General features: G+C 63.3%; 108 protein-coding genes and 1 tRNA gene (1 of these 109 cut by a window edge). 67 read left to right on the top strand and 42 right to left on the bottom strand.

The window, feature by feature from the left end:
• The 3 genes from AC1DLV_RS00545 to AC1DLV_RS00535 all read left to right on the top strand — a co-directional run.
• Positions 1–474, top strand: the 3' portion of a protein-coding gene (locus AC1DLV_RS00545) for a manganese/iron ABC transporter ATP-binding protein (RefSeq protein WP_476800490.1). 441 nt of this gene lie to the left of the window's left edge; 474 of the gene's 915 nt are visible here — the last part of the coding sequence; the start codon falls outside the window, past its left edge; its stop codon occupies positions 472–474.
• The gene (locus AC1DLV_RS00540) at positions 471–1,331 is read left to right on the top strand and encodes a metal ABC transporter permease (protein WP_476800491.1); all 861 of its coding nucleotides are present in this window, start codon (positions 471–473) and stop codon (positions 1,329–1,331) included. The genes AC1DLV_RS00545 and AC1DLV_RS00540 overlap by 4 nt, the downstream gene beginning before the upstream one ends.
• A gap of 238 nt (positions 1,332–1,569) precedes the next feature.
• Positions 1,570–2,415, top strand: coding sequence for a metal ABC transporter permease (locus tag AC1DLV_RS00535; protein WP_476800492.1), 846 nt, complete (start codon positions 1,570–1,572; stop codon positions 2,413–2,415).
• Positions 2,416–2,422: 7 nt separating this feature from the next.
• Here AC1DLV_RS00535 and AC1DLV_RS00530 read toward each other — a convergent pair whose 3' ends face one another.
• The 5 genes from AC1DLV_RS00530 to AC1DLV_RS00510 form a co-directional block, all read right to left on the bottom strand.
• A complete protein-coding gene (locus tag AC1DLV_RS00530) occupies positions 2,423–3,535 on the bottom strand; it encodes an ABC transporter ATP-binding protein (protein WP_476800493.1) in 1,113 nt (370 codons plus the stop codon).
• Positions 3,536–3,565: 30 nt separating this feature from the next.
• Complete coding sequence (gene bglA, locus AC1DLV_RS00525) at positions 3,566–5,218, bottom strand: beta-galactosidase BglA (RefSeq protein ID WP_476800494.1); 1,653 nt, start codon at positions 5,216–5,218, stop codon at positions 3,566–3,568.
• Positions 5,219–5,234: 16 nt separating this feature from the next.
• Positions 5,235–6,389 carry a carbohydrate ABC transporter permease gene (locus tag AC1DLV_RS00520; protein WP_476800495.1) on the bottom strand — a complete coding sequence of 385 codons (1,155 nt, stop codon included), beginning with the start codon at positions 6,387–6,389 and terminating at the stop codon, positions 5,235–5,237.
• 1 nt (position 6,390) lies between these two features.
• Positions 6,391–7,407, bottom strand: a complete 1,017-nt coding sequence (locus AC1DLV_RS00515) for a carbohydrate ABC transporter permease (protein WP_476800496.1) — start codon at positions 7,405–7,407, stop codon at positions 6,391–6,393.
• Between the two features lie 194 nt (positions 7,408–7,601).
• Complete coding sequence (locus AC1DLV_RS00510) at positions 7,602–8,957, bottom strand: ABC transporter substrate-binding protein (protein WP_476800497.1); 1,356 nt, start codon at positions 8,955–8,957, stop codon at positions 7,602–7,604.
• 355 nt (positions 8,958–9,312) lie between these two features.
• On the opposite strand from AC1DLV_RS00510, the gene AC1DLV_RS00505 reads away from it, so the two are divergent.
• Entirely contained in the window at positions 9,313–10,335 is a 1,023-nt protein-coding gene (locus AC1DLV_RS00505) for a substrate-binding domain-containing protein (RefSeq protein ID WP_476800498.1), read from the top strand.
• Between the two features lie 291 nt (positions 10,336–10,626).
• On the opposite strand, the gene AC1DLV_RS00500 is transcribed toward AC1DLV_RS00505, so the two are convergent.
• From AC1DLV_RS00500 to AC1DLV_RS00480, 5 genes are all read right to left on the bottom strand, one after another.
• A complete protein-coding gene (locus AC1DLV_RS00500; RefSeq protein ID WP_476836089.1) occupies positions 10,627–11,757 on the bottom strand; it encodes a glycoside hydrolase family 3 protein in 1,131 nt (376 codons plus the stop codon).
• Between the two features lie 154 nt (positions 11,758–11,911).
• On the bottom strand, positions 11,912–14,995 hold the full coding sequence (locus AC1DLV_RS00495; protein ID WP_476800500.1) for an efflux RND transporter permease subunit: 3,084 nt from the start codon (positions 14,993–14,995) through the stop codon (positions 11,912–11,914).
• A complete protein-coding gene (locus AC1DLV_RS00490) occupies positions 14,992–16,155 on the bottom strand; it encodes an efflux RND transporter periplasmic adaptor subunit (RefSeq protein WP_476800501.1) in 1,164 nt (387 codons plus the stop codon). The genes AC1DLV_RS00495 and AC1DLV_RS00490 overlap by 4 nt, the downstream gene beginning before the upstream one ends.
• A 229-nt stretch (positions 16,156–16,384) precedes the next feature.
• Positions 16,385–16,461 (bottom strand) — tRNA-Arg (locus AC1DLV_RS00485).
• Positions 16,462–16,637: 176 nt separating this feature from the next.
• On the bottom strand, positions 16,638–16,940 hold the full coding sequence (locus AC1DLV_RS00480) for a ribbon-helix-helix domain-containing protein (protein ID WP_476800502.1): 303 nt from the start codon (positions 16,938–16,940) through the stop codon (positions 16,638–16,640).
• Positions 16,941–17,142: 202 nt separating this feature from the next.
• Between AC1DLV_RS00480 and AC1DLV_RS00475 the strand changes: the two genes are divergently transcribed.
• From AC1DLV_RS00475 to AC1DLV_RS00455, 5 genes are all read left to right on the top strand, one after another.
• Complete coding sequence (locus AC1DLV_RS00475; protein WP_476836088.1) at positions 17,143–17,538, top strand: VOC family protein; 396 nt, start codon at positions 17,143–17,145, stop codon at positions 17,536–17,538.
• Between the two features lie 80 nt (positions 17,539–17,618).
• Complete coding sequence (locus AC1DLV_RS00470; RefSeq protein WP_476800504.1) at positions 17,619–18,149, top strand: gluconate 2-dehydrogenase subunit 3 family protein; 531 nt, start codon at positions 17,619–17,621, stop codon at positions 18,147–18,149.
• Between the two features lie 75 nt (positions 18,150–18,224).
• Positions 18,225–19,796: a GMC family oxidoreductase gene (locus AC1DLV_RS00465; protein WP_476800505.1), complete on the top strand. Its 1,572-nt coding sequence runs from the start codon at positions 18,225–18,227 to the stop codon at positions 19,794–19,796.
• A 144-nt stretch (positions 19,797–19,940) separates the two neighbouring features.
• A complete protein-coding gene (locus AC1DLV_RS00460) occupies positions 19,941–20,528 on the top strand; it encodes an IMPACT family protein (RefSeq protein ID WP_476800506.1) in 588 nt (195 codons plus the stop codon).
• 71 nt (positions 20,529–20,599) lie between these two features.
• The gene (locus AC1DLV_RS00455) at positions 20,600–21,001 is read left to right on the top strand and encodes a (R)-mandelonitrile lyase (protein ID WP_476800507.1); all 402 of its coding nucleotides are present in this window, start codon (positions 20,600–20,602) and stop codon (positions 20,999–21,001) included.
• A gap of 27 nt (positions 21,002–21,028) precedes the next feature.
• Here the strand turns inward: AC1DLV_RS00455 and AC1DLV_RS00450 are convergent, their stop codons facing one another.
• Positions 21,029–22,063: a D-alanyl-D-alanine carboxypeptidase family protein gene (locus AC1DLV_RS00450; RefSeq protein WP_476800508.1), complete on the bottom strand. Its 1,035-nt coding sequence runs from the start codon at positions 22,061–22,063 to the stop codon at positions 21,029–21,031.
• 218 nt (positions 22,064–22,281) lie between these two features.
• Between AC1DLV_RS00450 and AC1DLV_RS00445 the strand changes: the two genes are divergently transcribed.
• The gene (locus tag AC1DLV_RS00445; RefSeq protein WP_476800509.1) at positions 22,282–23,373 is read left to right on the top strand and encodes a hypothetical protein; all 1,092 of its coding nucleotides are present in this window, start codon (positions 22,282–22,284) and stop codon (positions 23,371–23,373) included.
• Between the two features lie 67 nt (positions 23,374–23,440).
• A complete protein-coding gene (locus AC1DLV_RS00440) occupies positions 23,441–24,049 on the top strand; it encodes a nucleoside triphosphate hydrolase (protein ID WP_476800510.1) in 609 nt (202 codons plus the stop codon).
• A 73-nt stretch (positions 24,050–24,122) separates the two neighbouring features.
• Here the strand turns inward: AC1DLV_RS00440 and AC1DLV_RS00435 are convergent, their stop codons facing one another.
• The 3 genes from AC1DLV_RS00435 to AC1DLV_RS00425 all read right to left on the bottom strand — a co-directional run bounded on the left by AC1DLV_RS00435 (position 24,123) and on the right by AC1DLV_RS00425 (position 26,411).
• A complete protein-coding gene (locus tag AC1DLV_RS00435) occupies positions 24,123–24,827 on the bottom strand; it encodes a glutathione S-transferase N-terminal domain-containing protein (protein ID WP_476800511.1) in 705 nt (234 codons plus the stop codon).
• Between the two features lie 116 nt (positions 24,828–24,943).
• The gene (locus tag AC1DLV_RS00430) at positions 24,944–26,155 is read right to left on the bottom strand and encodes a beta-ketoacyl-[acyl-carrier-protein] synthase family protein (RefSeq protein ID WP_476800512.1); all 1,212 of its coding nucleotides are present in this window, start codon (positions 26,153–26,155) and stop codon (positions 24,944–24,946) included.
• Between the two features lies 1 nt (position 26,156).
• Positions 26,157–26,411, bottom strand: coding sequence for an acyl carrier protein (locus AC1DLV_RS00425; RefSeq protein WP_476781403.1), 255 nt, complete (start codon positions 26,409–26,411; stop codon positions 26,157–26,159).
• A 196-nt stretch (positions 26,412–26,607) separates the two neighbouring features.
• Here AC1DLV_RS00425 and AC1DLV_RS00420 point away from each other — a divergent pair, with 196 nt between their 5' ends.
• From AC1DLV_RS00420 to AC1DLV_RS00365, 12 genes are all read left to right on the top strand, one after another.
• Positions 26,608–27,462 carry an urease accessory protein UreD gene (locus tag AC1DLV_RS00420; protein WP_476800513.1) on the top strand — a complete coding sequence of 285 codons (855 nt, stop codon included), beginning with the start codon at positions 26,608–26,610 and terminating at the stop codon, positions 27,460–27,462.
• A gap of 15 nt (positions 27,463–27,477) precedes the next feature.
• Complete coding sequence (locus AC1DLV_RS00415) at positions 27,478–27,780, top strand: urease subunit gamma (protein WP_476781405.1); 303 nt, start codon at positions 27,478–27,480, stop codon at positions 27,778–27,780.
• 7 nt (positions 27,781–27,787) lie between these two features.
• Positions 27,788–28,048: a DUF1272 domain-containing protein gene (locus tag AC1DLV_RS00410; protein WP_476800514.1), complete on the top strand. Its 261-nt coding sequence runs from the start codon at positions 27,788–27,790 to the stop codon at positions 28,046–28,048.
• A gap of 9 nt (positions 28,049–28,057) precedes the next feature.
• On the top strand, positions 28,058–28,363 hold the full coding sequence (locus tag AC1DLV_RS00405; protein WP_476800515.1) for an urease subunit beta: 306 nt from the start codon (positions 28,058–28,060) through the stop codon (positions 28,361–28,363).
• Positions 28,363–30,075, top strand: a complete 1,713-nt coding sequence (gene ureC, locus AC1DLV_RS00400) for an urease subunit alpha (protein ID WP_476800516.1) — start codon at positions 28,363–28,365, stop codon at positions 30,073–30,075. Before AC1DLV_RS00405 ends, ureC begins: the two co-directional genes overlap by 1 nt.
• Before the next feature lie 139 nt (positions 30,076–30,214).
• Complete coding sequence (locus AC1DLV_RS00395; protein ID WP_476800517.1) at positions 30,215–30,760, top strand: redoxin family protein; 546 nt, start codon at positions 30,215–30,217, stop codon at positions 30,758–30,760.
• 213 nt (positions 30,761–30,973) lie between these two features.
• The gene (locus tag AC1DLV_RS00390; RefSeq protein WP_476800518.1) at positions 30,974–31,576 is read left to right on the top strand and encodes a glutathione S-transferase family protein; all 603 of its coding nucleotides are present in this window, start codon (positions 30,974–30,976) and stop codon (positions 31,574–31,576) included.
• Positions 31,576–32,115, top strand: coding sequence for an urease accessory protein UreE (locus tag AC1DLV_RS00385; RefSeq protein ID WP_476800519.1), 540 nt, complete (start codon positions 31,576–31,578; stop codon positions 32,113–32,115). Before AC1DLV_RS00390 ends, AC1DLV_RS00385 begins: the two co-directional genes overlap by 1 nt.
• A complete protein-coding gene (locus AC1DLV_RS00380; RefSeq protein WP_476800596.1) occupies positions 32,057–32,782 on the top strand; it encodes an urease accessory protein UreF in 726 nt (241 codons plus the stop codon). The genes AC1DLV_RS00385 and AC1DLV_RS00380 overlap by 59 nt, the downstream gene beginning before the upstream one ends.
• On the top strand, positions 32,779–33,219 hold the full coding sequence (locus AC1DLV_RS00375; RefSeq protein ID WP_476800520.1) for a DUF3995 domain-containing protein: 441 nt from the start codon (positions 32,779–32,781) through the stop codon (positions 33,217–33,219). The genes AC1DLV_RS00380 and AC1DLV_RS00375 overlap by 4 nt, the downstream gene beginning before the upstream one ends.
• Positions 33,216–33,851, top strand: a complete 636-nt coding sequence (gene ureG, locus AC1DLV_RS00370; RefSeq protein ID WP_476800521.1) for an urease accessory protein UreG — start codon at positions 33,216–33,218, stop codon at positions 33,849–33,851. Before AC1DLV_RS00375 ends, ureG begins: the two co-directional genes overlap by 4 nt.
• 61 nt (positions 33,852–33,912) lie before the next feature.
• Positions 33,913–34,671 (top strand): class II aldolase and adducin N-terminal domain-containing protein, encoded by a 759-nt coding sequence (locus AC1DLV_RS00365; protein WP_476836087.1) that lies wholly within the window; start codon positions 33,913–33,915, stop codon positions 34,669–34,671.
• Between the two features lie 265 nt (positions 34,672–34,936).
• Here the strand turns inward: AC1DLV_RS00365 and AC1DLV_RS00360 are convergent, their stop codons facing one another.
• A complete protein-coding gene (locus tag AC1DLV_RS00360) occupies positions 34,937–35,572 on the bottom strand; it encodes an HAD family hydrolase (protein ID WP_476800523.1) in 636 nt (211 codons plus the stop codon).
• Positions 35,573–35,671: 99 nt separating this feature from the next.
• Positions 35,672–35,851, bottom strand: coding sequence for a hypothetical protein (locus tag AC1DLV_RS00355; RefSeq protein WP_476800524.1), 180 nt, complete (start codon positions 35,849–35,851; stop codon positions 35,672–35,674).
• A 131-nt stretch (positions 35,852–35,982) separates the two neighbouring features.
• On the opposite strand from AC1DLV_RS00355, the gene gcvA (AC1DLV_RS00350) reads away from it, so the two are divergent.
• Entirely contained in the window at positions 35,983–36,876 is an 894-nt protein-coding gene (gene gcvA / locus AC1DLV_RS00350; RefSeq protein ID WP_476800525.1) for a transcriptional regulator GcvA, read from the top strand.
• Positions 36,877–37,072: 196 nt separating this feature from the next.
• Positions 37,073–38,476, top strand: coding sequence for an MATE family efflux transporter (locus tag AC1DLV_RS00345; protein ID WP_476800526.1), 1,404 nt, complete (start codon positions 37,073–37,075; stop codon positions 38,474–38,476).
• 206 nt (positions 38,477–38,682) lie between these two features.
• Here AC1DLV_RS00345 and AC1DLV_RS00340 read toward each other — a convergent pair whose 3' ends face one another.
• The 8 genes from AC1DLV_RS00340 to speB all read right to left on the bottom strand — a co-directional run bounded on the left by AC1DLV_RS00340 (position 38,683) and on the right by speB (position 46,024).
• Positions 38,683–39,483, bottom strand: coding sequence for an ABC transporter permease (locus AC1DLV_RS00340; protein ID WP_476800527.1), 801 nt, complete (start codon positions 39,481–39,483; stop codon positions 38,683–38,685).
• Positions 39,480–40,334: an ABC transporter permease gene (locus AC1DLV_RS00335; protein WP_476800528.1), complete on the bottom strand. Its 855-nt coding sequence runs from the start codon at positions 40,332–40,334 to the stop codon at positions 39,480–39,482. Before AC1DLV_RS00335 ends, AC1DLV_RS00340 begins: the two co-directional genes overlap by 4 nt.
• Positions 40,331–41,368, bottom strand: coding sequence for an ABC transporter ATP-binding protein (locus AC1DLV_RS00330; protein WP_476800529.1), 1,038 nt, complete (start codon positions 41,366–41,368; stop codon positions 40,331–40,333). Before AC1DLV_RS00330 ends, AC1DLV_RS00335 begins: the two co-directional genes overlap by 4 nt.
• 221 nt (positions 41,369–41,589) lie before the next feature.
• Positions 41,590–42,678: an ABC transporter substrate-binding protein gene (locus AC1DLV_RS00325; RefSeq protein WP_476800530.1), complete on the bottom strand. Its 1,089-nt coding sequence runs from the start codon at positions 42,676–42,678 to the stop codon at positions 41,590–41,592.
• 70 nt (positions 42,679–42,748) lie between these two features.
• On the bottom strand, positions 42,749–43,396 hold the full coding sequence (locus AC1DLV_RS00320) for an amino acid ABC transporter permease (protein WP_109575783.1): 648 nt from the start codon (positions 43,394–43,396) through the stop codon (positions 42,749–42,751).
• Positions 43,393–44,061 (bottom strand): amino acid ABC transporter permease, encoded by a 669-nt coding sequence (locus AC1DLV_RS00315; protein WP_476781425.1) that lies wholly within the window; start codon positions 44,059–44,061, stop codon positions 43,393–43,395. Before AC1DLV_RS00315 ends, AC1DLV_RS00320 begins: the two co-directional genes overlap by 4 nt.
• A gap of 3 nt (positions 44,062–44,064) precedes the next feature.
• A complete protein-coding gene (locus AC1DLV_RS00310) occupies positions 44,065–44,868 on the bottom strand; it encodes a transporter substrate-binding domain-containing protein (RefSeq protein ID WP_476800531.1) in 804 nt (267 codons plus the stop codon).
• Between the two features lie 94 nt (positions 44,869–44,962).
• Positions 44,963–46,024, bottom strand: a complete 1,062-nt coding sequence (speB, locus tag AC1DLV_RS00305; RefSeq protein WP_476800532.1) for an agmatinase — start codon at positions 46,022–46,024, stop codon at positions 44,963–44,965.
• A 209-nt stretch (positions 46,025–46,233) separates the two neighbouring features.
• On the opposite strand from speB, the gene gcvA (AC1DLV_RS00300) reads away from it, so the two are divergent.
• From gcvA (AC1DLV_RS00300) to AC1DLV_RS00265, 8 genes are all read left to right on the top strand, one after another.
• Entirely contained in the window at positions 46,234–47,196 is a 963-nt protein-coding gene (gene gcvA / locus AC1DLV_RS00300) for a transcriptional regulator GcvA (protein ID WP_476800533.1), read from the top strand.
• 217 nt (positions 47,197–47,413) lie between these two features.
• A complete protein-coding gene (gene pncB, locus AC1DLV_RS00295; RefSeq protein ID WP_476800534.1) occupies positions 47,414–48,718 on the top strand; it encodes a nicotinate phosphoribosyltransferase in 1,305 nt (434 codons plus the stop codon).
• Positions 48,719–49,116: 398 nt separating this feature from the next.
• Complete coding sequence (locus tag AC1DLV_RS00290) at positions 49,117–50,526, top strand: hypothetical protein (protein WP_476836115.1); 1,410 nt, start codon at positions 49,117–49,119, stop codon at positions 50,524–50,526.
• A gap of 166 nt (positions 50,527–50,692) precedes the next feature.
• On the top strand, positions 50,693–51,997 hold the full coding sequence (locus AC1DLV_RS00285) for an ABC transporter substrate-binding protein (protein WP_476800536.1): 1,305 nt from the start codon (positions 50,693–50,695) through the stop codon (positions 51,995–51,997).
• Positions 51,998–52,166: 169 nt separating this feature from the next.
• Entirely contained in the window at positions 52,167–53,048 is an 882-nt protein-coding gene (locus AC1DLV_RS00280) for a branched-chain amino acid ABC transporter permease (protein WP_476800537.1), read from the top strand.
• A complete protein-coding gene (locus AC1DLV_RS00275; protein ID WP_476800538.1) occupies positions 53,045–54,010 on the top strand; it encodes a branched-chain amino acid ABC transporter permease in 966 nt (321 codons plus the stop codon). The genes AC1DLV_RS00280 and AC1DLV_RS00275 overlap by 4 nt, the downstream gene beginning before the upstream one ends.
• Complete coding sequence (locus AC1DLV_RS00270) at positions 54,007–54,744, top strand: ABC transporter ATP-binding protein (protein ID WP_476800539.1); 738 nt, start codon at positions 54,007–54,009, stop codon at positions 54,742–54,744. The genes AC1DLV_RS00275 and AC1DLV_RS00270 overlap by 4 nt, the downstream gene beginning before the upstream one ends.
• Complete coding sequence (locus AC1DLV_RS00265; RefSeq protein WP_476800540.1) at positions 54,741–55,448, top strand: ABC transporter ATP-binding protein; 708 nt, start codon at positions 54,741–54,743, stop codon at positions 55,446–55,448. Before AC1DLV_RS00270 ends, AC1DLV_RS00265 begins: the two co-directional genes overlap by 4 nt.
• Here AC1DLV_RS00265 and AC1DLV_RS00260 read toward each other — a convergent pair.
• Together AC1DLV_RS00260 and pncA are read right to left on the bottom strand one after the other, a co-directional pair.
• On the bottom strand, positions 55,445–56,872 hold the full coding sequence (locus tag AC1DLV_RS00260; RefSeq protein WP_476836086.1) for a sodium:proton antiporter: 1,428 nt from the start codon (positions 56,870–56,872) through the stop codon (positions 55,445–55,447). The genes AC1DLV_RS00265 and AC1DLV_RS00260 overlap by 4 nt on opposite strands.
• A 55-nt stretch (positions 56,873–56,927) precedes the next feature.
• A complete protein-coding gene (pncA, locus tag AC1DLV_RS00255) occupies positions 56,928–57,527 on the bottom strand; it encodes a bifunctional nicotinamidase/pyrazinamidase (RefSeq protein WP_476836085.1) in 600 nt (199 codons plus the stop codon).
• Positions 57,528–57,709: 182 nt separating this feature from the next.
• On the opposite strand from pncA, the gene AC1DLV_RS00250 reads away from it, so the two are divergent.
• Genes AC1DLV_RS00250 through AC1DLV_RS00225 form a run of 6 tightly spaced genes read left to right on the top strand, consistent with a single transcriptional unit; the run spans position 57,710 to position 64,714 of the window.
• Positions 57,710–58,567 carry an FAD binding domain-containing protein gene (locus tag AC1DLV_RS00250; RefSeq protein ID WP_476800543.1) on the top strand — a complete coding sequence of 286 codons (858 nt, stop codon included), beginning with the start codon at positions 57,710–57,712 and terminating at the stop codon, positions 58,565–58,567.
• Entirely contained in the window at positions 58,564–61,317 is a 2,754-nt protein-coding gene (locus AC1DLV_RS00245; RefSeq protein WP_476800544.1) for a molybdopterin-dependent oxidoreductase, read from the top strand. Before AC1DLV_RS00250 ends, AC1DLV_RS00245 begins: the two co-directional genes overlap by 4 nt.
• A complete protein-coding gene (locus AC1DLV_RS00240; RefSeq protein ID WP_476800545.1) occupies positions 61,314–62,843 on the top strand; it encodes a 6-hydroxynicotinate reductase in 1,530 nt (509 codons plus the stop codon). The genes AC1DLV_RS00245 and AC1DLV_RS00240 overlap by 4 nt, the downstream gene beginning before the upstream one ends.
• Positions 62,840–63,721: a UPF0280 family protein gene (locus tag AC1DLV_RS00235; RefSeq protein WP_476800546.1), complete on the top strand. Its 882-nt coding sequence runs from the start codon at positions 62,840–62,842 to the stop codon at positions 63,719–63,721. Before AC1DLV_RS00240 ends, AC1DLV_RS00235 begins: the two co-directional genes overlap by 4 nt.
• Complete coding sequence (locus AC1DLV_RS00230; RefSeq protein WP_476800547.1) at positions 63,714–64,298, top strand: amino acid synthesis family protein; 585 nt, start codon at positions 63,714–63,716, stop codon at positions 64,296–64,298. The genes AC1DLV_RS00235 and AC1DLV_RS00230 overlap by 8 nt, the downstream gene beginning before the upstream one ends.
• A complete protein-coding gene (locus AC1DLV_RS00225; protein WP_476800548.1) occupies positions 64,295–64,714 on the top strand; it encodes a MarR family winged helix-turn-helix transcriptional regulator in 420 nt (139 codons plus the stop codon). Before AC1DLV_RS00230 ends, AC1DLV_RS00225 begins: the two co-directional genes overlap by 4 nt.
• Before the next feature lie 72 nt (positions 64,715–64,786).
• Here AC1DLV_RS00225 and AC1DLV_RS00220 read toward each other — a convergent pair whose 3' ends face one another.
• Entirely contained in the window at positions 64,787–65,614 is an 828-nt protein-coding gene (locus tag AC1DLV_RS00220; protein WP_476784237.1) for a ferredoxin--NADP reductase, read from the bottom strand.
• A 186-nt stretch (positions 65,615–65,800) separates the two neighbouring features.
• On the opposite strand from AC1DLV_RS00220, the gene AC1DLV_RS00215 reads away from it, so the two are divergent.
• Together AC1DLV_RS00215 and AC1DLV_RS00210 are read left to right on the top strand one after the other, a co-directional pair.
• On the top strand, positions 65,801–67,870 hold the full coding sequence (locus tag AC1DLV_RS00215; RefSeq protein WP_476800549.1) for a hydantoinase/oxoprolinase family protein: 2,070 nt from the start codon (positions 65,801–65,803) through the stop codon (positions 67,868–67,870).
• A 241-nt stretch (positions 67,871–68,111) separates the two neighbouring features.
• On the top strand, positions 68,112–69,845 hold the full coding sequence (locus AC1DLV_RS00210) for a hydantoinase B/oxoprolinase family protein (RefSeq protein WP_476800550.1): 1,734 nt from the start codon (positions 68,112–68,114) through the stop codon (positions 69,843–69,845).
• A 184-nt stretch (positions 69,846–70,029) separates the two neighbouring features.
• On the opposite strand, the gene AC1DLV_RS00205 is transcribed toward AC1DLV_RS00210, so the two are convergent.
• From AC1DLV_RS00205 to AC1DLV_RS00180, 6 genes are all read right to left on the bottom strand, one after another.
• The gene (locus AC1DLV_RS00205; protein ID WP_476800551.1) at positions 70,030–71,028 is read right to left on the bottom strand and encodes an ABC transporter ATP-binding protein; all 999 of its coding nucleotides are present in this window, start codon (positions 71,026–71,028) and stop codon (positions 70,030–70,032) included.
• 16 nt (positions 71,029–71,044) lie between these two features.
• A complete protein-coding gene (locus tag AC1DLV_RS00200) occupies positions 71,045–72,109 on the bottom strand; it encodes a Gfo/Idh/MocA family protein (protein WP_476800552.1) in 1,065 nt (354 codons plus the stop codon).
• Positions 72,106–72,945 carry a carbohydrate ABC transporter permease gene (locus tag AC1DLV_RS00195; protein WP_476800553.1) on the bottom strand — a complete coding sequence of 280 codons (840 nt, stop codon included), beginning with the start codon at positions 72,943–72,945 and terminating at the stop codon, positions 72,106–72,108. The genes AC1DLV_RS00200 and AC1DLV_RS00195 overlap by 4 nt, the downstream gene beginning before the upstream one ends.
• Before the next feature lie 7 nt (positions 72,946–72,952).
• Entirely contained in the window at positions 72,953–73,894 is a 942-nt protein-coding gene (locus AC1DLV_RS00190) for a carbohydrate ABC transporter permease (RefSeq protein WP_476800554.1), read from the bottom strand.
• 217 nt (positions 73,895–74,111) lie between these two features.
• Positions 74,112–75,371, bottom strand: a complete 1,260-nt coding sequence (locus tag AC1DLV_RS00185; RefSeq protein WP_476800555.1) for an ABC transporter substrate-binding protein — start codon at positions 75,369–75,371, stop codon at positions 74,112–74,114.
• Positions 75,372–75,404: 33 nt separating this feature from the next.
• On the bottom strand, positions 75,405–76,319 hold the full coding sequence (locus tag AC1DLV_RS00180; protein WP_476800556.1) for an N-acetylmuramic acid 6-phosphate etherase: 915 nt from the start codon (positions 76,317–76,319) through the stop codon (positions 75,405–75,407).
• 197 nt (positions 76,320–76,516) lie between these two features.
• Between AC1DLV_RS00180 and AC1DLV_RS00175 the strand changes: the two genes are divergently transcribed.
• Genes AC1DLV_RS00175 through nagA form a run of 4 tightly spaced genes read left to right on the top strand, consistent with a single transcriptional unit; the run spans position 76,517 to position 80,361 of the window.
• Positions 76,517–77,398, top strand: coding sequence for a glucosamine kinase nucleotide-binding domain-containing protein (locus AC1DLV_RS00175; RefSeq protein WP_476800557.1), 882 nt, complete (start codon positions 76,517–76,519; stop codon positions 77,396–77,398).
• Positions 77,391–78,179, top strand: a complete 789-nt coding sequence (locus AC1DLV_RS00170; RefSeq protein ID WP_476800558.1) for a GntR family transcriptional regulator — start codon at positions 77,391–77,393, stop codon at positions 78,177–78,179. Before AC1DLV_RS00175 ends, AC1DLV_RS00170 begins: the two co-directional genes overlap by 8 nt.
• 14 nt (positions 78,180–78,193) lie before the next feature.
• Positions 78,194–79,207, top strand: a complete 1,014-nt coding sequence (locus tag AC1DLV_RS00165; protein WP_476800597.1) for an SIS domain-containing protein — start codon at positions 78,194–78,196, stop codon at positions 79,205–79,207.
• Positions 79,204–80,361, top strand: a complete 1,158-nt coding sequence (gene nagA / locus AC1DLV_RS00160; protein ID WP_476800559.1) for an N-acetylglucosamine-6-phosphate deacetylase — start codon at positions 79,204–79,206, stop codon at positions 80,359–80,361. Before AC1DLV_RS00165 ends, nagA begins: the two co-directional genes overlap by 4 nt.
• Before the next feature lie 151 nt (positions 80,362–80,512).
• Here the strand turns inward: nagA and rpe are convergent, their stop codons facing one another.
• Complete coding sequence (rpe, locus tag AC1DLV_RS00155) at positions 80,513–81,187, bottom strand: ribulose-phosphate 3-epimerase (RefSeq protein ID WP_476800560.1); 675 nt, start codon at positions 81,185–81,187, stop codon at positions 80,513–80,515.
• Between the two features lie 253 nt (positions 81,188–81,440).
• Between rpe and AC1DLV_RS00150 the strand changes: the two genes are divergently transcribed.
• The 7 genes from AC1DLV_RS00150 to AC1DLV_RS00120 all read left to right on the top strand — a co-directional run bounded on the left by AC1DLV_RS00150 (position 81,441) and on the right by AC1DLV_RS00120 (position 89,409).
• Positions 81,441–82,466, top strand: coding sequence for a substrate-binding domain-containing protein (locus AC1DLV_RS00150; protein WP_476800561.1), 1,026 nt, complete (start codon positions 81,441–81,443; stop codon positions 82,464–82,466).
• A gap of 72 nt (positions 82,467–82,538) precedes the next feature.
• The gene (locus AC1DLV_RS00145; RefSeq protein WP_476800562.1) at positions 82,539–84,044 is read left to right on the top strand and encodes a sugar ABC transporter ATP-binding protein; all 1,506 of its coding nucleotides are present in this window, start codon (positions 82,539–82,541) and stop codon (positions 84,042–84,044) included.
• Positions 84,041–85,033, top strand: coding sequence for an ABC transporter permease (locus tag AC1DLV_RS00140; protein WP_476800563.1), 993 nt, complete (start codon positions 84,041–84,043; stop codon positions 85,031–85,033). The genes AC1DLV_RS00145 and AC1DLV_RS00140 overlap by 4 nt, the downstream gene beginning before the upstream one ends.
• Positions 85,030–86,022, top strand: a complete 993-nt coding sequence (locus AC1DLV_RS00135) for an ABC transporter permease (RefSeq protein WP_476800564.1) — start codon at positions 85,030–85,032, stop codon at positions 86,020–86,022. Before AC1DLV_RS00140 ends, AC1DLV_RS00135 begins: the two co-directional genes overlap by 4 nt.
• Positions 86,019–87,032: a LacI family DNA-binding transcriptional regulator gene (locus AC1DLV_RS00130; RefSeq protein WP_476800565.1), complete on the top strand. Its 1,014-nt coding sequence runs from the start codon at positions 86,019–86,021 to the stop codon at positions 87,030–87,032. The genes AC1DLV_RS00135 and AC1DLV_RS00130 overlap by 4 nt, the downstream gene beginning before the upstream one ends.
• Positions 87,033–87,075: 43 nt before the next feature.
• A complete protein-coding gene (locus AC1DLV_RS00125; protein WP_476800566.1) occupies positions 87,076–88,320 on the top strand; it encodes a Gfo/Idh/MocA family protein in 1,245 nt (414 codons plus the stop codon).
• A 216-nt stretch (positions 88,321–88,536) separates the two neighbouring features.
• Positions 88,537–89,409 (top strand): DUF2189 domain-containing protein, encoded by an 873-nt coding sequence (locus AC1DLV_RS00120; protein ID WP_476800567.1) that lies wholly within the window; start codon positions 88,537–88,539, stop codon positions 89,407–89,409.
• A gap of 31 nt (positions 89,410–89,440) precedes the next feature.
• On the opposite strand, the gene AC1DLV_RS00115 is transcribed toward AC1DLV_RS00120, so the two are convergent.
• Positions 89,441–90,733, bottom strand: coding sequence for an RNA polymerase sigma factor (locus AC1DLV_RS00115; RefSeq protein ID WP_476800568.1), 1,293 nt, complete (start codon positions 90,731–90,733; stop codon positions 89,441–89,443).
• On the bottom strand, positions 90,730–91,104 hold the full coding sequence (locus AC1DLV_RS00110; protein WP_476800569.1) for a YciI family protein: 375 nt from the start codon (positions 91,102–91,104) through the stop codon (positions 90,730–90,732). Before AC1DLV_RS00110 ends, AC1DLV_RS00115 begins: the two co-directional genes overlap by 4 nt.
• A gap of 186 nt (positions 91,105–91,290) precedes the next feature.
• Between AC1DLV_RS00110 and AC1DLV_RS00105 the strand changes: the two genes are divergently transcribed.
• Complete coding sequence (locus AC1DLV_RS00105) at positions 91,291–92,568, top strand: 4-aminobutyrate--2-oxoglutarate transaminase (protein ID WP_476800570.1); 1,278 nt, start codon at positions 91,291–91,293, stop codon at positions 92,566–92,568.
• A 208-nt stretch (positions 92,569–92,776) separates the two neighbouring features.
• Entirely contained in the window at positions 92,777–93,133 is a 357-nt protein-coding gene (locus tag AC1DLV_RS00100; protein WP_476800571.1) for a cupin domain-containing protein, read from the top strand.
• Positions 93,134–93,310: 177 nt separating this feature from the next.
• Here AC1DLV_RS00100 and AC1DLV_RS00095 read toward each other — a convergent pair whose 3' ends face one another.
• A complete protein-coding gene (locus AC1DLV_RS00095) occupies positions 93,311–94,546 on the bottom strand; it encodes an NAD(P)/FAD-dependent oxidoreductase (protein WP_476800572.1) in 1,236 nt (411 codons plus the stop codon).
• A gap of 616 nt (positions 94,547–95,162) precedes the next feature.
• Here AC1DLV_RS00095 and AC1DLV_RS00090 point away from each other — a divergent pair.
• From AC1DLV_RS00090 to AC1DLV_RS00065, 6 genes are all read left to right on the top strand, one after another.
• Positions 95,163–96,467, top strand: a complete 1,305-nt coding sequence (locus tag AC1DLV_RS00090) for an imelysin family protein (protein WP_476800573.1) — start codon at positions 95,163–95,165, stop codon at positions 96,465–96,467.
• Between the two features lie 74 nt (positions 96,468–96,541).
• Positions 96,542–96,853, top strand: coding sequence for a bacterioferritin-associated ferredoxin (locus AC1DLV_RS00085; RefSeq protein ID WP_476800574.1), 312 nt, complete (start codon positions 96,542–96,544; stop codon positions 96,851–96,853).
• Positions 96,819–97,304 carry a bacterioferritin gene (gene bfr / locus AC1DLV_RS00080; RefSeq protein WP_476781712.1) on the top strand — a complete coding sequence of 162 codons (486 nt, stop codon included), beginning with the start codon at positions 96,819–96,821 and terminating at the stop codon, positions 97,302–97,304. The genes AC1DLV_RS00085 and bfr overlap by 35 nt, the downstream gene beginning before the upstream one ends.
• Before the next feature lie 11 nt (positions 97,305–97,315).
• Entirely contained in the window at positions 97,316–98,929 is a 1,614-nt protein-coding gene (locus AC1DLV_RS00075) for a di-heme oxidoreductase family protein (protein ID WP_476800575.1), read from the top strand.
• A complete protein-coding gene (locus AC1DLV_RS00070; protein WP_476800576.1) occupies positions 98,929–100,008 on the top strand; it encodes an imelysin family protein in 1,080 nt (359 codons plus the stop codon). Before AC1DLV_RS00075 ends, AC1DLV_RS00070 begins: the two co-directional genes overlap by 1 nt.
• A 1-nt stretch (position 100,009) precedes the next feature.
• The gene (locus tag AC1DLV_RS00065) at positions 100,010–101,110 is read left to right on the top strand and encodes a DUF1513 domain-containing protein (RefSeq protein WP_476800577.1); all 1,101 of its coding nucleotides are present in this window, start codon (positions 100,010–100,012) and stop codon (positions 101,108–101,110) included.
• Positions 101,111–101,126: 16 nt separating this feature from the next.
• Here the strand turns inward: AC1DLV_RS00065 and phnN are convergent, their stop codons facing one another.
• From phnN to AC1DLV_RS00050, 3 genes are all read right to left on the bottom strand, one after another.
• The gene (gene phnN, locus AC1DLV_RS00060) at positions 101,127–101,756 is read right to left on the bottom strand and encodes a phosphonate metabolism protein/1,5-bisphosphokinase (PRPP-forming) PhnN (RefSeq protein ID WP_476800578.1); all 630 of its coding nucleotides are present in this window, start codon (positions 101,754–101,756) and stop codon (positions 101,127–101,129) included.
• 192 nt (positions 101,757–101,948) lie between these two features.
• Positions 101,949–103,541: a peptide chain release factor 3 gene (locus AC1DLV_RS00055; RefSeq protein ID WP_476800579.1), complete on the bottom strand. Its 1,593-nt coding sequence runs from the start codon at positions 103,539–103,541 to the stop codon at positions 101,949–101,951.
• 125 nt (positions 103,542–103,666) lie between these two features.
• On the bottom strand, positions 103,667–104,773 hold the full coding sequence (locus tag AC1DLV_RS00050; protein WP_476800580.1) for a DNA alkylation repair protein: 1,107 nt from the start codon (positions 104,771–104,773) through the stop codon (positions 103,667–103,669).
• 190 nt (positions 104,774–104,963) lie between these two features.
• Between AC1DLV_RS00050 and AC1DLV_RS00045 the strand changes: the two genes are divergently transcribed.
• The 3 genes from AC1DLV_RS00045 (at position 104,964) to AC1DLV_RS00035 (ending at position 106,401) form a co-directional block, all read left to right on the top strand.
• A complete protein-coding gene (locus AC1DLV_RS00045; RefSeq protein ID WP_476800581.1) occupies positions 104,964–105,290 on the top strand; it encodes an ArsR/SmtB family transcription factor in 327 nt (108 codons plus the stop codon).
• Complete coding sequence (locus AC1DLV_RS00040; RefSeq protein ID WP_476800582.1) at positions 105,287–105,766, top strand: SRPBCC family protein; 480 nt, start codon at positions 105,287–105,289, stop codon at positions 105,764–105,766. Before AC1DLV_RS00045 ends, AC1DLV_RS00040 begins: the two co-directional genes overlap by 4 nt.
• Positions 105,767–106,011: 245 nt before the next feature.
• Positions 106,012–106,401, top strand: a complete 390-nt coding sequence (locus tag AC1DLV_RS00035) for an SRPBCC domain-containing protein (RefSeq protein WP_476800583.1) — start codon at positions 106,012–106,014, stop codon at positions 106,399–106,401.
• Between the two features lie 12 nt (positions 106,402–106,413).
• On the opposite strand, the gene AC1DLV_RS00030 is transcribed toward AC1DLV_RS00035, so the two are convergent.
• Positions 106,414–107,214, bottom strand: a complete 801-nt coding sequence (locus AC1DLV_RS00030) for a class II glutamine amidotransferase (protein WP_476800584.1) — start codon at positions 107,212–107,214, stop codon at positions 106,414–106,416.
• 226 nt (positions 107,215–107,440) lie between these two features.
• On the opposite strand from AC1DLV_RS00030, the gene dut reads away from it, so the two are divergent.
• From dut to AC1DLV_RS00015, 3 genes are all read left to right on the top strand, one after another.
• Entirely contained in the window at positions 107,441–107,920 is a 480-nt protein-coding gene (dut, locus tag AC1DLV_RS00025; RefSeq protein ID WP_476800585.1) for a dUTP diphosphatase, read from the top strand.
• Positions 107,917–108,573, top strand: coding sequence for an HAD family hydrolase (locus AC1DLV_RS00020; RefSeq protein ID WP_476800586.1), 657 nt, complete (start codon positions 107,917–107,919; stop codon positions 108,571–108,573). Before dut ends, AC1DLV_RS00020 begins: the two co-directional genes overlap by 4 nt.
• Before the next feature lie 72 nt (positions 108,574–108,645).
• Positions 108,646–109,455 carry an isocitrate lyase/PEP mutase family protein gene (locus AC1DLV_RS00015; RefSeq protein ID WP_476800587.1) on the top strand — a complete coding sequence of 270 codons (810 nt, stop codon included), beginning with the start codon at positions 108,646–108,648 and terminating at the stop codon, positions 109,453–109,455.
• Here the strand turns inward: AC1DLV_RS00015 and AC1DLV_RS00010 are convergent.
• A complete protein-coding gene (locus tag AC1DLV_RS00010; protein WP_476800588.1) occupies positions 109,452–110,168 on the bottom strand; it encodes a sulfate transporter family protein in 717 nt (238 codons plus the stop codon). The genes AC1DLV_RS00015 and AC1DLV_RS00010 overlap by 4 nt on opposite strands.
• Positions 110,169–110,324: 156 nt before the next feature.
• On the opposite strand from AC1DLV_RS00010, the gene AC1DLV_RS00005 reads away from it, so the two are divergent.
• Positions 110,325–111,317 carry an adenosine kinase gene (locus AC1DLV_RS00005; protein ID WP_476800589.1) on the top strand — a complete coding sequence of 331 codons (993 nt, stop codon included), beginning with the start codon at positions 110,325–110,327 and terminating at the stop codon, positions 111,315–111,317.
• The last annotated feature ends 461 nt before the right edge of the window (positions 111,318–111,778 follow it).

Raw genomic sequence — 111,778 nt, 5'->3', positions numbered from 1 at the left:
CGCAAGCGCCAGATCGGCGAGCTTTCCGGCGGACAGAAGAAGCGCGTCTTCCTGGCCCGGGCACTGGCACAGCAGGGCGAGGTCATCCTGCTCGACGAGCCGTTCACCGGTGTCGACGTGCGCACCGAAGAGGCGATCATCACGCTGTTGCAGGGCCTGCGCGACGAAGGCCGGGTGATGCTGGTGTCGACGCATAATCTGGGCTCGGTGCCGCGTTTCTGCGACCGCGCCGTGCTGGTCAACCGCACCGTTCTCGCCTCGGGGCTGACGGCGGAAACCTTCACCAAGGCCAATCTCGAAAGGACCTTTGGCGGGGTGCTGCGCCAGTTCATCCTCGGTGGGTCCGAACTGCACCAGGACGCCGCCGACACGCGACAGGTGACAGTGCTGACCGACGACGAGCGCCCCTTCGTCATCTATGGCGACGACGCCGAAAAAGACGCTGCGGCCAAGAAGGGCGGGCGCAAGAAATGATCGCCACGCTCCTGGAGCCGTTCGGCTACGGCTACATGCTCAACGCCATGTGGGTGTCCGCCCTTGTCGGCGGCGTCTGCGCCTTCCTTTCGGCCTATCTCATGCTCAAGGGCTGGTCGCTGATCGGCGACGCGCTCTCGCATTCCATCGTGCCCGGCGTTGCCGGCGCCTACATGCTCGGCCTGCCATTTGCGCTCGGCGCGTTCATCTCAGGCGGGCTTGCGGCGGGCGCGATGCTGTTCCTCAACCAGCGCACCAAGCTTAAGGAAGACGCCATCATCGGGCTGATCTTCACCTCGTTCTTCGGGCTTGGGCTGTTCATGATCTCGCTGTCGCCGGCCTCGGTGAACATCCAGACCATCGTGCTCGGCAACATCCTGGCGATCACGCCTTCAGACACGCTGCAGCTGGTGCTGATCGGCGGCATTTCGCTCGCCATCCTGCTTGCCAAATGGAAGGACCTGATGGTCGCCTTTTTCGACGAAAACCACGCGCGGTCGATCGGGCTCAGGCCAGATCTGCTCAAGGTGCTGTTCTTCATGCTGCTGTCGGCCTCGACGGTTGCGGCACTGCAAACCGTCGGCGCCTTCCTCGTCATCGCCATGGTGGTGACGCCAGGCGCTACGGCTTATCTTTTGACCGACCGCTTCCCCCGGCTGATCGTCATCAGCGTCGCCATCGGCAGCGTGACCAGCTTCGTCGGCGCCTATGCCAGCTATTTCCTCGACGGCGCGACGGGCGGCATTATCGTAGTCGCGCAGACGCTGATTTTCCTGGTCGCGTTTGTTTTCGCCCCCAAGCACGGGCTGCTGGCATCGCGGCGGCGGGCAAGGCTGGAACTGGAGGCGGGGATATGATGATGGGTCTCATTCCTTCCCACCCCCCTCTGGCCTGCCGGCCATCTCCCCCGCAAGGGGGGAGATCAGGCCTGCATCGGCGTAGCGCCCAATCGCCAGTGTCGCATAGCTTATCCTGTCCATACGACGCCGCAGGACGAGGCACCGCCGAGGACGAGACTAATCTCCCCCCTTGCGGGGGAGATGGCCGGCAGGCCAGAGGGGGGTGGCGTGGAGCGCCGACCTATGTGGTGCAGCCATGATCGAAACACTCACCTTCCCCTTCGCCTTTCCGTTCATGCAGCAGGCATTCGTTATTGCCCTGCTGGTCGCGGTACCGATGGCGCTGTTGTCGTGTTTCCTGGTGCTCAAGGGCTGGTCGCTGATGGGCGATGCCATCAGCCATGCCGTGCTGCCCGGCGTGGTGCTGGCCTACATCGCCGGCCTGCCGCTAGCGGTGGGTGCCTTCGCCGCCGGCATGACCTGCGCGCTTGCGACCGGCTATCTCAAGCAAAACAGCCGGATCAAGGAAGACACCGTCATGGGTATCGTCTTTTCCGGCATGTTCGGTCTTGGCATCGTTCTCTACACCAAGATCCAGACCGACGTGCATCTCGACCATATCCTGTTCGGCGACATGCTGGGTGTGAGCTGGAGCGATGTCGGCCAGACGGCTGTGATCGCGCTGATCGCCACCGGAGCGATCGGCCTGTTTCGCCGCGATCTGTTGCTGCACGCCTTCGACCCGCAGCACGCGCAGGCCATCGGCCTGCCGGTAAAGCTGTTGCACTACGGGCTGCTGTCGATCCTGTCGCTGACCATCGTCGGCGCGTTGAAGGCGGTGGGCATCATCATCGCCATTGCCATGCTGATCGCGCCCGGCGCCATCGCTTACCTGCTCACCGACCGCTTCGAGCGCATGCTGATGGTGTCGGTGCTGGTAGCGGTGCTTTCTTCCTTCTTTGGCGTCTATCTCAGCTTCTTCATCGACAGCGCGCCGGCACCGACAATCGTGCTTTTGATGAGCCTGACCTTCGTCGCTGCTTTCTTCATCTCGAAGCGCCGGACAGTGCTTCGAGAGCGGCAGGTGATGCCGGCGGATTGAGGTCCGCTCAGGAAACCGCAGCGTTCAGCCGGCGACGGGCAAACGAATGGCCGTCGCCGTCGAAGATATGCAGTTCGTTGGGGCTGGCGGCAAGCCGGATCACCGCGCCGCGCTTGACCTCGACATTGCCCGGAAGCTTGGCCACCAGCGGCTGGTCGGCGCGGCCGATGTCGACATAAACCAGCTGGACTTCGCCCAACTGCTCGACATAATCGACAAGCCCTTCAAACAGATAGTCGTCGCTGGTCGCGACATAGAGGTCCTCGGGCCGCACGCCGAAGCTGACGGCCTTGCCCTGGGCCTCGGCAGGGGTTGCCACCGGCACCGATGTCTTGTGGCCGCCGACATGGCTGACCAGGCTGGTCTCGCCCGTCCTGTCGATCGTGCCGCCAACGATGTTCATCGCCGGGGAGCCGATGAACTGGGCGACGAACAGGTTGCCGGGGTGCTTGTAGAGCTCCATCGGCGTGCCGACCTGCTCGATGCGGCCGTCCTTGAGCACGACGATGCGGTCGGCCAGCGTCATCGCCTCGACCTGGTCGTGGGTGACGTAGATCATGGTGGTGTTGGGCATCGACTCCTTGAGCTTGGCGATCTCGATGCGGGTGGCAACGCGCAGGGCCGCATCAAGGTTGGACAGCGGCTCGTCGAACAGGAAGACCTTGGGGTTGCGCACGATGGCGCGGCCGATGGCCACCCGCTGGCGCTGGCCGCCCGACATCGCCTTGGGCAGGCGGTCGAGATACTTGGTCAGCTGCAGGATTTCGGCCGCGGCGCGCACGCGCTTGTCGATCTCGGCCTTGCTCTCCTTGGCGATCTTCATGCCGAAGGCCATGTTGTCGTAGACGGTCATGTGCGGGTAGAGCGCATAGGACTGGAACACCATGGCGATGCCGCGCTTGGAGGGCGGGATGTCGTTGACCTTCTCGCCGGCAATCTCCAGCGTGCCGCCGCTGATCTCCTCAAGCCCTGCGATCGAACGCAGCAGCGTCGACTTTCCGCAGCCCGAGGGGCCAACGAAGACGATGAACTCGCCCGATTTGATGTCGAGGTCGATGCCGTGGAGAATGTGCAGATTGCCGTAAGACTTCTTGACGTCCCTGAGCGATAGATCGGCCATGGTTTCCTCCCAGATTTTTCTTTCCGGCGGTCAGACGAAACGCCCGAACCAGGCGCCGTAGCCACCGAGCCGAACTGCGCCGGCATTTGCATTTCCATCGAGCCCATGCCCAGCCAGGGGCTGCAGACCTCGACCTCCGAGGTCGACGTTAGCTGTTGTGCTGCCAAGATTGAAGACGCAGACGATCTCCTCGTTGCCCTCGCGGCGGGTGAAGGCGACCGTGTCGTTTTCGGCTTTCAGGAACGAGATGTCGCCCTTGGCAAGGGCTGGGTGCGCACGGCGGAAGGAAAGGAAGCGGCGGTAATGTTCGAGCAGCGAAGCCGCATCGCCTTCCTGCGTGTCGACCGCCTTGGCCAGATGATCCGCCGGCACCGGCAGCCATGGCTTGGCTGACGAGAAGCCGCCGTTCTTGGCGTCCTTGTTCCAGACCATTGGCGTGCGGCAACCGTCGCGGCCCTTGAATTCCGGCCAGAAGCGGATGCCGTAAGGGTCCTGCAAATCCTCGAAGGCGAGGCTGGCTTCGGTGAGGCCGAGCTCTTCGCCCTGGTAGATACAGACCGAGCCGCGCAGCGACATCATCAGCGCCGAGATCACCTTGAGATAAGCGGTGCGGTCGGCCTCGCCCATGCCCCAGCGCGAGGCGTGGCGGACGACGTCGTGGTTGGAAAACGCCCAGCACGACCAGCCGTCGCTGGCAGCCTTGCCGAAGTCTTCGAGCACGGTGCGGACCTTGGCGGCGGTGATCTTTTCCGGCGCCAGGAAGTCGAAGGCATAGCACATCTGCACCTTGTCGCCGCCGGCGGTGTAGGACGCCACGACCTCAAGCCCGCGCTGGGAATCACCGACTTCTCCGACAGCTGCGGCTGCCGGATACTCGTCGAGCACGGCACGGAAACGCGCGAGGAATTCGAGGTTTTCAGGCCGGCTCTTGTCGTAGATGTGATCCTGGAAATTGTAAGGGTTCACCGCAGGTGCGGTCTGGTCGTTGCGCTGTTCCGGCGGCAGTGCGGGATTGTCTTCGAGCCCGGCCGAGTGGAAGTAGAAGTTGATCGTGTCCAGACGGAAACCGTCGACACCGCGTTCGAGCCAGAAGCGGGTGACATCGAGCAGCGCGTCCTGGACGTCGCGGTTGTGGAAGTTGAGATCGGGCTGCTCGGCGAGGAAGTTGTGCAGGTAATACTGCATGCGGCGCGTGTCCCACTGCCAGGCAGAACCGCCGAAGATCGACAGCCAGTTGTTGGGCGGGCTGCCGTCCGGCTTGGCGTCGGCCCAGACGTACCAATCAGCCTTGGCATTGTCGCGGCTCGAACGGCTTTCCTTGAACCAAGGGTGCAGGTCGGAGGTGTGCGAGATGACGCCGTCGATCATCACCTTGAGGCCGAGGCGATGGGCTTCCGCGATCATCGCATCGAAATCGGCAAGGGTGCCGAACATCGGATCGATGTCGAGATAGTCTGATATGTCGTAGCCGAAATCCTTCATCGGCGACTTGAAGAAGGGCGAGATCCAGACCGCGTCCGCACCCAGTTCGGCGATATGCGGCAGCCGCTCGATGATGCCCTTGAGGTCGCCGATGCCGTCGCCGTTCGAATCCTGGAAGCTGCGGGGATAGATCTGGTAGATCACCGCCCCCCGCCACCAGTCGCGGTCGACAGCGGTCTCAGGGTTTTCGTTTTTGCGCATTGCGGCCTGCATGGAGCTAGCCTCCCTTGACTGAGCCCGCGAGCAGGCCGCGGACGAAATAACGTTGGAGCGAGAAGAACACGATCAACGGCACGATGATGGTGACGAAGGCCGAGGTGGTGAGGATTTCCCAGTCGCCGCCGCGCGAGCCAAGCAGCGCGTTGAGCTTGCCGGTAAGCACCAGCTGGTCGGAGCCAGAGCCCAGGAACACCATCGCCACCAGAAGATCGTTCCAGACCCACAGGAACTGGAAGATCGCGAAGGAGGCGAGCACCGGGAAGGACAGCGGCAGCACGATCTTGACGAAGATCTCGAAGTCGCTGGCGCCGTCGATGCGGGCCGACTCCATGATCTCGCGCGGCAGGCCGGCGATGTAGCTGCGCAAGAGGTAGATGGCAAAGGGCAGGCCGAATCCGGTATGCGCCAGCCATATGCCGAGATAGGTCTTGGCCGGAACGCCGAAGAACAGCCCGACGCCATTGTAGAGCTTGAGCAGCGGGATCAGCGACATTTGCAGCGGCACGACGAGCAGGCCGATGATGACGGCGATTAGCAGCGCGCGACCGGGAAAGCGCATCCAGGCGAGCGCATAAGCTGCATAGGCGGCGATCAGGATCGGGATGATCGTCGCAGGAATGGTCACCGTCAGCGAGTTGATGAAAGAGCGGCCAATGCCTTCGGAAAACAGCACCGTGCGGTAATTGTCGGTGGTGAAGCGCGGCGGCGCCGAAGCCGAGAAATAGACACGCTGGCCACGTGTGCTCTCGAACGCTTTGGGCGACGACAGCACATAAGAGCCATCATCATTGACCTGAAGGGTCACCCCATCGCCGAGATCGGCGACAGCACCTGCCGCATATTGCGTGGGCTGCTGCGCCTTGGTGCCGAAGGCAGTCAGCGTGCGGGCATCGCCGGCGCCAAACAGGTTGCCCATGATCAGGAACTTGCCGTCTTTTTCGACCTGCTTGTCGGCGGCGTCGGTGCGGCCGGCCTCGGTTTGCGAGGAGGTGGAGAGTGCTGTCCACCAACCGGAAACGATGAGCTGGTCCTTGTCGCGTAGCGAGCTTACCAGGATGCCGAGCGTCGGAATGGTCCAGATCGCGACGAAGACCAGCACCGCGAGGTGAACGCCGAAGCGGCTGATGAGAGACCTTCCGCTTGCACTGGCCATGTCAGTGTCCTCCCCCGCCTTCACGATTGGCCTGGCGGATGTTCCAGATCATGATCGGAACGACGGCGAGCATGATGATGACTGCGATGGCCGCACCACGGCCGAAATCGCCCCCGCCCCTAAACATCCAGTCGAACATCAGATTGGCCAGCACCTGGCTGTTCCACTGCCCGTTGGTCATGGTCAGGACGATGTCGAAGACCTTGAGCACGAGGATGGTGATGGTGGTCCAGACCACCGCGATGGTGCCCCAGATCTGCGGCACCATGATCTTCCAGAAGATCTGGAACGGATTGGCGCCATCGATGACCGCCGCCTCGATGGTTTCTTCGGGAATGCCACGCAGGGCCGATGACAGGATGACCATGGCAAAGCCGGTCTGGATCCAGATCAGGATGACCATCAGGAAGAAATTGTTCCAAAACGGCGTCGATATCCACACCTGCGGATTGCCGCCGAGATACTGAACGGCGGCATTCAGGATGCCGATCTGGGTCTGGCCTTCAGCGCGATATTCGTAGACGAATTTCCAGATGACGCTGGCGCCGACAAACGAAATGGCGAGCGGCAGGAAGACGAGGCTCTTGGCGATGTTGCCCCACCAGATCTTGTCGGTGAGCACGGCGATGATCAGGCCGAAGAAGGTGCAGGCGGCAGGAACGACGGCGAGCCACAGCAGGTTGTTGAAGATCGAGTTGCGGAATTCGCGGTCGCCGAAAGCCCAGCTGTAATTGGCGAGACCGACGAAATTCTGGCCGGTGCGGTCCATGACGGAGAGCCTGAGCGTTTCGATCACCGGATAGACGAGATAGACGGTGACGATCAGCATGGCCGGGCCGACGAACAGCCATGGCCGGATCAGGCCCTGGCGGCGCAGATTGTCGACGGCAGCAGCGCCGGAGACGCCGCGCGAGGGAAAGACCGTGTCGAGGATTTTGTTGGCGCCCCAGTAGTAGACGACGCAGCCGCCGACGCCGATGATGATGGTGAAAATGGCCGAAAGTATCTGTGCCGTCATGAGATCAGTCCCTTTTCAACGGGCTGTTTCGAGCAGACTGCCAGTGTCGGAAGGAAGTCCCCTCACCCGCGCTCCGCGACACGCCGGGGCGCCTCTCCCGGCGGGAGGGGGGACCGGGTCGGGGCCACCGGCGCCTCCCCCGACAAGGGGAAGGCGTCCGCGAAGCGGCAAGGCGAGGGGACTAGCTGAACCCTTTACTTGATCGCGTCCCAGCTCTTCTGGATGTCGGATGCGACATCGTTTGCCGGCTTGCCGCCGACCAGGTCGATCATGCCGGTCCAGAAGGCGCCTGCACCAATCTTGCCGGGCATCAGGTCGGAACCATCGAAGCGGAAGGTCGAGGCGTTGACCAGGATATCGCCCTGCTTTTTCAGAGCGTCATTGGCGTAGGCGTCCTTGTTGGCCGTCTTGAGCGGGGTCAAGAAGCCCGACTGCGCCATCCAGATCTCATGGGTAAGCGGCATCTTCAGGAAGTCGATGAAGGCGCGCGCTGCCTTGGAGTCCTTGGTGATGGTGAACAGCGTGCCGCCGCCGAGCACGGGATTGCCAAGCTCAGGCTTGGCGGCAAAGGGCGGCAGGTAGAAGAAGTCCGCACCCTCGCCAAGCTTGGTGCCTTCGGGGAAGAAGGACGAGATGAACGACGCCTGGCGGTGCAGGTAGCACTTGGGCGGAACCGCAAACAGGCCCTTGGGGCTGTCGCGGAAGTCGGTCGCGGCAACCGCTGCCTTGCCGCCGTCGACATATTTGTCGTTGGTGGCGATCTTGGCGAAGATGTCGAGCGCGTTGACCACCGCCGGGTCGTTGAACGGTATCTCGTTCTTGGTCCACTTGTCGTACACGTCGGGCGCCTGGGTGCGCAGCATGATGTCTTCGACCCAGTCGGTGGCCGGCCAGCCGGTGGCACCACCGGATCCAAGGCCGATGCACCACGGCACGCCGCCGTCGGCGACGATCTTGTCGGTCAGGGCCTGCATCTCTTCCCAGGTCTTGGGAACGGTATAGCCGGCTTCCTCGAAGTTCTCCGGCACGTACCAGACCAGCGACTTCAGGTCGGCCTTGAAGGGGAAGCCATAGAAACCGGGCTTGCCATCCTTGTCCTTGTAGGTACCGAGATCGACCCAGGACTGGCCAGCGCCGTAGTTTTCCTTGACGAAATTGGCCGTGCCCTCGTCGAGCGGGGTGAGCAGGCCCTTGGAGGCCAGATCCTGGATCAGGCCGGGCTGCGGTAGGATGGCGATGTTGGGCGGGCTGCCGGCCTGCGTGTCGATGACGATCTGCTGTTCGTAATTCTCAGACGACGAATAGTTGACGGTGGCGCCGGTGGCCTCGCTGAAATAGTCGAGCACCGAACGCGCCAGCGCTTCATCTTCGCCGCGCCACGGGCCGAAGATCGAGAGCGTTTCGCCCTTCAAATCGACCTTCTTGAGTTCGTCGAAATTAGCCCAGGTGAAACGGGCATCCTCGCCCGGCTTGAACTTCAGCTCCGCTGACGCGGGCGCGCTGAGGGCAACGGCAGCAAAAGCCACGCCCAGCAACAGGGTCTTCCTCATGGTCTTCCTCCCAGTGGATCGAAAACTCCGGACGGAACCTCCATTCCGCCCGCCTGCACCGCCCCGAACTGTGCCCCAGTCTTGCGCAAGCTGCAACCACATCACGCAACGGCAATTCAAAGCGCTTTGGATTTGTTCATCACGCCACTGGAATCGAAAAGAGTCAAGAGCATCGGCAGGCTAATCGATTTAAGAACTGTACGAATGTGCGCTGCAACATGCTTTTTTGTGCTGCATTTGCAATTTTCGCTTCAAAGCAAGAAAGTCGGCGCCTATTCTCGCTGGCTTGAAGCGCCTTGTTTGCCCGACGCCCGGGCGAAGCCTGATTTAAAGCGCTTTGGGAATGGGAGCCGAGGTGAACCTCAAGCAGCTGTCGCTGATGCTCGAACTTTCGCAGACGACGGTGAGCCGTGCGCTGAACGGCTATCCCGAGGTCAGCGAAGAGACGCGCCGCAGGGTCACGGACGCCGCCAAGCGCCACGGCTACCGGCCGAACCCGAGCGCGCGCAGGCTGGCGACCGGCAAGGCCGGCATGATCGGCTACGTCATGCCGACGGGCGCATCAGTCGACATCGACCCGCATTTCGTCGAGTTTCTCTCCGGCCTTGGCGACTATGCCCGGGGCCACGAGCTCGACCTGGTGCTGAGCCCGGCGGATGCGCTGGACGAAGAGACGACCTATCGGCGCATCGTCGCCAACAAGCAGGTCGACGCGCTCTACATCTCGGCCCCCTATAGCGTCGACAAACGCGTGGCACTTGCCCACCAGCTCGGCATCCCCTTCATCGTGCATGGCCGCAGCGAGGGGCTCGATTTCGACTATCCGTTCATCGACATCGACAATGAAGGTGCCTTCCATGACGCGACGCGCCTGCTGATCCAGCTTGGCCATCGCCGCGTTGGATTGATCAATGGCGACGACACCCAGACCTTCGCCATCTTCCGCGAGCGCGGTGTCAGGCGGGCGCTGTCGGAAAGCGGGCTGGTGCTCGAGCCCAGCCACATTCGCTCGCTGGTGATGACCGAAGAGAACGGCTACCGCGCGGCGCGCGCCTTGCTGGAGGCGTCAAATGCGCCGACGGCGATCGTCTGTTCGAGCCTGATCATGGCACTCGGTGTGGTGCGCGCGGCGCGCGACCTCAAGCTGTCGCTGCCCGGCGACCTGTCGCTGGTGAGCCATGACGACGTCTTCCCTTGGCTGAGGCCCGAGCATTTTTCGGTGCCGCTGACCACGACGCGCTCGTCGATCCGCGCGGCAGGAGCACGCGTGGCCGAGCGGCTGGCGGCACGGATTTCTGGCCTGGAGGACGGCGCGCGCGGCGAGGTCTGGCCGGTCGATCTGGTGGTGCGCGGGTCCATCGCGGGGGCCAAGGGCTGACCTGGGCCGTAGTGAGGCGGTTATCTCACGGCATGGATCCCCGGGATCTTCGCACTTCGCTTCGCTCGTGCTTCGACCCGAGGATGACGAAGGCATGGGGACACGCCGCTAGTCGCAAACCGTGGAGATTTGCGGAAGAGTCTGATGAAGCTCGTCATCCTCGAGTCGAAGCGCGAGCGGAGCGAGTGCGAAGATCTCGGGGATCCATGCCGTGACGAAACCGTGCCTGGGCGGTCCAATCAACCTTATCCTCTGCCCCCTTCCCGGCACCGGCGGCCTCCACTTCCCAAGCTAGATCTTGGTGGCGCCGCCGTGATTAGCCGGCAGCGAGCGCGCGCGCAGCGGGGCGACCGATGCGTGGCGCTGGAAGGTCTCCTCTCCAAGCGCTTCGACCTTGTGGTTGGGTAGATCCGACAACAGCCCCGCGACGCGGGTGAACGACTGTTCGAGCGCCCTTTCCTTGATCACGCCCGCCTTCAGACCGGCGGACATATGGTCGATCATGCGCAGGATGATCTCGGTGTCGGCCCAGTAGGCGCACATGCACAAAAGATCGCAGCCGGCGTTGATGATGCTGGTCGTCGTCTCGGGCCTGTCCAGCCGCTCCGAAATCGCCTTCATACCGAGATCGTCGCTGACCACCACGCCTTCGTAGCCGAGTTCCTTGCGCAGGATATCCTGAAGGATCACCTTCGACATCGTCGCCGGGATGCCGGGATCGATCTGCGAAATGACGATATGCGCCGTCATGATCATGCGCGTGGCGGCATCGTTGAAATGGCGGAACGCTTCGAGTTCGCGGCTGCGGAACGTCTTGGGATCGACGTCGATGACGGGCAGCGAATAATGCGAATCGACAGCCGTGTCGCCATGCCCGGGGAAATGCTTGGGACAGCCCAAGACGCCCTCAGCCTGAAGGGCGTCGAGGAATTCGCGCGCCGCTGGCACCACATCCTGCGGCGTCGTGCCGAACGAGCGTTGCCCGATGACCGGATTGGCGGGGTTCGAATTGACGTCGACGACGGGGGCGAAATTGACGTTGAAGCCGAGCGACCGCAGCTCGATGCCCATCGCCTTGCCGACATCGGCGGCTTGCTTGGGCCACTCACGCGCATAGGCAAAAGGCGTGATCGGTGCCGGCGGACGCAGCACGCCGCCGCCCTCATGGTCGATCGAGATGATGACTTCGTCACGCTCGATATATTCGCGCACATCGGCAAGCAGCCTTGCGTGGCTTTCCAGCCAATCCTCATAGGGCGCATCGGGAAGGAAATTGGCACGAAACAGCACGACGCCCGCTGGCTTCAGCAGCGACAGAAGCCGCTTGTCCTTGTCGCCAAGCACATGCCCGGGCTGCAGGCCGATAAGAAACCGATGTCCGAAAGACGCGGGCCCGCGTCCGAGATCGAATGTAAGATCCATGCTTTGCCAACTCCGCCGGGATATCAGATGCCACGCGAGGTTTGTGACACCAACACGTCCTTAGTGCATGAGCCGGAGAAGCGGAATCGGTTTTCGAACAAGCCGGGTTCGAAAACAGCAGTGCCGCTCTTTCGAGCGAGAGCGGCACTGTTGGTCAGGTCCTTATGCGCCCGGCGATCAGCTCACCCTCCGCGCGGTCCGCCTCGGTGACGGAAGTGAAGCGCTTGAGGCGGCGAGCGAACCAGCTGTTGAGGTCGTCCATGGTCGCGAACATCACAGGCACGACCACCAGGGAAAGCAGCGTCGAGGTGATCAGGCCGCCGATGACAGCGACAGCCATCGGCGCGCGGAAGCTGGCGTCGGCGCCGAAGCCGATCGCCGCCGGCATCATGCCGGCCACCATGGCGATGGTCGTCATGATGATCGGGCGGGCGCGGGTCATGCCTGCCTTCATCAGCACCGCGCGCCGATCCAGCCCCTCGGCGCGGCATTCGATGGCGTAGTCGACCAGCAGGATCGAGTTCTTGCAGACGATGCCCATCAGCATCAGGATTCCGATCGTCGACGACAGGTCGAGTGCCGCGCCATAGGCGAGCAGCGCCAGGGCCGCGCCGCCCAGCGACAGCGGCAAGGCGATCAGGATGGTGACCGGCTGCAGGAAGTTCCTGAACAGAAGCACCAGCACCGCCATGACCATCAGGATGCCCGCCACCAGCGCCTGGGCGAAGCCGCGGAACATCTGCGTCATCTCTTCGGCCGCGCCATATTCGATATGGCTGACGCTTGCGGGCAGGTTCTTCAGCGCCGGCAATGCCGAGACCGCCTTCATCGCATCGCCAAACACGACGCCATTCAGGTTGGCTTCGACGGCGACCAGGCGCTTGCGGTCGAGGCGTTCGACCTTGCCTTCCTCCGCACCGAACGAAAGATCGGCGACCGAGGTCAGCGGCACCACCTTGCCGTCGGCCGTGCCGACACGCAGCTTGCGCAAGGTTTCGAGATCGCCGCGCGCCGACTTGTCGAGCAACACGCGGATCGGCACCAGCCGGTCACCGAGGTTGAACTGCGCCGAATTGGAGTCGGTTTCGCCAAGCGTGGCGATGCGCGCGACCGTCCCCAGCGACACCACCGAAACACCGAGCCGGGCCGCCTCGTCCAGGCGCGGCTTGACCAAAAGCTCCGGTGCCAATGGTGCCTGGTTGGACAGCACGTTGGTCAGTTCCGGCATCTGGCGCATTTCGGCCTCAAGCTGATAGGCGGCCCTGTTCAGCTCCTCGGGATTGTTGCCCGCCAGATAGATCGAAACCTCCTTGCCGCCCTGATCCGAGACAAAGGTGAACTGGATGTCAGGCGTATTGGCCATGATCGGACGCGCGGCGAGTTCAAACGACTTGCGGTCGAGTTGGCGCTCGCCGCGCGGCTTGAGCTTGATGATCAAGGTCACCTTGTTGACGTCGTCGGTGGTCACCAGCACGCTCGCCACCTCCGGCCGCGCCTTCAGCTCGCGCACGATCTTGTCCGAAACGCGAGCGGTTTCCTCCAGCCGCGTGCCCGGGGGCAATGTCACCTGCGCTTGCGAGACGTTGCCGTCACTGCTCGGCACAAAACCGGTCGGCAACTGGGTCAGGAGGAAGACCGAACCGGCGAAGAACACAGCCACCAGGCCAAAGGTCGTCTTGCGGTGATCGAGCGTCCAGCCCAGCACGGCGAGATAGCGCAGCGACAGCTTCGACGGCTCGGCCGAATGACTTCCGGCTGCCTTGGGCTGCAGCAAATAGGCCGCCATCAAAGGGGTGAGCAATCGCGCCACGACCAGCGAGATCAGCACCGCAACAGCCACCGTCACACCGAACTGCCTGAAATATTGACCGACGGCACCGCCGATGAAACTGACCGGCGCAAACACCGCAACGATGGTCAAGGTGGTGGCCACGACCGCAAGGCCGATCGCATCGGCGCCCTCGATCGCCGCGAGATAGGGCCGCTTGCCCATGTCGACATAACGTTCGATGTTTTCGATCTCGACGATGGCATCATCGACAAGGATGCCGATCACCAGCGTCAGTGCCAAAAGGCTGACGCTGTTGAGCGTATAGCCGAGCAGCTCCATCACCCAGAAGGTCGGCAGGATCGACAAGGGCATCGCCACGGCGGCGATCAGCGTGGCGCGCCAGTTGCGCAGGAACAGAAACACCACAACGACCGTCAGCGCAGCGCCTTCGACAAGGGCGGTCACCGCGGCGTTGTAGCTGTCCAGCGTGTATTCGACGTTGGAGATGACCTCGTTGAATGTAACGTCCGGCGTCCGCGCCGCAATTTCGGCCAGGCGCCTGGCCGCCGCATCGGCGACGACCGTATCGCTGTGGCCCTTGGCGCGGGAGACGGAAAAGCCAACGACGGCCTCGCCATTGAAGCGCGCGAAACCGCGCGGATCGGCTGGCCCGTCCTTGATGGTGGCGATGTCGCGGAGCTGCACCCAGCGGTTTCCTGGCAAGGAAACCGAAAGGCCGGACAGCTCGTCGAGCGACCTGACGCTGCCCAAGGTGCGGATCGACTGCTCTCGTTCACCAATCTCGCCACGGCCGCTGGGAACATTAATGTTGATCTGGCGCAGCGCAGAATTGACCTGGTCGGCCGTCACGCCCAGCGCCAGCAACCTGTCGGGGTCGAGCGAGACGGTGATTTCGCGGTTAACGCCGCCAAGGCGCTCGACCTTTTGCACACCGGGAAGAGCAAGAAGCTCGCGGCTGATCGTATCTTCGACAAACCACGACGCATCGAGCACCGACATGTTGGGCGCCTGCATCGTGTAATAGAGGATCGCCCCGCCTTCGACATCGACGCGCGAGACGATCGGGTCCTGGATCGATTGCGGCAGGTCGGACCTGACCTGGCCGACGGCCTCGCGGACGTCGTTGGTTGCCCGGTCCGGATCGACGCCAATCTTGAATTCGACTGTGGTCGTCGACACGCCATCCCTGATGGTCGAGCGGATGTGCTTGACGCCAGCCAGACCGGAGGCCGCGCCTTCGATGCGTCGGGTGACCTGGTTTTCCATCTCGGCAGGGGCAGCACTTGCCTGAGATACGGTGACGGTCACGATCGGAAACGACAGGCTCGGATTGGCATTGACCGGCAGGCGCAGGAACGACGCCCAGCCGACAAGCGTCAGCACCACAAAAAGAACGATGGTGGGGATCGGCTTGCGGATCGCCCAGGCGGAAATGTTGCTGATCATGGGCGAGTGCTTCCGGTGATGGCACCGATGTCGATGGTCGCCACCGCATCGCCCTCGCGCAGCGACGCGCCAGCCTTGGCGACAACGACGTCGCCAGTCTTGAGTCCAGCAATTATTTCGAGCCTGCCATTGTTGCGCAGACCTGTTTCGACAGCCCGCCGCATCACCCGGCCGCGCTCGACCACGAAGACGGCGGCCTTGTCCGTGCCCCCGCCATAAAGCAGTGCCGAATCGGCGATGACGATGGCCTCACGCTTCGCCACCATCACCACGGCCCGGCCAAAGGCGCCGGGAAACAGCGCGGTATCGGTATCTAGAGCGATCCTGGCCCCGCCAAGACGGGTGTCGCGGTCGATCTTCGGCGTGATCATGCGCACCTTGCCCCTGATCACGTCGCCACTGCCGGGAAGCGAAACTTCAGCCGGCTGGCCGACCGCCAGCTGCGGCAGCTCGCGTTCGGGAATGTCGGCGGCAAGTTCGACCCTGCCATCGCGGATCAGGCGGATCAACGGCTCCGATCCGGTGAGCGAACCGGCGTTGGCGTGGCGCTCGGAAACGACGCCGGCGACAGGTGCTATGACGACGTCGCGTTCGCGCAGCCGCCGGGATTCGGCGAGTAGGGCTTCGGCCTGGTTGACCTCGGCCTGCGCCAAGGCAACGCCCTGGCGCTCGACGGCTTCGGTGGAAGCACGATCGGCGAAGGCCTGGCTGGACAAGAAACCCGACTGCTTGAGCGGACCAGCGCGCTGCAATGCTGCCAGTGCCTGCGCCGCCTTTGCCTGCTGCTGGGCAAGAGCTGCGCTTGCCCGCGCCAGCCGTCCTTCGGATTCGCGCAACTGATTGTCGCGCATCGCCGTATCGAGCCTGACCAGAACCTGGCCCGCCTTGACACGGTCGCCGACCTCGACGTCGACGCCCGTGATACGCTGGTCTTGCAACGGCGCGCCGACGGCGACCTCCTCGCGGGCGGCAAGCACGCCGCTGAACGACAGCGTCCATTCGCTCAGTGCGCTTGCAACGACGAAGGTCGACACCATGCGCTTGGACGTCTCTGTCTGGACGGCGGCGTCGACGCCATTGGCAACGGAACTCGCGCTGGAACCCGCCATCAAGGTGACGGCCAGGGCCGCTGCGATGGATATCTGAAAGGGGCGTGTCATGCTTGCATGCTTTCCACGGTCAGGACGTTTCCGAAGCGATGGCGACCGCCGGCCCTCCCCCTTGGCCGGTTCGCTTCTATGTTGATGGATCAGTCCGATGATTGGGTCGCCTCAGGTTTCATGGCAGCGACATGACAGGCGACCATTGCAGCAGTCTGTCGCAATGCGCGCGGTTTCACATGCAGCACACGCCGTCTGGACGAATCATCGATTTTTGATTGGAATTTTTTGGCGCACCCGACAGGATTCGAACCTGTGACCTCTGCCTTCGGAGGGCAGCGCTCTATCCAGCTGAGCTACGGGTGCTCGTTCGCGGCAGGCCGCGAACCACCATCCGGCGCACCGGACGACGCGCGTTCATAACCGATGCGGCGGCAAGCTTCAACGGGGGAAATGGAGTTGCATTGTGCTGCGACGGCGGCGCGAATTGTGCCGTCATTCACGCGGCAGCGTTCGAGAACCCGTGGCAGGCCTCCCAGGGCTCAGGCAGCGGACGAAATCTGCAGCCTGCGCGGCGTGCCTGCCGAACCGCTCATCAGGTGAATCAGGCAGCTGGTGCGCAGCAGGGAGGCGAAGTTCGGCACGCTGCCGTTGATTGCCAGCGCCTCGTCGTAAAGCGTCGACAAGAACCGCGATGTCGCCATGCCCTGCCCCTCGGCGATCTCGTCGATCAGCACCCAGAACGCGGCCTCCAGCTGAATGCTGGTCGAATGGCCGGCAATGCGAACCGAACGGTTGATCGGGCGGTAACGATCGGGGTCCTGCCCGGCAAAAACCTCGCACATGGCGTTTCCACCTCCTGCTTTTTCGCAAGTATGCCCCGCAGCCTCACAGCGGTCAATTTGCCTTTCAAGCGTGCTTTTCGAGCAAAACCTTCCGGTTTATCTCCGGATTTAAAATCAACTTTGCGGTAGCGGGCTGCTACCTGCCCCTTCCCGCGATGGCGCATCCTGCACACATAATTATGACAGTGCAGGAGATGCCTGATTGGCAAAGACCATCCACTCCATGATCCGCGTTCTGGACGAACAGCGTTCGCTGGATTTCTACGCCAAGGCGCTCGGCCTTGGGATTGCCGACCGGCTCGATTTCGAAACCTTCACGCTGGTCTATCTTTCCAACGGAGAAAGCGGCTTCGAGCTCGAGCTGACGATCAACAAGGATCGGACCGACCCTTATGTGCTGGGCGACGGCTACGGCCATCTCGCGGTTTCGGTCGCTGATCTCGACGACGAGCACAGCCGCATGAAGGCGCTGGGGCTCGAGCCGCGCGACATTGTCGAGTTCAAGAACAACGGCATCGAAATTGCCCGCTTTTTCTTCATATCGGACCCCGACGGATACAAGATCGAGGTTTTGCAAAGACGGGGGCGCTTCCTGTAGCGCCGCCGCAACTGCTGTTGGAGGACAGCAGTGCCAGCCAGCACATCGAACACGTGCACAAGCAAGCAAGGGAGGAAATCATGGTAACGATCTACGAGAAGCAGGCCGGCCTTTCCAGGCGTGAGCTTCTCAAACGCGGCAGCATCGGCGCGATGCTGGTGATCAGCGGCAGCGCCCTGATCAGCCCCCGCAACGCATGGGGACTGGAAGTGACCGCGCTCAAGCCAGAAACCATGGCAACCTTGATCGTGCTCGCCCGCGACATCTACCCACACGACCAACTCGCCGATCGCTTTTATGCCATCGCTGTCAAAGGGCAGGATGCGAAAGCCGGAAAGGACGCTGCCCACAAGGAGTTGATCGAGAACGGCGTTGCCGATCTCGACAAGCGGGCTGGTGGCACAGGCTATCGCAGCCTTGGATGGGAAGACGACCGCGTCGCCATCTTGCGCGACATCGAGACGACGCCGTTTTTCCAGGCGGTGCGCGGCGACCTCGTGGTCAGCCTCTACAACCAGAAAGAGGTATGGCCGATCTTCGGCTACGAGGGCGAATCCTACTCCAAGGGCGGCTACATAGCCCGCGGCTTCAACGACATCGAATGGCTTTGACGGCGAAGGCCCGCACCGGAGGAGGTGCGGTTGACGCGCTATGCGCGGCTTCGTTTCAATTTCTGGGAGGAAACAATGGCAGCCCCATACGATCTCAAGGATGACAGCGTCGTCGTCATCATCGGCTCAGGCGCAGGCGGCGGAACGCTCGGCAATGAACTGGCGCAAAAAGGCATCGACGTCGTCATTCTCGAAGCCGGCGCAAGGCATGAATATGAAGACTTCATCAACGACGAATGGGACAGCTTTTCCCAGCTTGCCTGGCTCGACAAGCGCACTACCGGTGGTGGCTGGCGCGTGGCCAAGGATTTCCCCAACCTGCCAGCCTGGATCGTCAAGGCGGTCGGCGGCACCACCACCCATTGGGCCGGCGCGTCTCTGCGCTTCCAGGATCACGAATTCAAGGCGCTGACCAACTACGGCAAGGTCGAAGGCGCCAATCTGCTCGACTGGCCCATCACGCTCGCCGATCTCGAACCTTACTACGACAAGGCCGAGGACAAGATGGGTGTGACCCGCACGCACGGCATCGAAGGCCTGCCTGGCAACAACAACTTCAAGATCCTCAAGGCCGGCGCCGACAAGCTCGGCTACAAGGAATGCCATACCGGGCACATGGCGATCAATTCCGCCGACCGAGATGGCCGCATGGGCTGCCAGCAGACCGGCTTTTGCTTCCAGGGCTGCAAGTGGGGCGCGAAATGGTCGACGCTCTACACTGAGATTCCGAAGGGCGAGGCGACCGGCAAGCTGGAGGTCAGACCGCAATCGCACGTGGTCAAGATCGAGCACGACCAGTCGGGCAAGGTGACCGGCGTCGTTTATGCCGACAAGGACGGCAAGCTGCATGAGCAGAAGGCGCGCGTGGTGGCGGTTGCGGGAAATTCGATCGAAAGCCCGCGCCTGCTGTTGAACTCGCATTCGTCGAAATTTCCGAACGGGCTCGCCAATTCCTCCGGCCAGGTCGGCAAGAACTACATGCGCCACACGACTGGATCGGTTTACGCCATCTTCGAAAAACCGGTGCATTTCTACCGCGGCACGACCATGGCCGGCATCGTGCGCGACGAGGCGCGCCACGATCCCTCGCGCGGCTTTGTCGGCGGCTATGAAATGGAGACGCTGGCGCTCGGCATTCCGTTCATGGCGGCGTTCCTCGACCCGGGCGGCTGGGGTCGCTCCTTCACCTCGGCGCTCGACCATTACGACCACATGGCCGGATTGTGGATCGTCGGCGAGGACATGCCGCAGGAGCAGAACGCGGTCAAACTCCACGCCGAACTCAAGGACGACTACGGCATGCCGATCCCGGACGTGTGGTTCACCGACCATCCCAATGACGTTGCGATGCGCAACCATGCCTATGCCCAGGGACAGGCGATCTACAGCGCGGTCGGCGCCACGCGCGCCTTCCCGACGCCGCCTTACCCCTCGACGCACAATCTCGGCACCAACCGGATGAGCGAGAAGGCCGAGGACGGCGTCGTCAACAAATGGGGACAGACGCACGACATCAAGAACCTGTTTGTCTCGGACGGCAGCCAGTTCACCACCGGCGGCGCCGAAAACCCGACACTGACGATCGTGACGCTGGCTATCAGGCAAGCCGACCATATCGCTTCGCAGATGGCGGCCAAGGCGATCTGACCGGCCTCCCAAGGCGCAAAGGTCGTCGGACAGCAGATCGCCCGACGACCTTTTTCTGAATGTCCATCTGGAAGCCAGGGCATACGCGCAAGCATCGGCATCGCGATTGACGATCGCGACATCGCATTGTCTAACCACCGCCACATGTTCACGCTTACGCAACTCGAAACCTTCAGCCAGGACGTCAAGAAAAGCCGCTTCCTCGCGGCTGCCGGGCCGGTGTCGGACGAGGCGGCGGCGAAGGCGTTTATTGCGGCCCATTCGGATGCCGGCGCCAACCACAATTGCTGGGCTTGGCGCACAGGGCAGAACTACCGCTTCAGCGATGACGGCGAACCGAGCGGCACCGCCGGCAAGCCGATCCTGCAGGCGCTCGACGGCCAGTCGCTCGACAATGTCGCCGTCGTCGTCACGCGCTGGTTCGGCGGCATATTGCTCGGCAGCGGCGGGCTGGTGCGGGCCTATGGCGGCACTGCCGCCGCCTGCCTGCGATCCGCTGCCAAAATGGCCATCGTCGTCACCATCGAGGCGAAGGTCACTTGCGGCTTTGCCGATCTGGCCCTCGTCCAGGCGCGGCTGGCGGCCCAGCCGGGTGTCAGGACGATCGCCGAGGCATTCACCGCGACCGGCGCCGAGCTCACCCTAGCCCTGCCCGAGGCCGACACGCCAGCGATCGTGCGCATGATCACCGACCTGACCAGCGGGCGCGCCGTGGTCGTCTTGCCCGATTGAGTTTTATCCGGCCAAACAGTCGCGGACCGGCGTATGATGGCACCAAGCCACCAGCCACCAAGGAGATAAAAATGGAAATCAAACGCTGCGGCTCGCGGCCTTCGGCAAAGCCATCGCCCGATTATTTCACCGGCACGGTGCGCCAGGATCCGATCTTCGAAACACCAGCGCCTGCCCGACTGCGCGCGGTCACCGTCACCTTCGAGCCCGGCGCACGCACGGCCTGGCATACCCATCCGCTCGGCCAGACGCTGGTCGTGACCTCGGGCTGCGGCTGGGCGCAGGTCTGGGGCGGTGTGGTCGAAGAAATCCGCAGCGGCGACGTGGTGTGGTTCGCGCCTGGCGAAAAGCACTGGCATGGCGCCGCGGTCACGACGGCAATGACGCATATAGCGCTTCAGGAAGCGCTTGACGGCAGCGCGGTCGACTGGCTGGAGCACGTTTCAGACACGCAATACCAGGCGCCCGCTTAATCAGGCGCGGAAAGCTTCCAGCCTCGGCTACTGGACCTCGGCCATCGGCACCGGCGCGGATGTCGAGCCCTGCATCGGCACAGCACCCATGGCCGGCATGGACGTTGCGGCGGCCACCGGCATCGGGGCCGCGGGTGCGGCAGGAGCGGTCTGGTAGGCCAGGCTGCCGCCGGCTGCCTGGGGCATGTAGCGCACGATCAGCTCCTCGACATGGGCGTTGCGCTTGCGCGCGGTGTCGCCACCCATGACGACGATGATCAGCTTGCGACCGTCGGCATTGACCGACGTTACGATGTTGAAGCCCGACGCCCTGATGTAGCCGGTCTTGATGCCGTCGACGCCGTTGACGCGGCCGAGCAGGTCGTTGTGGCCGCGCACGCGCTTGCCACGGAAATTGAAGTCGGTAGCGGCGAAGTAATAATAGTTCTGCGGAAAATGCTTGCGCAGCGCCATGCCCAGCACGGCCATGTCGCGGGCTGTGGTGTGCTGTTGCGGATCGGGCAGGCCAGAGGCGTTGCGGAACACAGTGTTGGTCATGCCGAGCTGGCGCGCCTTGGCCGTCATCATGCCGGCGAAGGCCGCTTCGGAGCCGCCGAGATATTCGCCGACAGCAACCGCGACGTCATTGGCCGATTTGGTCGCCAGCGCGCGGATCGCCGCTTCGAGCTCGATCTGCTCGCCCCGCTTGAAGCCAAGCTTCGACGGCGGCTGGGAGGCAGCGTTGCTCGACACCGGGATCAGCGTGGTTTTCGACACACGCCCCTGCTGCAGCGCCTCGAAGGTCAGATACAGCGTCATCATCTTGGTCAGTGAGGCGGGATAGCGCGGCGCTGTCGAATAGGCCTGATACAGCGTGCGCCCATTGGAGGCGTCGACGACGATCGCCGCATATTTTTCCGATGCCGCCGCCACCGGCTGCGCGACATTCAAGGTCTCGGTGGTGGAGCAGCCGGCGAGCACAGCGACCACGGCAAACAGCGCCACAAGATTGCGGACCAGCCCAAGCTGCCGAAGCCTGGGAAATCTGAAGGGCAGCTGAGATAAGGTGGCCTGGGCTTGCAAGGGAAAAACCTGTCGGTGGTCGCCAAAGATTTAGGCTTTGTCACATGCCGGTCAGCAATTACAGCCGCAACGCTACAGAATGCGCGCCAAGCCGTCCATTTGGCTCGTCGCTGCCGACACATGTTGTGCCGATGGTGTTGAATATTGGTTACACCCCATGACTTGCGCCCGAGCCGGCAAATCGGCTCTCTTGGCGGCATGAAGTGAGGTGATTTGCGATGAATGTGTTCAGCTTCGGCGCCAAGGGAATTGCAGTCACGCTCGACCTGTCGGTCGGCCACATCGCCGACCTCGCCATCGAAAGCGATGGACGTACGCTCAAGCCGCTGCATCGCGCGCCATGGATCGACCGGGGCGATCTGCCCGAGGGGCTGCCGGAAGGCGTTGTCAGGCTGTCGGGCGATTTCTTGTGCGCGCCGTTTTCGCGCAGCGATGTCGAGCCGGCACCGCTGCATGGCTGGAGTGCCAACAGCGAATGGCAGCTCACCTCCGATGAGGCGATCCCCGGAGGCCGCTGGGCAAGTTTTCGCCTGGAACGCAAGATCATGGGGGCCATGGTCGAAAAGACGCTGATCCTGCGCAACGGCCACCCGTTCCTCTACCAGGAGCATGCGTTCACTGGCGGTTCTGGCGCGATCTCCGTCGCCCACCATCCGATGACCGAAATGCGCGCGGGCGGCCGCCTGGCGTTTTCGCCAAAGCGCCTCGCCGCAACGCCACCCGATGTGACGGAGCCTGACCCGGTGCGCGGCGCCTATCTGCTCGCCTATCCCGCACGCAGCGAAGACCTCACGCGCTTTCCGGCAGCGTCAGGCGGCACGGTCGACCTCACCGATTTCAGCCCTGACATCAGGCACGAGGATTTCGTCACTCTCGTCGAGGCCGATCATGGCAGCCTGGGCTGGACTGCGGTGGCGCGCAAGGCTGAGGCCGATGTCGTCTTGGTGCTCAAGAACCCGACCGAGCTGCCGGTCACCATGCTGTGGATCAGCAATGGCGGTCGTTATTATGCGCCGTGGAACGGCCGCAGCGGCGTACTCGGCATCGAGGACGGACGCACTGTTATCGGCCATGCCGCCTCGCTCGGTGACAACTGGCTGAAACGCGAAAATGTCGAAACGGCCTTTGCGCTCGGCGGGCGCGTCGCCTTCCGCCAGGTGGTGGGTTCCGTCACATCGGACAATGGCGAAGTGCCGTCCGTGGTCGAAGCCAGGCCGGGAAAGCTGCGCCTCAACTTCAGCGACGACACCAGCCGCGAAGTGCCGTTCGACGAAACCTTCCTGCGGATCGGACAGTCGCTCTTGAACTGACGGTGCTGCCGCCTCAATTTTGACGGATGCGCCAGCAGGATGCACATAACCATCATTGGGAAGGCCTATGTCAGAGATCGCTCATATCGCCGCCACCCTGTTCAAACGCGCCCACCATGCCGAGCGCTTCGTGATCGGCATAGCCGGCCCGCCCGGCTCGGGCAAGTCGACGCTGTCGGCAGCCCTGCACGACGTCCTGCCCGAGGGCTCGGCCGCGGTGGTGCCGATGGACGGCTTTCACTTCGACGATACGGTGCTCGACAAACGCGGGCTCAGGGCCCGCAAGGGCGCGCCTGAGACCTTCGACTTCGCCGGCTTCGAGGTACTGCTCAAGCGGTTGCGCGCCGCCGAGCCTGACATCGCGATCCCCGTCTTCGACCGCAGCGTGGAGCTGTCCAGGGCAGCGGCTGCCATCGTGCCCGCGGAGGTGAAGTTCATCCTCGTCGAAGGCAATTACCTGCTTCTCGACGAAGAACCATGGCAGCGGCTCGGACCGCTGCTCGACTTCACCATCTTCGTCGATGTGCCGCGCGAAGAGCTGGAGCGGCGGCTGGTCGAGCGTTGGCGCGAGCACGGCCGCTCGGACGCCGATGCCCGCCACTGGATCGACACCAACGACATGCCCAATATCGACCGCGTGCTTGCCGCACGCCGCAAGGCCGATCTGGTGATCTGAACTTCTAAAGGCTGTTTGATAACTCGCCCTGCCGCGTCAGATGACCGGCAGGGTAGAGCTAGCGAATGGCCTCTCAGCCACGGGCCGGAATATTCAGGCCCGCCTGCACCGCAGGGCGCGCCAGGCCGCGTTCCAACCATGCCGCGACATGGGTAAAACTGTCGAAACCAACGAGATCGCGCGCTTCATAAAAGCCGATCAGATTGCGCACCCAGCCGAGCAGTGAGATGTCGGCAATGGTGTAGTCGTCGTCCATGATCCACTTGCGCCCGGCAAGGCGTTGGTCGAGCACGCCGAGCAGGCGGCGCGACTCGTCGCGGTAACGTTCGAGCGGGCGCTTGTCGGCGATCTCGCGGCCGGCGAATTTGTGGAAGAAGCCGAGCTGGCCGAACATCGGCCCCACCGAAGCCATCTGGAAGAACAGCCACTGCACGGTCTCGTAGTGCCGCGCCCGGTCGGTGGGGATCAGGCGGCCGGTCTTTTCGGCGAGATAAAGCAGGATGGCGCCCGACTCGAACAGGCCGATCGGCTTGCCGCCGGGACCGTTGGGATCGATGATCGCGGGGATCTTGCCGTTGGGGTTCAGCGCCAGGAATTCCGGCGTCCAGCTCTCGTTCTTGCCGATGTTGATGGCATGGGCCTCGTAGGGCAGGTCGAGCTCTTCAAGGGCGATCGACACCTTCACGCCGTTCGGCGTCGGGAAGGAATAAAGCTGGATGCGGTCGGGGTACTTTGCCGGCCAGCGGGCAGCAATTGGAAATGGAGTGAGATCGCTCATCGTCGGTTCCTCGGGTGGGCCGGCGTGAGGCACGGCTGGTGGGACACGCAAAAGCTAGGCATGCGCAAGCGCTGCTTCAATATGCCTAGGTGAGGCCGGCAACGAAAGCGGCCTGGTCAGACCGCCTTCACCGCCACGACGGCATTGGTGCCGCCAAAGGCAAAGCTGTTGCTGATCGCCACGCGCACGGGGCGCTGCTTGGCCACATTGGGCGTGACGTCGAGGTCGCAGTCGGCATCCACTTCGCGATAATTCGCGGTTGGCGGCACGATCCCTTCGCGCACGGCCATGACGCAAGCGATCATTTCGAGCGCGCCGGAAGCACCGAGGCAATGGGCATGCATCGACTTGGTCGACGACACCGATAGCTTGTCGGCATGGGCGCCAAAGACACGCCGGATGGCCGTCGTCTCGATCTGGTCGTTGGCCTTGGTGCCGGTGCCATGGGCGTTGACGTAGTCGACTTCTTCGGGCGAAAGACCTGCATCTAGCAGGCAGGCGCGCATGGCAGCCTCGGGACCCTCGATGGTCGGCGCCACGATGTCGGAAGCGTCGCCAGACATGCCGGTTCCGGCAAGCTCGGCCAGGATGGTCGCGCCGCGCGCGGTGGCGTGTTCGTAGGTCTCGAGCACGACCATGCCCGCGCCCTCACCGAGCACCAGCCCCTGTCTGTCGGCGGAGAATGGCCGGCAGGTGTCGGGCGAAACGACGCGCAAGGCTTCCCAGCCCTTGATGATGCCCCAGATCAGCGGCGCATCGGTACCGCCGGCAACGATGGCGTCGGCGCGGCCGAGCAGGAGCTGATCCATCGCGGTTGCGAATGCGTGATTGGACGATGAGCAGGCAGATGTGACGCCGAACACCGGGCCACGCAGGCCAAGGCTCATGCTGACCTGGCCGGCCGCGGCACCCGGCATGACCTTCGGTACCGTGAAGATGCCTGTGCGGTTCTTGCCTTCAAGCAGGATCGCCCGGTAGCTTTCCTCGATCGCTTCCCAGCCGCAGATGCCGACACCGATGATCGCGCCCACCCGGTGGGTGTTCGTTTCATTGACGACGAGGCCCGAATGCCGCATCGCTTCGTTGGCCGCGATGACGGCAAGAAGGCTGAAGCGGTCCATCGAAACAAGCTGTTTGCGCTCGATGCCGTGCTCGGGCAGTTGCTTGATCTCAGCGCCGACGCGAATCTTGAGATCGTACAAGGCGGAGTTCGTCAGCGGCCCGATGGCCGAACGGCCGGCGCGCATGGCGTCCCAAATGGATGGAGCATCGGTGCCGAGCCCGCACAGCCCGCCGATTCCGGTGATGACGATGCGGGGACGCTTCATCTCAGGCGGATTTTGCGATCAGGGCGCGAACGGCTTCAACCATGTCGCGAACATTCTTGAGGCTGTTCCAGGCGTCGACAGTGTTCATCTGGATTTCGATGCCGTACTGTTCCTCGAGGTCGAAGATGATCTCGGTGAGCTCAAGCGAATGGATGCCCAGCGACGTCAGTTCGGTGTCGAGCGTGATCTCTTCGCCACCAGGCTCGGCATGCGCCTTGATCTTATCGATGATGTCCGTTGCCAACTGGTCGGCCATAGATACACTTCCCCAGAACTTTTTACATCTGCCAGGTCCGCGCCGCGCAATTCCTGCGTCGGGCTCGAGCCAGTCCTTTGGGCGATACTCGCCTTTGAATTGAGCCCAAAAGGCATCCCTGTATAGAAACCGAAACGCCGCGAGGCAACAAGCTATATATCGACAAACCCGTCAGTGTGGCTAACCTCAAGGCATCATGACCATCAACGCATCATTGTCCGCTGCAACGGACGCGGCAGCGATTTCCTCGCAACGCGTGGCAGCACATGCCCGCATCGATGTCGCGTTTCGCCATGGCCGCAGCCGCCTCGCCCGCCTCTATCAGGATGGCGCCGCCAAGATCAGATTGCCCGATACCGGCAGCGATCCGCTGGAGGCGGTGCTGATCAACATGGCAGGTGGCCTGACCGGTGGCGACCGGCTTGGCTGGGACGTTTCCATCGGCACAAGCGCACGCGCGGTCGTCACCACCCAAGCCTGCGAGAAGGTCTATCGCGCGCTTGATGGCGATGCCCAGGTCGATGTCCGCCTCACCGTCGGCGAAGGCGGTTTTTTGGGATGGCTGCCGCAGGAAACCATCGTTTATGACCGTGCCTGTTTTTCACGCACGCTCGACGCCGATCTTGCGGCGGGTGCCGAAGCGCTGATCGTCGAAGCAACGATCTTCGGCCGCAGCGCCATGGGTGAACGTGCCGTGCACGGCACTTTCCGCGACCGTTGGCGCATCAGGCGCGAGGGCCGTCTCGTCCACGCCGAGGATTTTTTCGTCGGGCCAGACATCGAGGCGACGCTATCCAGACCGGCCTCGGCCGGCGGGCGCATCGCCATGGCAACGCTGCTCTTGATCTCGGACAGGTCAGAGGTCTTGCTGGAGCCGGCGCGGCGAATCATCGGCGACGATGGCGGTGCCAGCAGCTGGAGCGTGGCCGGAACTGGCAAGCTTCTTGCGAGGCTTTACGCCGAAGATGGCTACACGCTACGTAAGCGACTCGTTCCACTCGTCGAACTGCTCAATGGCCAGGCAGGCCTGCCCAGGCTTTGGTCACTCTAGGATTTTGGTACCGGCATGAACCTGACGCCCAGGGAAAAAGACAAGCTGTTAATCGCCATGGCGGCGATTGTCGCGCGCAAGCGGCTCGAACGCGGCGTCAAGCTCAACCATCCCGAAGCCATCGCGTTGATTTCCGACTTCATTGTCGAAGGCGCCCGCGACGGCCGCCCGGTCGCCGAGCTGATGGAGGCCGGCGCCCATGTCATCACCCGCGACCAGGTGATGGACGGCATCGCCGAGATGATCCACGACGTTCAGGTGGAAGCCACCTTTCCCGACGGCACGAAGCTCGTGACCGTACACGAACCGATCCGCTGAGGCCGTCATGCTTGAGCTGCGCCCCAATTGCGAATGCTGCGACCGCGACCTGCCGCCTGAAGCGCCCGACGCGATGATCTGTACCTTCGAGTGCACCTTCTGCGCCGACTGTGCGACGGGCGTTCTCGCCGGCACCTGCCCCAACTGCGGCGGCAATTTTTCCGCCCGCCCGATCCGGCCCGCTTCCATGCTTGCGAAATACCCTGCCTCGACCAAGCGCGTGCTGAAAGCCGAAGGCTGCGCCCCCACGGTCAACACGGCAGCGTAGGAGCATCACATGATCCCCGGCGAAATCATCACCGCCCCAGGCTCGATCGAGCTCAACAAGGGCGCGCCAACGGTGACGCTCAAGGTCGCCAATTCAGGCGACCGGCCGATCCAGGTCGGCAGCCACTATCATTTCTACGAGACCAACAACGGCCTGAAGTTCGACCGCGAGAAGGCGCGCGGGATGCGGCTCGACATCGCCGCCGGCACCGCCGTGCGCTTCGAACCCGGCCAGGAACGCGATGTCACGCTGGTGCCGCTCGGTGGCAAGCGCGAGGTCTACGGTTTCCAGCAAAAGGTGATGGGAAAGCTCTGATGCCAGCAACGATTTCCCGTCGTGACTACGCCCGGATGTTCGGCCCGACCACCGGCGACAAGGTGCGGCTTGCCGACACCGAATTGTTCATCGAGGTCGAAAACGATTTCACCGTCTATGGCGAGGAGGTGAAGTTCGGCGGCGGCAAGGTCATCCGCGACGGCATGGGCCAAAGCCAGCTGTCGCGTGCCCAAGGGGCCGTCGACACCGTCATCACCAATGCACTGATCCTCGATCATACCGGCATCTACAAGGCCGATGTCGGGCTCAAGGACGGCCGCATCGCTGCCATCGGCAAGGCAGGCAATCCCGACACGCAACCAGGCGTGACCATCATCATCGGCCCGGGCACCGAAATCATCGCCGGCGAAGGCAAGATCCTGACCGCCGGCGGCATCGATACCCACATCCACTTCATCTCGCCGCAGCAGGTCGACGAGGCGCTGAATTCCGGCGTCACCTGCATGGTCGGCGGCGGCACCGGGCCGGCGCACGGCACGCTCGCCACCACCTGCACGCCCGGCCCCTGGCACATCGCCCGCATCATCCAGGCATTCGACGGCCTGCCGATGAACATCGGCGTGTTCGGCAAGGGCAACGCCTCGCTGCCCGGCGCGCTGGAAGAGATGGTGCTGGCGGGTGCCTGCGGCCTCAAGCTGCACGAAGACTGGGGCTCGACGCCGGCTGCCATCGACACCTGCCTGTCGGTTGCCGATGCCTACGATGTCCAGGTCGCGATCCACTCCGACACGCTCAACGAAGGCGGCTTTGTCGAGGACACGGTCGCCGCCTTCAAGGGTCGCACCATCCACTCGTTCCACACCGAAGGTGCCGGCGGCGGACATGCGCCCGACATCATCAAGGTCTGCCAATATCCCAACGTCATTCCGGCCTCGACCAACCCGACGCGGCCCTACACGGTCAACACTGTCGCCGAGCATCTGGACATGCTGATGGTCTGCCATCATCTGTCGCCGTCGATCCCCGAAGACATCGCCTTTGCCGAAAGCCGCATCCGCAAGGAGACCATCGCCGCCGAGGACATCTTGCATGACCTCGGCGCGTTTTCGGTGATCTCGTCGGACAGCCAGGCCATGGGCCGGGTCGGCGAGATGATCATCCGGACATGGCAGACCGCCGACAAGATGAAGCGCCAGCGAGGCGCATTGCCGGGCGAAAAAGGCAACAACGACAATTTCCGCGCCCGCCGCTACATCGCCAAATACACGATCAACCCGGCCATCGCGCATGGCATGTCGAAGGAAATCGGCTCGATCGAGGTCGGCAAGCGCGCCGATCTGGTGTTGTGGAACCCCGCCTTCTTCGGCGTGAAACCCGACATGGTGCTGCTTGGCGGCTGGATCGCCACAGCCCCCATGGGCGACCCAAATGGCTCGATCCCGACGCCGCAGCCAAGCCATTACAGGCCGATGTTCGGCTCCTTCGGCAAGGCGCTGACCCACAGCTCGATCACCTTCGTCTCCAAGGCCGGGCTCGAGGGCGGCCTGCGCGAACGCATTGGCGTGGAAAAGCAGATGGTGGCGGTCGAAAACACCCGCGGCGGCATCGGCAAGCGCTCGATGATCCTCAACGACGCCATGCCTCACATGGAGGTCGATCCCGAGACCTACGAGGTGCGCGCCGACGGCGAGCTTTTGACCTGCGAGCCGGCAACCGTGCTGCCGATGGCGCAGCGCTACTTCCTGTTTTGAGGACCGCGACCTGATGCCACGCCGGCAATGCTGGAACGGCCCCCGGCCAATTGTTATCTAGCTAGAGCTAGCAAAAAATTCGGCAGGATCCCCGAGCCCAAGATCGGGTGCTCCCGCTATCTTGGAAATGGAGTTTGACATGATCAGGAAGACAGTCCCTGCCGTTACCTTCCGCACCCGCGTGCGCGACGAAGCCGTCGGCGGCCCCAATCCCTTCCGCTGGGAAGACAAGACTTCGGCCGATTACTTCGACGGCAAGCGCGTCGTCCTGTTTTCGCTGCCGGGCGCCTTCACGCCGACCTGCTCGACCTTCCAGCTGCCCGATTTCGAGAAGCTGCATGCCGAGTTCCAGGCTCAGGGCATCGACGAAATCTACTGCGTGTCGGTCAACGACGCCTTCGTCATGAACGCCTGGGGCAAGTCGCAGAACCTCGACAAGGTGAAGCTCATTCCGGACGGTTCGGGCGAGTTCACCCGCAAGATGGGCATGCTCGTTGCCAAGGACAATGTCGGCTTCGGCATGCGCTCGTGGCGCTATGGCGCCGTCATCAACAACGGCCGCATCGAGAAGTGGTTCGAAGAAGAAGGCTTCTCCGACAACTGCGACAGCGATCCCTATGGCGTCTCCTCGCCGCAGAACATTCTTGAAGCCCTCAAGAACGACGCCGTCGCCGCAGCCGCATAAGGCTCGAGCCACGCGCTGATCAAAACCCCGGCCGCACCCGCGCGCCGGGGTTTTTCATGAAATGCACCAAGCTGGATTGCGCGCGCCTCCCAACAAGCGATTTCACCTAGCCTTCGTCACTGCGACTCTGATTTATCAGCTATCGTGGATCTGGCGGCTGTTCGACACCATTGTCCTGTCGATCTGTCGGTCAGCAAACTGAGAAGGGCGAGCATGTACAAAGCCTACGGTTCGCGCGGATCGCGCGTGTCGCGTGTCCTGTGGATGCTGGAGGAACTCGCCGAGCCTTACGAATTCGTCGAGATCGGGCTGGGCTCAGCGGAGGCTCATGCTCTCAACCCGTCCGGCAAGCTGCCGATACTGGTCGACGGCGATTTCACGCTGACCGACTCCGCAGCGATCTGCACCTATCTCGGCGACAAGCACCCGGAGAAGGGTTTTGGCGCCAATCCCGGCCTGCGCGGCCGCGCCGAAATGGACAGCTGGATGCATTTTGCCCAGTCGGAGCTCGAAGCGCCGTTGTGGAACAAGCTGCGCCACCGCTTCATCCTGCCGCGGGAAGTGAGGGTCGATGTCGGCCCCGCGGTGGCGTATGATTTTGCCAACGAGATCGCGACGCTCGACAAGCGACTCGCCGGCAAGGAATTCGCACTCGGCGACCGCTTCAGCGCCGTCGACGTAATCCTGGGCGATATCGGCAGCTGGGCGCGTGGCGGCAAGATCCCCATCGCCTCAGAGCGCGTCAACGACTATTTCGACCGCATGCTTGCCCGGCCAGCGCGTGCCAGGGCACAGGCCAATGGAGGTTCTTTCTGATGCTGCGCGCCATCCATCTCATTCGAGCCGAGGCCGTCCGGGCCGATGCGCAGCGTCTAATGCCCTTCGACGTCGCCGTGCTTGCCCATGACGAGCGCCACATCCGCCGCCGCGCCATCGAGCTTGTCCATGGCGACCGCGTGCTGGTCGACCTGCCCGAGCCTGTGGTGCTCGAAACCGGCGACGTGCTGGTGCTCGACGATGGCCGCCACGCCGAGATCATCGCCGGCGAGGAAGAACTCTACGAAATCCGCGCCCATGATGCGGTGCATCTGACGCAACTCGCCTGGCACATCGGCAACCGCCACCTCGCGGCGGCCATCGAAGCCGACCGCATCCTCATCCTGCGCGACCACGTCATCAAGGCGATGCTTGAAGGTCTCGGCGCCCATGTCACCGATATCTCGGAGCCCTTCGAACCCGTGCGCGGCGCCTATTCCGGCCAGGGTCATGACCATGGGCACGGCCATTCCCACGATCATGGCGATCACCACCACCACGACGACCATCATGGCGACCACCATCATCACCATGACTGAACCTGCGTCAGGCGGTGCAGCACTGCTGCGGCTGATGGCGTGGCTGTCGCCGGCATTTCCGGTCGGCGGCTTTTCCTACAGCCATGGCCTCGAACGCGCCGTGCATGACGGGTTGATTTCCAGCCGCGAGGACCTCGCCGGCTGGCTGACCACGCTGGCCGAAGTGGGCTCCGGCTGGAACGATACCGTGCTCTTCGCGGAGAGCTGGCGCCGCGCCCGCAATAGTGGCGACCTGCGCGAGATCGCGGAACTCACCGAAGCGCTTGCCGGTTCGCGCGAGCGGCATATGGAGGCGATGCTGCAAGGTTCAGCCTTCCTCACCGCCGCGTCCGCCTGGCCACACCAAGTGCTCGAAAACCTGCCCGCCGAATGCCCCTATTGCGTGGCCGTCGGCGCGGTCGCGGGCGCGCATGGCATCGCGCTTGAGGATGCGCTGTCGGCTTACCTGCAGGCGTTTTCGACCAATCTCGTCCAGGCGGCGATCCGCCTTGGCGTGGTCGGACAGGTCGCAGCGACAGGCATCGTTGCCGCGTTTGAGCCGACAGCACTGTCCGTCGCCGCCCGCGCGGCGACATCGAGCCTCGATGACCTAGGCTCGGCCGCCATCACCTCCGATATCATGGCCATGCGCCACGAAACCCAGCATTCGAGGCTCTTCCGCTCATGATCCTGCTCGCCTTCGCGCTCGCCGCCGTGCTCTATCTCTTGACCTCGCTGCACGTTTACTGGGGCCTTGGCGGCGTCTGGCCGGGCACGGACGCGGCGTCCTGCGCCCGCACCGTCGCTGGTTTCCGCGGCGTCGACGCTATGCCGACGCCTTTTGCAAGCTTCGCCGTCGCTGCCTGCCTCGTCGTCGCCACGCTCTGGCCCCTGGCGCTTGTCGGCGTCTTCGCCACGCCGTTTCCCAAGGCGGGCCTGGCCGCCTCGGCCTTGATGATCGCGCTTGTCTTTCTCGGCCGCGGCATCGCCGGCTTCACGCCTGCATGGCGCAGGCTGACGCCCGAAATGCCGTTCGCACGGCTTGATCGGCTGTATTATTCGCCGCTGTGCCTTGTCCTCGGCCTTGCCTTTGCCATCCTCGCCTTCAACGGATTTCAGTCATGACATCGAAAAACGGTCCGCTTCGCATTGGTATCGGTGGCCCCGTCGGCTCGGGCAAGACCACGCTGACCGAGAAATTGTGCAAGGCGCTGCGCGACGAATTCTCCATCGCCGTCGTCACCAACGACATCTACACCAAGGAAGACGCGCTGATGCTCGCCCGCCTGCAGGCGCTGCCGGAAGAGCGCATCATGGGCGTGGAAACCGGCGGATGCCCGCATACGGCGATCCGCGAGGACGCCTCGATCAATCTCCAGGCCATCGCCGAGATGCACCGCAAATTCCCCGATCTCGACATCGTCTTCATCGAGTCGGGCGGCGACAACCTTGCCGCCACCTTCTCGCCCGACCTCGCCGATCTCACGCTCTACGTCATCTCGGTCTGCCAGGGCGAAGAGATCCCGCGCAAGGGAGGCCCCGGCATCACCCGCTCCGACTTCCTGGTCATCAACAAGAGCGACCTTGCACCTTATGTGAACGTCAATCTCGAGGTCATGGAAGGCGACGCGGCACGCCAGCGCGGCAAGCGCCCGTTCGGCTTCACCGACCTTTCGCGCGGCAAGGGGCTCGAAGCCGTCATCGATTTCATCGTTGAAAATGGCGGGCTGCGCCTGGACCAGCGGATTTCAGGCTGATCGGCGATTGCCGCGCCAGCCGTGGCGCGGCATTCTTCCTCCAGCTTCCAGGGAGGAACACATGGCCGTCACCCAGCTCAAGCAGACCAACCTGCCGTTTTATGAGGAGCGCGTCGACCTCGCCTGCGCCTTCCGCTGGACGGCGCGGCTCAACATGCATGAGGCGGTGGCCAACCACTTCTCGCTTGCCGTCAACGACGACGGCTCAAAATTCCTGATGAACCCCAACCAGGTGCATTTCTCGCGCATCAAGGCGAGCGACCTTCTGCTCATCGACGCCAACGATCCCGAAACGATGACCGGGCCGAACGCGCCCGATCCCACCGCCTGGGGCCTGCACGGTGCTGTCCACCGCAATTGCGCTCATGCGCGCTGCGTCATGCATGTGCATTCGATCCACGCCACGGTGCTCGCGTCGCTGGCCGATTCCACCTTGCCGCCGATCGACCAGAACACGGCGATCTTCTTCCGCCGCCATGTCGTCGACGCCCATTATGGCGGGCTCGCCTTCGAGGAAGAAGGCGAGCGCTGCTCGCAATTGCTCGCCGATCCCAAGGTCAAGGTGATGATCATGGGCAATCATGGCGTTCTGGTCATCGGCGACAGCGTCGCCGACACCTTCAACCGGCTCTATTATTTCGAGCGCGCCTGCGAAACCTATATCAAGGCGCTGTGGACCGGCCGGTCGCTGCGCGTGCTGTCCGACGAGATCGCCGAGAAGGCAGCGCTCGAGCAGGAGGACTATCCCGGCCAGGCCGAACGCCACCTCGCCGAACTCAAGGCGATCCTCGACGAGCAGGAGCCGGTGTACCGGAACTGAGCGGGCGGGATTTAGCTCGTCAGCGCTTCAATCGGCAACGTCACGGCATGGATCCCCGGGGTCTCCGCACTCGCTACGCTCGTGCTCCAACCCGAGGATGACGAGGGTGAGATGACGCCGTTGCCATTTGCTGTCGTTGGATATTAGCCGCTAGTCCTCATGCCTTCGTCATCCTCGGGCGGAGCAGGAGCGAAGCGAGTGCGGAGACCCCGGGGATCCATGCCGTGACAGTCAAACTGCCACAGCGGTCCCCTGCTCGTGTGCCTCAGTCCAGCCCGAGCAACGCCCGAACCTCGTCGGCACTATGCGCCACCAGCGCGCCGGCCGGTCCGTCGATCTTGTCCTGCGGCCAAAAGATGGTGCGCATGCCGGCGGCCACGCCAGCTGTCGCACCGGTGACGGAATCTTCCATCACCACCGTGTCGGCTGGGTCGATTTCGGTCAGCCACGCCGCGCGCAGATAGGGTTCAGGATCGGGCTTGCCGTTGCGTACATCGTTGCGGCTGATCGTCTTCATCGTCGGCTCGTGGATGCCTACGGCGCGCAAATTCGCCTCGACCACCATGCGGTCTGAGTTCGACACGATTGCCTGCACCACGCCCCTGGCCTTCAGGTCGCGAAAGATTTCCATGGCTCCCTCACGCGGCAGAAGGCTCGGCGCGTGGCCCATATAGTGATCGTATTTCAGCGCGATCCATTCATCGAATTCGAGACCGAGGCCAAACTGCTCCCGCAGCACCTCATAGACCGGCTTTGCCGCCTGACCCACGACCCGCGCATGCAGGTCAGCCGGCGGCTCGATGCCAGCGCTGCGCAGGGCCGCCACAAGCGCCCTTTCGTGCAGCGGCTCGCTGTCGATCAGCGTGCCGTCCATATCCCAGTACACTGCCTTCGGAATCATATGACCGGTCCTTGTTCACCCCATAGCTCATAGGAGCTTTGGCGGCGGAATTGAACCGGTCATATGATAGAGGAAAACACGTGCTCATGCGGTGTTCTTTCAAAGATGCCGGCCGCAAGGGTCGTTGCCGTCGAGATAACCCATGTCGCGCTTGAGGTGATCCGGCAGGTCCCTGAAATCAAGTACGCGCCTGCGCGTGCGCCAGCCAAAGGCAGACGCCAGACGCGATGTGAGGGAAACCGGTTCGCGATGAATGAGACTTGCCTGTGTCGTGTTCATGATCTCGACCTCCGCTGATACTTGAAATACGCTGATGCGTTGATCTAGATATTGGTCCTGGAAGCCCAGCAATTCCAATCGAACGTCGATCAGGATCCATTAAGAGCCCTTATGCATAGGACGACGATATCATGAATATGCAGCTGCCGCCGCTGGCCGCGATCAGGGTGTTCGAGGCCGCCGCCCGCCATGCCAGCTTCACCAAGGCCGCGGCTGAACTCGGCATGACCCAGGCTGCGGTGAGCTATCAGATCAAGCTTCTGGAGGAACGCGTCGGGGCGCCGCTCTTCCTGCGCAAACCTCGCCAGGTCGTGCTGACGGATGCGGGCAGCCGCTTGGCGCCGGCCGTCACCGATGCCTTCAACATTCTGAGCGAGGCCTACGCCAACGCCCGCGCCGGATCGGGCGGCACGCTTTGCATCTCCACCTTGCTCACCTTCGCCTCCAACTGGCTGGCGCGGCACATCGGCTCGTTCCAGATTCGCCATCCTGCAATCGCGGTGCGGCTCGACACATCGAACCATCTGGTCGACTTTTCGCGCGAGGAGGTCGACATCGGCATCCGCTCCGGCGACGGCAACTGGCCGGGGCTGGTCACCCACCTTTTGTTTCGGGCCCAGTACGCGCCGATGCTGAGCCCGATGCTGGCCGACAGCATCGGCGGCATCAAGGAACCCGCCGACCTTTTGAAGCTGCGCATCCTCGACCCCAACGATGTCTGGTGGAAACGCTGGTTCACGCAGGCTGGTGTGCCGACCGACAGCCTGGACGGACGGCCCGACACCTCGATGGGCTCGCAAGCCTACGAGGCGAACGCGGCGATGGCCGGCCAGGGCGTGGCGATCCTGACGCGCACCTTCTTCACCGCCGAACTGGCCGAAGGCCGCCTGATCCAGCCCTTCGACCTCGTTGGCGATGACGGCGACGCCTACTGGCTGGTCTACCCCGAGGCACGCCGCAATGTGCCCAAGATCCGCGCCTTCCGCGACTGGCTCCTTGCCGAAATGGGGTGCTCCGAAAGCTGACGGCAACGGGCGCGCGCGGCCCCCAGGGTCATCGCACGCAACCGCCCTGGCTCAATGCTTGGACGCAGTGACAGCTTGCCACTTCAGCCCGATTGCTGCAAAACGCTGGCCAAGGCGAGGCAAAACCAAACGTTTTGAGGCCTAATCGACTGATATCGGCGGCATATCTCGCGATATCGGCACGAAAGACGAAAAAATGTCTGCGATCGCAACCGGCGCGCAATCACCGGCAACTCCTTGGCGTCACGAAATTCGTGCGATGCTGGCGCTCGCCTGGCCGATGATCCTCACCAACCTGGCGCAGACGGCGATGACCGCCACCGACGTCATGATGCTCGGCCGGCTCGGTCCCGATGCGCTCGCTGCCGGCGCGCTCGGCTCGAACCTCTATTTCGCGCCGCTGATCTTCGGGCTTGGCCTGATGTATGCGACCTCGCCGATGATGGCCGCCGAGCTCGGCCGCAAGCGCCATTCGGTGCGTGATGTCCGCCGCACCGTGCGCCAGGGCCTGTGGCTCGCCGTCCTCATCTCCATACCGATCTGGGGCCTGTTGTGGTTCACCGAGCCGATCCTGCTCGTCATGGGCCAGGAGCCCAAGCTCGCCGAGCAGGCCGGCATCTATGTGCATCACCTGCAATGGGCGGCGTTGCCGTTCTTCGGCTACATCGTCTTGCGCTCCTTCATCTCGGCACTTGAGCGCCCCGGCTGGGCGCTGGTCATCATGGCGATCGCCGTTGCTGCCAATGCGCTCGGCAACTGGCTTTTGGTGTTCGGCAAATGGGGTTTCCCTGAGATGGGCATCGCCGGTTCGGGCCTCGCAACCAGCATCGCCAGCGCGATGATGTTTGTCGGCATGGCGGCCGTGGTGATGATGGAAAAGAAGTTCCGCCGCTACCGGCTGTTCGGCCGCTTCTGGCGGGCCGACTGGCCACGCTTCAAGGCCCTGCTCAAGCTGGGTGCTCCGATCTCCGGCATCCTTGCCTTCGAGGTGACCATCTTCAATGCCGCCGCCTTCCTGATGGGCCTGATCAACTCGGCGTCGCTTGCCGCACACGCCATCGCCATCCAGATCTGCGCTGTCACCTTCATGATCCCGCTCGGCCTTGGCCAAGCAGTCACCGTGCGCGTCGGGCTCGCCTTTGGCGCGAAGGACCATGACGGCATCACCCGTGCCGGCTGGACCGCCTATGTGCTCGGCGTATCGTTCATGGCGCTGATGGCGCTGGTCATGGTCTTATGGCCGCATGCCCTGATCGGCGCGTTCATCGACGTCAGCGACCCGGCCAACGCCAATGTCATCGGCCTTGCCATCACTTTCCTCGTCTTCGCCGCCCTGTTCCAGGTCGTCGACGGCGCGCAGGCGGTGTCTGCCGGCATGCTGCGCGGCCTGCAGGACACCACCATTCCGATGATCTACGCGGCGATCGGCTATTGGGGCATCGGCCTGCCGCTCGGCGTGGTGCTCGCCTTCCATTTCGGCTTCGAGGGCCGCGGCATCTGGATCGGCCTGTTCACCGGCCTCGCCGTAGTGTCGGCGCTGCTTTTGTGGCGCTGGCTCAGGCGCGAAAAGCTTGGCCTCATGGACCGGCCGGTGATCTGACGAAAAGGGCCGCAACGAGCGTCATCCCGGGCGACTGAGCGAAGCGAAGTAAGACCCGGGACCCATTGGTCCGGCCAACGTGGAGCACGGCCGGGTCCTCACCATGGCGCATGCCAGCGCCCTTCACGCCACCCGGCCGCGCTGATCAATGGGTCCCGGATAAGCTGCGCTTTCCGGGATGACGGGCTTAGGTATGCCCGCTCCTATCAACTCTCAGACGACATCGCCCCGAGCAGCTTCCTGATATCGCCGAACCTCGCGATCAGCCCGAACACCAAAGCTGCCACCGCAACGAAAAACACCGACACCGAGGCCATTGTCGGCGTGTAGCCGTAACGCAGGGCGTTGAAGATCTTGATCGGAAGGGTTTCGAGCGTGAAGCCGATCGTCATGTAAGCAACGATGTATTCGTTGAGCGACAGGACGAAGGCAAAGGCATAGCCCGACACGAGATAGGGTCGGATCAGCGGCAGCACCACCGTCTTCAGCACCGTGCGGTCGTCGGCGCCCATGGTCGCCGCCGCCTCGACCAGCGAGCGGTCGATGGAGGCAAAGCCGAGCGACAAAGTCACCAGCGGCAGCGTGACGAAAAAGATCGCGTGGCTGATGACAGCCGTCCATGGCTGGCCATAGAAACCCGTCGTCGCCCAAAAGGTCAGCATGCCAAGGGCTGAGATGACAGGCGGCAGGATGAAGGGTGCGAGCCCGAGAATCTGGAAGACATTCGCCCAAGGCGCGATGCGCCGCCACAGGAACCACGCGAGCGGCAAGGCGATGGCGACGGCCAGTGCCGCCGCGGTGACCGCCAGCGACAGCGAGGCGATCAGCGCCTTGCGCCACTCCGGGTCGGCGAAGATCTGCGCATACCAGGCCAGCGAAAAGCCTTTTGGCGGGAAGGCCAGATCCTGCTTTTCATTGACCGAAACGCCGGCAACGACGATCAGCGGCGCGGCGAGAAACAGGGCTACGGCTGTGAAATAAAGCCGGCGAAGGAAGGTCTGTTTCACAGCGCGTTCTCCCTGCGCCCGACAAGCAGCGTCAACCCCACCAGCGCCAGCGACATCAGCACCAGGAACACCGCCATCGCCGCAGCGAACGGCATGTTGGACTGGTAGACCGCCTGGTCGGTGATCAGCACCGACAGCGTCCAATGCGAAGGCCGGCCAAGGATCTGCGGCAACAGGTACGAACCGAGCGCGAAGACGAAGACCATAATCAGCGTCGCGACGATGGTGTTGCGCAGGGCCGGCACGACAACGTTGAGAAAGGCCCTGATCGGCGAGGCGCCGAGCGTTCGTGCTGCTTCCAGCAGTGTCGGGTCAAGCCGCACCAAAGCGGGATACAGCACCAGGATCGTATAGGGCAGCGCCTGGTAGACCATGCCGGTCAGCACCGCCCAGAAGCTTGGCAAAAGCGCCACCGGCTCCTTCATCAGGCCGATGGCGACGAACAAGTTGGTGATGCCGGCGGTACGCGAAAACAGCGTCGACCAGGCAAAGCCGATGATGACCTCGGATAGCGAAAGCACCGACAGCAGGCAGACCAGCCAGACCGTCTGCACCTTGCGCGGCCGCTTGGTGAGCAGGAAGGTGAAGGGAAAAGCGATGACCACGCAGCAGATGGCGACCATCACCGCCAGCATCAGCGAAAAGCCCAGCACCTTGCCGAAGAAGGGCGTGAGGAAGCGGGCATAGTTGGTGAAGACGAAATCGGGCGTGTAGAAGCCCGAGGGATCACGCTGGAAAAAGCTCACCACGATCATCGTCGAAAACGGCACGACGAAAAAGACGATCAGCATCAGCCCGGGAAAAAACAGCGGGCTGTAGTCGGCGATCGATTTCGGCGCCTCACGTTTCATGATTTGAGCACCACGCAGGCTTCCGCCGGCAGGATCAGGCCAACCTGCTGGCCGGCCACGACCTCGGGCCGTTCGCGCGGCGTGGCGACAGCAACGATGGTTTTGCCCCCAGCCTCGACAAAGGTCTCGATGGTGCCGCCAAGGTCGCGCACGAAGGTCACAGTGCCTGCGATCGCGTCGCCGCCGACCGGGCCCAGGTGCACGTCCTCGGGGCGGATCGACACCGAGGCTTTGGTCAGGCCCTCTGGCATCGTCAGATGGGGAATGGCGTGGCCGAGCACCGAGACGCGGCCAAGCCGGTCGGCGGTCGCATCGAGCAGATTGGTCATGCCGATGAAGTCGGCGACGAAGGCGTCCGCCGGCTTGCGGTAGATTTCAATCGGCGGAGCTGCCTGGAGAATCTTGCCGTTGCCCATGACAACGACAAGATCGGCCATGGTCATGGCCTCGCGCTGGTCGTGGGTGACGACGAAGGTGGTGATGCCGAGCCTTTGCTGCAGCTGGCGCAGTTCGACCTGCATCGCCTCGCGCAGCTTGGCGTCGAGCGCCGACAGCGGCTCGTCGAGCAAAAACAGTTTTGGCGACAGCGCAAGCGCACGCGCGATGGCCACGCGCTGGCGCTGGCCGCCGGAGAGCTTTGCCACCGGGCGGTCGCTGAAGCCGGGCAGATCGATCAGCTTGAGCAGTTCGTCGGAGCGCTTCTTCTGGTCTTCGCGCGAGGCGCCGCGAATACGCAACGCATAGGAGATATTGTCGCCGACCGACAGATGCGGAAACAGCGCCAGCGACTGGAACACCATGCCGAGATTGCGCTTGTGCGTCGGCATCGGCGTGATGTCGGTGCCGTCGAGCAAGATCTCCCCGCTGGTCGGCTCCTCAAGACCGGCAATCATACGCAAAAGCGTGGTCTTGCCGCAGCCCGACGGCCCGAGCAGGCAAACGAACTTGCCATGCGGCACCGACAGATTGGCCGTGTCGACAGCCTTGAAGTTGCCGAAGGTCTTGGTGATGTCCTTGAGCTCAAGTCCGGACATGGGGGGCCTCAGAAGTGTTGTTGTGACCGTCGAGACGGAGCCCGGCAGTCGTCAATTGGAAAGTGGAGCGGCGTTGCGGCAGCCTCTCTTCTCCCCGTTTACGGGGAGAAGATGCCGGCAGGCAGATGAGGGGCGGCGCAAACCCTGCTACGCTGGCTCTGCCCCTCATCCGGCCCTACGGGCCACCTTCTCCCCGCGAGCGGGGAGAAGGAACAAGAAGATCAGCCAACGATCAGCTCGGTCCACTTCTGGTTAATCCAGTCGGCCTTGGTGGTGTACAGATCGTAGCGCGGGATGATCGGCGGAATGTCCGACGACACGGCGGCGAACTGTTCCGGCGTCAGGTCGAGCAGATCGCGCTTGACCGTCGGTGCGGTGCCGACCTTGCGCGACATCAGCGACTGCACGGCGGGCTGGCACATGTGATCGATGAAGGCATGCGCCTCCTCGGTCTTCTTCGAAGCGCGCGACAAGACCCACGAGCCGGAATCCTGGATGCCGCCTTCCTTGGGGAAGGTCGAGCGTACAGGGTGGCCCTCTGCCGCCGCGAGACCCGTAACATCGTGATAATACTGGCCCATCGGGATTTCGCCCGACTTCAGCGCCTGTTCGAACTGCGCCTCGTCACGATACCACAGCCGCACGTTCGGCTTGACCTCGGCGAGCTTGTCCAGCGCCTTCAGTATGCCTTCCTCGGTGTCGAGCGCCTTGGTGCCGCCCATGAAGGTAGTCGCCGTCACTTCGAGCAGGAAGGAGTTGGAGGCGAGGGCCAGCAGGCCGAGCTTGTCGACGTTGGCCGGATCCCAGAGCGCCGCCCAGCTGTCGGGCGCGGTCGGGAAGACGTTGGTGTTGGTGACAAGCGTGATGTACCAGGCCACCGCACCGATACCGGCGACGCGACCGTCCGGGTACTTGTTGATGAAATGCTCGATCAGGTTCGAGCTGTTCTTGATCTTGGCAAGGTCGAGCGGCGCCCAAAGATTGGTCGACTGGCCCTTGAGCATCGCGATCTGCGACATCATCGAAAGATCGGCCGGCGCCTGGCCTGCCTTGGCCGCCTGTTCGAGCTGCACCAGCCAGGCTTCGCCGGTCGGCTCGGCGATGGATTCGACCGCGATGCCGGTTGCCTTGGTGAATTCGGGGAAGATGTGCTCGTCGAACGACTTCTTGAAGTAGCCGCCATAGACGCCGATCTTGATCGACTTGTCCTGCGCCCTCAGGATCGATGGCATGGCAAGCAAGCTCGCCGAGGCGACACCGGCGCCCAGCACGGCGCGCCGGCTGATTGGGGTGTTCAGTATCTTTTTCATCGGTCTTCTCCTCATTTATTGCCGGCTTTTGCCGGACGTTCCCATGATTTTTTTATGATGGAGGCTCGTGTCAGCGTGCTGCGGCGCGGGCCTCCAGTGAACGGGCATATTGGGTCAGCGGGTAGCAAAGCACGAAGAAGATCACGGCCACCAGCCCGTAGACGGTGAACGGCTCAAATGTCGCGTTGTTGATGGCGTTCGACGTCCTGAGCAATTCCTCAAAGCCGATGATCGAGGTCAGCGCAGTTGCCTTGATCAGCTGGACGAGGAAGCCGACTACCGGTGCGCGCGTGATGGCAAAGGCCTGCGGCAGGATGATAAGGCGCAGCTCCTGGACATAATGCAGGCCGAGGCTTGCACCGGCATCCCATTGGCCGCGCGGCAAGGCATCGACACCACCGCGCCAGATCTCGGCGAGATAGGCGCTGGCAAAGAAGGTCAGGCCGAGCACGGCCGCCGTCCATGGTTCAATGCGGAAGCCGAGCATCGGCAGGCCAAAGAACATCAAAAACAGCTGCATCAGCAAAGGCGTGCCCTGAAACAGCGCGATGTAGCCGCTGGCAAAGCGGCGTTTCCACTTGCCCTTGGAGATGCGCAGAAACAGGATGGCGATGCCGACAATGCCGCCGCCGACAAAGGCGGCGATCGACAACAGCACTGTCCAGCGCGTCGCGAAGATCAGGTTGCGCAGGATATCCCAGAAGGTGAATTCGATCATGATACGCCTGCCGACAACGTACGGCGGCCGATGCCGACCAGAAGCCGGCGCAGCGCGATCGAAAGACCGAGATAGATCATGGCGACGACGAAATAGGTCTCGAAGGGGCGGAACGTCCGCGCCTGCAGCATGTCGGCTTCGTAGGTGAGTTCACTCACTGCGATCTGCGACACGACCGAGGATTCGAGCATCATGATCACGATCTGGCTCGTCAGCGCCGGAAAAATGACTTTCAGCGCCTGCGGCAGCACGATCTTGACGAAGACCTGGCGCGGCCGCAAGCCCAAAGCAAAGGCCGCCTCGCGCTGGCCTTTCGGCACCGCATCGAGGCCGGCACCTACGATCTCGGTGGTGTAGGCGGCCATGTTGAGCGTCATCGCCAGGATGGCGGCAGCGATCGGATCGAGCCTGATGCCGATCGCCGGCAGGCCAAAGAAGATGAAGAACAATTGCACCAGGAACGGCGTATTCCTGATTACCTCGACATAGACCGTGATGGCGCGCTTGAGCCACAGCGGACCGCTGCGGCGGCCGGCGGCAGCCAGCACGGAGATCACCGTGCCGGCCAGCGTCGTTACCACGATCAAGAAGATGGTCATGGCGGCACCGCGCGCGATCGCGCCCAGTGCCCCTTCAAGCCAGCCGAAGTCGAGGCTGTAGCTCACCGATCAGTCCTTGAGGTTTTCGGGGTTGAGCGGAACCTTCAGCCACGCCTCGGACGATTTGCTGAGGCGGCCGTCGGCGAGCATCGCTGCGACAGTGTCGTTGATGACCTTCTTCAAGCCGTCCTCGCTCTTGTTGAGGCCGATATGCGAAGGCGAGGTCAAAAGCTGGAACTTCTGCTCCGGCTTCAGTGCCTCCTGGCGCGCCAGAACCTGGGCGCCCACGTCGTTGCCGACCACCATCAGCTGGGTCTGGCCCGAGATGAAGGCCTGGATGACGGCGTTGTAGTTGTCGAAGCGCTTGATGTCAGCGGTGGCAGGTGCAGCCTCGGTCAGCGAGGTGTCTTCCAGCGTGCCGCGATTGACGGCGATCGACTTGCCGGCGAGGTCGTCCTTGCCAGCTACCTTCATATCGGCAGGGCCGATCACGGCGATGTAGTAAGGCGCGTAGGCGGCGGCGAAGTCGATGACCTGCTCGCGTTCCTTGGAGTAGCCGACGCTCATCAGCAGGTCGACGCGATGGTCGGTGAGGTAGGGAATGCGGTTCTGGCCGGTCACCGGTACCGGATTGAGCTTGACCTTGAGCGCATCGGCGATCGCCTGCGCCACATCCATGTCATAGCCCTTGAGGCTCATGTCGGCGCTGGCCGAGGAAAAGGGCGGGAAATCGGCAAAGACGCCGACATTGATCTGGCCTGCCTTGGCGATGTCTTCGAGCGCGTCGGCATTGGCCGGCTGCACCGCGAAGGCGGCGGTGCCAGCGACAATCAGAGCGGCGACCGTCGATTGCAATATCGTCTTGATGTTCATGTCGTGGTTCCCTCTGGAATGTTTGCTTGTTGAACAGTCTCGTTAGCACCTGGCCGCTGCTTCCCAAACAGCGGCCAGTCGAAATTGTTGTTGTTTATGCACCCTTGTTGGTGACGAAGGGGCTGAACATCATCAGGCTCAGGATTTCAAACAGCACCTGGGCGCCGGCATGCGCCGTGTTGGTGGTCGAGTCGTATTGCGGGGCGACCTCGACGACATCGCCGCCGACAAGGTTGAGGCCCTTCAAACCGCGCACGATCTCCAGCACTTCGCGCGTCGTCAGACCGCCGACTTCCGGCGTGCCGGTGCCAGGCGCAAAGGCCGGGTCGAGGCTGTCGATGTCGAAGGACAAATAGGTCGGGCCGTCGCCGACGATCTTCTTCGCCTTTTCGATGACGGCCGGAATGCCCATGCCGCTGACCTCTTCGGCGTGGATGATGGTCATGCCGGATTCGTAGGAGAACTCCCACAGATATTCGGCCGAGCCGCGAATGCCGATCTGGACGACGCGGCTTGGGTCGAGCACGCCATCGAGCACCGCGTTGCGGAACGGGCCGCCATGGTGGAATTTGGTCAGGTCGTAGGCGCCGCCGGTGTCGCAATGGGCATCGATGTGGATCATGCCGACGGGGCGTTTCTTGCCGACCGCCTTGAGGATCGGATGGGTGATCGAATGGTCGCCGCCGACCGACAGCGGCACAACGCCGGCATCGACGATCTGGCCGATGCGGCGCTCGATGTCCTCATGGCTGAGTTCGAGCCGGTAGCGGCTGCGGAACGGCACGTCGCCGATGTCGGCGACCCTAAGCTCCTGCACCGGCGCGCAGTCGAGCACGTGGTTGTAGGGCCCGATGCGCTCGATGGTGCGCAGCGCACGCGGTCCAAAACGCGAGCCGGGACGGTTGGTGACGCCGAGATCCATCGGCACGCCGATCATCGCCACCTGCAGGTCGCCGAAATCCGGGTTGTCGTTGTCGATCTCCCGATAAGGCGCGGTCAGGAAGGTCGGGATGCCCGAATAGGGCGCAAGCCGCGTGCCGGCCTTGTTGAAGATCTTGTCGGCGACGCGACGAAATTTCGGGTCAAACAGATCGCCGCCATGGCCTTCGCCATATTTCTTGCGCAGCTCGTCAAGTTTTTTGACGTCGAAACCCATGATTTCCTCCTGTGGCTCGAGTTGCAATGCGGGACGATCGCCTGCCGCCGTCCGCTCCCGCGGCCAGCCTGATACCTCGTGTTCCCCGCATGCTTTTTTGTTGTTGTTGGCCAAGTCTCCGGCAGCTCCGTTGAAATAGCAATTGATAATGTTAAGGTCTCCGCTGTGAGAATTTCTCACAGTAAACGGCCCTTGCCGTGGAGTTTTTGATGTCCAGGCGCCTGCCCCCGCTGAACCCGCTGCGCGCCTTCGAAGCGACCGCGCGCCATGGCTCGCTGACCAAGGCAGCGGTCGAGCTCAACGTCACCCATGGCGCGATCAGCCACCAGATCCGGGCGCTCGAAGCGACCCTCAAGGTCAAGCTCCTGGAGCGCGCCGGGTCGCGCCTCAAGCTCACCCCCCAAGGCGCCGAGCTATTGCCGGCTGTGTCGGGTGCCTTTGAAAGCATAGCCGCCGCCACTGCCCGCATGACGCGGCCGACGAGCTCGGGCAAGCTCACCGTCAGCTGCGTGCCGGCATTGCTTTCATTGTGGCTGGTGCCAAGACTTGGCGGCTTCACCGCGCAGTACCCTGGTATCAGCCTGACGCTGAACGCCACCAACGATGCCCGTGACATCCATTCGCCCGACGTCGACGTCTGCCTGCTCTATGGTGACGGCAGGTGGAGCGATTGCTGGATGAAGAAATGGTCAACACTGGAACTCTTTCCGGTGGTCAGCCCGACGTTGATCAACAACCGGCCCATCCGCAGCGTGCGCGATCTTGCCGATCACGTGCTGCTGCATGCCGACGAAGGCCGAGAATGGCACACCTGGCTGACTGCAGCCGATGCGCTTGATATCAGGCCGCTACAGCAACACCGCATGGCCGGTGCGAGCCTCACCACCGAGGCCGCCGTGCACGGCCATGGCCTGGCTCTCGGCGACAGCGTTACCGCAAGCTCGCTGCTTGCCAAGGGTCAGCTGGTCACGCCATTCAATTTTTCGGTCCCCGCGGTCGATGCCTTCTATGTGGTGTGCCGCAACGAAGTGAGATCGGCGCCGATCGCCCAGGTCTTCATCGACTGGCTATTCGCCCAGCGCGAGGAGCTTCCGGCGCGCACCGAGCAGTCCGTTACCGGCCAGATCAGCATCCGCAAGAGACGCGCGCAGAAATCGACAGTCGCCAGCTAGTCTTCGCAAGCCTTCGCGCCTACCTTGTTTTGCCGATGCGACTATAGGGCCAGGGTTGCTTTTTTCTCGTCTGCAGCTTGATCGCCCGCGCGCTATATCTCAAAGCTGTCAACGAGGTCGCGCCTGCGCGGCGCTATAGCACTTTAAGTCTGTGCATGACCCCTAGCGAAGATCGATTCCGATTTTCAGGGCCATGCGCCGGGAGGAATGAAGCGGCATGGCCAGGACCGACATTGCACGACGGGTGTACAACCACACCTGGAAGCTGGATCCGATCGTGCGGTCCCTGCTCGACACGGACTTCTACAAGCTTTTGATGCTGCAAATGATCTGGGGCATGCACCCCAAGGTCGACGCCACCTTCTCGCTGATCAACCGCGCGACTTCGGTCAAGCTCGCAGACGAGATCGACGAGGGCGAATTGCGCGAGCAGCTCGACCACGCCCGCACGCTGCGCTTTTCCAAAAAGGAGATGATCTGGCTTGGCGGCAACAATTTCTACGGCCGCAAGCAGATCTTCGAGCCGGAATTCCTCGCCTGGCTCGAAAATTTCCAGCTGCCGCCCTATGAGCTCGAAAAACGCGACGGCCAGTATGAGCTGACTTTCGCCGGCCCTTGGTCCTTGACCTCGATGTGGGAAATCCCGGCCCTTGCCATCATCAACGAGCTGCGCTCGCGCTCGGTGATGAAGGCTTTCGGCCCCTTCGCGCTTGACGTGCTTTATGCTCGCGCCAAGGCCAAGATGTGGGACAAGACCGAGCGGCTGAAGATGCTGCCCGACATCAAGATCTCCGATTTCGGCACGCGCCGCCGCCACTCGTTCTTGTGGCAGCGCTGGTGCGTCGAAGCGCTCAAGGAAGGCATCGGCGAGGCCTTCACCGGCACCTCCAACGTGCTGCTTGCCATGGACACCGACCTCGAAGCGCTGGGCACCAACGCTCATGAACTACCGATGGTCTATGCGGCGCTGGCCAACAGCGAAGACGAGCTCAAGCAGTCGCCCTACAAGGTGCTGCGCGACTGGCAGCGTTATTATGGCGGCAATCTTTTGATCGTCTTGCCCGATGCCTTCGGCACGGCGGCCTTCTTGCGCGACGCGCCTGACTGGGTCGCCGACTGGACCGGCTTCCGCCCCGACAGCGCCCCGCCGATCGAAGGCGGCGAGCGCATCATCGAGTGGTGGCGCAAGAAGGGCCAGGACCCGAAGTCCAAGCTGCTGATCTTCTCCGACGGCCTCGACGTCGACACCATCATCGAGACCTACCGGCATTTCGAGGGCAAGGTGCGCATGTCCTTTGGCTGGGGCACCAATTTGACCAACGATTTCGAGGGCTGCGCGCCTGTCGAAACCGACAGGCTCAATGCCATTTCCCTGGTCTGCAAGGTCACCGAGGCCAATGGCCGCCCGGCGGTCAAACTGTCGGACAACCCGGCCAAGGCCACCGGCGACAAAAAGGAAATCGCCCGCTACCTCCGCATCTTCGGCGAAAAGGACCGCGTCGAGCAGCTGGTCAAGGTGTAGAGGCGGGCGTGGACATAGTTCCGCGGAACTCCGCAATCTCCTCAGTCGCGCTCGGTCCCACCCCCCTCTGCCCTGCCGGGCATCTCCCCCACAAGGGGGGAGATCAGGCCGTCATCTGCCCCCGCGGCCAGTCGCCAATTCCGCCATTGCCGCCGGGCTTTTCCTTGCAACGTGACAGAATGGGCGCCGCCGGCGACGAGACTAATCTCCCTCCTTGTGGGGGAGATGGCCGGCAGGCCAGAGGGGGGTGCGAAGGATCGCGAGGCTAAAGATTGGCTTCGTAAAACGTGGACGTCATCATCCGCCGTCGATAGTCGTCCCTTCCCGCGACCTCAGCCATATGGCACATCGGAAGCGTGACACGGGGAACCAACACTGCCAGAACCATACGCGCCGCCGTGGCGACGCTGCTCGCCGCATGCGGTGCGACCATATGGCAAGTACTGCCCGCCCTCGCGCATGCCTCCGATCGCGGCCATGTCCTGCTGTTGCCGACCGGGCATTACATAGCCGGCGCAGCATTGGCCGTGGCGGCCAGTTTCCTCGTGCTGGCGCTAGTGCCGCCGGAGCGGCTCGTCGCCTTCTGGCGCAGGCGTTTGCCGCTTGGTTCGATCCCCGATCTGCGACTCCCTATCAGCTTGTTGTCCTTCGCCATCTTCGCGGTACTGATCCTTGCCGGGTTCTTCGGCAGCCGCGATCCGCTGTCCAACCCGCTCCCCCTGACCATTTGGACGCTGCTCTGGGTCGGCCTCACCCTCGCCCAGGGCTTGTTCGGCAATCTCTGGCACTGGCTCAACCCATGGTATGGGCCCTACCGCCTCATCAGGCGCGCGTCGAGTTTGGCTGCGAGAGGCGACAGCCCGCTGCGTCTGCCCGAGTGGGTCGGCTATTGGCCGGCCTTCATCCTGTTCTTCGGCTTTGCCTGGTTCGAGCTGATCGATCCCGCGCCCGACGACCCAACGCGGCTAGCGATAGCCGCCGGAACCTACTGGCTGTTTTCGCTCATTGCCATGCTGGCATTCGGCTTCGAACGCTGGAGCCGGCAGGGCGAGTTCCTGTCCGCCTTCTTCGCCATGATCGGGCGCTTCGGCATTGTCGATGGCAGGAACGACGGCGGGCGGCTGCGCCTTGCCTTGTGCTGGCCCGGCGCCAAGCTCTACGAAGCCGAAACGCTGCCGCCGTCGGGCGCATTGTTCCTGCTGCTGACGCTTGCCTCCGTGTCCTTCGATGGTTTTTCCAAGACCTTCTTCTGGCTTGGCCTCAACGGCATCAACCCGCTCGAACTGCCCGGCCGCACCGCCCTTGTCGCCACCAACAGCTTCGGCCTCGTGGCGATGTTCATGCTGCTCGCGGCGGTCGCGCTTTCGGCGGTCCTGATCGGCGAACGACTGGTGCGCAGCGCCCTGCCCTTGCAACAGGCGGCGGGGCTGTTTGTCTGGTCGATCGTGCCGATCGCGCTCGCCTACCATTTCTCGCACTATCTGACATCGCTCCTGGTCAATGGCCAGTATGCGCTTGTCGCCTTGTCGGACCCGTTCGCCCGTGGCTGGAATCTGTTCGGCACGGCCCATATGCCGGTCGAGGCCGGCATCGTCATGGGCGCGCATTCCGCCTGGCTTGTGTGGAACCTGCAGGCGGTCGCCATCGTCGGTGGCCATGTGCTGGCGGTGCTGGTCGCACATGTGCTCGCCTGGCGGCTGCACCCCTCCGCCACCAGCGCGTCGCTCAGCCAGTTGCCGCTTACCGCGCTGATGATCGGCTATACCGTTTTCGGCCTGTGGCTGCTCTCGACAGCCACTGCGGGATAGTGCAAATGCAGGTGGCTTTGACCTTGCGGAAGGCACTATTGCCACCTCCCGGGATTGGTGATCTAGTTTGTATACATGCGATTTTTCGCCGGTTTCTTGGATTCCGGACGGAAGAGCCGCCGATCCGCACCATGGTTGGTCAAAAGACACGGCAAGGGGATAGGGCATGACTGACAGCAATCGCTTTTTCGATCTCGGCAAAACCGGCCTCACCCGCCGCACGGCACTCAAGGGCATTGCCGCAGGTGCCGGCCTGATGGCCGCGCCGGGCTTCGTGCGCTATTCGCAGGCGCAATCTTCCGCCCCGATCAAGATCGGCTTCCAGGCCCACCGCACCGGCATTGGTGCTGCCTATGGCCGCTGGTATGAGAAGACCACCAACGCTGCGGTCAAGCTGATCAACGACGCCGGCGGCATCAACGGCCGGCCGATCGAGATCATCGTCGAGGACGACGGCACCGACCCCAAGCGCGGCGCAGAAGTGGTCGGAAAATTCGCCTCCCAGCACAAGACTGACATCGTCTTCGGCACGCTGTTCAGCCATGTCGTCGTCGGCTCCGCGCCGACCGCCGGCGAGCTCAAGATCCCCTATTATGTGGTCAGCGAGGGCTACCACGTCGCCTCGGGCAAGCTGAACCGCTGGGTCTTCCAGCCCGGCATCACCGACGTCCGCGCCCAGGTCACCTCGGTGGCGCCCTGGGTCGCTGCCAATCTCGGCAAGAAGGTGACGATGATCTATCCGGACTATGCCTTCGGATACGACCACCGCGACTATTTGGCGCCCGCCATCGAGGCGCAGGGCGGCGAGGTGGTGGCGCAAATCCCGATCCCGCCGACCGAAAGCTCGTTCACCAAATATTTGCCGCAGATCCCCGCCGACACCGAAGTTTTGTACCACGTCATGGTCGGCCCCGGCGTGCTGACCTTCGTCAAGGAACTCGGCGAATTCTACGGTTCGAACAAGCCGCAGCTGTTCGGCTTCATCGACTCGCTCGAAGCCGTCGACATCAACAGCCCCGGCCTCGAATTTCTCGACGGCAGCCATTTCTGGGAGGGCTCGCCGCGCTACGCCCAGGCCAATGACAGCGAAGCCCAAAAGGCCTATCGCAAGGCCGTCGGCATCGACGACAATGGCGCGTCGGTCAGTGACCCCAAGGACGTTTCGACCGCCGCCCACATGTTCGGCTGCTGGGAAACGCTCTACGTCATCAAGAAGGCGATGGAGGATTCGGGCTACAGGGGACCAGAGGATCGCGCCAAGCTGGTGGAGGCGACCGAGGCGCTGACCGAATTCAAGGAAGGCCCCGAGCACCCCCAAGGCGACAAGATCTTCAACGGCAAGATCCACCAGGTCTTCGGCCACCAGAACATTTCCAAGGTCGAAGGCGGCAAGCTCAACGTCGTCCACCGCACCGCGATCGAGGACGGCATGTACAAGCCCGAGGCGGACTACACCACGCAGCCGCTGTGAATTGAAGATGCCAATGCTGGTGCTGCCCCTCATCCCCCTACCGGGACGTTCTCCCCGTAGAACGGGGAGAACGAGGACGGCCGCGACGCCGACGCCCCCCTCGCCCCGTTTACGGGGAGAGGGTAAGGGTGAGGGGCAGCGCTACCCTTGCCAGACGATCATCACCTGAATGGCCTTCTTCCCCCACCTCCTGCTTGCCACCCTCGAAGGCCTCGTCACCTCGGCGGTGCTGGCGCTGACCGCGCTCGGGCTGTCGCTGGTGTTCGGCGTCATGCGCATCGTCAACGTCGCCCATGGCGAGTTCTTCATGCTGGGTGCGGTGCTAGCATGGGCGATCACCACCACAATGACCGGCCACCCCGCACTCGGCTTCGCGGTTGCGCTGGTGGTGTCGCCGCTGATCGTCGGCGCCATCGCCTGGGTTGCCGAGCGTCTGGTGCTGCGCCGGCTCGAATACAATCCCGAAGCCACCATCGTTGCCACCATCGGCCTGCTCTACATCATCCAGCAGCTGGCCCTCACCTTCTATGGCCCAGAGGCACGGCCGGTAGCGCCGCCCTTCAATTACCGCATCCAGCTGCCCTGGTTTGGCTATTCCGGCTACAGGCTGTCGATCATCGCGGCCTCCGCGATCCTGCTGCTCGCCACCTGGTTCGTGCTGACCCGCACCCGGATCGGGCTCATCATGCGGGCAACCCAATATGACCGCGAAACAGCACAAGCCTTCGGCATCCCGGTCGGGCGCGTCTATGGCGCGGTGTTTGCGCTTGGCGCCATGCTTGCAGCCGTTGCAGCCGTTCTGATCGTGCCGATCCAACAGGCGCATTACCTGATGGGCCTCGACCCGCTGTTGTTGTCCTTCATCGTCGTCATCATAGGCGGGCTCGGCTCGCTGCGTGGGACGGTGGTGGCCGCCCTTCTGATCGGCGTGTCGGACGGCATCGTCTCGGTGTTCTTCTCCCCGACGCTCGCCAAGATCATCGCCACGCTCGTTGTCGCCATGGTGCTGGTGTTCCGGCCGCAAGGCCTGTTTGGAACGGCCGCTAAATGAACTGGGAAGGTGCTACGGCAAAGGTTTATGCGTTGCACGTGGCGGTGATAGCGCTGCTGGTTGCGCTCAATTTCGTGCTTCCCGAATATCACCACGGCGTCCTTGCCCGCGTGCTGGTGCTCGCCGTCTTCGCCATAGGCTACAACATGCTGTTCGGCTATGTCGGGCTGCTCAGCCTCGGCCACGCCATGTTCTTTTCGGCCGGGCTCTATGGTGCAGGCCTCCCGCTCTACCATCTCGGCTGGAGCGTGCCGGCAGCCTTCGGCTCGGGCATCGCAGCGGGTCTTGTCGTGTCGCTGGTTGTCGGGCTCTTGGCGCTCAGAACAACTGGCGTCGCCTTCATGATCGTGACCATGATGTTTGCGCAGGTGTTTTATCTGACCACGCTCTATTTTGGCGAATGGACGCGCGGCGACGAAGGACTGGTGCTGCAGCAGCAGGCGCGGCAGATCACTATTGGCGCGCAAACGCTCGACCTGACCAACCCAACGACGCGCTACCTGATGGCAGTCACGCTGTTTGCGGCGGCGCTGCTTACCACCTTAGCCATCGTCCGCTCACGCCATGGCCGCGTGCTGGTCGCCATTCGCGAAAACGAGGAGCGGACAAGGATGCTCGGCTATGACACCTTCGCCAACAAATTGGCGGCGGTGGTCACTTCAGGAATGATCTGTGCCGCCGCGGGTGCCGCCTATGCGCTGCTGTTCGGCTATGTCGGCTCAACCTTCGCCTCGGTGCAATATTCGATCCTGCCGCTGCTGTGGGTACTGCTCGGTGGTGCTGCGACCACGCTTGGGCCGCTGCTCGGCACGCTGTTCATGTATTATGTCATCGACATCGCCAGCGGCTACACCTCGGCCTACATGCTTGTCGTCGGCGCAATGCTGATCCTGCTCGTGCTCTATTTCCGCAAAGGCGTTCTCGGCACGGTGCGCGAGCGCTGGGTCAGGTGGCTGCCATGACGCCGCTTTTGACCACCAAGGGACTGTCGCGCCACTTCGGCGGCCTGCGCGCTGTCGACGATGTCGATTTTGCGCTTGAGACAGGCGAGATCCGCGCGGTCATCGGCCCCAACGGTGCCGGCAAGACGACCTTCGTCAGCCTAGTTTGCGGCCGCTATGCGCCGGACGCCGGATCCATCGTCTTCGACGGCGAGGACATCACCAAAATGCCGGCGCATCTGAGGGTGCGGCGAGGCATCGCCTACACGTTCCAGATCACCAGCGTATTCGCCAATCTCTCCGCCTACGACAACGTGGCCCTACCGGTGCAGCGCACGCTGACCGACGGGCGTTCGCGCGGCGCGGTGCATCATGGCGCGATGGAGGCGCTCGAGCGCGTCGGACTGGCCAGCCGGGCACATGAGCAGGCCGGTACGCTTGCCTACGGCCACCAGCGGCTTTTGGAAGTGGCGATGGGACTGGCGCTCAAGCCACGGCTGCTGATCCTCGATGAACCAACGCAAGGTCTGTCGGACGGCGAGATCGAGAACTTCATCGCTCTTGTGCGCGAGATCGCCAAGGACGCGACGGTGCTTCTGATCGAGCACAACATGCAGGTCGTGATGGAACTTGCCCAGCGCATCACCGTGTTCAATTCAGGCAGGATACTGGCCGAAGGCGCGCCCGCGGAAATCCGCGCCAACACCGCCGTGCAGGACGCCTATCTCGGCACCGCGCCTGGGGGTGAGGCATGAGCGCTGCGCTGACGATATCGGGGCTCGACTGCTTTTATGGCGAGGTGCAGGTGCTGCATCGCCTCGACCTCGAACTGAACAAGGGCGAGGTGCTGTGCCTGCTCGGCCGCAACGGTGCTGGCAAGACAACGACACTGAAGGCGATCATGGGGTTGGTGCCGGCCCGTGCCGGTTCGATAAGGCTCGGCGAGCGTGAATTGACCGAGTTGCCCGCCCATGAGGTGCCGAAAGCCGGCGTCGCCTATGTGCCGCAGGGTCGGCGATTGTTCGCCGAACTGACGGTCGCCGAAAACATCGAGATCGGATTGATGGCGCGCAACAAGGGCAAGGCGGTGCGCGAAGCCGTGCTCGAACTGTTCCCGCTGCTGCGCGACCGGCTGAAGCAGCGTTCGGGCACGCTCTCGGGCGGCGAGCAGCAGATGCTGGCGATGGCACGCGCGCTGTGCCTCGAGCCCGAGGTGCTGCTGCTTGACGAGCCGACCGAAGGCCTGATGCCGTCGATGATCGCAAAGATCCGCGAGACGGTGGCCGGGTTGCGGGGGCGCGGCGTGTCGACCATCCTTGTCGAGCAGCGCGTCGAGGCGGTCTTGTCCGTCGCCGACCGCGTCGCCTTCATCGAAAACGGCCGCAACCGCGAGACGCTCGACGTCGCGCAGCTACGCGATGATCCAGCGCTGGTGCGCCGCTACGTCGGCGTCGGTTAGGCGAAGAAAACAAACCCAGCGATCACGAAGGTCGGGATCAGCACCGCGCCCGACCAAAGCATGTAACCGAAGAAGCCGGGCATCTTCACGCCGCGTTCGCGCGCGATGGCATAGACCATGAAGTTGGGCGCATTGCCGATATAGGTGTTGGCGCCCATGAACACCGCGCCCGCCGAGATCGCCGCCAGTGTGCTGGCGAGTTGGGTCATCAAGACCTTGGGGTCGCCACCCGCCAATTCGAAGAACACCAGATAGGTCGGGGCATTGTCGAGGAAGGACGAAAGCACTCCGGCCAGCCAGAAATAGGCCAGGTCATTGGGTGCGCCCGAGGGCGTGGTGACCAGCGAGACCAGCGGCGCAAACGCGCCGTCGAGTCCGGCACGCAGGATCGCGATGACCGGTACGATGCAGATAAAGATGCCGGCAAACAGCTTTGCCACTTCAAGGATCGGCGCCCAGGAAAAGCCATTGGCGGCACGATATTCCTTGCGGGTGACGACCAGCGAAACGAAGGCCAGCACCAGGATGATGGCATCGCGCACAAGGTTCTGCAATTCGACCGAAACACCTTGGATAGTGAAGGCGATACCCGGCTTCCACGACGCCGACAACAAGATGGCGGCGATGACACCAGCCAGAAGCGCGATATTGGCGAGGCCGCGGATGCGGACCTTCGAATGCGGCGTCGGGTCCTTGATCTTGGGCTGGCCCTGCTCGCGGCTATGGAAATACCAGTCGACCGCAAGGAAAACGGCAAGCACGATGCCGCCGACAAAAAGCGTCTCGCGCCAGAGATGGGCGGTCGTCCAGAAGAAATCGACGCCGCGCAGGAAGCCGACGAACAGCGGCGGGTCGCCGAGCGGGGTCAGCGAGCCCCCGATATTGGACACCAGGAAAATGAAGAAAACGACGACATGCGCGTTGAAGCGCCTGTTGTCATTGGCGCGGATGACCGGGCGGATCATGATCATCGAGGCACCTGTCGTGCCGACGACCGAGGCGAGCAGCGCGCCGGTCAGCAAAAGCCCGGCATTGACCAGAGGCGTGCCCTGGATGTTGCCGGCCACCAGAATGCCGCCAGCGATGGTAAACAGCCCGAACAGCAGGATGATGAAGGACATATATTCGAGCAGAAGCGTATGAAGTACCGCCTCTGCCGAGACATTCAAGCCGAAAAATAGCGCCATCGGCACGATGACAAGTGCTGCCCACGCGGCAGTGATCTTGCCGTAGTGATGCTCCCAGACATGCGGATAGAGCAGCGGGCCGGTGGCGATGGACAGCAACAGGCCGGCGAAGGGCAGTGCCCACCATAAGGACATGGCGGCACCGGGCAGGCTTTCTTCGGCGGCAAAAGCCGAACCAACACTCAACAGCACACCCGCCAGCGCCACAGGCACTGCCGCAAAACGCGAGAAATTCATTCCGTCCCCTCAACACCGGCACGTGGGCCGGCTATTTCAAACTGTCCGGTCGCTGTCAGACGAGCGTCACGCCTGCGTCGCGCATCTTGCCGATCATCGTTTCGAGCGAACCGCCGAGGTCGATGGCGCGGCAGCCGTCGAGCCGCACCGTGGTGGCAAAGCCCTGTTTGACGGCATCGATCGCCGAATAAGCGACACAGAAATCGGTGGCCAGCCCAACCAGCGTGATTTCGCCGATGCCACGCTCGCGCAGATAACCAGCGAGGCCGGTCGGCGTGAGGTGGTCGTTCTCGAAGAAAGCCGAATAGCTGTCGATGCCCAGGCGAAAACCCTTGCGCACCACAAGCTCTGCCTTGGCCCAGGCGAGGCCGGAATGGAAGTCGGAACCGCGGCTGCCCTGGATGCAGTGGTCAGGCCAAAGCGTCTGGGTACCGTAAGGCATGTCGATGCTTTCGAACGACTGCTTGCCCTGATGGCTGGAGGCGAAACTCGAATGGCCGGCCGGATGCCAGTCCTGGGTCAGCAGGACGTGCTCGGTGTTGCGGATGAGGTCGTTGACCAGCGGAATGATCTCGTCGCCGCCTGACACGGCAAGCGCGCCGCCGGGGCAAAAGTCGTTCTGCAGATCGATGACGATGAGCGCGTCGGTGGCCATGGAGCCTCCATCTGGCTGGGTTTTCGGGCCGCCGAAACTGGGTCAGATGGAAGCGCGCGTCAACCTGCAACTTGGACAGGGCGGCCGCCCGCAACATGCAATCCGGGCTTTGACAAAAGGCCTGAGCGAGCTATCATTTGCATGCGAATGATTTTGTCCGGCGGCCAGCCGGGAGGCATTGCGTGACCCGTTACGCGAAACCCAAAACACTCGACGAAGCGCTCGCGCTGCTCAGCGAAGGGTCGTGGCGAATTCTGGCCGGCGCCACCGATTTTTACCCCGCCCTCGGAAATCGCCCGCTTTTCGAAGACGTGCTCGACATCAATGGCCTGGCCGAACTGCGCGGCATCGCCGAAAGCGAAAGCCATTTCAGCATCGGCGCACGCACAAGCTGGACCGAGGTACTGAAGGCCCCACTGCCGCCGGCCTTCGACGCGTTGAAGCAGGCAGCGCGCGAAATCGGCTCGATCCAGATCCAGAATGTGGCGTCCGTGGCCGGCAACATCTGCAACGCTTCGCCTGCAGCCGACGGTGTGCCACCTCTGCTCATCCTCGATGCCGAGGTGGAATTGAGGGCGCGGCACGAAATTCGGCTCCTGCCGCTTGGCGAATTCATCACCGGCAACCGCAAGACGAGGCTGCGCCAGGACGAGATGGTGACGGCGCTGCGCATCCCCAAGGCCTCGGCTACGGGACATTCGGCTTTCGTCAAACTCGGCGCGCGGCGCTACCTCGTCATTTCGATCGCGATGACAGCAGCGCGGATCGTGCTCGACACAGATGGGCGGATTACCAAGGCCGTAGTCACGGTGGGTTCGTGCTCGGCAGTGGCACAGCGGCTTCGCCCGCTTGAGGCAGCACTTGCCGGGCATCGGGCGGATGACATAGCCGGGATCGTCAACGACGCTGGACTGACCGAACTGTCACCCATCGACGATGTGCGCGGCAGTGCCGAATATCGGCGCATGGCGGCGCGCGAGATCGTTACGCGCGCGCTGTTGCAGGCCGCCTACGGCTCTCAGAAACGGGTGGCCGCATGAAAACCGACCGCGCGCCGATTAGCTTCACTGTCAACGGCGCGCCGGTTTCGGTGTCGGCGGCACCGATGCGGCGGCTGTCGTCCATCCTGCGCGACGACCTGCAGCTGACCGGCACCAAGGTGGGTTGCGATGCCGGCGACTGCGGTGCCTGCACCGTGCTGCTCGACGGCGAGCCGGTCTGCGCCTGCCTGTTGCCGGCGGCCTCGGTTGAAGGTGCTTCAGTCCGCACCGTGGAGGGACTCGGACACGGCAGCCTGTCAGCACTGCAGTCGTCGTTCCTGGCGCATGGCGCGGCCCAATGCGGCATCTGTACGCCTGGCCTGCTGGTGACAGCGACAGCACTTCTGGAACGCAATGCGCAGCCAAGCGAGACCGAAGTGCAGGACGCGCTCGGCGGGATTTTGTGCCGCTGCACGGGCTATCGCAAGATTGTTCAGGCGGTGATGGGCGCGCATGAGCACGTCATGCCCCTCGACTTCCGCCTCCCACCCGCAGGCCAGGCCGTTGGCGCTTCTCCTGTCAGGCTCGATGGCGTGCCGAAGGTGACGGGCGCGGAAAAATTCGGCGGCGATTCATTTCCCGCTGATGCGCTTGTGGTGTTGGTCGTCCGCTCGCCGCATCACCACGCGGCATTCTCGTTCGGCGATCTCGACGCTTACGTCACCGACAATGCCGGGGCCGTTGCGGTTTTCACCGCCAGGGATATCCCAGGCATCAACAGTTTCGGCGTGATCCCGCCCTTCGCCGACCAGCCGGCGCTGGCCGAGGGTGCGGCGCGGTTTCGTGGCGAGGCGGTGGCGCTGGTCGCCTGCGAAAACTGGGCCGCACGCGAGCTTGATCTCGCAAAATTCCCGGTGCGCTGGAACGAGCTACCGGCCTTGATGGAACCTGCCGAGGCGGCGGCAGCGAACGCGAAGCTGGTCCATGCCGGCCGCCCAGGCAATCTGCTGGTGCGGGGATTGGTCGAGCGCGGCGAGCCTGAGGCTGCACTGGAAAATGCCGCCTGCGTCGTCTCCGGCAGCATCGAGACGTCTTATGTCGAACACGCCTATATCGAACCTGAAGCCGGCCATGCCTTTGTCGATGGCGACACGCTGACCATTATTGCCTGCACACAAGCACCACATCTCGACCGCGACGACACGGCACGAATATTGGGTCTGGCGCCGGACAAGGTGCGCATCGTGCCGACGGCAACCGGCGGTGGCTTCGGGTCGAAGATCGATCTGTCGCTGCAGCCGCTGATCGGGCTCGTTGCGCTGAAAACCGGCCGGCCGGCCGCACTCGCCTATAGCCGCAATGAATCGATGGCATCGACCACCAAGCGCCACCCGGCGGCGATGCAGGCGACCATCGGGGCCGACGCCGACGGCACCATTCGCGGCATGGTTTTTTCAGGCGCGTTCAACACCGGCGCCTATGCCAGTTTCGGCCCGACCGTCGCCAACCGCGTGCCGGTCCATGCCTCAGGGCCCTACGTCACGCCGAACTACAGGGCCACCGCCCGCGCCATCCACACCAACGGCCCGGTGTCGGGCGCCTTCCGCGGTTTTGGGGTACCGCAAGCGACGCTGATGCAAGAGACGCTGTATGACGAGCTGGCCAACAAGCTCGGCATCGACCGGCTGCAGTTTCGTCTGAAGAACGCGCTTCGGAACGGTTCCGAAACGGTGACTGGACACCTGCTTGAAGCCGGCGTTGGCATCGGCGAATGCCTTGGAGCATTGGCCTCGCTTTGGGCGCGCGCGCTGGCCGACGCGGACAAATTCAACGCAGCCAATACGGCCAAAAAGCGTGGCGTCGGCATTGCCTCGTGCTGGTATGGCTGCGGCAACACGTCCTTGCCCAATCCCTCGATGATCAAGCTCGGCATCGCGCCCGACGGCAAGGTGATGCTGCATCAGGGCGCCGTCGACATAGGCCAGGGCTCGAACACTGTCATCGCCCAGATCGCCGCCGACGCGCTTGGCCTGCCGCTGTCGGATTTCGTACTGCGCAGTGCCGATACGGCGATCACGCCCGATGCCGGCAAGACCTCGGCCTCGCGCCAGACCTATGTCTCGGGTAAGGCTGCCGAGAAGGCCGCCCGGGCATTGCGCGAAAAGATCCTGCGCTTCGCCAACGTCTCCCCTGAGGCATCGCTACAGCTGGAAGGTGGCCTGCTGCTGGTGCATGAGGGTGGCGAGCGCCGCCGCATCGATCTCGCGCTGCTTGAGCCCGACGCCGACGGCCTCGTTTTCACGGCGGAGGAAAGCTACGACCCTCCGACGGCACCGCTCGACGCCAAGGGCCAAGGCAAGCCTTATGCGGTCTATGGTTATGGTGCCCAGATCGCCGAAGTCGAGGTCGACCTCGCGCTTGGCACAGTGAAAGTGATCAAGATCACAGCAGCACATGACGTCGGCAAGGCGATCAATCCGCGGCTTGCCGAAGGCCAGATCGAAGGCGGCATCGCTCAGGGCATCGGCATGGCGCTGATGGAAGAATACATCCCCGGCCGGACGGAAAACCTGCACGACTATCTGATCCCGACCATCGGCGACGTACCGCCGATCGAGACCATCCTCGTGGAAGTTCCGGACCCGGAAGGACCCTTTGGCGCCAAGGGTTTGGGCGAGCATGTGCTGATCCCGACAGCACCCGCCATCCTCAACGCCATTCGTCATGCCACGGGCGTGTTGGTGACCAAGGTACCGGCAACGCCGACGCGCATTGTGGAAGCAATCCGCAAGGCGGAGGCACGTTCATGAACGAGCTGTCGGAGCGTTTCGAAGGCCACGAACCCGGCGACAAGCAGGCGGGTGAAAAGCTGCGCTGCGATGCCTGCCCGGTCATGTGCTACATCGCCGAAGGGCGCACGGGCGCCTGCGACCGCTACGGCAATTTCGGCGGCAAGATCGTGCGCTGCGACCCGGTGCGCGTGCTCGACTATGCGGTCGAAAGCGGCAATCCGGTCGTGCCGTTTGAAGGCGCGGCCTGGGACGGCGAGCTGGTCAACACCGGCCAGCGCTTCGTCACCGCCATCGGTGCTGGCACCACCTATCCCGACTACAAGCCGGCCCCCTTCATCGTCAGCCAGGAGGTCGAGGGCGTCGACCTCGTCACGGTGGTGACGGAGGGCATCTTTTCGTATTGCGGCGTCAAGGTGAAGATCGACACCGACCGGCATCTCGGCCCCGAAACGGCGACGGTGCGCGCTGAGGGCGAGGCGGTCGGCCATGTGACGACAGGCGAATATGGCTCGCAGATGCTGTCGCTGGGCGGGGTGCATCACCTGACCGGCGGGTCGAAGGCGGAAGGCCGGGTGACCTGCGACACGCTGCTGAACCTGTGCAACCGCAAGCCGGTGGAGCTGACCATCGACGGCGGCGCCGTTGTCATCGTCGAGGCAGGCCGCCCACCCGTCATCGACGGCACTGTCGAACACCGCATGCGTGTCGGCTGCGGCTCGGCGACCATCGGCATGTTTGCGCGACAATGGCGCGGGCTGGTCGACGAGGTAGTGGTGGTCGACGACCACATCACCGGTGTGGTCTCCGAACACCAGGCCGGCAAGGTTTTGGGGTGGGAAGAAACCGGGATCAAGATCCTTGGCCGACGCTCGACGCCGGGGCGCTATTTCAAGGTGTCTGAGCCGGGGCTCGGTTGGGGCGGCACAAGCATCTCCGACCCGCTCGACATCCTCGGCGAATGGAACGCCAGGAAGGGCGCGCGGCCCGGCCTAAGCCTGCTGATGGTTTCGACCACAGGCGAACAGTTCGCCTATTACGAACTCGACGACGACCTCAGGCCCGTCGAGAAGGCATTTCCCGACCGGCTCAGGAAATCGGTTGGGTTGATCGAGGATAATTGTGAGCCGGCTTTGTGTACGGTGCTGTTTGTCGGTGGTGCCGGCGGTTCCCTGCGCGCCGGCGTGACCGAAAACCCGGTCAATCTCACGCGTTCCGTGCAAGGGCTGAAGACCTATGTCACCGTCGGTGGCGCGCCTGTCTATGTCTGGCCGGGCGGCGGCATCACGCTGATGGTCGACGTGACGCGCGTGCCCGACAACGCCTTCGGTTATGTGCCAACGCCAGCGCTGGTGGCGCCGATCGAGTTCACCTTGCGCCGCGACGACTATCTGGCGCTCGGTGGCTACGGGGCTGAGATCAGGAGCATTGACGACGTGCTCAGGCGCGGCGGCGAATATTTCAACGATCGGGCGACGGAACCGGCCGGGGCGGGCAACCCGTGGCCGCCGCTCGCGCAATTGCGCCGGACCGGCGGTTTGCCATGAATGGCCCGGAGATCAGCTGGCTGCCGGACGGGCACCGCCTGCATTTCAACCATGGGCCAATCGACCTGATCGTCGAGGCTTTCGGCGAAGGGGAGGAAGTGCACGCCGCCTACCGGCAGGCCGCCGAACGTTTCCAGACCCTCCTTGGCGAACTCGTCGGCGAACTCACCGAGCTTCGCAGACCTGCTTCCAGCAAAGCGCGGCGGTTTGCAGGCCCAACGGCACGGCGCATGGAGGCTGCCGTCGTACCGCTTGCGCAAGATTTCATCACCCCGATGGCGGCAGTTGCCGGCGCGGTCGCGGATGAGATGATGGCGGCGATGGTTTTGAGACGCCAACTCGAGCGTGCCTACATCAACAATGGCGGCGACATCGCGCTGCATATCGCGCCTGGCGAGCGAATTTCAGTGGCGATCGCCGGCACCGGGCACGGCTTCGCCGACCGGCTGACGATAAGCGCCGAAGATCCGGTGCGCGGCATCGCCACCAGCGGCTGGCGCGGCCGCAGCTTTTCACTCGGCATCGCCGATGCGGTGACCGTGCTGGCGGCAAGCGGGGCAGCGGCGGACGCAGCAGCTACGCTGATCGCCAACGCGGTTGATTTGCCGGGGTACCCGGCAATCCAGCGCAAACCGGCGTGCGAACTGGCCCCAGACAGCGACCTCGGCGACAGGCTGGTGACAACAGGTGTCGGCGCTCTGTCCCCTAGAGATACCGATGCGGCGTTCGATGCCGGGCTCAAGCTCGCCGACACGTTCCGCCGCCAAGGTCTGGTCCAGAGTGCCGCGCTGTTCCTCGCAGGTGAACACCGCGTCAGCGGCAAGTCGTTTGCGGCCATACCGGATGTTTCGATGAGGAGGATGCCGATCCATGCCTGAATTTCCGATCCGCAAGATCACCGTGACGGTCGAAGAGATTTTCCATGACGGCGGCCCGGCAAAGGATGTGCCCCGGCGGCGCGCGGCGGCGCTCGCCGTGGTCAAGAACCCCTTCGCCGGCCGCTATGTCGAAGAGTTGCAAAGCGCGATGGAAGATTTGAAGCCGCTCGGGCTGATGCTGTCTGACCGGCTGATCGCAGCACTCGGTGGCGACCCAAAAATCATCGACGGCTACGGCAAGGGCGCCATCGTGGGCTCCGCCGGTGAGCTCGAACATGGGGCGCTGTGGCATGTGCCCGGCGGCTACGCGATGCGCGAACGGCTCGGCGAAGCCAAGGCAATCGTGCCCTCGGCCAAGAAAGTGGGTGGTTTCGGTGCCCGGCTCGACGTGCCTGTCGGCCACATCAACGCCGCCTATGTGCGCAGCCATTTCGACGCCATGGAAGTCGGCCTGCCCGACGGGCCAAGGCCCGACGAAATCGTCTTCGCCCTGGTGATGACCTGCGGGCCCCGCATCCACGATCGCATGGGCGGTTTGAGCGCCGCCGACATCAAGGCCTGGGATGGCCTGCGATGAAGCAGGACGCAGCCTACCATCTGCAGGAGCAGATAGGCTTCATCTTGCGCAAGGCGCATCAGCGTCATGTCGCGATCTTCGCCACCCATATCGGTGACCTGACCCCGCCGCAATTTGCGGCACTGGCCAAGCTGCATGATGTCGGCGAGACCTCGCAGAACCAGCTTGGCGCGCTGATCGCCATGGATGGGGCGACCGTCAAGGGTGTGATCGACCGTCTGCATGCACGCGGCCTTGTACAACTGGCCAAGCATGAGGCCGACAAGCGGCGCTTGATGGTCCGCCTGACCAACGAAGGCCAGCGCTTGGTGGAAGAGCTTGTACCGCTGGCACAGACGATCACAGAGGAAACGCTGTCCCCCCTGTCGTCCAAGGACGCGGCGATGTTGCTGGAGCTTCTAGCGAAGATTAGCTGAGGCAGTAGGGGAATAGGGCAGTAGGTCAATTTACTGCCTTACTGCCCTATTCCCCTACTGCCCTGGCTTACGTCAGCCGACGAAGGCGCGCTCGACGACGAAGGTGCCCGGCTCGTTGAGTGAGCCTTCGACAAAGCCGAGGCTCTCGGCCAGTTCCTTGACGTCCTTGAGCATGTGCATCGAGCCGCAGATCATGATGCGGTCGGTGGCAGGGTCGAGCTTTTCAATGCCGAGATCGGAATAGAACTTGCCCGACGAGATCAGTGCCGTGATGCGGCCCATGCGCTCGGAGGTTTCGCGCGTCGTCGAGTTGTAAAGCGTGACGCGGCCATGGGTCAGCTCGCCGATCAGCGGGTCGTTTTCGAGATTGGCGACCAGTTCCTGGCCATAGGCCAGCTCGGCAACATCGCGGCAGGTGTGGGTGAGCACGACATGCTCGTAGCGCTCATAGGTGTCGGGGTCGCGCAGCAGGCTGGCGAAGGGCGCGATGCCGGTGCCGGTCGAGATCATGAACAGGCGCTTGCCCGGGGTCAGCGCGTCGAGAACCAGCGTGCCGGTCGACTTCTGGCGCATCAGCACGGTGTCGCCGGGCTCGATCTTCTGAAGCTCAGAGGTCAGCGGACCGTCCGGCACCTTGATCGAGAAGAATTCAAGTTCGTCGTCCCAGGACGGGCTCGCCACCGAATAGGCGCGGAAGACCGGCTTTTCGGCATTGGGCAGGCCGATCATGACAAATTCGCCCGAACGGAAGCGCAGCGACTGCGGCCGGGTGATGCGGAAGGCAAACAGGCGATCAGTATAATGCTTCACCGAAACCACCGTTTCGGCATAAACATTGGCAGGGATAGGGAACTGGAGCGGCTTTGCGTCGACCGTCTTCAGCGCTGCTGCGGTGTTCATCGATCAAACCTCTCGCCAAGCGCGGGCGGCTGTTTTTCACCGGCGCGCTGCGGAAATACAGGCAAAATGTGGAGCCTTGTTCAGCCCATTAATTAGTATACAAATGATCTCAGCGTCAAGATTGTGGCCTAAAACGCCTTTCTAAACTGGCACATGATCGTAGTCCGGGCTTTTCGGGATTAGTCCATGGACGAGAAAATTCCCGCAATGGCGGGAAATGTCGTGGCGGGCATCGACGTGGGCGGGACCTTTACCGACCTGCTGCTGATCGACGGTGCCAACAATGGCGCGGTCCATATCGCCAAGACACCGACGACGGTCGAAAACCAGGCACATGGCGTGATCGCAGCGCTCGCTGTAACCGGCTTTCCCATCGCCGATATCGACCTCATCGTGCATGGCACGACGACCACCACCAATGCCGTGCTGGAGCGGCGGCTGGCTCGGACCGGCATGATCACCACGCGCGGTTTTCGCGACGTGATCGAACTCGGCCGGCGCACGCGGCCGCAGGCTTACGGCATGACTGGCGTTTTCGTGCCGGTGATCCCGCGCAATCTCAGGCTTGAAGTCTCCGAGCGCGTCGAAGCCTCGGGACATGTGCGCGAGCCGCTGGACGAGGACGGCCTGCGCAAGGCGGTGGCCGAGCTTCTCGCGGCGGGCTGCGAAGCGCTGGTCATCCACTTCCTGCATTCCTATGCCAATCCGGCACATGAACGACGCGCAGCCGAGATCGCCGCCGAGCTTTGGCCCAACAGCCACATCACGACCGGGCATTCACTGCTTTCGGAGGCGCGCGAATTCGAACGCGGGGTCACCGCATCGGTCAATGCGGCGGTGCAGCCGATCCTCGAACGCTACGTGGCGCGGCTGCGCGACGAGCTTGCGACACGCGGCTATGGCAGCGATTTCCTGATCATGAACGGCAATGGCGGCATGATCTCGGCACGGTTCGTCACCCGCGAGGCAGCCAAGACCGTGATGTCAGGCCCGGCCTCGGGCGTCATCGCCGCCGCCTATACAGGCCGGCGCGCCGGCTTTGAAAACCTCGTCACCTACGACATGGGCGGCACATCGACCGACGTGGCGCTGATCCTCAACGCGGAGCCTGCGGTATCGAACGAGATCGAGATCGAATATGCGATGCCGATCCATGTGCCGATGGTCGCGGTCCATACTGTAGGTGCGGGCGGCGGTTCGATCGCGCGCGTCGACGCTTCCGGGCTGATCCAGGTCGGGCCGGAGAGTGCCGGGGCCAATCCCGGACCGATCTGCTATGGCCGCGGCGGCACCGAGCCTACCATCACCGACGCCAATCTGGTGCTCGGACGGCTCTCCCCGAAAAAGCTGCTGGCGGTCGACAATCCGGTGACTGTGGAAGCGGTACGGAAAATCTTCGAAGACAGGATCGGCAAGGCGACCGGGCTGGACGGGACGGCTGCGGCAGGAGCGGTGCTCAGGCTCGGCAACATCAAGATGGCCGGGGCCATCCGCATGGTGTCGGTGTCGCGCGGCCATGACCCGCGCGATTTCACGCTGTTTGCCTTCGGTGGTGCTGGACCGCTGCATGCCTCGGCGCTGGCCCGCGAACTTGGCCTGCCGCGCGTGCTGGTGCCGGCTAGGCCGGGCATCACCAATGCGCTCGGCTGCGTCGTTGCCGACCTGCGCCATGACTTCGTCAACACGCTCAACCAGCCGGTGGCGATGCTCGATGAAAAACGCGTCCGCGAGGTGCTGGCGCGCCATCGAGCGGAAGGCGAGGCACTGATCGCGAAGGAGGCGATCCGGCCCCAGAGCATCCGCGTCAGCCACTCGGCCGACATGCAGTTCGTCGGCCAAACCCACATCATCAACGTGCCGCTGCCATCGCCCGATATCGATCGCGCCACCCTGCAGGGCCTGTTCGAAAAGGCCTATTTCGCCCGCTTCAAGGTCGAGCTGCCGGAAATCCGCGCCAATCTCGTCAATCTCAACACCTCGGTGACAGGCGTGCGCCCCGACGTCGACCTCAGCCGGCTGATCGATCCGGCTGGACGGGCGTCGACCTTGGATGGTGCGCTGCGCGAGATACGTCCGGTGTGGTTCGAAGGCACCTGGCATGACACGCCTGTCTATGAGCGCGAAAAGCTGCCGCTGGATGCTATTTTTGACGGACCTGCGATCCTTGAGCAGATGGACGCGACGACCGTGCTGGAGCCGGGCGACCGGGCTCGCTCGGACCGGGATGGCAACATCATCGTCGAGGTGGGGAGATGATGGTCGTTCTGTCACGAACTACTGAAAGCACCCCCACCCCTAACCCCTGCCCACAAGGGGGAGGGGAATCTTGCGGCATCGATCCCGAACCTTCAGTTGTCTGGAGCCAAGCGACGACGAGGACATTCCCCTCCCCCTTGTGGGCAGGGGTTAGGGGTGGGGGTAAACGGCGGGAAGGGCCGGCCACGATCATGGCTCCCTTCCACTCCCCGACCTGCTCCGCGGCGAGCGAGGTCGTTCCATGACCCTCGACGCCATCACCCTTTCCGTCATCCAGGCAGCGCTGCAGCAGACCTGCGATGAGATGGACCTGACATTCTCACGCGCCGCGTTTTCGCCCGTCATCGCCGAGGCCAACGACCGCTCCGACGGCATCTATTCGGCGGTCGACGGCGCGCTGATCGCGCAGGGCTCGCAAGGCCTGCCGGTGTTTGTCGGCGTCATGCAGTATTCGACGAAAACGATCATCGAGATGATCGCTGACGGCCGCTGCCGGCCGCCTGAGGAAGGCGACGTCTACATCGTCAACGACCCCTATCTCGGCGGCACGCATCTGATGGATGTGCGTTTCGCCATGCCGGTGTGGCGCCAAGGCAAAATCTTTTGCTGGCTGTCGAACACCGGCCACTGGCCCGACATAGGCGGGTCGGTGCCGGGCGGCTTTTCTGCTTCCGCGACGGCCGTCGAGCAGGAAGGCCTGCGCCTGCCGCCGGTCAAGCTGTTCAAGAAAGGGGCGATGGACCCCGAGATCTACGCCATCATCTGCTCGAACATCCGGGTCGCCGACCAGCGCATCGGCGACATCAGGGCGCAGGCGGCTGCACTTTATGTCGGGCAAGACAGGCTGTTCCAGATTCTGGATCGTTACGGAGATGAAACGGTTTTAGAGGCGATTGCCGAATTGCGCCGGCGCGCGGCGGAGCAGATGCGGGCGCATATCTCAGCCCTGCCCGACGGCACGTATCAATCGAGCGCATTTGTCGATTCCGACGGCGTGGTCGATGCACCGCTGACCATTGCGCTCTCGATCGAAAAGGCCCGAGACACGCTCACCTTCGACTTTTCCGGCTCGTCCAAACCCTGCGCCGGGCCGATGAACAGCGTGCTGGCAACGACCTTGTCGTCGGTCTATCTCGCCATGCGCCACATCTTCCCCGATGTACCGATAAGTGCCGGCGCCTTCGAGCCGCTCCACATCAAGCGTCCTGAAGGCACATTCCTCGATGCGCGCTATCCCAGGCCCGTTTCGGGCTGCGCGGCGGAGGTGTCGCAGCGCATCGCGGAAGCCGTCTTCGCAGCGATGGTGCAGGCAACGCCCGACAAGGTGACAGCGTCGCCAGCCGGCTCGAGCGGCAATTTCGCGCTTGGCGGCCATGATCCCGCACGCGGCCGCGACTATGTCATGTACCAGATCTCAGGCGGCGGTTATGGCGGCAATGCCGGCCATGACGGGCTGTCGAACGGCTGCTCGACCATCGGCATTTCGAAGTCGCCGCCGGTCGAGATCATGGAACAGGCCTATCCGGTGCTCTACCGCCAATACGCGCTGCGGGAAGGCTCAGGGGGTGCAGGAAAACAGCGCGGCGGCTTCGGCCTCGCCTACGAAATCGAACTGTTGCGCGGCGAGGCACGCGCGTCCTTCGTCATGGACCATGGCCGCTTTGGCCCGCAGGGCGCATTGGGCGGCCAGGATGGCGCGGTGAATACCGTCACGGTGTTTCGAAACGGGCAGCCGCATGTGCCGCCGCATCTGTCGAAAGAGCAGGACATTCCGCTCAAGGCAGGCGACCGTGTGCTCGTCGGCACGCCCGGCGGCGGCGGCTATGGCGATCCGTTCTTACGCGACCCGGAATTGGTGCTGCGCGATGTCGGGCTGGGGTACTACACCCGCGAGCAGGCGGCGCAGATGTTCGGGGTGGTGGTTGGAGATGGCGGCGTGGACAGCGCGGCGATGGAACACCTGAGGCGGCAATAGCCCCTCTCCGGCTCGCTTCGCTCGCCACCTCTCCCCCACTTGGTGGGGGCGAGGAACCGAGTTCTGGCAGGTTGCGCCCTTCGAGATTGGCGTTTCCTCGCCCCATGAAATGGGGAGAGGTGGCACGGCGAAGCCGTGACGGAGAGGGGGGTTAGTCGCCCTTCTCGCGCCGCAAAATCAATCGTCAGCCCACCGCCCTGCCATCAGCGTCGAAGCGGTAGGTCCGTGCCGCGTCGGGCGTGGCATAGAGCGTGGCACCGGGGCCGGTCTGGTATTCGCCAAACAGGCGAATGGTGATCAAACCGGCCTTTTCGGTTTCCAGGAACACGTTGGTGTCGGCGCCGAGATGTTCGGCGTGAATGACAGTGCCCTTCCAGGCGCCAGCTGTATCGCTGACCAGAATATGCTCGGGGCGGACGCCGACGGTCTTGGCGGTTTCGCCGAGGCGGGCACCGTCGATGAAGTTCATCTTGGGCGAGCCGATGAAGCCGGCGACGAAAAGATTAGCCGGCTGGTTGTAAAGCTCCATCGGTGCACCGACCTGCTCGACGCGACCACCATTGAGCACAACGATGCGGTCGGCGAGCGTCATGGCCTCGACCTGGTCGTGTGTGACGTAGACCATCGTCGCCTTGAGCCGGTGGTGCAGCTGGGCGATCTCCAGGCGCGTGTTGACGCGAAGTGCGGCATCGAGGTTCGACAGCGGCTCGTCGAACAAGAACAGCTTTGGCTCGCGCACCAAAGCGCGGCCGATGGCGACGCGCTGGCGCTGGCCGCCGGACAGTTCGGCCGGGCGGCGCTTGAGATAGGGCTCAAGCGACAGCATGGCCGAGGACGCTGCGATGCGCTGGTCGATCTCGGCGGTGGGCGTCCCGGCCTGCTTGAGGCCGAGGCTCATATTGTCGCGCACGGTGAGGTGCGGATAAAGCGCGTAGGTCTGGAACACCATGGCGATGCCGCGCTTGGACGGCGGCGTGTTGGTGACCTTTTGGCCGTCGATCAGCACGTCGCCAGACGTTGCGTCCTCAAGGCCGGCGATAATGCGCAACAGCGTCGACTTTCCGCAGCCCGAGGGGCCGACAAAAACGACGAACTCGCCGTCCTTGACCTCGAGGTCGATGCCTTTCAGCACGTCGACCGGGCCGAAGGACTTCTTGACGTTTTCGATCTTGAGAGATCCCACAGGCTATTCCCTCTCTTTAAAGCTTGACGGGCAGGCCGGTGCGGACGCTTTCGTCGGCTGCCAGGCACACGCGCAATGATTTGACGGCGTCATCCATGTGACGGGTAAGGTCGATGTCCTCGCGGATCGCCTTGAGCACGAAGGCCTGCTCGCGGTCGCACAGTCCCTGGTGGCCGGGCTCGTCCTTCATCGACAGATCTTCGTCGGCACGCAGGAAATGGCCGTCGGCGCCGAGGTCGGCGCGATGGACCCGGATCATGCTGGTCTTGGTGTGGGAATCGACGTCGTCCGACTTGGTAGTCGCCTCATTGACCACGATCGACACGCTGCCCTTGGGCGAAATGACGTCCTTCACGAAGAAGGCCGTCTCCGACATCATCGGGCCCCAGCCGGCTTCGTACCAGCCGACCGAACCGTCGGCGAACAGCACCTGGAGATGGCCGTAATTGTACATCGCCGGGTCGATCTCGTCGGTCATGCGCAAGCCCATGCCGCGCACTTCGACCGGATCGGCGTCGGTGATCTGGCACATGACGTCTAGATAATGCACGCCGCAGTCGACGATCGGCGAGGTCGTCTTCATCAGTTGCTTGTGGGTGTCCCACTTGTGGCCGGAAGACTGCTGGTTGAGGTTCATGCGGAAGACGTAAGGGCCACCCAGCGCACGTGCTTCGGCGATCATCCGCATCCAGGAGGGGTGATGGCGCAGGATGTAGCCGATGACCAGCTTGCGGCCATTGGCCTTGGCGCAAGCCACGACGCGCTCGGCGTCGGCGACGGTGGTTGCCAGCGGCTTTTCCAAAAAGACGTGGCAGCCGGCCTCAAGCGCCATGACGGCGTAGTCGGCGTGGCTGTCGGAATAGGTGTTGATCGACGCGACGTCGGGCTTCAACTCGCGGATCGCGTCCTCGAAGGAACGCTGGATCGTGTAACCCTCCATGCCCGCCGGCAGCGGTACGTCGGAACGGTTGACCAGGGCCGCGATCTCGAAGCCGGGGTTGTTGTGATAGGCGAGCGCGTGGCTACGGCCCATGTTGCCGAGGCCGGCTACGACGACGCGAAGGGGCTTTTGTGTAGTCACTTGACGGCTCCGGAAGTGATACCGCGGATCAATTGCCGCGAGAAGAAGAAGTAGAGGACCAGCACCGGCAGGATGGCGAGCGAGAGCGCTGCCAGCACGGCATTCCAGTTGGTGACGAACTGGCCGATGAAGACCTGGGCGCCAAGGGTGACGGTCTTGGTCGCTTCTGACGGCGCCAGGATCAGCGGGAACCACAGGTCGTTCCAGATCGGGATCATGGTGAAGACGGCGACGGTGGCCATCGCCGGGCGGATCAATGGCAGCACAAGGCGAAAGAAGATGCGGTATTCGCTGAGACCGTCGATGCGCCCGGCGTTCTTGAGGTCATCCGACACCTGTTTCATGAATTCGGACAGGATGAAGACGGCGAGCGGCAGGCCCTGTGCCGTGTAGACCAGCACAAGTGCGGTCCGCGTGTTGACCAGCCCGGATGCCACCATCAGCTGCAGGATGGCGACCGTGCCAAGGCGGATCGGGATCATGATGCCGAGGGCCAGGTACAGGCCCATCATCGTGTTGCCCTTGAAGCGGTATTCCGACAGCGCGAACGCTGCCATGGCGCCGAACAACAGCACGAAGAACAGCGAGGCGACTGTGACGATCAGGCTGTTTTGGAAATACTGGATGAAGTCGCCCTGCGCCATCACCGTCTTGTAGCCGATGAGGTCGAAGGTCTCGGTGGTCGGCAGCGACAAGGGCGAACGGAAGATGGCGTTGCGCGACTTGAACGAGTTGACGACGATGACCAGCACCGGAAACAACGCGATGACCGTGTAGGTCAGCAGCACCGCATGTGCGCCGATGCTGCGTGGCAGGGATGTGGCAGCCTTGCTCATGACGCCCTCAGAACTGGTAGCGGCGCAGCCGCGTCTGGATAAGGAACAGATAGAGGCACACGCCAGCGAGGATGATGAAGAACATCATCGAGGCGATGGTGGCGCCCATGTTGGGGTCGCCGATCTGCAGCTGGAAGCCGAAGAAGGTGCGGTAGAGGAACGTACCCAGAATGTCGGTGGCGTAGTTGGGACCTGCGAGCGCGCCCTGTGCTGAATAGATCAGGTCGAAGGCATTGAAGTTGCCGACGAAGGTGAGGATCGAGATGATGCCGATGGAGGGCAGGATCAGCGGCAGCTTGATCTTCCAGAACTGGGAGAAGCCGGTGACGCCGTCGCATTCGGCCGCTTCGATGACCTCTTCGGGGATCGACAGCATGGCGGCGTAGATCAGCATCATCGGGATGCCGACGAACTGCCACACCGAGATCAGGCCGAGCGTGGTCAGCGCGTATTCTTCCTTGCCAAGCCACGGCACGAACAGGCTTTTCAGACCGATAAGGTCGAGCAGATTGGGCGCAACACCCCAGAGCGGGCTCAGGATCAGCTTCCAGGCGAAACCGACGATGACGAAGGACAGGATGGTGGGGATGAAGATGGCCGTTCGGTAGAAGGCCGAAAAGCGGAGCCTGGGGCTCGACAGCAGGGCCGCGAGCACGATGCCGATCGGATTCTGCACCACCATGTGGATGATGAAGAACCAGGTGTTGTTGCCCAGCGCGTTCCAGAACGACGCCGCCCAGCGCGGATCGCCAAACAGCGTGCGGAAATTGTCGAAGCCGGAGAACACCTGCGCGTTGTCGATGTTGCGGAACAGCGACAGCTGCAGGGTGCCGAAGAGCGGCAGGATCATCACGGCGGTGTAGACCAGCAGTGCCGGCGCCAGGAAAACGGCGATATGCCAGCGCGTCGGTCTCTTGTCTTGGCTATGCTCTAGGCTTTGCTCCGACATCTCAAATTCCCTGGCCCGGCCGTTCAGGGCCGTTGATCTGACTTGCGAGGATGGACCTCTGCGGTGCCTCCCGCCAACGGCAGTCGGAAGCAGTAGCGCATCTTTGGGCGCTATCGTTCAACCCCTCAATTCGATTCCGCGAGGTTCGAAGTCGCAAGGGGATGGAGAGCGCCGCCGAACGGGCGCCCTCCGGAGCGAGCATCAAGCCCGCTGCATCTTACTTAGCCGGCTTGAACCAGCTGTCGAGGCCCTTCTGCAGCTCGGCAGCAGCGGCTTCCGGGGTCTCCGTGCCGTTGATGACGTTGGCCGACTTGACCCAGGTCTCGTTTTCGAGGTTCGGCGTGCCGCGCGACAGAACCTGATAGGTCGAGCGGATCGTCGGCTTGCACTTCTCGCGCCAGGAGACGAACTCCTGAGCCAGCGGATCTTCCATCTTCACCGCAGCCGAATTCAGGCTGAAGAAGCCCGGCAGCGCATTGGCATAGATGGTCGCGAATTCAGGCGAAGCCACCCATGTCAGGAAGGTCTTTGCGGCATCGGCGTTCGGGCTCTTGGCGTTGAGGCCAAGGCCGATGTCGTTGTGGTCGGAGATGTAGCAGGTGTCGCCAGCCTTCTGGACCGGCGGCGGGAAGGCACCCATCTTGAACTGAGCCTGGGTGTTGAAGGTCGAGATCTCCCACGAGCCGGCCGGGTAGATGGCGGCGCGGCCGAGCGTGAAGAGGTTCTGGCTGTCCGGATAGGTCTGGGCTTCGAAACCGTCGCCGAGATAAGGCTTCCACTTGGCGAGCGTCGCAAAAGGCGCGACCCACTGCGCATCGGTCAGCTTCTGCTCGCCCTTCATCAGCGCCAGACGGCCTTCTTCGCCCTTCCAGTAGTTCGGGCCGATGTTCTGGTAGCCCATGGTCGCGGCTTCCCAGAGATCCTTGGTGCCCATCGCCATCGGGATGAAGTTGCCGTCAGCCTTGATCTTGTCGAGGGCTGCGAAGAACTCGGCTTCGGTCGCCGGCACGGCGATGCCGAGCTTTTCGAAGGCATCCTTGTTGTAGATGAAGCCATGGATGACGGAGGCCATCGGCACGCAGAAGCTCGCCTTGCCATCGTCGGTCTGCCAGGCGGACTTGGCAACATTGGAGAAATTCTCCATGCCGGCAAGGGTGGTCAGATCGGCGAGCTGGCCCTTCTTGTAGAGCTCGAGCGAGGCATCGAAAGGACGGCAGGTGATCAGATCACCAGCCGAGCCAGCGTCGAGCTTGGCGTTGAGCGAGGCGTTGTACTCGGTCGGAGCCGTCGGCGCGAACACCACCTTGATGCCGGGGTTCTTGGCTTCGAACGCCGGGATCAGCTTTTCCTGCCAGATGGCGAGGTCGTCATTGCGCCAGCTTTCGATGGTCAGCGTCTTGTCCTGGGCGAGCGCGATCCCGGCAGAGCCGAGAATGCTGGACGCCATCAGTAGTCCAGTAAGCAACCTGTGTTTCATTTCCATTCTCCCTGTTTACTTTCCCTCGGGCCTCTACTGATGAGAGCCTCTGCTCCCCTCGAGCTTCGACAGTGCGGACCGGAGTTTCTGGTCCGCCCCATCCAGAAGTTGGTTTGCCGCCTCGGGGCTTGCCGCGCCCGAAGCCAAAAGGATCGCCATTTTCACCGAGCCGCCGCTCTTTTCGAGCAGGCTTTTCGCCGTGGCGGTGCCGCAGCCGGCAATTTCAGAAACGATGCCCGCGGCGCGCTCGTGCAGCTTCAGATTGTCGGCGTGGAGATTGACCATGTAGCCGTCATGGACATGGCCGAGATGGACCGCGGCAAGCGTCGACATCATGTTGAGGGCGATCTTCTGCGCGGTACCAGCGCCCATGCGGGTCGAGCCGGCAACGACTTCCGGCGGCGTCGCCAGCAGCACGGAAATCTCGGCGAGATCAAACATCGGCGCGCCGGCATTGTTGGCGAAGGCGATCGTCGCCGCACCCCGGCGCCTGGCCTTGTTGAGCGCGCCCATCGCATAGGGCGTCGAGCCGCTGGCGGAAATGGCAATCAGGCAGTCGCCAGCCTCAAGACCGGTCGCAGCGACATCGCGCTCGGCCTGGTCGGCATCGTCTTCTGGCCCACCGGCCAGATTGACCAGCGCCTCGGTACCGCCAGCCAGCAGGATGAACACGCGCTCACGCGGAATGCCGAACGTACCGGGAAGCTCAAGCGCGTCAGCCAGCGCCATGAGGCCGGAACTGCCCGCAGCAGCATAGACAAGACGGCCTCCGGCGGCGAGGCAAGCAGCAACCTTTGCGGCGGCTTGAGCGATTTCGGGGATGGCAGCGTGGACAGTGCGGGCAGCTTCGACCTGGGCATCCGCAAGCAAGCGGAGAACGGAATCGGGCGCCTGGGCATCAATGCCCCCGGCATCCTTGTGCACCGCTTCTGTACGCCTTGGCGCCATTCTGTCTCTCCCTTTCGCCGACAATACCAAAAAAATACCACTTGTCCAGCGGCGTTAACAAATTCCTTTGCTGCAGCGCAAGGCAGATCGAAAAATCTATACAATTCAATCGAATGCGGATTCCGATCCGGCGGCCGGAATTTAAAGCTTGGCTATTGGTATTTTATTGGTATTATCGGTGGCGAGGAGAAAACGCCGTGGATCTTGTGCTCGGGATAGATGGTGGCGGCACCGGCTGCCGGGCCGCACTGGCCACCCAAACCGGCGACATCTTGGGTCGCGGACGAGGTGGGCCGGCCAACATCCGCACCGACCTTGCTGGTGCTTGTGACAATATCGTTGAGGCCGCCCGCCTGGCATTCATCGACGCCGGCCGCGACCCCGCATTGATCGCTTCGAGCGACGCCGTGCTTGGCCTCGCCGGCGCCAATGTCGGCGACTACAAGCAGCGGCTCGAAGCCATGCTGCCGTTCCGAAACAGCGCTGTCGAAAACGATTCTCTGATCTCGCTGGAGGGCGCGCTCGGCGCGCATGACGGCGCCATCGCAGCCCTTGGAACCGGCACCGTTTACCTCGCACGCCAGCAAGGACAGCTGCGTCCGATCGGCGGCTGGGGGTTTCAGGTCGGCGATCTCGGCAGCGGCGCACGCATCGGTCGCGACCTGCTACAGGAAACGTTGCTCGTCTACGACAAGATCCATGCTGGTTCGACGTTGACCGACATCATGCTCGAGCGTTTCAACGGCAACCCAAGCGACATCGTCGAGTTCACCACCGCAGCCAAACCCAGCGACTACGGCACATTCGCGCCAATGGTGTTCGAACACGCCGCCAAAGGCGACGCCGTCGGCCAAAAACTGGTCGAGCGCGCGGTTTTCGACGTCGAGGAAACGCTTGCGGTTTTCGACCTGTCGTCTCCCCAGCGGCTTTGCCTTCTTGGCGGGCTCGCCGGCCTCTATGCGCCACTGCTGTCAAAACGCTATCGCGCGATCATGCATCCACCGCTGCAGGACGCACTCGGAGGTGCCGTGATGATGGCGGCAAAAAGATTCGGCAAGGCGGGAGCCAGCCATGGATGATACCGCCGAACGCATTTTCGCTGCCCTGCGCGACGTCACCCAAAGTGGCGCACCGCTTTATCTCCAGCTTAAGAAGAACATCGAAGAAGCGGTCAAGCGCGGGCTGATCGGCCCCGGCGACGCCCTGCCTTCGGAACGCGATATCGCAGCCCAGGCCGACATCTCGCGCGTCACCGTACGCAAGGCGGTGCAGGATCTGGTCAAGTCGGGCGTGCTGGTCCAGCGCCACGGTTCGGGCACCTTCGTTGCACCGCGCATGGAACGCGTCGAGCAGTCGCTGTCGCGACTGACATCGTTCACCGAAGACATGGCCCGGCGCGGCATGGCGGCCCGTTCGCAATGGCTCGACCGTGGCGTCTACCCGCCTTCTCCAGACGAGATGATGGTGCTTGGGCTGTCGGCCAGCGAGCTGGTGTCACGGCTGAGCCGCCTGCGCATCGCCGACGAAACACCCTTGGCGATCGAGCGCGCGGCCATCTCGGCTTCGGTGCTCGCCGACCCTCGTGAAGTCACATCTTCGCTCTATATGGCACTGGGCAAGACTGGCCACCGGCCGGTGCGTGCCGTACAGCGCATCTCGGCGGTCAATCTCGGCGAGGCCGAGGCTAAGCTGCTGCTGGTGCCGGCTGGCTCGGCCTGTCTGCAGATCGAGCGCATCTCATACCTTGCCAGCGGCAAGGTGATCGAGTTCACCAAGTCGATCTATCGTGGCGACGCCTATGATTTCGTCGCCGAACTAAGGCTACCTGGCCCGGATGGGCAAGAAGGAGACATTGCTTGAACGCGACAACGCACATGCGGCGCGAAATCGCCGAAATCCCCGAGGCCACAGCGCGCCTGCTCGAAGGTTCCGCCAAGGAACTCGCCGAAACCGGCCTGCACCTCAAGAGCGCGGCACCGCGCTTCATCACCACTGTGGCACGCGGCTCGTCCGACCACGCGGCCTCCTTCCTCAAATACGCCATCGAACTGACCGCGGGACTTCCCGTGGCTTCGATCGGCCCGTCGATCTCGTCGATCTACGGCGCCAAGCTCAAGCTCGCCGACTCGGCCTGCCTTGCCATTTCGCAGTCGGGCAAAAGCCCCGACATCGTTGCCATGGCCGAAGGCGCGCGCGCCGGCGGCGCGCTGACGATTGCCTTGACCAACACCGCCGGCTCGCCGCTGGCGGTCGCGTCCGACCATGCCATCGACATCCTTGCCGGCACCGAAAAGAGCGTGGCGGCGACCAAGACCTTCGTCAACTCGGCGGTCGCCGGCCTTGCCATACTTGGCCACTGGACCGGCGACGACAAGCTGCTCGACGCGCTCAAGGCCCTGCCCGGCTACTTTGCCCAGGCGGTCGACTGCGACTGGATGGGCATCGCCGACGAGCTGAGGGACGACACCAACTCGCTGTTCATCCTCGGCCGTGGCCCGTCCTTTGCCATCGCCAACGAGGCAGCACTGAAGTTCAAGGAAACCTGCGCCATGCACGCGGAATCCTACAGTGCCGCTGAAGTGATGCACGGCCCGCTGGCGCTGGTGCGGCCGGGCTTCCCGGTGCTGGCGCTTGCCGCCCGCGACGCCTCCGAGCCATCGATCGCCGAAGCAGCCGACGGGCTTGCCGCGCGCGGTGCCGCCATCCACATCACCTCGGCATTGGCCAAGCAAGCCAAGGTGCTGCCGCATGTCGCCACCGGCCACCCGCTGACCGATCCGCTGATGCTGATCGCCTCCTTCTACGGCTTCGTCGAGGCATTTGCCCGCCATCGCGGCCTCGACCCCGACAGCCCGCGAAACCTGCGGAAAGTGACCGAAACGATATGACCAATCGTTTTGCCATAGGTGCGGCACGAATCTTCGACGGAGAGGCGTGGCATGAAGATGCCGCGCTGATCGTCATCGACGGGCTGGTCGAGGGCATCGTCAAGCGCGCCGCCGTGCCGGCTGGCGTTGCTGTCACCGATGGCGGCGCCATGCTCGTCCCCGGCTTCATCGACCTTCAGGTCAATGGCGGCGGCGGGCTGATGCTCAACGACAAGCCTGACGTCGACACGCTCGACATCATCTGCAAGGCGCAGATGCCGTTCGGCACCACAGCAGTGCTGCCGACGCTGATCACCGACACGCCCGAGATCACGCGCGCGACGATCGCGGCAGGTGCCGATGCGGCGAAAAGGAAGGTCCCGGGCTTCCTCGGGCTACATCTCGAAGGGCCACATTTGTCGCTCGCCCGCAAGGGCGCGCATGATCCCAGGCTGATCCACCCGATGGACGAGGCGGAGCAGGCAGCCCTGATCGCCGCGCGCTCGACGATGCCGGTACTTTTGACCACTGTGGCGACGGAATCGGTCACCCCGGCTCAGGTCAAGGCGCTGGCCGACGCCGGCATCGTGGTCAGCCTCGGCCACACCGACACGAACTATCGCACGGCAAAGCAATATGCCGAGGCGGGTGCCACGATGGCAACGCATCTGTTCAACGCGATGAGCCAGATCGGCAATCGCGAACCGGGCCTTGCCGGTGCCGCTGTCGATATCGGGACGTTCTCGGCCGGCCTGATCGCCGACGGCATCCATGTCGACCCGGCAACGATGGCCATCGCGCTGCGCGCCAAGAATGGCCCGGCCCGCATCTTCTTGGTCACCGACGCCATGGCGACGATCGGCACCGACATGAAGTCGTTTGTGTTGAACGGTAGGACCATCAAGCGCGAAAACGGCCGCCTGACGCTGGAAGACGGCACGCTTGCGGGCGCTGATCTCGACATGATCTCTGCGGTGCGCTTCATGCACGAAAAGATCGGCATGGAGCTCGGCGAAGCGCTGCGCATGGCCTCGCTCTATCCGGCCGAAGCTGTCGGCCAGGACAAGCATCTCGGCCGCCTGCTCAAGGGCTTTGCCGCCAACATCGTCCAGCTCACCGACACGCTTGCCGTGTCGGGCACCTGGATCGACGGCAACAAGGTGTTTGCGGCTTAGGTCGCTTCCGCCAAGCTCCGAGCTGCCCCTCATCCCCTGCCGGACCTTCTCCCCGTAATGACGGGGAGAAGGAGGATAGCGGCAACGCTGACGCCCCCCTCGCCCCGTTCTTCACGGGGAGAAGGTAAGGGTGAGGGGCGAGTTCTCTAGCTCAGATCGCAGCCTTGTCAGCAGCCGCGCGGATCGCCTCGATATTCGCGGCATAGGCCAAAGGCCCGCCCTTGAACACGGCATTGCCGGCGACCAGCACATTGGCGCCGGCAGCGGTGACCAGCGGTGCGGTTTCGGCGGTGACACCACCATCGATCTCGATGTCGATCGGGCGATTGCCGATCATCGCCTTGACCCGCTTGACCTTGTCGATGACCGCCGGAATGAAGGCTTGGCCGCCAAAGCCCGGATTGACGGTCATCAAAAGCACGAGGTCGAGCCGGTCGAGCACATATTCGATCACCGATTCCGGCGTCGATGGATTGAGCGACACACCCGCCTTCTTGCCCAGATTGCGGATGGTCTGCAGCGAGCGGTCGAGATGCGGGCCGGCCTCGGCATGCACCGTGATGATGTCGCAGCCGGCGTCGGCGAAGGCGGCAAGGTAAGGGTCGGCGGGCGTGATCATCAGATGGCAATCGAACACCTTGTCGGTGCGGTTGCGGATCGCCTTGATAACAGGCGGGCCGAAGGTGATGTTGGGGACGAAATGGCCGTCCATGACGTCGAGATGGATCCAGTCGGCGCCAGCGGCGACGATTGCCTCGACCTCGTCACCGAGTTTGGAGAAGTCCGACGACAGCACCGAAGGCGCGATAAGGGTCTTGTTGCTCACGTTCAGGCCTTTCCGAAGGATGCAGAGCGATTTTCCGGTCTGCCTAATCTCCGACGCCGTCATTGTCGAGACATATGCGCCCGAGCCGGTTGGCTTTGCCAAGCAAAGGCTGCGCCAGCAACCCGGCGGCCATCGCCCAGCACCTCATTTTGACACACTCGAAATTCCGAAAACCCTTGAAAAATGGCGATTGAAATCGATTACATTTTCTGACTATCATCTGATGCAGCAGTTTTTGCATCGGGAGGAATTCATGAAGAAATTTGCAGCATTTGCCTTAACCACCGTCGCGGCGTTGGCCGTATCGGCGTTTTCGACCCAGGCGGCCGACTTCAAGATCGGCCTGTCGAATGGCTGGGTCGGCAGCGAGTGGCGCACGCAGATGATCGAGCAGGCGCAGGCCGCGGCCGCCGCCTGGAAGGACAAGGGCGTCAATGTCGAGGTCGTTGTGCAGAGCGCCAATGTCGACGTGCCCGGCCAGATCGCGCATGTCCGCAACTTCATCAGCGAGGGCGTCAACGCCATCATCATCAATCCGAACAGCCCCACCGCGTTCGATCCGGTCTTCGCCCAGGCCAAGGAAGCCGGCATCCTGGTGATCTCGACCGACGCCGAAGTGTCGTCGCCCGACGCCACCTATGTCGGCATCGACCAGAAGGCATGGGGTGCTGCGGGCGCCAAGTGGCTCGCTGAAACGCTCGGCGGCAAGGGCAATGTCGTTGCCATCAACGGCGTCGCCGGCCACCCGGCCAACGAGATGCGCGTCGCCGGCTACAAGGAAGTGTTCGGCCAGTACCCGGACATCAAGATCGTCAATGAAGTCAACGCCAACTGGGATCAGGCGCAGGGCCAGCAGGCGATGCAGAACCTGCTCGCCACCAACCCCGACATCAACGGCGTTTGGGTGCAGGACGGCATGGCAGCGGGTGCCTGGAAGTCGATCATCGATGCCAAGAAGCAGTCGTCGATCGCCGCCACCGGCGAAATCCGCAAGGACTTCATCGACCTGTGGGTCAAGGACAAGCTGAACTCCGGCGCTTCGGTGAACCCGCCCGGCGTCATGGCCAGCGCGCTCAACGTCGCCGTCCTGATGCTCCAGGGCAAGGAACTGAAGGAGCCGGCAACGGCTGGCCAGTACAAGAACGCCATGTACCTGCCGATCCCGTTCATCGACTCCAAGAACGTCGATCAGGCCGCCAAGGAACTGGAAGGCAAGCCGGGCTACTTCTCCTATACCACCCAGCTTTCCATCGAAGACGCCGAGAAGCTCTTCAAGTAAGCTTCCTCCCAAGCCGGGGGCGCGTGCCGAGCAGGCGCCCCCGGACCGACCTTGTCCAGGGAAGCCACCACCATGTCTAAAATTGAGCTCCGCGGCGTAAGCAAAGCTTACGGCGCCACCCTTGCCTTACGCCGCGGCGACCTTTCGATCGACGCCGGCGAGGTGCATGTGCTGATCGGCTCGAACGGTTCGGGCAAGAGCACGCTGTGCAAGGTCCTTGCGGGCAGCGTCCGGCCGGACGGCGGCGAGATATTGATCGACGGCAAGCCCGTCACCATCACCGGCCCACGTTCGGCGCGCGACCACGGCATCGGCATCTTCTACCAGGAACTCAGCCTCGCCGCTCACCGCACGGTCGCGGAAAACATCTGCCTTCCGGACCTGCCCACCACTCGCGCGGGCTTTGTCGATCGCGCAGCGCTGGAGGCCCGCGCCGCACGCTATATCGCCTTGTTCGACACCGTCTCGGGCGACAGCTTTGCCGCCGACACCACCGTCGAGAACCTGCGCGCCGACCAGCGCCAGCTGGTCGAGATCATGAAAGCGCTGGCAACCGAGGCACCCGTCATCATCTTCGACGAACCGACCTCCGCACTAGATCGCGCCCAGGTCGACCGCTTCTTCGAAATCCTGCGCGAGCTGAAGTCACAAGGCCGCAGCATCATCTTCATCTCGCACCGCATGGACGAGATCTTCGCCATCGGCGACCGCGTCACCGTCATCCGCGACGGCGAGACAGTGGGCACCGAAAAGATCACTGAGACCAACCCGGCATCGGTGATCCGCATGATGGTCGGCGGCCAGGACGAACTCGCCGCCGGCAACGGCGCGCCGCCCGCTGCCGTTGCCGCCGGGCGGCCAAATGTGCTGACTGTGAAAGGTCTTTCCGGCAAGGGTTTCGCCCATGTCGGCTTCGAGGTCGCCAAGGGCGAGATCCTCGGCTTTGGCGGGCTGCATGGCCAGGGCCAGTCGGCGGTGCTGCGCGCCATCTTCGGCGTCAACCCGGTCGCCTCGGGCGAAATCATGCTCAACGGCACGCCGTTCGCGGCCAAGAACCCGCGCGATGCGATCCGGCGCGGCTGCGCCTATGTCTCGGGCGACCGTGGCCGCGACGGCGTCATTTCGGGCCGGCCAATCCTCGAGAACGTCACGCCGATCCATTATCTCAGGCAGAAGCTTTTCCTCGCCAGGCCATCGGCACTGGCGGAGCGGGTGAAGCCGGCACTCGAGGCGCTGCACACCAAGTTTGGCGGGCTCAGCCACCCGATCAATTCGCTATCGGGCGGCAACCAGCAGAAAATCGTCATCGCGCGCTGGCTGATCGACCGTCCCGACGTTCTGCTGCTCGACGATCCGACAAAGGGCATCGACCTCTCGGCCAAGGCGGACCTGTTTGCGCTGATCCGCAAGCTCGCCGCCGAGGGGCTGGGCATCGTGCTCTATTCCTCCGAGGACGCCGAGCTGCTCAACAACGCCGACCGCATCCTCGTCTTCAATGGCGGCGCGGTGCGGCGCGAACTCACCGGCGCGGATCGCACGCGCTACAATCTCTACCAGGCAGCTTACGAGGCCGCGTGATGACCGCCGCGACCCTTCCCACGCAAAAACCGGGCGGCGGGCTCAAACGCCTCGTCGAACGCTATCCCCTCCTGCCAGCACTGCTGATCGCGCTGGTGCTGCTCGCGCTCAACGGCCTTTACCAGCCGCGCAGTGTCAGCTTCATCGGCATCACCGGGCTGGTGAAGACCTATCTCGCGCTGATGCTTCTCGCCGTCGCCCAGACCTATGTCGTCTATGCCGGCGACATCGACCTGTCGGTCGGCGCCATCGTGTCGCTGGTCAATGTCGTCATCGTCGTGATGATGGAAAAGATGGGCGGCAGCGGCTTTTCCCTTGTCGCCGCCCTTGGTGTCGGCCTGCTCACCGGCCTTGCCTGCGGCATCGTCAACGGCATCGTGGTCGCGGCACTTCGGCTGCAGGCGATCGTTGCCACCTTCGCCACCAGCATCTTCTTCACCGGCCTGGCACTCTACGTCATGCCGGTCGCCGGCACGCCGGCACCCGCAACTTTCTGGCGCACCTATGGCGGACGTTTCTTCGAAATCCCTTTCGTCTTCTACGCAGCGGTGGTGTTGGCCGTCGTGCTCTATCTGCTCGCCCGCACCCGGCTGTCGACGCAGTTGCTGGCGGTCGGCGATGACGCGCAAGCCGCATTCCAGAGCGGCCTGCCCGTCACCAGGATCCGCATCCAGGGCTATGCGCTGTGCGGCCTGTTTGCAGCGCTTGCCGCCTTTTGCATCACCGGCGACACGGCCAGCGGCGACCCGCTGGTCGGCGGCAAGATGACCCTGTTTTCGGTGGCAGCCGTGGTGCTTGGCGGCAGTGCGCTTTCGGGCGGCTTCGGCACCGTCGTCGGCTCGATCATCGGCGCGCTGATCATCGGCCTCATCAACTCGCTCGTCTTCTTCGTCGGCACGCCGTCGGAATGGCAGAACCTGGTTCAGGGCCTCGCCATACTGGTGGCGCTGATGGCAGGCGTCCTCGTTGGCAGGAGGGCGCGCGCATGACCGCCACCACGCAGACACCTTCGGCACCCGCCCCCTCGCCCGTGCTGACCTTCCTCAAGCAGCCGCTGGTCGTGGCGCTCATCCTGATCGCAGCACTGCTGCTGCTCGGCGAAGTGTTGTCGCCGGGTTTCGCCTCGGGCCAGCAGATCCTCAGGCTTTTGATCGTCGCAGCCCTGCTCGGCATCGTCGCCGCCGGCCAGAACCTCGTCATACTGGGTGGCCGTGAGGGCATCGACCTGTCGGTTGGCGGGGTGATCTCGCTCAGCGCCATCATCGCCGGCAACGTCATGAACGGTGCTGACAGCGCCATCCTGCCGGCGGTGCTCGCCTGCATGGCGGCCGGTGCTGTGATCGGCCTGATCAACGGCCTCGGCGTCACGCTCCTGCGCATTCCGCCACTGGTGATGACGCTCGGCATGCTCGGCGTGCTGCAGGGCCTTCTGGTCGTCGTGCGCAACGGCATCCCGTCCGGTTTTGCCGCCCCCGGCCTTTCGCGCTTCGTCACCCAGCCCTTCCTGCTTGGCCTGCCCGGCATCATCTGGCTGTGGGTGGCGATCGGACTGCTGATGGCCTTCATGCTCGGCCGCACCGTCTACGGCCATCGCATCTATGCCATCGGCTCGAATGAGCAGGCCGCCCACATGGCCGGCGTGCCGGTCAGGCGCATGCGCATTTCGCTGTTCATGCTGTCGGGCGTGTTCGCGTCCCTCACCGGCATCTGCCTGCTTGGCTATTCGGGCTCGTCCTTCGCCAATGTCGGCGAGCAATACATGCTGGCCTCGATCATCGCCGTGGTCTTCGGCGGCACGCCGCTGTCGGGCGGCAAGGGCGGCTACACCGGCACCATGGCGGGTGCCGTGCTGCTGGTCATCCTGCAGGGCATCCTGACCACCGTGCATATCGACGAATCCGGGCGGCAGATGGTGTTCGGCGCCACGCTTCTGCTGCTGATGCTGTTTTACGGCCGCGGACGGGCAATGCGCGGATGAACGACCGTCCCAAGATCAAGGACATCGCCGAGCGGCTGGGCGTTTCCGCGGCCACCGTTTCGCGTGCGCTCTCCGACAGCGGGCTCGTGGCCGAGCCGACGCTGAGCCGCATCCGCGATCTGGCGCGTGAGATGAACTACCGGCCCAATGTCAGTGCACGAAACCTGCGCACCCAAAAGGCGATGGCGGTGCTGATGGTGGTGCGCGACGTCGGCAACCCGTTCTATCTGGAAATCCTGAAGGGCGTCGAAGCCACGGCGCGCGCCGCCGGCTACTCGGTTCTGATGGGCAATACCGAAAATGATTCCGACCGCGAGGTCGAATATTTCGACATGCTGCGCGACGGCCATGCCGATGGCATGATCCTGATGACCGGCAAGCTTCCTGAGCGCGAGGGCTTCCTTGCCAGCATCGCCGACGCCCCCATCGTGGTCGCGCTCGAAGCGATCGAGAACGCCGGCTTTCCGCATGTGCTGATCGACAATGAAGGGGCCGCGCAAAACGCCGTCGAACATCTGATCGGCCTCGGCCACAGGCGTATCGCCCATATCTCCGGCCCGGTGCCGGAGATCATGAGCATCCATCGCCGCGACGGCTATCGCAAGGCGCTGGCCGCTGCCGGCCTGCCCATCCCGGATGGCTACGAACCGGTCGGCGACTATCTGCTGCACACCGGCCAGCGCCTTTGCCAGGCGCTGTTCGAACTGCCTGAGCCACCCACGGCGATCTTCGTTGCCAATGACGAGATGGCCTTCGGCGTCATCCACCAGTTACGCAAGCTCGGGCTCGACGTGCCGGGCGACGTCTCGGTCGTCGGCTTCGACGACCTGTTCCTGAGCGAGGCTTTCTATCCGCCGCTGACCACCGTCAGCCAGCCGCGCACCGAGATCGGCCGCGCCGCCATGACCATGCTGCTCGACATGCTGTCGGGCGGGCTCACACCGCGCCAGCCGGTGACGATGCCGACGACGCTCAAGATACGCGGCACCACTGCGCCAGCGGCCAGATGATTTCATACCCCAGAATTTCATACCCAAGACAAGAGGATCGACCATGACCGGATTGCCCAAACAGCGGCTGCGCGTCGGCTTCGTAGGAAGCGGCTTCATCGCGGAGTTCCATCTCAAAGGCATGCTGGGCGTGCGCAATGTCGACGTGACTGGCGTGTTCAGCCGCAAGGCCGAGAACCGCGCCCGTTTCGCCAACCGCGTCGCCGAACTCGGCCTTGGCGAATGCACCAGCCACGACAGCCTGGAATCGCTCGTCAATGCCGACAATGTCGACGCGATCTGGATCCTGTCGCCCAACTACACCCGCCTCGACGTGATGCGCACGCTGCACGCCGAGGTGAAGGCCGGGCGCAGCAAGGTCATCGCGGTCGCCTGCGAAAAGCCGCTCGCCCGCACCATCGCCGAAGCGCGCGAGATGCTGCGGCTGGCCGAGGACGCCGGGCTCAACCACGGCTATCTCGAAAACCAGGTGTTCTGCACGCCGGTCATTCGCGGCAAGGATATCATCTGGCGCCGTGCCGCCTCGGCCACCGGCCGGCCCTATCTCGCACGCGCGGCCGAAGAGCATTCTGGTCCGCACGAGCCTTGGTTCTGGCAAGGCGACAAGCAGGGCGGCGGCGTGCTGTCCGACATGATGTGCCACAGCGTCGAGGTGGCCCGCCACCTGCTGACCAAGCCGGGCGCGGCGCGCAAGTCGCTGACGGTCAAGCAGGTCAGCGGCACCGTCGCCAACCTCAAATGGACGCGGCCCAACTATGCCGACCAGCTGCGCAAGCGCTTCGGCAACGATGTCGACTACCGCAACCGCCCGTCGGAAGATTTCGCCCGCGGCACCATCCTGCTCGAGGACGAAGAAGGCAACGAACTGGTCATCGAGGCGACGACCTCATGGGCCTATGTCGGGGCCGGCCTGCGCATCCAGCTCGAACTGCTCGGGCCCGAATATGCGATGGAGTTCAACTCGCTCAACACCGGGCTCAAGATCTTCATGTCGCGTGAGGTCAAGGGCGAGGAAGGCGAGGATCTGGTCGAAAAGCAGAACGCCGAGCAGGGCCTGATGCCGGTGCTGGAAGACGAGGCAGGCGTCTATGGCTACACCGACGAGAACCGTCACATGGTCGAGTGCTTCCGCAAAGGCGAAACACCGATGGAAACCTTCCATGACGGTCTCGCGGTGGTCGAGATCCTGATGGGGCTCTACCGCTCCGCCGAGATCAGCGGCTCGGTCAGCTTCCCCGCGCCGGAACTCGAAAACTACGTGCCGGTGGTGGCGCGCACCGGCGCCTGACCGGACCATTCAGCGGCCGGATCATGGAGCGCCGCTCCGGTCCGCTGGCGACAGGCAAGGCACTGATCTTGGTGACCTTGCCTGCCCCCCGACACATGTTCGGCAGGGTCGTCAAATCACTCGAAACGCGTTATGATTTGGCATGGTGAAGGTCGCGGTTTGGCGTGACCACTCATGCCGAACGCAAGCCGCGACCCACCCCAAGGAGGAGTGGTCATGGCAAGTTTCCACGTGTACGCAGGCGCTACCAAGAAGCTCGAGCATCCCGCCATCCGCAAGATAACGGTCGCGGATGTGTATGACGCGCTGCGACGCGGCTTGGACGACTTTTGGGAAAAGCCGTCGCATTACGTTTTCCTGTGCCTGATCTACCCGATCATCGGGGTGTTTCTGATCGCATGGACATCGGGCGGCAACGCCCTGCAGCTCATTTTCCCGCTGATGTCGGGCTTTGCCTTGCTCGGCCCATTCTTCGGAATCGGCCTCTACGAGATCAGCCGAAGGCGCGAGCAAAACCTCGACACGTCCTGGAAGCATGCCTTCGATGTCAGGCGTTCGCGGGCCATTCCTGCGATGGTGGTCATCGGCATCATGCTGCTCGCGCTTTTCGTCGCATGGCTCCTGGTCGCGCAGGCGCTCTACACTTCGCTCTACGGGCCGGACGCCCCGCAGTCGATGGCATCGTTCTTCGGCGATCTCTTCACCACCCGGCGTGGCTGGACGCTGATCATCCTGGGCAATCTGATCGGATTCGTGTTCGCCCTTGTGGTGCTCTGCACCACTGTCGTTGCCCTTCCACTGCTGCTCGACTGCGATGTCGGTGCCTATGTCGCGATCGAGACCTCGGTTCGGGCGGTGCGTGACAATCCGGTGCCGATGCTCCTGTGGGGCCTGATCGTCGCGGTTGCGCTGCTGATCGGATCCCTGCCGCTGCTGGCGGGCCTCGCCATCGTCATACCGGTGCTCGGCCACGCGACGTGGCACCTCTATCGCAAGGTCGTGGACATCCCGGCCCGGAAGAGGACGCCCTTGCCACCCTCTCCCGACAAAGGGGAGGATGAACACTTCCCATATTGGCTTCGCGGGTAGTCGTGCTGGCGGTCTCGGCCTTGCCGCGCGGCTACTGCAGCTGACGGCTTGGCGCCTTGCTATTCGCCTTCACCGATGACGGTGAAGGCGCTGAAAGCCGGTCGAGATGCATGCGGATATGGGCGGCTTCGGCGGCGGTATTGGCGAGCGCAATCGCCCGATCGAAGGCTTCGCGCGCTTCTTCGGTGCGGCCGAGCTGCATCAAAAGCCCGCCCCTGACGCCGAAGAAGTGGAAATAGCCCGCGAGCTTCGGCGCCAGCGGCTCGATCAGCTTGAGTGCTGCTTCTGGCCCGCGCAGCTTGGCGAAGGCGACGGCGCGGTTGAGGGTGACGACAGGCGACGGCGTCATCGATTCCAGCACTGAATAAAGCAGATCGATCTCGGCCCAGTCGGTGTCCTCGGGTCGGGCGGCGCGGGCATGAAGGGCAGCGATCGCCGCCTGAATCTGGTAGGGCCCCGAGCGGCGATGCCGCATCGCCTTGTCGATCAGCGCCAGGCCCTCCGAGATCAACGCCTGGTTCCATAAGCTGCGGTTCTGATCCTCCATCAGCACCAGTTCGCCCTCGGCATCGAAGCGGGCGGCGGCGCGGGCATGTTGCAGCAGCAGAAGCGCTGTCAGGCCCATCACTTCGGGTTCGGTCTGGAACAGGCGCAACAACAGCCGCGCCAGCCTGATCGCCTCTTCGCAGAGCGGCGCGCGGTTGGCGATTTCGGTCGCACCCGCGGAATAGCCCTCGTTGAAGACGAGATAGACCATCGCCAGCACCGCTGCGACCCGCTCGGAGCGCTCGACCGGACCGGGCGCCTCGAACGGCACCTCGGCGTTGGCGATACGTGCCTTGGCACGGGTGATGCGCTGTTCCATGGCACTTTCACCGACAAGGAAGGCGCGCGCGATCTGCTTGACCGACAGGCCCGAGACAATGCGCAAGGCCAGCGCCACCTGTTGCGTCGCCGGCAGGTCGGGATGGCAGCAGATGAACAGCAGGCGCAGGATATCGTCGCGGTAGTGCTGGCCGTCGAGACGCTCGGCGATCCCAGCTTCGACATCCTCGAGGTCCGAAACCAGCTCTTCCGCCGGCAGCGGCGCCTGCTTGCTTTGGCGGCGGGCGGCATCGATGCCGGAATTGCGCCCGACAAAGATCAGCCAGGCGGCCGGATCACGCGGCGGTCCTTTCTCCGGCCATGTCCGCAGCGCGCGCAGGCAGGCCTCCTGAAACGCCTCTTCCGCCGTATCGAGATTGCGGAAGTAGCGCAGCAGGGCTGCCACGGCCTGGGGTCGGGCGGAAGAAAGGGCCGTGCTGATCCAGGCCGGGTCGGTCATTTTGTCTCTTTTCCGGGGAAAAACGCGCCGATCGGGCGCAATTCATATGATCCGATGCCGGGATTGGCCTCCGCCAGTTCCTTGGCGACATCGACGGCATCATCGAGGGTCTCGCAGTCGACGACGTAGAAGCCGAGGAGCTGTTCCTTGGTTTCGGCGAAGGGGCCGTCGATGATCAGCGGCTCGTCCTTGGCCTTGCGCAAGGTCGTGGCCGCAGTCGTCGGCATCAGCCGCGCGACAGGTCCGAGCCGGCCCTGGTCGCGGAGCTTGCCGGTGACCACCTGGAGGCGCGCCATGACCTCGTCGTCCTGCTCCTTGGACCAGGCGCAGACGACGTCTTCGTTGTTGTAGCAAAGGATGGCGTAAAGCATCGAATGAGTTCCTTCATGACTAGGACGCGCGAGTATGAGCGATTCCGACATGGCGTCGGCAATTTTTTTCCGTCGAGGAGGACCAATGCCTTCGGCCACCGTGACGGCTTGTGAAAAACCAGGAGAGGTGCAGATATGGCGTCGGTCTGGCGCGTGCAAGGCGCCTGAAATGTTGGAGGAGCAGCGATGAAAAACGCCGAAATCTCACAGCGCAAGATGCAGACCATCGCACGCGGCGTCGGCATGACGACACAGGTCTACGCCGACCGCGCCGAAAACTCCGAAATCTGGGATGTCGAGGGCCGACGCTACATCGATTTCTCCTCCGGCATCGCGGTCGTCAACACCGGCCACCGCCATCCCCGCGTCATCGAGGCGGTGAAAGCCCAGCTCGACCGTTTCACCCACACCTGCCACCAGGTCGTGCCTTACGAGAGCTATGTCCACCTCGGCGAGAGGCTCAACGCCATCGCGCCGATGAAGGGCGACAAGCGCACCATTTTCGTCACCACGGGTGCCGAAGCGGTCGAAAACGCGGTCAAGATCGCCCGCAGCGCCACCGGCCGCCAGGCGGTGATCGCCTTTGCCGGCGGCTTCCACGGCCGCACCTTCATGGGCATGGCGCTGACCGGCAAGGTGCAGCCCTACAAGGCGGGCTTCGGCGCGATGCCGGGCGACGTATTCCACGCCCCCTTCCCGGTGCCGCTGCACGGTGTCAGCACCGCCGATGCGCTGGCGGCGCTTGACCGGCTGTTCAAGGCCGATGTCGACCCGGCGCGGGTGGCCGCCATCATCATCGAGCCGGTGCAGGGCGAAGGCGGCTTCTACGAGGTGCCGCGTGATTTCATGACCGCGCTGCGCCGAATCTGTGACCAGCACGGCATGCTTTTGATCGCCGACGAGGTGCAGACCGGCTTTGCCCGCACCGGCAAGATGTTTGCCATGGACCATCACGACGTCACACCCGACTTGATGACCATGGCCAAGAGCCTCGCCGGCGGCTTTCCACTCGCCGCCGTGACCGGCCGCGCCGAGATCATGGATGCGCCCAATCCCGGCGGGTTGGGCGGCACCTATGGCGGCAGCCCGATTGGCGTTGCGGCGGCGCATGCCGTGCTCGATGTCATTGAGGATGAAAAACTGTGCGACCGCGCCAACCAGCTCGGCGCCCGGCTCAAGCAGCGGCTGGAATCCTTGCGCGACGACGTGCCCGAGATCGTCGACATCCGCGGCCCCGGCTTCATGAACGCGGTCGAGTTCAACGATGCGAAGAAAGGCACGCCCTCGGCCGAATTCGCCAATGCCGTGCGGCTCAAGGCGCTGGAAAAGGGTCTGATCCTCTTGACCTGCGGCGTCTACGGCAACGTCATCCGCTTCCTGGCGCCGATCACCATCCAGGACGACGTCATGACCGAGGCGCTCGATATCCTCGAAGCCTCGATCCGCGAAGTGCGGGCGGTGTAGCTGAAAACGGGAACAGTCCAAGGCATCAAGGGATAGCCTCAGCAAACCAAGGCATTGACGGCGAAAGACCCGCCAGAAAGCGTGGCGATCCGTTGCGCTCCCAGGGCGTGCAAAGCATCAGGAGCAATTCAGTATCAGGAAACTAAGTTTCCTGATACTGAATTGTCATGTATTGAGTAGCGTCTGATAAAAATGGGAGTTTCTTAACATGGCACACCAGACCGTCCTCAAGTTCGGCAAAGTGGAAAACGCCGACGCCAACGACCTGCCAGGATGGGTAGTGGTCGAAGGACAGCCGACGATGAAGACCGCTGTCCAGCACAAGACCAAGGACGGGAAGGTTCTGTCAGGAACCTGGCAGGCGACCCCGGGCACCTACCATGCAAGCTACACAGATTACGAATTCGTCCACATGATCTCGGGCCGCATCATCATCACGCCTGACGGTGGCGAGCCAGTCGAGGTTGGGCCGGGCGACGCGTTTGTTGTTGAATCGGATTTCAAGGGAACCTGGAAGATCATTGAGCCGGTGACAAAGCACTTCGTCGTCACAGTCGGATCGTAGGAACGCAACAGCGAATTCGTCCCGGCATCCACATGCAGGAACCAAGATGACGCGCTGCGTCGAAAAGGGCTGCTTCGGCGGCCCTTTTGCATTCAATGACCCAATCCCGACGTTCCAGAATGGGTAGAGGCCAACCCCCTTCACGAAACTCACCCGGATCGATCCAGGCGAAGTGCTTCAGCCCGCTGGCGGCAGGGCGGCGAGTGCCGCCTTCAGCGCCTCCGCTCCGCCCGCAACCATCTCGGCGGTCGGCGAGAAGCCGAGGCCGAGCATCTTGCGGCCGAGCATGTGGTCGGCCGGGCGGTTGACGGATTCGATGGCGACGAGCCGGTCGCCGATGAAGTGGAACACCGAAAAGCGGTTCTCCGCAGTGTCGCCCGACAGGATCTGGCGGTCGCTGGCGGCGGTGAGGCCCACCATCTGCAGCTTCATGTCGCCGATATCGGACCAGAACCACGGCACGGCACCGTAGCTGCCGTCATGGCCAACGATGGTGCGGGCGGCAAGCTTGGCCTGGTCGGTGGCATTTTGCACCGACTCCAGACGAACGTCGCCGCCGGTCTGCCAGTGGCGGTAGCTGGCGTTGTCGCCGATGGCGAGGATTTCCGGCACTGAGCTGCGCATCGCCTGGTCGACGCGGATGCCGTTGGCGATGGTCAGCCCCGCCGTCTCGGCGAGCTCGACATTGGGCACGACACCGATGCCGATGATGACCATCCTGGCCGGCAGCCTTTCGCCAGCCGAGGTCAGCACGCCGGCGACATGGCCGCCCTCGCCTTCGATGCGATCGATGGTGGTCTTGAGCAGGATGCGGACGCCCGACGCCTCCAGCCGCTTGCGCACATGCTCGGCGATCAGCGGCGCAACCGCGCGGCCCAAAAGACGGTCGAGCGCTTCGACCACGGTGACGCGACGACCGCCAGCCGCAAGCGTCGCCGCAATCTCGAGACCGATGAAGCCGCCACCGATGACGACGACGTCTTCGCAGGCAGCGCTGTGGTCCCGGATCAGGCGCGCGTCGGCGACCGAGCGCAGCGACAGGACGCCGGCGAGGTCGGCACCCGGCAGCGGCAGGACGCGCGGGCGCGAGCCGGTGGCGAGGATCAGATGGTCATAGGCAAGGTTGCCGCCGCCGGCGAGTTCGAGCAAGCGTGCGCTGGCATCGACGCGCGCGACAAGGGTCCCCGGACGCAGTTCGATCGCATGGCCGGTGTAGAAGATTTCGCCGCGCAATGGCTGCGGCTGGGCGGCGGCGTCCTTGATGAAAGTCTTGGACAGCGGCGGCTTGTGATAGGGCAGCTCCTTTTCGTCGCCGACGAGCAGGACCGGACCGTCATAGCCCTCTTCGCGCAGGCTGGCGGCCGCTTGCACACCGGCATGGCCTGCACCGACAATAACGACACCGTTCTTCATGCCCGCCTCGCTGCTGGGGAGTTACCGGGGAAATGGCCGCTGGCCCGCTCGGCCACAAGGGGCCAAGGACAGGTTTTTCGGTGACAGCCAGATACCGGCCTGTCAAGCGCAACGCTTGGCATTTGGCCGGCAAGCGGCGAGATGAACTGCCGCTACGCGTTGTCGCAGGCGATGCGCATTAAGATACCTCAGGGTCTGGTGCCTATCTCGACAAATCAAGGAGTTGGTGGTTTTCGCTCGCCGAAAACTGGACAAACTCAGTTTAGAATTATTCTAAACTATTGATACCGCTACGTTTTTCGCTGACATCGCGTTGACTTTTGCCACCACAACGCTTTTATGAGGCAGTGCTTTACAGCGCCTGCCTTTGATGTTTGGGCCTTTAACCCTTTCGATTGGAGCCTATCGGGTGCCTGCCTTCGTTGAACCGCGCCAGTGCGCGATTGCCTGCAGCATGGTTGCGCTGCGCCCAAATTGGGCCTCGAACCACGCGCATGTCCGAAGCCGGGCCGCCCCAGAGCTTTCATTCGAATCCATGCCGCCGATACAGCAAAGCGCTGCCGGCACACGATTTTTCGGCGCGTATCGGCGCCATCTGGTTCACTGAGGAGAGACCATGCCTGCATCCATCTCGCGCAACCGGCACTACGGCAGGCTTGCCGCTGTTGCGGCAACGACCGCGCTGACAGCCGCGATCTTCGTGCTGCCGGCCAAGGCAGCAACCGACGCCAAGGCGGTTCTCACCACCTATTCCGACATCGCACTCGCCAAATACGAGGACTCGCTGACATCAGCCAAGGCACTCGACGTCGCGGTCGAGGCTTTGATCGCCAAGCCGTCGGCGGAAACGCTCAATGCCGCACGCGAAGCCTGGAAGGCCGCCCGCATCCCCTACCAGCAGACCGAGGTCTACCGTTTCGGCAACGCAATCGTCGACGACTGGGAAGGCCGCGTGAACGCCTGGCCGCTCGACGAGGGCCTGATAGACTATGTCGACAAGAGCTACGGCACCGAATCCGACGAGAACACCCTCTATACGGCCAATGTGATCGCCAACCCTTCGATCGAGATCAACGGCCAGAAGGTCGACGCCTCCAAGATCACCCCTGAATTCCTGTCCGGCACCTTGCAGGAAGCGGGCGGCATCGAGGCCAACGTCGCCACCGGCTACCATGCCATCGAGTTCCTGCTGTGGGGCCAGGACCTCAACGGCACCGGTCCTGGTGCCGGCAAACGTCCCTATACCGACTACGACACCGCAAACTGCACCGGCGGCAATTGCGACCGTCGCGCCCAGTACCTCAATGCCGCCAGCGATCTGCTGGTCGCCGATCTCGAAGAGATGGTCGGCAACTGGAAGACTGATGGCGCGGCCCGCAAGGCGCTGCTCGACGGCGAAACCAACGCTGGCATCTCTGCCATCCTGACCGGCATGGGCTCGCTGTCTTATGGCGAACTCGCCGGCCAGCGCATGAAGCTCGGCCTGCTGATCCACGATCCGGAAGAAGAGCACGACTGCTTCTCCGACAACACCCACATCTCTCATCTCTACGACGCGATCGGCATCCGCAACGCCTATCACGGCAGCTACAAGCGCATCGACGGCTCGACCGTCGAAGGCCCGTCAGTATCGGACATGGTCAAGGGCACGGACGCGGCCCTCGACACCGAGCTATCGGGCAAGCTTGACGCGACTGTCGTCAAGATGGAGGCGATCGCGGCCCGCGCCGCCGCTGGCGAGGCCTATGACCAGCAGATCGGCGAAGGCAATGCCGAAGGCAACGCCACCGTCCAGGCCGCCATCGACGCCCTTGTCGACCAGACCAAGTCGATCGAGCGCGCGGTTGCTGCCCTCAAGCTCGACGCGATCGCGTTCGAGGGCTCGGACAGCCTCGATTCCCCTGACAAGGTCTTCCAGTGAGCCTTGACCGCACCTAGATAATTTCAGCCAAGCGGCGCGCCGGTAACGCGCCGCCAGCCATTCCTGAGCCTGTTATGCTGATCTGCCATTGCAACCTGATCACCCAAAAGGAGATCGAAGATACGATCATAGAACTCCTGGACAGGGATCCCTGGAGCCTGATCGTGCCAGCAAAGGTCTATCACACGCTGCAAAAGCGCGGGCGCTGTTGCGGCTGCTTCCCAAATGTGGTCGAAACGATCATTCGGGTCACCGAAGCCTATCACGCTCGTTCGGAGGCGAGTGGGGTGGATATCGTTTCACACATGGATCGTGTGAAAGAGTTGCGGGTCCAATTCGGGAGCAGGATCAATGAAGGGCGAAAAACAGGTCATCGAGCGGCTTAATGAGGCGCTTTTCCTCGAACTCGGCGCGGTCAACCAATATTGGGTGCACTTCCGCCTGCTTGAGGACTGGGGCTACGGCAAGCTGGCCAAGAAGGAACGCGCTGAATCGATCGAGGAAATGCACCACGCCGACAAGCTTGTCGCGCGCATCATCTTCCTCGAAGGCCACCCAAATCTGCAGTCACTGGCGCCGCTGCGCATTGGCCAGAACGTCAAGGAAGTGCTCGAAAGCGATCTCGCCGGCGAGTATGACGCGCGCACTTCCTACAAGAAATCACGGGACATCTGCTCCCAGCATGGCGACTACGTATCCATGAAGCTCTTCGAGGAGCTGCTTGCCGACGAGGAAGGTCACATCGACTTCCTCGAGACGCAGCTGCAGCTGCTCGCGGAGATCGGCGAAGAGAAATACGGTCAGCTCAACGCCGAGACCGCTGACAAGGCCGAATAGGACATGCCGGAATGCGGCGCATTTTTTCACTAACGCGCCGCATATTGCCGGGTGCGCCTATCAGCACCGACAAGACATACGACAAGCGAAGTGCTCCGGCACTTCGCAGCGTCGTGGCGAGCCTGCTGTTTCTCGCGGCTGCCGTGCCTTGCCTCGCCGGCGAGCCGGTTCCGGACGGGCTTGCCCCTGAACGCCACGATCTCAAGCCCTCAGACAAGGCGCGCGTCGACAAGATCGTCACGCCGACCACCGACTTCAGCAAGGCCGAACAGTTCGAGCTGATGCAGGGCGGCGCGGGAACCTCGAAGAAGAGCGCCAACCGCGACGCGTTCTCGCAATCCTCCGCCAACATCACCTTCGAGGAAGAAGGCACCTTCAAGCTCGGCAATGGCTTCTTCACCAAGCTTTGGGTGTCTTCGCCCTCTTCGACCCAGGCCTCCGACGGCCTCGGACCGCTGTTCAATGCGCGCGCCTGCCAGAGCTGCCACCTCAAGGACGGTCGCGGCCATCCGCCTGAAGGCAAGGCCGATGCGACCTCGATGTTCTTCAGGCTGGCCCGCCCGGCAGAGACCGACGAAGAGAAGACAGCCCTTGCCGACCGCAAGGTGCTGAACTTCCCCGATCCCGTCTATGGCGCCCAGTTTCAGGACCTCGCCGTTCCCGGCCTCGCGGGCGAAGGCCACATGGTCATCTCCTACGAAGAGCTTCCGGTCGAGCTCGGCGACGGCACCAAGCTTTCGCTGCGCAAGCCGAGCTATTCGGTCAGCGATCTCGGCTATGGCCCGATGCATCCCGCAACGACGCTGTCGCCGCGTGTGACACCGCAGATGATCGGCCTTGGGCTGATCGAACAGATCCACCCCGCCGACATCCTCGCCAATGCCGACCCCGACGACAGCAACGGCGACGGCATCTCCGGCAAGGCTTCGATCGTGCGTGACGGCAAGACCGGCGAACTGACGCTCGGCCGCTTCGGCTGGAAGGCGCAGACACCGTCGATCCGCCAGCAGTCGGCCGATGCCTTTGCCGGCGACATCGGCATCTCGACGCCTGAAGTTCCGCACCATTGGGGCGACTGCACCGAAGCCCAGACCGCCTGCCGCGCCATGCCGACGGGCGTGCAGGAGCGGCTGGGCCCTGTCGAGGCGCCGGACCCGATCATGGATCTCGTCACCTTCTATTCGCAGAACCTTGCCGTGCCGGCGCGCCGCGACGTCGACGACCGCCAAGTGCTGCGCGGCAAGCAGATGTTCTACGAAGCCGGCTGTGCCTCCTGCCACATGCCGAAATTCGTCACCCGCCGCGACGCGCCCAACAAGGCGCAGGCCTTCCAGCTGATCTGGCCCTATTCCGACTTCCTGCTGCACGACATGGGCGAAGGCCTTGCCGACGGCCAGCAGGTTGGCGACGCCAGCGGCAGCGAATGGCGCACGCCGCCGCTGTGGGGCGTTGGCCTGACCAAGACCGTCAACGACCACACCTTCTTCCTGCATGACGGGCGGGCGCGAAACCTGACCGAGGCGGTCCTGTGGCATGGCGGCGAGGCGCAGGGCGCGCGCGACCGTTTTGCCGGGCTCGCCACCGATGACCGTGCAGCCCTCGTCAAATTCCTGGAGTCGCTCTGATGGCTAGACATACGCTCGCAGCTGCCTTTGTCGCCTGCCTCATCCTGCCCGCGCCCGCGGCCTACGCCAACCAGGCCTCGGACAAGGTGATCGCCAATGCCATCGACGGCTTCATCCGCCCCACCTACGGCCGGCTGGTGCAAGATACGGCGGCACTTGGAAAGAGCGTCGACACGCTCTGCGCGGCACCTTCGACCGACAATTTGAAGGCCGCACGCGAAGCCTTCTCCAAGACAACCGTGACCTGGTCGGAAATCGAGATCATCCGCTTCGGGCCGATCACCGAACAGAACCGGCTCGAGCGCATGCTGTTTTGGCCGGACCGCAAGGGCACCGGGCTAAAGCAGGTACAGGCAGCCCTTGCCGACAAGGATGAAACAGCCACCGACGCAGCCAAGCTCGCGCAGAAGAGCGTCGCCATGCAGGGTCTCGGCGCGCTGGAGTTCGTTCTGTTTGGCACCGGCGCCGACGAGCTGTCCGGCACCTCAGCCGCCTATCGCTGCGCCTATGGCAAGGCGATCTCAGGCAATATCGCCGCCATCGCTTCCGAGGTCGACGCCGCATGGCGCGACGACAAGGGTTTTGCCAGCCAGTGGCAGCATCCGGGTCCGCAAAACGCGCTCTACCGCAGCGCGTCGGAGGCGGTGACCGCCCTGCTCGAAGTCTATGTCAACGGACTGGAGCTCGTACGAGATGTTCGCGTCGGCGGCTTCCTCGGCAAGGACGCGGCGTCCGACAAGCCCAAGCAAGCTCTGTACTGGCGTTCGCAGGGCACCGCCGCCGCGCTCGGCGGCAACATGTCAGGCATGAAGGCACTGTTCGACGCCTCGAAATTCGGCAGCCTGCTGCCCACGGATTCCGAATGGATCGCGCAGTCGATCGATTTCGAATTCGCCAACGCACAAAATGCGGTGACTGGTGTTACCGGGCCGATCGATGCGGTGCTCGCTGACCCGGAAAAGCGCGCAAAGCTCACTTATTTCGGTGTCGTGACCTCCAGCCTGTCGGAACTCTTCGGCACGCGGCTTGCCGGCGCGCTCGGGCTGACCGCGGGCTTCTCCTCGCTCGACGGGGACTGACATGCGGACGCCCCTGTTCGACCGCCGCGATTTCCTCAAGGCGGCAGGTGCGACTTTCCTGATGTCGCTCACGCCGGCCAAGCGTGCTCTGGCGCTCGACACCGACGCTATGTTCGCGACAGCTTACCAAGCGCGCACGGGCGAATATGGCGTTGCGGTGCTGTCGGAGGCGGGCAAGATCCTGCACAGCGTGGCGTTGCCAGAGCGTGGCCACGACGTCACCTTCGATCCGATCTCGCGCAAGTCGGTGGTGTTCGCGCGCCAGCCCGGCACCTTCATGCTGGTCTTCGACCATACCGGCAAGGATGAGCCGCTGACCATCCCGAGCATCGCTGGCCGGCACTATTACGGCCATGGCGTGTTTTCGCCCGACGGGGCCTTGCTCTATGTGACCGAGAACGATTTCGACAACGCCGCCGGCATGGTCGGCATCTACGACGCGCGCGACGGTTTCCGCCGTCTCGGTGAGTTCCCGACCTATGGCGTCGGCCCGCACGAGCTGATCCTGCTCGGCGACGGCCAGACGCTTGCGATCTGCAATGGCGGCATCGAGACCCACCCGGATTTCGGCCGCGCCAAGCTCAATATCCCGACGATGAAGCCGTCCTTCGTGCTGGTCGACCGCGTTTCCGGCGACCTCAGGGAAAAGCACGAACTGCCGCAAACGCTGCACCAACTGTCGATCCGGCACATGGATATCGACGCTGAGGGCACCGTCTGGTTCGGCTGCCAGCATGAGGGGCCGGCGACGGAAAGGCCGCTGCTCGTCGGGCGCGCCAGGCGCGGCGAAGAACTTGCCATGCTGGAGATGCCCGAAGACATCCTCGGCGGCTTCCGCAACTATATCGGCTCGGTGGCTGCCAACCGCGACGCGGGCCTTGTGGCGGTATCATCACCCCAAGGCAATGCCTGGGTGATGATCGAGGCCAAAAGCGGCAAGGTGGTCGCCAGGAACGATCTGGTCGAGGTCTGCGGCCTGGCACCCGACCGCGACGGCTTCCTCGCCACCACGGGCGCGGGCCTTATCGTTGAACCGAATGGCGACCAGGCAAGCCGCCCGGAATATGTGTGGGACAATCACATGCTGCGCATCAATGAGTAAGCCTACACTTACGCAATCACACCAGGCCTGACACGTCCGAAAAAGCGACCGCCTTGCGCAGCACCGCAAGGAAGCGTTCGCCGGCAACATCAGCCACTCCGCTGTTGTCGATGGCGACATGGCCGGGGCCCGAGAGATCGTGCGGGGCGGTGCGCGCCAGGCGCGCCAGCACCTCGCCGCGCGATTCACGGCCGCGCGCGGCAAGCCGTTCCGCCAGGATTTCAGGCGATGCCGTGATTTCGACCACCACGACGTTGGCGTAGCGCTGACGCAAAGCGGGGATGACACCGCGCGAAGTGTTGGCGACGACGACATGGCCGACATCGATCGCATCGTCGACGGCGGCAGGAATGCCGTAGCGCAGGCCATGCGCTTCCCAGGATAGCGCGAAAGCGCCGGAGGCGTCGGCCTCAACGAAGGCGGCGTCGGCCAGCGTATCGTGATCTTCTGTCGCGCCGTCGCTGTGGCGGGTGATGACGCGGCGGGCGAATTCGACGTGCTCATCGTCGCCGAGGCGTTCGCGGACATAGGCGATCAGCGTGTCCTTGCCGGCACCGCTGGGGCCGACGACGGCAACGAAGACACCGTTGCGTAGGGGAGAGCCGATCTGGGTCAATTCACGCTCGATCAATGCTGAAACCATCATGCGTCGTCATTCCTCCGTGCCAGCGCATCGGCCCGCCGGGCCCTGCACAGGCAACGGCGCATTGAACATCTCAACTGCCACCCTGTCACCCACCTTGGCTTGGACCAAGGTCGACAGCGGCACGGAAATGTCATTAGGCGATTTACATGACGGAATGACGAAACGCGGAGCGGCAAAACCGCTCCGCCATTGTCATGCGACGATGTCGCGGACCTGATAGTCTTTGATCGCGGCAAAGCGGATCATCTTCCAGCGCTCGGCCTCGTAGTTGAGCGAGAATTCGTGCTGGGCGAGGAACACCGGATCATTGTCGAGATCGCGCGCGATGTCGCCGCGATGGCTTTCGATGAAGCGATGCAGGTTGGCCTTGTCGTCGGCGTCGATCCAGCGGCAGACCGAAAACCGCGCCATCTCGAAGTCGACCGGCAGCGTGTATTCGACCGACAGCCGTTCCTTCAGCACGTCGATCTGCAGCGCGCCAACGACACCGACAATCGCCGGCGAGCCGTCTTCCGGCTGGAACAGCTGTACCACGCCCTCTTCGGCCATCTGGTGCAGCGCTTCCTTGAGCTTCTTGGCCTTCATCGCATCGCCGAGGCGGACGCGGCGCAGGATTTCCGGCGCGAAATTGGGCACGCCGCGGAACAGGATATCCTCGCCCTCGGTCAGCGTGTCGCCAATGCGCAGCGTGCCGTGGTTGGGGATGCCGACCACGTCGCCGGCATAGGCCTCGTCGGCGGTGATGCGCGAACGGGCGAAGAAGAACTGCGGCGCCGACAGGCTCATCTGCTTGCCGGTGCGCACGAGCTTGGCCTTCATGCCGCGCTTGAGCTCGCCCGAGCAGACGCGGACGAAGGCGATGCGGTCGCGGTGGTTGGGGTCCATGTTGGCCTGGATCTTGAAGACGAAGGAGGTCATCTTCTCCTCCGTTGCCTCGACCTTGCGGGTATCGGCTTCCTGGGCGCGCGGCGGCGGGCCGATCTCGCCCAAAGCCTCGATCAGGTCGCGGACGCCGAAATTGCGCAGCGCCGAGCCGAAATAGACCGGCGTCAGATGGCCTTCGCGGAACGCCTGCAGGTCGAAGGGCCGGCAAGCTTCGCGCGCAAGTTCCAGTTCCTCGATAAAGGCCGGGCGCTCATTGTCGGGCAGAAGGCCAGCGGCTCGGTTGGAGTCCGGGCCATGGACCGGCGTGCGCTCTTTTTCGGCATCGCCGTGGCGCACTGCGTTCTGGGCAAGGTGATAGGTACCGGAAAAGGTCTTGCCTTGGCCGATCGGCCAGGTGATCGGGGCAGTGTCGAGCGCCAGCTTCTCTTCGATCTCGTCGAGGATCTCAAAGGTGTTGCGCGCCTCGCGGTCCATCTTGTTGACGAAGGTGATGATCGGGATGTCGCGCAGGCGGCAGACCTCGAACAGCTTCAGCGTGCGCGGCTCGATACCCTTGGCGGCATCGATGACCATGACCGCGCTGTCGACCGCCGAGAGCGTGCGATAGGTGTCGTCGGCGAAGTCTTCGTGGCCGGGCGTGTCGAGCAGGTTGAAGACGTTGTCGCCATATTCGAAGGTCATCACCGAGGTGACCACCGAGATACCGCGCTCGCGCTCGATCTTCATCCAGTCAGAGCGGGTCTGGATCTTGTCCTTCTTCGCCTTGACCTCGCCGGCAAGCTGGATGGCGCCGCCGAACAGCAGCAGCTTTTCGGTCAGCGTCGTCTTGCCGGCGTCAGGGTGCGCGATGATCGCGAAAGTACGGCGGCGCGCCACCGCCTTTTCGATGTCTTCAGCCATCGGGGATTCCTTGTGATGGCGGGCTTCTAACAGCCGTTGCCGCGACTGTCGAGGAATTGGAACGAGACGGGGCGTTCAGGACCTCCCTCCCCCTTGTGGGGAGGGATTGCGAGCGTCGCGCCAACCTATCCTCTCAACTCGAACCCGCCCTCGGCAACCGTCTCGCCATTGACGATCAGTTCCATACGATGATGGCCGGGATAGTGCTTGCGCGTGGTGAAGTCGCGCACCGCCTGGCTGATCGAAAGTTCCTTTTGGCCACCCGCCGGCAGGTTGATCTCTTTCAGCTTGAAGACCTTCTTCGAGCTGCCGCCGCTTTTTTTGACGTAGTGGACGGCATAGTCGACCACCAGTTGCTGCGGTGCTGCGGCGGTCGAGGCGATGCTCGCCTTGAGCGTGATGCGGCCGCCGAGCGCGATGGCGGCCGGCGATACCGCAAACGCCTCGACGCGGACCATCGGCGTGCCCGTCGTGCCGATGGCGCCAAGCGCGCGCGTATCGCCCTTCTTGATCATCGTGCGCAGCGCATGCTTGACGATCCAGGCGGTGTTCTTGTCGTCCATGTCCCATGCCGAGACACGGTCGATCACCCGGTCCGGATGGTCCTTGGAGATGTCATTGAGATGGTTGGCCACCGATTTGCGCACGTAAAGGCTCGAATCGCTTTTGAGCGCCTCAAGAATCTGTTCTGTCGGTGAAGGATCCTTGATCAGCGGCTTCAGCCGGAACGACCACGGCAGGCGCGGGCGCGAGCCTTCGCTCGAAAGCCGGCGCACATGCTCGTTTTCATCCAACGCCCAGCCGCGCATCACCTGAAGCGTCCTGTCGAAATCCCGCGCCAGGAAATGGCGGATGGCGAATTCGGCCGAACCAAAGCGGGTGAAGAATTTCAGCGCCTCCATCGACTGCTCGAAATGCCCCTTGCCATAGAGCGCGACATATTCGGACAGGGTGATGGATGCAAAGCCATGTTGGATGCGCGGCGCCAGTTCATGCAGCACTCCGATTGCGTGCTCGAAGTTGCTGGGCAGGCTGCCATGCAAGCTCATCGCCGTCTGCCGCAGGCGCTGCATGATGCCGAGTTCGTCAAGGTTCTCGGTCGCCAGGGCCATGAATTTTTCCGCGTCGAAGGCTGGCGAAATAGAAGCCGTCTCATCAGCGATGTGGCGAAGGCGAGCCCGGTCAAAAATCTCCTTGAGCGCCGGAGCGGCTTGCGTTGGGTCTTCCGTCATCAGTCTTTCGTCCCTGTATTGCGCCCCCGCGCAGGCTCTGTGTTCCAAACGGACACCGAGCGCTTTCGCGCAGGTACGCAGCGAAGGCGGAAACTGCAAACTGTCTCCTGCCAACGAGCTGTCAGGAGACAAGCGAGGCGCAGGTTTTCGCAGTGGTTGACTGATTATCAGTTATAACTTATGATTAGTCATGGCTTATGATTATTCCCAGATCACCGCACTCGCCGACCCGACGCGCCGCACGATCTTCGAGCGCGTCAGTGCCGGGCCGCGTTCGGTGGCGGAGCTGACACGCGGACTGCCTGTGTCGCAATCGGCGGTGTCGCAGCATCTCAAGGTGCTCAAGCAGGCGCAGCTGGTGCGCATGGAACCTCAGGGCGCGCGCAATATCTACCATATCGACCCTGCCGGGCTCGGTCGCATACGGGCCTGGCTCGACCAACTCTGGGGCGAGGCGCTCGACGAGTTCAAATCACAAGCAGATAGAGTGGATGCAGATAGGGAGAACGAGACATGACAGTCACGATTTCGCCGTCGCCCGTGCGCCGCACGGTCACCGTCAAGGCAAGCCCTGAGCGGGCTTTCAACGTCTTCACATCAGGCTTTTCGAGCTGGTGGCCCAAGACCCACAGCATCGGCACGGCCCCGCTCAGAACAGCGACCATCGAGCCACGGGCCGGCGGGCGCTGGTACGAGACCGGGGAAGACGGCAGCGAATGCCCATGGGGCGACGTCATCGCCTGGGAGCCGCCCCAGCGCATCGTGCTCGCCTGGCGCATCGGAACGGACTGGAAATTCGATCCCGACCTCCACACCGAGATCGAGGTCAGGTTCGTTCCCCTCGCTGGCGGGGGAACCCGCGTCGATCTCGAACACCGGCTGCTCGAGAACATGGGTCCAAAGGCCGAGGAGACGGCCGTGATGCTCGATTCCGAGGGTGGCTGGGGCGGAATCCTGCAAGGCTTCGGCGCAGCGGTGGACGCTACGGCCTGAACCGAAATCGAACTCCCGACGACCTGCGACTTGGCATAGGGAGGGCCGCATGTTGTCGTTGACGGCCACACCAGACGGGCGGAAAATATGCGCAAAAGCGTCGATCAATGCGATGCTTTTGCTCCGCAGCGCGGCGTCCTTTTGGACGCGGAAAGGACGCTGTGGCGCTTTGAAGTTGTGCATGATCCTTTCTGAAAATCGATTCCGACTTTCCGGGTCATGCAGCTGCGATCCAGGAGGTCGCCATGACCATCCATCAGGAAGTTCATTTCAAAGGCAAGCCAAAGGACATCTACGACCTGCTGCTCAACTCCGCTCGTTTCCAGGCGATGACGGGCGGCCGCGCGACCCATATCTCGACGCATGAGGGCGGCGAGGTTTTGATGTTCGGCGGTGACATCGAAGCCCGCAATATCGAGTTGGTGCCCAACCGCCGTATCGTCCAGACATGGCGTTCGCGCGCCTGGCCCGAGGGCATTTTTTCCATTGTCCGCTTCGAGCTGCAGGCCGACGGCACCGGCACAAGGCTTGTCTTCGACCAGAACGGCTATCCCAGGTCGACGCACCAGATGCTCGAAGACGGCTGGCAGAAAATGTATTGGGAGCCGATGAACCACGCCCTGACGCATCATTGATGCGCCAGCGGTCTACTCGGCAGCGCGCAAGCCTGAATCCACCGGCTGGAACGTGCTGATCGACATGCCGTCGCGGGTCATGGTGACGAAGCTCGACGGCGGCACTGCCCGCCAGCTCTGGCCGTCGCGGTCGAACGGCTCAGAGACGATGCAACGGCCAGTCGAGCCGCGATGGTCACTGGTGTAGAGCGTCGGCGCGTGCGCGTCGGTGGCGTAGCGCACGGCAAACAGGCTTGTCCCGTCGCTGAAGGCGGCGGTCAGCTTCAGCTGCGGATCGATGCCGGCGTCATGCGCTGCCGCGACAACACGGCCGGTGGCGCGCGCGACCGCACCATGCGGATCGGTATCCAGCCCCTCCTCCAGCATCAGCAGGAAAAACAGTTCGGAATCGGTCGTGCCCTGGCGCTGGTCGTACAGTTCGTCGCCGATGCTCGCTTCAAGCCGGCGGCGGATCTTTTCGAAGCTCGAAATCTGGCCATTGTGCATGAAGCTCCAGCGGCCTGAGATGAAGGGGTGGCAGTTGGACCGGCTGGTGGCGCCGCCGGTCGAAGCCCTGACATGGGCGAGGAACAGGCCGGATTTGATCTGCCGGCACAGGCTCTTGAGGTTGGGATCCGACCACGCCGGCAAGATGTCGCGATAGAGGCCCGGTTCCGGGCGGTCGCCATACCAGGCAAGCCCGAAACCGTCGCCATTGGTCGGCGACTTCGCTTCCTGGGCGTGGTGGCTCTGGGCGATCAGCGAATGACAGGGCGCTGTCACGATGTCTTCGAGGAAGACCTCATCACCGAGATAGGCAGCCCATCGGCACATGGCTCATCGACCCCATTTTGGCCCGCAATCATGGGCGCTGACTTCGCCCAGACTCAGCCAGCATGGATAACAAAGCGTAAACGGCGTGCGTATGTCGATCCGACCCAGGTTGCAGCTGCGTGTCGCTGCGGCGCATGGCGAAAACCACACAGTTGCCTCATCTGAAACATAGAGCGCAGATATCGGGATTGACGTTCTTCGATGACCGTCCCATAGGATCGCCGCCATGAAATCCGCCCTTGAAAACTCTTCCGCCCCCGTCATCGGGATCGTCCGCTTGCCGCATGCCGCCGAGCTGCCCCTGCCGTCCTATGAGACCGCGGGTGCCGCCGGCATGGACCTGCGCGCTGCAGTGCCCGACGACCGTCCCCTCCTGATCCTGCCCGGCAAGCGCGCATTGGTGCCAACAGGCCTGGTGTTCGAGATATCAGAAGGTTTCGAAGGCCAGGTTCGTCCGCGCTCCGGCCTCGCCTTCAAGCACGGCATCACTTGCCTCAACACGCCCGGCACCATCGACAGCGACTATCGCGGCGAGGTCAAGGTGCTGCTCATCAACCACGGCGACGAAGACTTCTACGTCGAGCGCGGCATGCGCATCGCCCAGATGGTGATCGCTTCGGTGACCCGCGCCGTGGTCGAGGAACGCGACCTCGCTGCAGCGACGACACGCGGCGCCGGTGGCTTTGGCTCGACCGGCACCGCATGAGGGCGCCCAAGCTCGTCATCTTCGACTGCGACGGCGTGCTCGTCGACACCGAGCCGCTGGCCAACCGGCGGCTGTCGTCTTGGCTGAGCGAAGCCGGTTATCCGGTGAGCTACGAGGAGTGCCGCCGGCAATTCGTCGGGCGCAGCCTGGTGTCGGTGCAAAAAGAGGTCGAGGCGACGGGCATTAGCCTCGGGCCTGACTTCGTCGAGCGCTGGTATCGCGAACTGCCGGACTTGTTTGGCAGCGGCGTGCAGGCGATCCCGCACATCGAAACCTTCATCGATGCGGTCAAGTCTGCCGGCATCGGCTATTGCGTGGCGTCTTCGGCGCGCGTCGGCAAGATGCACATGACACTCGGCCAGACCGGGCTTCTCACGCATTTCCAAGACGTGCTGTTTTCCGCCACCATGGTCGAGCGCGGCAAGCCGTTCCCCGACCTTTTCCTGCACGCAGCCGGCAAGATGGGTTTCGATCCGGCCGACTGCATCGTCGTTGAAGACAGCGTCGCCGGGACCCAGGCCGGTGCCGCGGCCGGCATGCGGGTGTTTTCCTATCACGGCGATCCGCACTCCGACCGCGACGGGCTCGCCGCTGCCGGCGGTGTCCTGTTCGACGACATGCGCCAGTTGGCAGGACTGATCCCCCTACGCTGAAAAGGGGATTTGTGAGGTCCAGAAGTCCGGGCTAGTATCCCTCCAGTTCGGTTCAGTCTTGAGGGCTAGGCGATGGACAAGGGCGCGGTTTTCCGGAAACTTCACGAGGCGCCCGGCGCCTTCATCATTCCCAATCCGTGGGATGTCGGCACGGCGAAGCTCTTGGCCTCTTTCGGCTTCGAAGCGCTGGCAACGACGAGTGCCGGATTTGCCTTTTCGCGCGGCCTGCCCGACGGCGGCGTTGGCTTTGAGACGATGATCCACCATTGCCGCGACATGGCCCATGCCACCGGCCTGCCTGTTTCGGCCGACCTCGAAAAAGGCAAGGGCGACACCCCCGAAAGTGCCGGCGAGACGATCTTTGCGGCTGAAGCCGCTGGACTTGCCGGCTGCTCGATCGAGGACCACACCGGCGAAGCCGACAAGCCGATCTACGAGTTTTCGCATGCGGTCGAGCGGGTGGCCGCGGCGGCCGAGGCCGCGCGCGCGCTCAAAAACGACTTCGTCTTGACGGCGCGTTCGGAGAATTTCCTGTGGGACCGGCCCGATCTCGACGACACGATCAGGCGCCTGCAGGCGTTCGAGAAGGCCGGGGCCGACGTGCTCTATGCGCCCGGGATCACCGATATCGGCATGATCCGCACGCTGTGCAGCTCCCTCAGCAAGCCCGTCAACGTGCTGGCCGTGCCGGGCTTTTCGGTCGCGGCCCTCGGCGAGGCCGGCGCCAAGCGCATCTCGCTCGGCTCCAAGCTCACCACCTATGCGTTCGGCATGATGGAGCGGGCGTCGCGCGAAATGCTGGGCGATGGCTCGTTCGAGTTCGCCCGTGACGGCATGGCCTATAGCAAGCTGCAGGCCCTGTTTGCCGCCGATGAGCGCTAGGCTCGAGCTGTAGCCACCTCCGCCGCCGACACCGCCTTATGCAGATGCACCATCATCGCGGCGGCGAAGAGCGGGGTCAAAAGGTTGAGGATCGGCACGGCCAGGAAGGCAGCAATGACCAGGCCTGCCAGAAACACCGTGCCGGCGTTGCGGCGGCGCAATTCCTTGGCGTCCTGCTCGGAGCGAAAGCGCATGGCGGCGAACTCGAAGAACTCGCGGCCGAGCAGATAGCCATTGACCAGGAAGAAGGCGCCGATGTTGACGAGGGGGATGAACATCAAAAACAGCGCCAGCAGATTGCCCAAAATGACGATGCCGAAGAATTTTATGGCCAGCACCAGCGAACGCAGCGCCGGCACCGGGCGGCCGGGGGCATCTCGGGGATAGTCGGTCTTTTCGACCACTTCGGCGACATCGTCCAAAAACAGGCCGGCAACGATTGCCGTCACCGGCGCGATCAGCAGCGCCAAGCCCAACGCCAGACCTATGCCGGCAATGATCGCGGCGATCAGGCCAAGCCAGCCGGTCCAGGCGGGCATGTCGGGCAGCAATGCCTCGATCCAGGGCCAGGCGAGCCAGTCGAAGACCTCGCGGATGCCGAACCACAATGCGATGAGCGCCAGGATCGTCAGCCCCAGCGTCTTCAAGAACACCTGCCTGAACTCGCTCGAAAAGAGCTGGCTTGCGGCGGTGCTTGCGGCGGCGAATATCATTCTTGTGTCATCCCCTGTTCGGAGCAAGAGATAAGCAGCGTCGACCAAGGCCTCAAGCGGCGGCGCGACAAATTCGCGGGGTTTGCAAATGCCGCGCGAGCCGTTATTGCGGAGCGGTTTTGTCCACCTTAACGGCACACCGCCGCGGAGACCCTGATGAGCCAATATGACGTGCTGTGCATCGGCAACGCCATCGTCGACATCATCGCCCAATGCGATGAGGCCTTTTTGACCAACAACGGCATCATCAAGGGCGCGATGAACCTGATCGACGCCGAGCGCGCCGAGCTGCTCTATTCGCGCATGGGCCCGGCGATCGAGGCCTCGGGCGGCTCGGCCGGCAACACGGCGGCGGGCGTCGCCTCCTTCGGCGGACGCGCTGCCTATTTCGGCAAGGTTTCCCGCGACCATCTCGGCGAGATCTTCACCCACGACATCCACGCGCAAGGCGTTGCCTTCGACACGACGCCACTCGACGGTGTGCCGCCGACGGCGCGCTCGATGATCTTCGTCACCCCCGACGGCGAACGCTCGATGAACACCTATCTCGGCGCCTGCGTCGAGCTCGGGCCCGATGACGTCGAGGCCGACAAGGCGAGCGGGGCCAAGGTCACCTATTTCGAGGGCTATCTGTGGGACCCGCCGCTGGCCAAGGAAGCGATCCGCATGACCGCGGCACACGCGCATGCGGCGGGCCGCGAAGTGTCGATGACGCTTTCGGATTCCTTCTGCGTCGACCGCTATCGCGGAGAATTCCTGGAGCTGATGCGCTCGGGCACCATCGACATCGTCTTTGCCAATTCCCACGAGATCAAGTCGCTCTACGAGACGTCTTCGTTCGATGAAGCGCTCGCCCAGATCCGCAAGGACTGCAAGATCGCCGCCGTCACCCGCTCCGAGAAGGGTTCGGTCATCGTGCGCGGCGACGAGACGGTGGTGATCCAGGCAACCGAAATCCGCGAGCTTGTCGACACCACCGGTGCCGGCGACCTTTATGCCGCCGGTTTCCTCTATGGCTACACGCAAGGGCGCTCCCTCAAGGATTGCGGCGACCTCGGTTCGCTGGCCGCCGGCCTGGTGATCCAGCAGATCGGCCCGCGCCCCAGGCAGAATTTGAAGCGCGAAGCTGAGCAGGCGGGCTTGCTCTGACTTCTTCCTTCTCCCCGCTTGCGGGGAGAAGGTGCCCGAAGGGCGGATGAGGGGCGGCGCAGACCTGCCCGCTCTCATTCCTTCCACCCCCCTCTGTCCTGCCGGACATCTCCCCCGCAAGGGGGGAGATCAGCCAACGGCTCCACTTTCGCCAACCCCAACCTCCTGTTGCTGCCATCGCAGAACGGGCGTCATGCCTGACGCTGCCAATCTCCCCCCTTGCGGGGGAGATGTCCGGCAGGACAGAGGGGGGTGCTGTCCCTCACACCTCTCCGCCGCCACGCCCCGTTTCCGGTCTGGCCATTGTGATGAAAAGTTCGGGAAGCGGGGCGCGAGGCCGTGCCTTCCTAGTTTATGTATGTGGCGCGACGTTCGCGCCCCGCTCGGTGTTCTTGCCCCGCTCAGTCGCCTCGGCTTTCACCGCCAGCCGCCGCAAGGCCCGGGCTTGGGGGCTCATCACC

The sequence above is a fragment of the Aminobacter sp. 01T433 genome (genome assembly GCF_056398585.1).
The sequence above is the reverse complement of the archived record's forward strand: the minus strand, read 5'-3'. Positions and strand labels throughout refer to the sequence as shown.

Bases quoted from the DNA above. Each gene is read 5' to 3' on its own strand.
- AC1DLV_RS00540 (WP_476800491.1), top strand. From the start codon at position 471: ATGATCGCCACGCTCCTGGAGCCGTTCGGCTACGGCTACATGCTCAAC.
- AC1DLV_RS00535 (WP_476800492.1), top strand. From the start codon at position 1,570: ATGATCGAAACACTCACCTTCCCCTTCGCCTTTCCGTTCATGCAGCAG.
- AC1DLV_RS00530 (WP_476800493.1), bottom strand. From the start codon at position 3,535: ATGGCCGATCTATCGCTCAGGGACGTCAAGAAGTCTTACGGCAATCTG.
- bglA (WP_476800494.1), bottom strand. From the start codon at position 5,218: ATGCGCAAAAACGAAAACCCTGAGACCGCTGTCGACCGCGACTGGTGG.
- AC1DLV_RS00520 (WP_476800495.1), bottom strand. From the start codon at position 6,389: ATGGCCAGTGCAAGCGGAAGGTCTCTCATCAGCCGCTTCGGCGTTCAC.
- AC1DLV_RS00515 (WP_476800496.1), bottom strand. From the start codon at position 7,407: ATGACGGCACAGATACTTTCGGCCATTTTCACCATCATCATCGGCGTC.
- AC1DLV_RS00510 (WP_476800497.1), bottom strand. From the start codon at position 8,957: ATGAGGAAGACCCTGTTGCTGGGCGTGGCTTTTGCTGCCGTTGCCCTC.
- AC1DLV_RS00500 (WP_476836089.1), bottom strand. From the start codon at position 11,757: ATGGATCTTACATTCGATCTCGGACGCGGGCCCGCGTCTTTCGGACAT.
- AC1DLV_RS00495 (WP_476800500.1), bottom strand. From the start codon at position 14,995: ATGATCAGCAACATTTCCGCCTGGGCGATCCGCAAGCCGATCCCCACC.
- AC1DLV_RS00490 (WP_476800501.1), bottom strand. From the start codon at position 16,155: ATGACACGCCCCTTTCAGATATCCATCGCAGCGGCCCTGGCCGTCACC.
- AC1DLV_RS00480 (WP_476800502.1), bottom strand. From the start codon at position 16,940: ATGTGCGAGGTTTTTGCCGGGCAGGACCCCGATCGTTACCGCCCGATC.
- AC1DLV_RS00470 (WP_476800504.1), top strand. From the start codon at position 17,619: ATGGTAACGATCTACGAGAAGCAGGCCGGCCTTTCCAGGCGTGAGCTT.
- AC1DLV_RS00465 (WP_476800505.1), top strand. From the start codon at position 18,225: ATGGCAGCCCCATACGATCTCAAGGATGACAGCGTCGTCGTCATCATC.
- AC1DLV_RS00460 (WP_476800506.1), top strand. From the start codon at position 19,941: ATGTTCACGCTTACGCAACTCGAAACCTTCAGCCAGGACGTCAAGAAA.
- AC1DLV_RS00455 (WP_476800507.1), top strand. From the start codon at position 20,600: ATGGAAATCAAACGCTGCGGCTCGCGGCCTTCGGCAAAGCCATCGCCC.
- AC1DLV_RS00445 (WP_476800509.1), top strand. From the start codon at position 22,282: ATGAATGTGTTCAGCTTCGGCGCCAAGGGAATTGCAGTCACGCTCGAC.
- AC1DLV_RS00440 (WP_476800510.1), top strand. From the start codon at position 23,441: ATGTCAGAGATCGCTCATATCGCCGCCACCCTGTTCAAACGCGCCCAC.
- AC1DLV_RS00435 (WP_476800511.1), bottom strand. From the start codon at position 24,827: ATGAGCGATCTCACTCCATTTCCAATTGCTGCCCGCTGGCCGGCAAAG.
- AC1DLV_RS00430 (WP_476800512.1), bottom strand. From the start codon at position 26,155: ATGAAGCGTCCCCGCATCGTCATCACCGGAATCGGCGGGCTGTGCGGG.
- AC1DLV_RS00425 (WP_476781403.1), bottom strand. From the start codon at position 26,411: ATGGCCGACCAGTTGGCAACGGACATCATCGATAAGATCAAGGCGCAT.
- AC1DLV_RS00420 (WP_476800513.1), top strand. From the start codon at position 26,608: ATGACCATCAACGCATCATTGTCCGCTGCAACGGACGCGGCAGCGATT.
- AC1DLV_RS00415 (WP_476781405.1), top strand. From the start codon at position 27,478: ATGAACCTGACGCCCAGGGAAAAAGACAAGCTGTTAATCGCCATGGCG.
- AC1DLV_RS00410 (WP_476800514.1), top strand. From the start codon at position 27,788: ATGCTTGAGCTGCGCCCCAATTGCGAATGCTGCGACCGCGACCTGCCG.
- AC1DLV_RS00405 (WP_476800515.1), top strand. From the start codon at position 28,058: ATGATCCCCGGCGAAATCATCACCGCCCCAGGCTCGATCGAGCTCAAC.
- ureC (WP_476800516.1), top strand. From the start codon at position 28,363: ATGCCAGCAACGATTTCCCGTCGTGACTACGCCCGGATGTTCGGCCCG.
- AC1DLV_RS00395 (WP_476800517.1), top strand. From the start codon at position 30,215: ATGATCAGGAAGACAGTCCCTGCCGTTACCTTCCGCACCCGCGTGCGC.
- AC1DLV_RS00390 (WP_476800518.1), top strand. From the start codon at position 30,974: ATGTACAAAGCCTACGGTTCGCGCGGATCGCGCGTGTCGCGTGTCCTG.
- AC1DLV_RS00385 (WP_476800519.1), top strand. From the start codon at position 31,576: ATGCTGCGCGCCATCCATCTCATTCGAGCCGAGGCCGTCCGGGCCGAT.
- AC1DLV_RS00380 (WP_476800596.1), top strand. From the start codon at position 32,057: ATGGCGATCACCACCACCACGACGACCATCATGGCGACCACCATCATC.
- AC1DLV_RS00375 (WP_476800520.1), top strand. From the start codon at position 32,779: ATGATCCTGCTCGCCTTCGCGCTCGCCGCCGTGCTCTATCTCTTGACC.
- ureG (WP_476800521.1), top strand. From the start codon at position 33,216: ATGACATCGAAAAACGGTCCGCTTCGCATTGGTATCGGTGGCCCCGTC.
- AC1DLV_RS00365 (WP_476836087.1), top strand. From the start codon at position 33,913: ATGGCCGTCACCCAGCTCAAGCAGACCAACCTGCCGTTTTATGAGGAG.
- AC1DLV_RS00360 (WP_476800523.1), bottom strand. From the start codon at position 35,572: ATGATTCCGAAGGCAGTGTACTGGGATATGGACGGCACGCTGATCGAC.
- AC1DLV_RS00355 (WP_476800524.1), bottom strand. From the start codon at position 35,851: ATGAACACGACACAGGCAAGTCTCATTCATCGCGAACCGGTTTCCCTC.
- gcvA (WP_476800525.1), top strand. From the start codon at position 35,983: ATGAATATGCAGCTGCCGCCGCTGGCCGCGATCAGGGTGTTCGAGGCC.
- AC1DLV_RS00345 (WP_476800526.1), top strand. From the start codon at position 37,073: ATGTCTGCGATCGCAACCGGCGCGCAATCACCGGCAACTCCTTGGCGT.
- AC1DLV_RS00335 (WP_476800528.1), bottom strand. From the start codon at position 40,334: ATGAAACGTGAGGCGCCGAAATCGATCGCCGACTACAGCCCGCTGTTT.
- AC1DLV_RS00330 (WP_476800529.1), bottom strand. From the start codon at position 41,368: ATGTCCGGACTTGAGCTCAAGGACATCACCAAGACCTTCGGCAACTTC.
- AC1DLV_RS00325 (WP_476800530.1), bottom strand. From the start codon at position 42,678: ATGAAAAAGATACTGAACACCCCAATCAGCCGGCGCGCCGTGCTGGGC.
- AC1DLV_RS00320 (WP_109575783.1), bottom strand. From the start codon at position 43,396: ATGATCGAATTCACCTTCTGGGATATCCTGCGCAACCTGATCTTCGCG.
- AC1DLV_RS00310 (WP_476800531.1), bottom strand. From the start codon at position 44,868: ATGAACATCAAGACGATATTGCAATCGACGGTCGCCGCTCTGATTGTC.
- speB (WP_476800532.1), bottom strand. From the start codon at position 46,024: ATGGGTTTCGACGTCAAAAAACTTGACGAGCTGCGCAAGAAATATGGC.
- gcvA (WP_476800533.1), top strand. From the start codon at position 46,234: ATGTCCAGGCGCCTGCCCCCGCTGAACCCGCTGCGCGCCTTCGAAGCG.
- pncB (WP_476800534.1), top strand. From the start codon at position 47,414: ATGGCCAGGACCGACATTGCACGACGGGTGTACAACCACACCTGGAAG.
- AC1DLV_RS00285 (WP_476800536.1), top strand. From the start codon at position 50,693: ATGACTGACAGCAATCGCTTTTTCGATCTCGGCAAAACCGGCCTCACC.
- AC1DLV_RS00280 (WP_476800537.1), top strand. From the start codon at position 52,167: ATGGCCTTCTTCCCCCACCTCCTGCTTGCCACCCTCGAAGGCCTCGTC.
- AC1DLV_RS00275 (WP_476800538.1), top strand. From the start codon at position 53,045: ATGAACTGGGAAGGTGCTACGGCAAAGGTTTATGCGTTGCACGTGGCG.
- AC1DLV_RS00270 (WP_476800539.1), top strand. From the start codon at position 54,007: ATGACGCCGCTTTTGACCACCAAGGGACTGTCGCGCCACTTCGGCGGC.
- AC1DLV_RS00265 (WP_476800540.1), top strand. From the start codon at position 54,741: ATGAGCGCTGCGCTGACGATATCGGGGCTCGACTGCTTTTATGGCGAG.
- AC1DLV_RS00260 (WP_476836086.1), bottom strand. From the start codon at position 56,872: ATGAATTTCTCGCGTTTTGCGGCAGTGCCTGTGGCGCTGGCGGGTGTG.
- pncA (WP_476836085.1), bottom strand. From the start codon at position 57,527: ATGGCCACCGACGCGCTCATCGTCATCGATCTGCAGAACGACTTTTGC.
- AC1DLV_RS00245 (WP_476800544.1), top strand. From the start codon at position 58,564: ATGAAAACCGACCGCGCGCCGATTAGCTTCACTGTCAACGGCGCGCCG.
- AC1DLV_RS00240 (WP_476800545.1), top strand. From the start codon at position 61,314: ATGAACGAGCTGTCGGAGCGTTTCGAAGGCCACGAACCCGGCGACAAG.
- AC1DLV_RS00235 (WP_476800546.1), top strand. From the start codon at position 62,840: ATGAATGGCCCGGAGATCAGCTGGCTGCCGGACGGGCACCGCCTGCAT.
- AC1DLV_RS00230 (WP_476800547.1), top strand. From the start codon at position 63,714: ATGCCTGAATTTCCGATCCGCAAGATCACCGTGACGGTCGAAGAGATT.
- AC1DLV_RS00225 (WP_476800548.1), top strand. From the start codon at position 64,295: ATGAAGCAGGACGCAGCCTACCATCTGCAGGAGCAGATAGGCTTCATC.
- AC1DLV_RS00220 (WP_476784237.1), bottom strand. From the start codon at position 65,614: ATGAACACCGCAGCAGCGCTGAAGACGGTCGACGCAAAGCCGCTCCAG.
- AC1DLV_RS00215 (WP_476800549.1), top strand. From the start codon at position 65,801: ATGGACGAGAAAATTCCCGCAATGGCGGGAAATGTCGTGGCGGGCATC.
- AC1DLV_RS00210 (WP_476800550.1), top strand. From the start codon at position 68,112: ATGACCCTCGACGCCATCACCCTTTCCGTCATCCAGGCAGCGCTGCAG.
- AC1DLV_RS00195 (WP_476800553.1), bottom strand. From the start codon at position 72,945: ATGAGCAAGGCTGCCACATCCCTGCCACGCAGCATCGGCGCACATGCG.
- AC1DLV_RS00190 (WP_476800554.1), bottom strand. From the start codon at position 73,894: ATGTCGGAGCAAAGCCTAGAGCATAGCCAAGACAAGAGACCGACGCGC.
- AC1DLV_RS00185 (WP_476800555.1), bottom strand. From the start codon at position 75,371: ATGAAACACAGGTTGCTTACTGGACTACTGATGGCGTCCAGCATTCTC.
- AC1DLV_RS00180 (WP_476800556.1), bottom strand. From the start codon at position 76,319: ATGGCGCCAAGGCGTACAGAAGCGGTGCACAAGGATGCCGGGGGCATT.
- AC1DLV_RS00170 (WP_476800558.1), top strand. From the start codon at position 77,391: ATGGATGATACCGCCGAACGCATTTTCGCTGCCCTGCGCGACGTCACC.
- AC1DLV_RS00165 (WP_476800597.1), top strand. From the start codon at position 78,194: ATGCGGCGCGAAATCGCCGAAATCCCCGAGGCCACAGCGCGCCTGCTC.
- nagA (WP_476800559.1), top strand. From the start codon at position 79,204: ATGACCAATCGTTTTGCCATAGGTGCGGCACGAATCTTCGACGGAGAG.
- AC1DLV_RS00150 (WP_476800561.1), top strand. From the start codon at position 81,441: ATGAAGAAATTTGCAGCATTTGCCTTAACCACCGTCGCGGCGTTGGCC.
- AC1DLV_RS00145 (WP_476800562.1), top strand. From the start codon at position 82,539: ATGTCTAAAATTGAGCTCCGCGGCGTAAGCAAAGCTTACGGCGCCACC.
- AC1DLV_RS00135 (WP_476800564.1), top strand. From the start codon at position 85,030: ATGACCGCCACCACGCAGACACCTTCGGCACCCGCCCCCTCGCCCGTG.
- AC1DLV_RS00130 (WP_476800565.1), top strand. From the start codon at position 86,019: ATGAACGACCGTCCCAAGATCAAGGACATCGCCGAGCGGCTGGGCGTT.
- AC1DLV_RS00125 (WP_476800566.1), top strand. From the start codon at position 87,076: ATGACCGGATTGCCCAAACAGCGGCTGCGCGTCGGCTTCGTAGGAAGC.
- AC1DLV_RS00120 (WP_476800567.1), top strand. From the start codon at position 88,537: ATGGCAAGTTTCCACGTGTACGCAGGCGCTACCAAGAAGCTCGAGCAT.
- AC1DLV_RS00115 (WP_476800568.1), bottom strand. From the start codon at position 90,733: ATGACCGACCCGGCCTGGATCAGCACGGCCCTTTCTTCCGCCCGACCC.
- AC1DLV_RS00110 (WP_476800569.1), bottom strand. From the start codon at position 91,104: ATGCTTTACGCCATCCTTTGCTACAACAACGAAGACGTCGTCTGCGCC.
- AC1DLV_RS00105 (WP_476800570.1), top strand. From the start codon at position 91,291: ATGAAAAACGCCGAAATCTCACAGCGCAAGATGCAGACCATCGCACGC.
- AC1DLV_RS00100 (WP_476800571.1), top strand. From the start codon at position 92,777: ATGGCACACCAGACCGTCCTCAAGTTCGGCAAAGTGGAAAACGCCGAC.
- AC1DLV_RS00095 (WP_476800572.1), bottom strand. From the start codon at position 94,546: ATGAAGAACGGTGTCGTTATTGTCGGTGCAGGCCATGCCGGTGTGCAA.
- AC1DLV_RS00090 (WP_476800573.1), top strand. From the start codon at position 95,163: ATGCCTGCATCCATCTCGCGCAACCGGCACTACGGCAGGCTTGCCGCT.
- AC1DLV_RS00085 (WP_476800574.1), top strand. From the start codon at position 96,542: ATGCTGATCTGCCATTGCAACCTGATCACCCAAAAGGAGATCGAAGAT.
- bfr (WP_476781712.1), top strand. From the start codon at position 96,819: ATGAAGGGCGAAAAACAGGTCATCGAGCGGCTTAATGAGGCGCTTTTC.
- AC1DLV_RS00075 (WP_476800575.1), top strand. From the start codon at position 97,316: ATGCGGCGCATTTTTTCACTAACGCGCCGCATATTGCCGGGTGCGCCT.
- AC1DLV_RS00070 (WP_476800576.1), top strand. From the start codon at position 98,929: ATGGCTAGACATACGCTCGCAGCTGCCTTTGTCGCCTGCCTCATCCTG.
- AC1DLV_RS00065 (WP_476800577.1), top strand. From the start codon at position 100,010: ATGCGGACGCCCCTGTTCGACCGCCGCGATTTCCTCAAGGCGGCAGGT.
- phnN (WP_476800578.1), bottom strand. From the start codon at position 101,756: ATGATGGTTTCAGCATTGATCGAGCGTGAATTGACCCAGATCGGCTCT.
- AC1DLV_RS00055 (WP_476800579.1), bottom strand. From the start codon at position 103,541: ATGGCTGAAGACATCGAAAAGGCGGTGGCGCGCCGCCGTACTTTCGCG.
- AC1DLV_RS00050 (WP_476800580.1), bottom strand. From the start codon at position 104,773: ATGACGGAAGACCCAACGCAAGCCGCTCCGGCGCTCAAGGAGATTTTT.
- AC1DLV_RS00045 (WP_476800581.1), top strand. From the start codon at position 104,964: ATGGCTTATGATTATTCCCAGATCACCGCACTCGCCGACCCGACGCGC.
- AC1DLV_RS00040 (WP_476800582.1), top strand. From the start codon at position 105,287: ATGACAGTCACGATTTCGCCGTCGCCCGTGCGCCGCACGGTCACCGTC.
- AC1DLV_RS00035 (WP_476800583.1), top strand. From the start codon at position 106,012: ATGACCATCCATCAGGAAGTTCATTTCAAAGGCAAGCCAAAGGACATC.
- AC1DLV_RS00030 (WP_476800584.1), bottom strand. From the start codon at position 107,214: ATGTGCCGATGGGCTGCCTATCTCGGTGATGAGGTCTTCCTCGAAGAC.
- dut (WP_476800585.1), top strand. From the start codon at position 107,441: ATGAAATCCGCCCTTGAAAACTCTTCCGCCCCCGTCATCGGGATCGTC.
- AC1DLV_RS00020 (WP_476800586.1), top strand. From the start codon at position 107,917: ATGAGGGCGCCCAAGCTCGTCATCTTCGACTGCGACGGCGTGCTCGTC.
- AC1DLV_RS00015 (WP_476800587.1), top strand. From the start codon at position 108,646: ATGGACAAGGGCGCGGTTTTCCGGAAACTTCACGAGGCGCCCGGCGCC.
- AC1DLV_RS00010 (WP_476800588.1), bottom strand. From the start codon at position 110,168: ATGATATTCGCCGCCGCAAGCACCGCCGCAAGCCAGCTCTTTTCGAGC.
- AC1DLV_RS00005 (WP_476800589.1), top strand. From the start codon at position 110,325: ATGAGCCAATATGACGTGCTGTGCATCGGCAACGCCATCGTCGACATC.